The organism is Beduinella massiliensis (assembly GCF_900199405.1).
Lineage (GTDB): Bacteria > Bacillota > Clostridia > Christensenellales > Aristaeellaceae > Beduinella > Beduinella massiliensis.
This window is the reverse complement of sequence record NZ_LT963430.1, coordinates 3,707,565-3,822,907: the sequence shown is the minus strand read 5'-3', so window position 1 is coordinate 3,822,907 and position 115,343 is coordinate 3,707,565. Positions and strand designations below refer to the sequence as shown.

The window sequence follows — 115,343 nt, the reverse complement described above, 5'->3', positions numbered from 1 at the left end:
GCGTCGCCGCCCAGATACGGCACGGTGGAGTAGCCGTAGGGCATGATCGAGGAAGCGCCCGCCTCGATGGCCGCCTTGAACACGCTCAGGTGCATCTGGAAGGAATCGTCGTTATAGACGAGCGGCGTGCCGTCCACGCCCGACGTCTGAGGGCCGGAGCCCGGAAAGTGCTTGACGCAGGTCATGACGGAATCGGGCGTCAGTTCCTTGCCGCCCTGCAGGCCGTTGATCGCCGCCACGACCATTTGGGTGGCCGTCTCGACGTCCTCACCGAAGCATTCCTGCACGCGCCCCCAGCGCGGGTCGGTAGCGATGTCGGCTACGGGGGAGAGGCTCATGCGTACGCCGATGGCCTTCATCTCTTCACGCTGCATGTCGGCCAGCTTCCCGACCATCGCGGTGTCGCCGGAGGCCGCGAGCGTCAGCTGATCGGGCAGGATGGTCGCGCCGTCCACCCAACTCGCGCCGATGACGGAGTCCATGGAGAATATCACGGGGATGCCCAGGCGCGAGCTTTCCGCCAGCGCCTGCACCTCGTTGGTGCGCTCTGCGGCAGCCTTTGCGCCGTCCTGCAGGTAGTCGTAGGCCAGCGCGAAGCCGATGTCCAATTCGCTGAACCAGCTCTCCTTGAGCGTGACCAGCGTCACGTGGAGCATCTGCGCGGCCTTGTCCTCGGCGGTCATCTGGCTGAGCAGGTCCTGGGCCCGCTCCTTGGGGGATAGCCGCCAGTCCTCGTAGGCGTCCAGTGCGCCGTTTTTGTTCAGGTCCTTAAAGCGATAGCCGTCCTGCTCGAGGATCGCTACGGTGTCGGCGCCCAGCTCGGGCTGGGTATAGGCCGTATCCGCGGCGGTGGCGGACAGCGCGCCCAGCGTGAGCGCGAGGGCCGTCGCGGCTGAAAGCATGCGTCTGATAAACGTCTTTGTCATGATGGTTCCCCTTTCCTTAAGACGCGGTAACCGCGCCGGCCATGTAGCCGCGGATCAGATACTTGCCCATGAAGATGTACAGAATCAGCACCGGGAGAGCCAGAATCATCGACCCGGCCATCTGCACGTTGAACTCGGCGGCCATCGTGCCGGCCAGCTCGTTCAGCGCGATGGTTGCGGGCTTCGAGTCGTAGCCGCCGAGCACCAGCGCGAACAGCATCTCATTCCAGATGGAGGTGCACTGAAAGACGAACACCGTGATCGTGGCGATCTTCGTGTTGGGCACGACGATCTTCGCGTAGATCGACCAGGGGCCGTTCCCGTCGATCATCGCCTGACGGATCAGCGCGTCCGGTACGTCGGCGTAATAGCCGCGCATCATCACGGTGCACATCGGCATGCCGAAGACGGAGTGAACCAATATCAGGCCCAGCACGTTGTCATAGAGGTTCAGCGCGTTGATGGTCTGAAGCAGCGGAATCAGGATCGCCTGATACGGCAGGTAGGTCGCCGCCACCAGCAGAACGAAGAACAGGTTGCTGAACTTAAACTTCCACTTGCTCAGCGCGTAGGCGCAGACCGAGCCGAGAAAGAGCGAACCGAGCGCGCCGCCGACCGTGATGATGAGGCTGTTGATGAGCGGAATCTTCAGTTCCTCAAAGGCGCTGACGTAGCCTTCGGCCGTGAACTCCGTGGGCAGCGCGACGGGGCTTGAGGTCATCACCTCGTTGTTCGTCTTGAACGAGGTGGTCAGCGTGCCCCAGAACGGCAGCATGTAGAAGACCAGAAAGGCGATCATCACGAGGTAATAGACCGCGTGCAGCGCGTGCAGGTACCATTTGGGCTTGGGGCGATTGATCTGCATCCCCGATGCCGGATTGACCGAAACCATGCTTGCCATTTTATCACTTCCTCTTGTTGGTCCAATAGGTCAGGGGAAGAATCAGCACCAGCACCAGCGCCAGCAGGAAGCAGCTGATGGCGGCGGCCAGGGCGAAATTGTTCTTGCTGAAGGCTTCCTGGTACATCCATACGGGTAACGTCCACGCGGCGGACTTGGTGTAGCCCACCAGGGATACGATGAAGTCAAAGGAACGCAGCGCGTACATCGCCAGGATGGTGATGCAGGAGCCCATGGCGCCCTTGAGGCGCGGGATGATGAGCTTCCAATAGATGCGCAGGGAGTAGGCGCCGTCCAGCTTGGCCGCGTTGATGACGTTTTCGGGTACGGACTTGATGCCCGCGAGGAAGATGACGGCCACGTATCCGGAGAACTGCCAGACCAGCGCGATGATGATGGACAGCATCACCGTGTCGTTGCTCGAGGTCCACATGAGGTTCGCGGTATTGATGCCGATGATTTGCAGAAAGGAATTGAGCACGCCGTTCGTGGGCCGGTACATCCAGGCCCAGACCGTGCCGGTCACGACGAAGGACAGCGCGAACGGCAGGAGGATCAGGTTGCGAAAGAGCGTCGTGCCTCTGAGGCCCTGATCCATCAGCAGCGCGAGGCCGAGGCCCAGCAGCAGGCAGATCGGGATCAGGCAGAAGAGGAGCAGCGTGTTGATCAGCGAGGTGCCGAAGTATTCGCTGCTGAACATCTTGGCGTACTGGCCAAAGCCGCCCCAGCCGTAGCTGGCCGACAGCGAGCCGTTTTGCCAGTCCGAGACGGAAACCCATACGTTCCATCCCAGGGAGATATAGACGAAGTAGAGGAGCAGTACAGCCGGGATCAGAATTGGCAGCATGGGGTGCCGTGTAAAGAACTTGCGCATAGACAACCTCCTAACCTGATAAAAGAGCCTGCGCAGGGACGCGCACTTTCCTCCTGCGCAGGCGTTTGAGCTCCTTTATTCGCCGTAGCTCAGGCCGAAGCCGTATTCGTACAGCGGGTTTTCCAGGTCGAAGGAAATGTCGCTCTCCTGCGCCTCGACGGACGCCATGTCGCGCGGCATGGCGATGGGCAGCTTGCCGGTGGGGTTGTTCGCGCCGTAAAGCGTTTCCGCGATTGCGATGCCGCCCTGCTGCCCGGGATAGTAGGCCATCAGGATGGCGTCGGCGTTCTCATCGCACCAGGACAGGATGTACGGACGGCCGCCGATCACCACGGTGACGAGCGGGGTTCCGGTCGCCTTTACGGCTTCAAGGATGCTCTGCTGGGACTGGGTGATCTCCAGCGTGTCGTAGCCCCAGGTGGGATTGTGCTGGTAGGCGGCCTCGCCGATGGCTACGATGGCTACGTCGCATTCCTTCGCCAGCGAGGAGATCTTCTCGACGTCCTCCGCCTCGTAGATCACCTCGGCACCCTCCGACGCGAGCTGCGTCAGCGCCTCGGCCAGGGTGATTCCCTCCTGGCTGGAGGTCCAGCCGCCGCACAGACTGTCCATGTCCCCGGCGCGCATGCCGGCGACGAGAATCTTCTTGTTTGCGGAGTCGATCGGCAGGACGCCGTCGTTCTTGAGCAGCGTCATGGCCTTGCGCGCGGCTTCAAGGTTCACCGCCTGGTTTTCCTCACAGCCCACGTAGGACGCCGCGTAATCCACGTCTACATAGGGGTTTTCAAAGATACCGAGCTGGAACTTCTCGCGCAGGATGCGGGCGGCCGCTGCGTTGACGACCTCCTCGGTGATCTTGCCGTCGCCATAAAGCGCTTCCATCTGGTCGATCAGGCGAATGGATTCGCCGCCGATGCCGTCCACCTGGCCTTCCATGACGCCGATGAGGATGGCTTCTTCTTCGGAGCACTCCTCACCCCACATGGAGGTGGACTGCTGGATGCCCCAGATCATGCCCCAGTCGGTCTGGATGATGCCGTCAAAGCCCATTTCCTCGCGGAGCAGGGTCTGCAATGTCGCCTTGCTGCCCAGCGCGGCGGTGGTGTCCAGCACCAGCGGGATGCTGTAGTAGGGCATCACTGAGCCGACGTTCGCCTCGAGCGCCGCGTAGTAGGGCTTCAGGTGGATCTGGAGGGATTCCTCGGTGGAGACGATGGGCGCCTGATCCAGGCCGTCCATCTGCGGGCCCGCGCCGGGGAAGTGTTTGATGCACGCGATGATGCTGTTTTCGTTCAGGCCGTCCGCTCCGTCTTGATAGGCGACGATCTGCGCGCGTACCATCTGCGTCACCAGCTCGGGGTCCTCGCCGAACGTCTCCATCACCCGGCCCCAGCGGGGCTCGGAGGCGATGTCGGCCTCAGGGGAAAGCGTCATCCGGACGCCCATGGCCATCAGCTCATTGCGCTGAATCTGGGCGAGGCGAGTGACCAGATCCTCGTCGCGCGTCGCGGCCTGAGACAGGTTGTGGCCGGTGACCGTCGCGCCGTTGACGTACGAGGCGCCGTGCACCGAGTCCATGCTGACCACCACCGGCACGCCCAGGCGGGATTCCTCGCACCACTCCTGCACCTTGTTCATGGTGGTGGCGGCCGTCGCCGCGCTGTTTGCCACGTTGAACTCGCGCACCAGCACCATGCCGATGTTTTCGGTGCTCATCCACTTCTTCAGGTAGTTGGGGTAGGAGCCGTTGTCCTTGGGGGTAAAGGTCGGGTGCTGCATCTGCGAGATGCGCTCGCGGATGGTCATCTGGGCGAGCAGGTCGGCGGTGCGCGTGTCCGCGTCCTCACGCCAGTCCTCGTAGACGTCCAGCACGCCGTTGCCGTTCAGGTCCTTGAATTTCAGGCCGTCCACCTCGATGATCTGCTTGCTGGCGGCGACCAGCTCGCGCTGTGTGTCGCTCCCCTCTACGCGGACGTACTGTATTTCTTCCTCACCCTCTGCGAGCGCCGCAGGCATCATCGTCATGCTCAGCGCCAGCGCGGCTACGAGGGCTGCGCCGCGCCTGAAAAAGTTCTTCTTACTCAACAAGGTTCCAATCTCCTTCCAGGCCGGACTCCTGCAGAGCCACGACGATGTTATGCGCATAGCGGGCGGTATCGGGGTCGGAGGCGACGGCAAAGTCCTGAATGCGGGTCTGCAGATCCGTAGAGGCGGACCAGGGCAGCGCCGTGCCGTGCGTGAAGCTGGGATAAATCTTCGTGGTCTGCGCCGTCAGCTCTTCCTTAAACTTGAGCGTAAGCTCGCAGTAGGTGCTGTCGGGGGTATCCGCATAGGGCGAGATGGATTCCTTGAGCGAGGAAAACGCGGCCTGTACCTCGGGCGTGGTCACGTTGTACACCCAGCGAACGCCTGCCTCCACGTCGGAGGAGTCGTTGGAAACCACGAATCCGTCGATGCACATGCCAAACCATCCGTCGGTTCCGGGGAATGTGAACACGCCGTAGTCCTCGCCGTAGGTCTGGGCCATGCTGGTCATCAGCGGCTGCATCCAGGCGCCCATGATCTGCATGGCGTACTGGCCGCCCACCACCTGACCGGAGGTTTCGTACCAGTCGCGGGAGGAGTGGTCGGGGGCGACGTAGGTCAGCAGCCGCTTGTAGGTGTCGAGCACCCCCTGCACCTGCTCCTCGGTCGCCTTGCCGTTGATGAAGTCCTGGTACACCTTGGGGTCGGTGCCCATCATGATGTCCTCAAATACCTGACAGGCGGGCCAGCCCTTGCGGTCGCCGAGGTCGAGGGGATAGTACCCTTCGGGCATGGCTGCCTGCAGCTGATCGCAGATGCCGAAGAACTCATCCCAGGTGATGCTTTCGTGATCCGGAACGGCAACGCCGTACTGCTCAAAGACGTGCCGGTTGTAGAAGATCACGTTGGACTTATGGATGCCTACGGGCACGATGTGCTGCTTGCCGTCGGAGGCGGTGCAGAGGTCGGCAAGCCCGGGCAGTACGCGGTCGTAAAGGCCGGCGTAATCCCAGACCCGGCTCAGATCCAGCAGCATGTCCGAGGTCAGGTAGGGCTCGATTTCCTCACCGGGATGCGCCTGAAAGGTCTCCGGGGACTTGCCCGCCTGCTGAAGCACCTTCACCTTCATGACCATCGCGCCGCCCGCGCCGCCGGGAATGGCGTTGGACTTCGCGTTGATGCCGGTGTAGACGCCGGAGAAGCCGTTGATGATGGACTCGATCGCGTCCTTTTCGCCGCCGGCCGTCCACCAGTGGTAGATGTTGGCCGTCCCGGAGGCCGCGGTGTCCTCGATGATGGCCGGGATGTCCATTTCGTCCGCGTTGAGCTTGGCGTTCCTGGCGGCAAGCGCCGGGGAGACCGCGCTCAATGTCATGGCGCCGGTCAGCACAAGCGCCCCAACCTTTTTTAAATTCATAGCTCGTCTTCCTTCCTCATCACTTTTCAACGAAAGTCAGCGTTCCCCACAGCGAGGGATTCACGTCCACTTCCTCGCTGCCGGAGGCCTGCATGCGCACGGTCGCCACGCCGGGGCAGGGGAAGTCCAGGTCGAACATGCCGGCTTCAAAGCCGATGCTCATGCCGGCCGCAGGCACGAGCACGGGGAGGTTTTCGTTGGAGAAATTGCTCCAGGGAATCACGCACTCGAACGTGTAGCCGCCCTCGATCTCCTGCACCGCGCATTCAAAGCCTTCCAGCACCTGCTCGTCGCCGTCTTCACCCACGGTCTCAAAGCCTGCGTTGTCCGCGACCATGTCGCGGTCGATGCCGTTGCAGAAGTCGTAGTCGTCGATGATCTGTGTAAAGCGGAAGTCGTTTTTCACGTACTCGGTGCGCTCCGGGTCTGCGTCAGGATCGGTGGAGAAGAACACAACGAGCGAGTCCGCCATGTCCGGGGGGAAGCCTTCGCGGTACATGAAGGGCGTGTCGTCCAGAACCTTGGCCGCGAGATACAGGTTTTCTTCGCTCCACATGACGTACACCTCAAAGGAGCAGTCGCCAGCATCCGTCCACTGCCCGGGGTCGCGGACGACCTGCTCCATCGTGTTGGCTGTCATGGGGGAAGAGGTGTCCCACTCGCTCAGGTCGCCGTCGATCGCGACCTCGCCGGGCGCCTTCGCCGCCTCGATCTGCTGTCCTGAATAGGCAGAAGCGCTGGTGCAAAGGCCGAGCATCAGAACCAGAATCACCGCGAAAACCAGACCGCCGCGTACCATACCACGTTTCATAAAGTTTCCTCCTCAGTTCATGGATTGTTGGATTGTCACCGTCATGAGATGCTTACTCACTTTTAACGTCATTATACAAACTTGGTTTCCGCTCTGCGCCGGAAGATTCCAAACACACGGATGAAAAATCGTACCCTTCCGGGTATCTGTGGGAATATTCAGTACTGTTAATAGGAAAAAACGGCATTTTCTTTTGCTTTCGTCCGTCCTGTGTTACAATATCAGGTAAACTTCCGCCGTGCGTGAGAGGAAAGGCCGACGCCATGAAGATAAGCCATAAGATGATTCTGCTCTTTTCCGCGATGATTCTGCTCATCGTGCTGGTCAACACCGCGTATCTGGGGCGGACCAAGGTCGAAGGCTCCGACGCGCTGACCGCCGACCGCTACCAGAACATGGCCGTGAACATGATCCGCAACATGGAAGAATACGTGACCATGATGGACCTCGCCATCGAGGATCTGACCTCCGACACGGCGTTTATGGAGGCGTTTTATCAGGTCGCCCTGGGCGCGGACGAAGACCCCGCGGCGGTTCTTTCCAATCAGAACAAAATGTTTCAGGCGCTGTACCATTCGCCCATCGCAGACAACTTTTACCGTGTCAGCATCTTTTCCGAAAGCGGATTTTACCTCTCCAACCACATCGACCGCAACGATTCCATCGTCAGCATGTCCGACGAGTCGAAGGAAATGATCGCGGGCATTCCATACCTGCGGGCCGTCAGGAGCGCCCCCTACCGGCGGCACATCATCTCGTCCCACAGGGACCGCTTCAACCTCTCGCGGGACGTGGACGTGTTCAGCGCGATTCACAGCGTCACCTGGCATGGCGAGCACGTGGGCTACATCGAGGTCGCCGCCGACTGCGGCGAGCTTGACAACCTGCTGCTTACGGACAATCAGAACGCGATGATCCGCGCGGTGTTTAAGGATGGGAGCATCCTCTTTGCCTCGCCCGAGGACGAGGCCATCTACGACGACATCCCGCTGAACAAGTTCACCGCCTACGTCGATCCCTGCGGCCTGGAGCGCAATGTCTATCACATCGAAAGCCGCTGGCTCAACCTGGACATCTACCTCGCAGAGGACGCCTCGATCCGCTATACCGCCGTCGCGGCCATGATCTGGGAGTTTGCGCGCAACTCTCTGGTCATTTCCGCAGTCGCGCTGCTGCTGGTGGTCGTCATTTCCCTGAACCTTACCCATTCCACGCGCTGTCTCACCCGCAAGGTACGCAGCCTGCCCGCCGACCAGCTGCTGCTGAGCGTCGGCACGGAACAGCTGAGCACCTTCGTAACTTCTCCCAAGGACTTCGAGATTCACGAACTGGAGCGCAGCTTCAACGACATGCTGCTGCAGCTCCACGATTCCACCTGCAATGAGATCGCCATGCGCGAGAGCACCCTTCGCGCCCACTTCAAGGCCCTGCAGGCGCAGATCAACCCGCATTTCGTCTACAATACGCTGAACAGCATCTCTGCCAAAGGCATGGAGAGCGACAACGAGGACATCGTCAACATGTGCGACCAGTTCGCCCAGATGCTTCGCTATTCCACTGATACCCGCAGCGAGACGGCCACGCTCGGCGAGGACCTTGCGCACGTGCGCAATTACCTGATGCTGCTCAAGGCGCGCTATGAGGAGCGGCTGACCTATTCCATCCACGTGCCGGACGAGATGAACGCCCTCGTCATTCCCAAGCTGACGCTTCAGCCGCTGGTGGAAAACGCCATGACCCACGGTTTCGGCGGCAATGCCGGCGTTCGCCGCGTGGAGATCGTCGGGACGATTCAGGCGGGTCAGCTCTGTCTTGAAATCCGGGACAACGGCTGCGGCTTCTCCCCGGAGGTGCTTGAAAAGCTCCAGCGCGCGATTTCGCGCATCAATGCCAATTCGCCCGACGCGCCAGACAACGAAGGGCATATCGGCCTGCTGAACACGTGCCTGCGCCTTCACTATTACAGCAAGGGCGCTATGCGCATGCAGATCATGAACGATCACGGGGCCGTCGTCCGGGTGACCACCCCGCTGCAAAAGTAAGCGGAAAGCGGACAGGGCGCCGCTTCCCCAAAGGTAGGAGAGGCGGCGCCCTGTCCGGCTTTCCGCACGTGGCGCGCTGCTACGGATTTATCGTTCCGCCGGGGAATTCGGATCGCGCAGCGCGGCGCCCTTGGAAAGCTCGCACGCCCGGTCCAGGCGGTTTCCGGTGAACAGCGTGCCTGCCATCTCGCCGACGGCCTGCATGCTGCTCTTCCGGCTTTCCGCAATCGTGTTCCCGCTGATCCGGCTGTAGGCGATGTCCCGCAAATACAGCCCGCAGGAGCCGCTGTTTTTTACTTCGTTGTCCACGATCATAAACGGCACCTCGCCGTAGGCCATGATGCCGACCCAGTTGTCCTCCAGGGTGTTGCCGGAAAAGACCGTGGGGGAGCCGTCCAGCCTCGCCGCGCAGATGCTGTTTCCGCGAAGCGTGCAGCGGGTGATGAGCATGTCGTCTTCCTTCTGGATGTTGAGGCCGTTTTCGCAGTCGATCGCTGCGCAGCCGTCGATCTGGCTGTGGCTGCCTGCGGCGAAGAAATAGCCCTGACCCGTGGCGGTTACCGTGCAGTCCTTCACCAGGCCGCGCTCAACCTTTGAAAAGAAGATGCCCTGATCGCAGGCGTTTGCGCGGCATCCGATCACGTTGATTTCCTGTGAAGCACGGATATCGATGCCGTGGTTCGTCCCCTCGCAGGAGCTGTCGATCACGTCTCCGCCCTGATTTTTCGCGAGATAGATACCGAACACGCCGCAGTCGTCTGCCCTGCAGCGCGTCACCTGTACGTGCCCGCAGTAGGCGATTTCCATGCCCATGCTGGCGCAGGAGACGTCCGCTTCCTCGACGACGGCCTCCGCGCAGTTGGCGATGATGACCTGCCCCGCGTCCGGCGGCGCAAGGACGCGTTCCTCGTTTACCGCGTAAAAGAGCGGCTTGCCGTTAACCGTACAATCGCTGATCGTATGCGAGGTAAAGAAATCGACGTCTTCCCCCACCTCGAAGAGCCCCGTCAGCACGGGCACGAGGTGGCTCGTTTCCGAAAGCGGCGGTCCGGCTATGGCGATGCTGCACCCGGTGAAGGCGCAGCCGCGAACGGCCGCGCGATGAATGCCGCCCATCCAGATGCCGCAGGAGGACGTCCGCCACTCCGGGTCCGCAAGCGAGATGGCGCAGTCCTCGACGGTCATGTCGTCGCCCAGGGCATAGAAGCCCGTCCTGCGCATCCGCACATCGAGGCCGCGGAACGTCACGCCGTCCGCCTCCACGCGAAACGCCGCCAGGAACGCGGGCGCGTCGATGACAGGCCGGGCCTCCTGCGCGGCGCAGACGGTGACGGCGCGCTGCACCGTCAGGGGAAAGGCCTCTGCGGGCTGTGTGTACACGCCGTCCGCGAGCTCGATTCTGTCCCCGTCCTTCGCCAGCGCCAGCGCCTCCGTCAGGCTCATGCCGTCGGGCGATGCGCGCAATACCTCCGCCCCCGCAACCCCGGCCCACAGGAGGCAAAGGCCTGCGAAAAGCGCACAGAACATCTTTTTCATCGAAATTCACCCCAATAAAAAGGGGCAGGATCGGGAGATTCCGTCTGGAAGCGCCGATCCTGCCCTTTTTGCTTATTCAAGCGTCATGCTGCCCCACAGGCTTGGGTTGGTGCCGATTTCCTGCGTGCCGGTCCAGGCCATCTGCGGGATGTACTCGGTGCCGGGGCAGGGATAGCTGATGTCGGTGATCGCGAAGTTCACGGACAGCGTATCGCCGGAAGCGGGTGTGTAAACGGGGATGTTCTTGTTGGAGAAGGTCGCCCACGGAATTGCGCACTCAAAGATAAAGCCGGTCGTCGTGCGCTCCGAAGCACAGACAAAGTTCTCAATTACGCTTTCGCCGCCGTCCATGCCCGCGCTGACGAAGCGCTGGCGGGCGTCCTTTTCAACCATCGAGCGGTCGATGGCCGTGTCCCAATATCCCTCGTCCATGATCAAGTAGACCAGAAAGTCGTTGGTGCCGTAGGAAGTCCGCTCGGGGTCCGCCGTGGGATCGGTGGAGAGGTACAGCTTCAGGTTGTCTTCGCCGTCGATGGGCAGCATTTCGATCGCGCCGTACACCGTGTCCTCTGTGACGTCGAAGGCCAGGTAGAGGTTTTCCTCGTCATAGGCGGTGTAGACGGACATGCTGCAGTCGTTCTCGCCCTGCCAGAAGGTCAGATCGCGGATAACCTGCGAGGCGTCCTTCACGACCGCGGGGGAATCCAGATTCCAGTCGCTCAGGTCTCCGTCGATGGTGAGGGCCTCTGCCTTGTGGCAGATGATGTTGGGGCGTTCCTCCGCCAGCGCGAAGGCGCCGGTCATCAGCATCATAGATGCCATCGTGCCCGCCAGGAATTTCTTCATTTTGCTCATGGATAAGCCACCTTTCTTTCGATGTTGGAAGAGGGACGCGCAGGGGATGGGCATTCCCGCGCGAAGAGGGAACGAAGGTTGCGCACCGGCCGTCACGGCGAGCGCTTTTCCGGTTACGCTTGGCGTGCATTGGCCGGCGCCCTCGGCGGCCATCCCCATGAAGGGCGAGGACGAGCCGCTCTTCATGGGGATGTATTAGACGCAAGGAGGATATCTCCTTCCCTGATCTACAGGATATTCACCCCCTCCGCGCCGCTGAGCTTCGCGATCGTGCATACGGGGAACGACAACGACTCGCCGGAAACCAGGGGTCGGTTGACAGGGGAGACGGAGAAGGAACCGTTCGGCTTCGTGGCCGCGGTCGTGTTCATGTTGAACGCGTGCTTCCGGCAGGACCGGATCGCCCGCGGACTCAACCGCCGTCACGTTCGCGGCGCACGGCATTTCAGCGGCCGTCCCCCCGGCCCGGTGACGGGCATCAAGACAGTTTTTTCGTCAGGCCCTTCCTTTCTGTGCGGGATCGTTCCCCTGCGGCATTGCGGCACTCCATCCCTTATTCGCCCCCATTATACTTTTTTGAGGGGCTGTTTGCGCCGGAGGATTCAACACATATGGTCATAAAATTCGATCGAAGCTTCCGGGGTTTGGAAAATCGAGCACACAGCATAGGAGAATCCGGCACAGCGCTTTTTCTTTTTTGGGGCCCATGGTATAATAAATCGGTATCTGCCTTGCTATCGGTAGGAGGGAGGGGTCTTCGTGGCATATCAGGTCTTGCTGGTGGACGACGAACTGCCCGCTCTGCGCTTTATACAGAGCATCATCGAAAAATATGCGCCGGACTTTCAGGTGACCCATACCTGCCCCAGCGGTGAAAAAGCCTATGAATACCTGCAATCCCACGCGGTCGACGTGCTGATCACCGACATCGCGATGCAGAGAATGAACGGCATCGAGCTCGCCAAGCTGGCGCGCAGGCTTCAGCAGGACATTCACATCGTCGTCATCAGCGGCTACGCAGAATTTGAGTTTGCGCAGGGCGCTATTCAGGCCGCCGTGGACGACTACATCCTCAAGCCCGTGGGTATTTCTCAGATGAAGCAGGTGCTGTCCAAGCTGAAATCGGCGCTGGATGAGGAGCATTCCAGCCACGCGGCCGTGATTTTGCCGGCTATCGCCTGCGATCTGCCGTTTTCCAAGGAGGACATCGTCAGATATTATGCCCATCAGGACTACCGCTTTGTCCTCATCCGATGGGGCGGAGCGGACCCGCGCCAGCAGAACACCCTGCGGGCGACCTCGCTGATCTTTCCTGTAGACAAGCACTTTTTCGCGCTGCGCGGGCGAGACGACGAAGAACAGATCCTCGTCTTCCCCGAAAGCGAGTTGGAGCGCTTTTTGTCCGACATCAGCGTGTATATGGCGCAGCGATCGGGTTTGACCACGTGGACGGTGATCTATCAGCCCACGCCGCAGCCCGTCGCGATGCTGCACAACTTTTTAAAGCAGGCGTTCCCCGCGCTACAAAGGCAGTCCGTCATCGGGAAACATCAGATCCTGCCGCTCGTCCTGAGCCCCCATGTGTCCCGTGCGCCGCTCCTTACGCCTGCCGAAATAAACCAGCTGAACTTTTTTTGCACCGCGGGCAAGTACGGCAACATAAAGGAGTACTTTCTCAACCTTGCCGCAACGCTGGAAACAGAGGCCTATCCCCAGCAGCAGGTCTTTCATCTCGTGCAGCAGATCGTGCTGAACCTCGCGGGGATCGTTCCGGCGGTAAAGGCCAATTACGACCAGATGGAGAGCAGCATTGCCGACCTGTTCTTGTACGCCTCGTCTTACGGCGAGCTGCTGACCGGGGTTTACACGGTGCTGTTCGACGACGAGAGCAACGCCCGAGACCGGAAGCTTTCCGCCCGCGAGCTCTACGACTTTGCCATCCGCTACATCGAGGAAAACTACGCGAAACCGCTCAGCGTGCAGAGCGTCTGCGATGAGCTCGGCATTTCGCAGACCTACCTGAGCCGCCTGTTCCGCAAGTACAGCGACACGACCTTCAACACCTACCTGATGAAGCAGCGAATGGAGGCGTCCATCGCGCTGCTGCAGGAGCGGCCGGACATGCTCCTGCGCGACGTAGCCGCCTGTGTGGGCTATGAGGATTCCTCCTATTTCAGCAAGGTGTTTTACCAGTACACGGGCAAAAAGCCCTCTCAATACGCGAGCGGGCAGCGATGAGCCTGTAGAAATGCCGATAGGGAGACCGTCCCGCGCCTCCGCCGCAGGCGGAGGCGCGAATCAAGCAAATTGCAAAAGGATGCTCAGGACGCCGGCACGAAGCGGGCGTCCTTTTTGTAGACGGCCTGTCCGTCGATCAGCGTCATCTGAACGCAGGTTGCGATGCGCAGCGGGCTTCCGTCCAGAAGGACGATGTCTGCGTCCTTGCCCGCGCGCAGACTCCCCAGCCGCTTATCCACCCGACAGATTCGCGCCGAGTTGAGCGTGATCGCGCGCAGCGCTTCCTCCTCGCCGAGCCCCTCCTTAGCGGCCAGGGCGGCGCACAGCGGCAGATATTGAATGCGGGAGACGGGATGGTCCGTCGTGAGCGCCACCAATACGCCCGCTTTAGCCAGCACGCCCGCGGTCTTGAAGTCGGAGTTATTGACTTCGTTCTTGCTGCGCGAGGCGAGGGAAGGGCCGACGATCGCCGGGAAACCGCTTTCGGCGACCGCATCCGCGATCAGGTGCCCCTCCGTGCAGTGGTCGAGCGTCAGCCCGACGCCAAACTCCCTGGCGATGCGGATGGCGGTAAAGATGTCGTCCGTGCGGTGCACGTGGGCCTTGAGCGGAATTTTGCCCTCAAACAGCGGACGGTAACATTCCATGCCGAAGGTTTTCTGCACGCCGCCGTTTTTCTCCGCGTCGAAGTATTCCCGGGCGAGAAAGAGCTCCTCTCGGATGAGCGAGGCGATGCCCATGCGGGTAGAGGGCATATTGCCGTTGACGCCGTAGTTCGTCTTGGGGTTTTCGCCAAAGGCGACCTTGATCGCGGCGGGCGCGAGGACGATCATGTCGTCCACCCTGCGGCCGCTGGTTTTGATGAAGGCGAACTGGCCGCCGATCGCGTTGGCGCTGCCGGGGCCCACCATAGCGCCGGTGATGCCGGCGGCGAGCGCGTTATGAAAGGCGCTGTCCATGGGGTTGATGGCATCGATCGCGCGCAGGCAGGGCGTTAGCGGGTTAGTGCCCTCGTTGCAGTCGTCGCCCTCTTTTCCCGCCTTTTCCTCGGATATGCCGATATGGCTATGCGCGTCGATAAATCCCGGGAAGACGTGCAGGCCGCGGGCATCGACCTGCTCCGCCTGTTCAGGCGCTTCGATATGGGGCGCAATCTTAGCGATTTTGCCATCCCGTATGAGAAGATCGCCGGCAAACGTTCCGTCCTCCATGGTATGAAGCATCCCGTTTTTGATCAGAAGCAAGCGAGGAACCCTCCCTGTGTCGGCCTTGTATGAGGCGTTCTTACATGCGTATATTTTAGCCGCAACGTGAAAAACTATCCGTGAAATCCAAAGATCACGGGAGGGTATAACGATGAACTTCAACAACCAGAACAACCAGAACAATCAGAACCAGCAGAACAACCAGAACCAGTACAGCAACCAGAATCAGCAGAACAACCAGAACCAGTACAGCAACCAGAACCAGCAGAACAGCCAGAACAATCAGAATAACCAGAATCAGCAGAACAGCCAGAATCAGCAGAACAGCCAGAACCAGCGCAGCAACCAGAACCAGCAGAACAACCAGAACCAGCAGAACAGCCAGAACCAGTACAGCAACCAGAACCAGCAGAACAGCCAGAATCAGCGCAACAACCAGAACCAGCGCTAAAGGATCGGCCGGCGTTCAGGAGAACTGCAAAAGGAGCGTTTAAACGACGCTCCTTTATCTTTGGCGGAAACGGAATGCACGATCGCGCGGCACAAAAGAATGTCAATCGTCCAGGAAACATGGCCTGCTTCTAGGATTTCTCTTCTAGCACAGAAAACAGCATAAGAGAACAGCTGCGGAAAAAGAGGGTAGGGAAAGCCTGCGCGCTGTTATCCCGCCCGCCTTCTACCGTGTCAAGTCCGACAACTGACATATCAGGCTTCTCTTGAATGAATTTTTGAAAATCCTCGTAGGCTCGTCCGATACGGAATTCTCTTGCAGCCAGGCTGACCCTTGTACCAGTTTTTCTCGGCTTGCATTTATAACGTACCTTGCGACGCAGATCGATGTTCTCAGTGGTAAAAATCCGGTCTATCTAATTGTGGGGCGTCTTTCTGGAACAAGGAATCTCGTGTCCTGTCACGGATAACTGCATTTTAGAACTTGCAGCTTAACATCATAGCAGCTCTTACACATCTTCGCACAGCTTTTTTCCTCACAAAGGAAACGCAGGGTGCATTCGGAGAATCATGCCCTGAGAAGTGTAACAGGAAAATCGTCAATCACGAATTTAGCTGTCGAAACAAGAATTTCCAATACATTTCACGGGCCATCTGAGAAAAAACCCTTGACATGGAGTGAACTCCAGCCTGTATGATCGTTGACAGAGGGCAGCGCCTTTAAAAGAGTTGGGGAGGACGAAAATCATGCAGGCAGAAATTCAGGTTTATGAAAAATGCGAATGCCGCCGTCAGGAAAAGGAGGCGGAACGAAGGGAGAAGAAGGAGAGGCGGGGATGGCTCGCGGTTGTGTTGGCCGCGCTGATGCTGGCAGCTCTGCCGACGGCGTCCGCAGGGTTGGCGGCACTTTTTGCGGCGGGCGGCGTCCGCACGTATGCAGCAACCGTTCAGACGGGGGATGTTTCCTTCTCGGCGGACGCGCTTACGCTCGAAGGCACCACGTATCTTTGCAAGGATGCGCTGGTTGAGGGCCTGCCGCAGGAGCTGACGCGGCAGGTGCAGGCGATTCCGGGACGCTTTTATGGGGCGGAGGAGTTTATTCCCGCATCGACCCTGGAGACGGCGGGAATTACGCTGGCGGAATGACGCAGCAAAGCCCTTTAACCTTACGATTTCGCGCCTTTGCTACAATGGCGACACACGGCGTTCAATAGCTCCGATTATAATGATGCCATTGAGAAAGGGCGAACGAAAACAACGGCGAGGGTTACCCCTCGACCGATCCATATAAAGCGGGCCGCGTCTCCTTTACGGAAACGCGGCCCACCCTTTTATTTGAGAATTGCACCTTCGTTTGCGGAGGACACCAGCTTGGCGTAGCGGGCGAGGTAGCCCTTTGTGACGTTCGGCGGCGGGCAGACCCACTTGGCCCGGCGCGCTGCGATCGTCTTTTCGTCCACCAGCAGCTCTAGCTTTCCGGCAGGAATGTCGATGGAGAGGATGTCACCCTCCTCCACGAGCCCGATCAGGCCGCCGGAAGCGGCTTCCGGGCTCACATGGCCGATGGCCGCGCCGCGCGTCGCACCGGAGAAGCGCCCGTCGGTGATGAGCGCGACCTCCTTGTCCAAGCCCATGCCGCAGATGGCGGAGGTGGGCGAGAGCATCTCGCGCATGCCGGGGCCGCCCTTGGGTCCCTCGTATCGAATGACGACGACGTCGCCGGAGCGAACCGCGCCCGCGTAGATGGCCTCGATAGCCTCTTCCTCGCTGTTAAACACGCGCGCGGGCCCCTGATGGACGAGCATCTCGGGCGCTACGGCGCTGCGCTTGACGATGGAGCCGTCCGGCGCGAGGTTGCCGCGCAGCACCATCAGGCCGCCGGTCTTGGAGTAGGGATTTTCCACGGGCCGGATGACCTCCGGATTGTCGTTCTTCGCCCCATCGTAGCTTTGGAAGAGCGTCCTGCCGGTGCAGGTTACGGCGCCGCCTTCGAGGACGCCCAGCTTGCTGATTTCCTTCAGCACGGCCATGACGCCGCCCGCCTCCTGCAGGTCCTGCACGTGGTGCGCGCCCGCGGGAGCGAGGTGACAGAGGTTAGGCACCCTGGCCGAGACCTCGTTGATCATGTCCAGGTTGAACGGCACGCCCGCTTCGTGCGCGATGGCGGGCAGGTGCAGCGCGGAGTTGGTAGAGCAGCCCAGCGCCATGTCGAGCGCCAGCGCGTTTTTGAAGGCCGCGGAGGTCATGATCTTGTCCGGCGTGAGGCCCTCCTCGACCATCTTCACCACGCGCATGCCCGTCTGCTTGGCCAGCCGCAGCCGCGCGCCGGAGACGGCGAGCAGGGTGCCGTTGCCCGGCAGGCCCATGCCCAGCGCCTCGGTCAGGCAGTTCATGGAGTTGGCTGTAAACATGCCGGAGCACGAGCCGCAGCCCGGGCAGGCGGAGGACTCGACCTCGTCCAGTCCATCCTCATCCAGCGTGCCCGCCTTGTACGCGCCCACCGCCTCGAACACGCTGTTGAGATCCAGCGTCTTGCCACGCAGGCTGCCCGCCATCATCGGGCCGCCGGAGACGAAGATCGCGGGCAGGTTCAGCCGCGCCGCAGCCATCAGCATGCCGGGGACGATCTTGTCGCAGTTGGGGATGAAGACCATGCCGTCAAAGCCGTGAGCGATCGCCATGGATTCGCAGCTGTCCGCGATCAGTTCGCGCGAGGCGAGCGAATACTTCATGCCGATGTGGCCCATGGCGATCCCGTCGCACACGCCGATAGAGGGAAACTCCACCGGCACGCCGCCGGCCATGCGGATGCCGTCTTTGACGGCCTGCGCGATGTTTTTGAGGTGCATGTGGCCGGGCACGCACTCGCTCTGCGCCGAGACGACGCCGATCAGGGGGCGCGTGAGCTCCTCGTTGGTGAGGCCCAGCGCCTTCCAAAGGGAGCGGTGGGGGGCCTTTTCAGGCCCCGTCTTCACGTTATCGGAAACGCGCATGGCTTACAGCTCCTTTCCAGAGCCCGTCCAGCTCATCTTGGCGCGCAGGTCCTTGCCGACCTGTTCCAGCTGGCTCTGCGCCTCGATGCGGCGCTTGGCGAGGAAGTGCGTGCAGCCGGTCTGGTTTTCGAGGATCCAGTCGCGGGCGAATTCGCCCTCCTGAATCTCCTTGAGCACCTTCTTCATTTCCTTCTTGGTCTCTTCGGTGATGATGCGGTTTCCGATCTGGTAATCGCCGTATTCAGCGGTGTTCGAGATGGAGTAACGCATGCCTGCAAAGCCATGGGAGAAGATCAGGTCGACGATCAGCTTCATCTCGTGCACGCACTCGAAGTAGGCGTTCTCCGGCTGATAGCCCGCCTCGACCAGGGTGTCAAAGCCCGCCTTCATCAGCGCGCACACGCCGCCGCACAGCACGGCCTGCTCGCCGAAGAGGTCGGTCTCGGTCTCCTCGCGGAAGGTGGTCTTGAGGATGCCCGCACGCGCGCCGCCGATGCCCGCGGCATAGGCCAGGGCCGTATCCTGCGCGTGGCCGGAGGCGTCCTGATACACGGCGATGAGATCGGGCACGCCCTTGCCCTCCAGGTACTGGCTGCGCACGGTATGGCCCGGTCCTTTGGGGGCGATCATGATGACGTCCACGTCCGCCGGGGGCACGATCTGCCCGAAGTGGATCGCGAAGCCATGTGCGAAGCAGAGCGTCATGCCGGGGCGCAGGTAGGGCTTGATGTCGCTGTTGTACATCGCGGCCTGCTTTTCATCGTTGATGAGGATCATGATGATGTCGGCTTCCTTGGCCGCTTCGGCGGTGGTCTTTACCTTAAGCCCGGCGGCTTCGGCCTTCGCCCAGCTCTTGGAGCCTTCGTACAGGGCGACGGTGACGTCCATGCCGGAGTCGTGCAGGTTCAGCGCATGGGCATGGCCCTGGCTGCCGTAGCCGACGATCGCGATTTTCTTGCCCTTGAGCAGGTCGAGGTTGCAGTCCTGAGCGTAAAACATCTGTGCCATTTTCATTTTCCTCCTACCAAACTACAGATTTGAGTGACGGAAACGGGATAAAAAAGGGATATATGAACGGTCGTTGGGCCGTAGCATATTGGGGTTGCGAAGCGCTGCGCGGCGCCCGAACGGGCATTGAGCGGAATGCCCGATGCGCGCCATGGACGCTCAGCTCCAGATGCCCCCCGCGATGGTATCCTCGCCCCGCTGCAGCGCGACAGCGCCGGTGCGCACGATTTCGAGGATGTCGTAGTCGGCGAGCAGGCCGAGCATGGCCTGGATTTTGTCGTCCTCACCGGTGAGCTCGATGGTCAGCGTCGTGCGGGCGACGTCCACAATGCGGGCGCGGAAGATATCCACGATGCGCATGATGGCGTCTCGCTCCGCAGCGCCCGCCCGAACTTTGCACAGCACGAGCTGCCGCTCCACCGAATGACGCGGGTCGAGCACGATGACTTTCTGCACGACGATGAGCTTGTAGAGCTGCTGCACCAGCTGATCGACGCGCGCGGTGTCGCCCTGCAGGGTGATGGTGATTCGGCTCACGTCCTCGTCCTGCGTGGGACCGACGGCGAGGCTGTCGATGTTAAAGCCCCTGCGGCTGCAAAGACCGGAGACGCGGAAAAGGACGCCGGGCTCGTTTTGTACCAGGACGCTGACGGTGTAACGGGTGATGGGCGCCAGAGAGCCGGAGGAAATGGTGTTGCGCGTATGCGCGGCCTCGGGCTGCTTGGCGAAGGGATCAAACTGTTCCATGCGGTTTACCCTCCTCGATAAGGTTGAAAGGGCTTTGTCAGTTGAGGCAGAAGGAATCGATCGGCGCGCCGGGCGCGACCATGGGCGCGACCATCTCGTCGATGCCCAGCATGCATTCCACGATGCAGGGATGCCCCTCCTTGAGCGCCTCGCTGACCGCCTGCCGGAAGCCGGACAGGGAATCGACCCGCCAGCCCTTCAGACCGTAAGCGTCCGCGAGCTTGATGAAGTCCGGCCCGCGATCCAGCGTGGTCTGGGAATAGTTCTTGGAGAAGAACAGCGTCTGCCACTGGCGCACCATGCCCAGCGTGCCGTTGTTGAAGAGCAGAATGATGACGGGGATGTCGTAATGCTGCGCGGTGGAAAGCTCCGTCAGGTTCATGCGGAAAGAACCGTCGCCCGTGACCAGAACGACCGGCTTTTGGGTGGCGACGCTGGCGCCGATCGCCGCGCCAAAGCCGAAGCCCATCGTGCCCAGGCCGCCGCTGGTGATAAGCTGGCGCGGGCGTGAGAAGGAGAAGTGCTGCGCCGTCCACATCTGATGCTGCCCTACGTCCGTGGCGATCGTCATATCGCCCACCATATCGCGCAGGGCGTGCAGGATGTTTCGCGGTTCGAACAGGTCGTTCTTGAGGTATTCCTCGCGCATGGATACGGCCTGACGCACCCATTCCTCGTGGCGCTGCTGCGCCAATCGCTCGCGCAGCAGATCCAGCACCACGCGGGCGTGACCGGTGATGTGCAGCGTCGTGGAGACGTTCTTGTTGATCTCCGCGCGGTCCAGGTCGATGTGGATGACGCGCGCGCCCGGCGCGAACGCCTTTGCGTTTCCGAGCGCGCGGTCGGAGAAGCGCACGCCGACGGCGAGCAGCAGGTCGCAGCGCTGCATGGCGATGTTCGCCGCGTGCGTGCCGTGCATGCCCAGCATGCCGAGGCTCATGGGATTCTCGGGGTCGCTGCTGCCGAGGCCCATCAGGGTGTTTACCACCGGCGCGTCCATGCGCGCGGAGAGGGCCTTGAGCTCATCCGCCGCGTCGGTCACGCCGCCGCCCGCATAGATCAGCGGGCGCTGGGCGTCCTCGATCAGCTCGCACGCGCGTTCGAGATAGGGCGTTACCCTCCGCTTGTACTCTTCCAGCTGCGCGCCGTAGGGACGAAGCTGAAGGGCGGGATGATCCGGGGAGTAATTGGGGATGAGCCCCGCGCCGCTGGCGGGCTCGTATTCGCACTCCGCGATCTGCACGTCCTTGGGGATGTCGATGAGCACGGGCCCCGGCCGGCCGCTCTTGGCGATGAAGAAGGCTTCGCGCACCGTCTGCGCGAGCTTGGTGACGTCGGTCACCAGCCAGCTGTGCTTGGTGATGGACATCGTGATGCCCAGGATGTCAGCCTCCTGAAAGGAATCCGTGCCCATCAGCTGCTGGGGCACGTTGCCCGTCAGGAAGACCACGGGAGAGGAATCCATGTAGGCCGTGGCGATGGCGGTGACGAGGTTCGTCGCGCCGGGCCCGGAGGTGGCCAGGCACACGCCGGTTTTTCCGGTGGAGCGGGCATAGCCGTCGGCGGCGTGGCCCGCGTGCTGCTCGTGCGCGGTGAGGATGTGGGAAATGCGGTCCTCGCGCTTATACAGCTCGTCGTAGATGGGCAGCACCGCGCCGCCCGGAAAACCGAACAGGGTCTTGACGTCCTGTTCGATGAGGCATTCGATCAGAATAGCCGCGCCGCATAATTTCATAAGAAACTCCTTTCTGGATATAAAAAAGCAGCTTTCGTCCTTTCTTTAGGACGAAAGCTGCTTCGCGGTACCACCTAAATTCATGCCTTGGGCATGCGCTCACCGGATACGCGGCCTGCCGCCGGCAGAACCTTATACCCGTACCTCTTTTCTCGGCGAGGGCTCCGGCGGGCCTAATGACAGATGCGTTCAGCCCGCTGCTCAGAGGGGACGTTATACCGCGCCTTCCGCGGGAATTTGCACCACCATTCCCTCTCTGCAGCCCTCCGGCGCGGGCTTTTCCTCGTCATCGCAACGCAATATGGTGTTATTGGCTGTTATGATACCACCGGGGCGATGGCCTGTCAAGCAGAAAATTTTAGCGTGTTAAAGCGATCTGTAGGAGTACAATACATATTGGACAGTAGAAGGAAAAAAGGATGAAGGATATGGCCTCATCGGTTATAGTTGGAGTTGCGGACAACAACTATACGAGAGGGGCCACATCCTTCATGAGCAAGAGTATAACACAGGACATGGCATATCGGCAATCCCTGATGAAGTATGCGCAGAAATACGGCGTGAGCCGGGCCAGCCGGAAATACAACAAGAGCCGGTCGTATATCTACTTCTGGAAAGCTCGCTGGGATGGGAGCATGGCCTCCCTGGCCTGCCAGTCTCGGCGTCCCCACAGTCATCCCAACCAACATACCGAAGCGGAGCTGAAGCTGATCCGGGATATGCGCCGCAGAGATCCCAAACTAGGCATGGTGGAACTGTGGCACCGCTTACGTCGGCGGGGATATACCCGCCGCCCGGAGAGCCTCTTCCGCGTGATGCGGAGACTGGGGTTATTCCCACAAGCCGAGAAGAAGCCGGCTTATAGGCCCAAGCCTTATGAGCAGATGACCTATCCTGGACAGCGCGTTCAGGTGGATGTGAAGGTGGTGCCCCGCCGCTGTATCGCGGACCCGGAGCTGCGCCTGTTTCAGTACACTGCCATGGATGAGTTTACCCGACTGCGCTTCCTGGCCGCTTACCCTGAGCAGTCCACCTATTCTTCCGCTGACTTTCTCAAAAGGCTGTTCAAGTGGTATGCCCGCCGGGGTATCCGGGTAAAGTGTGTCCAGACCGACAACGGCTTTGAATTCACCAACCGCTTTTCCAACAGCAAACGCAATCAGGTAACTCTGTTTGAGAAAACGGCTGCTGATCTGGGAATTCGGCACAAGCTCATAAAACCATATACACCTCGCCACAACGGTAAGGTTGAACGCAGTCACAGAGAAGACCAAAAGCTATTCTACGATTCCCACTCTTTCTTCTCGCTCGATGACTTTGGTGGGCAGCTAGCTGCCCACCAAGCTCGCACCAACAACAGACCGATGCGCCCTCTCCTCTGGGTTTCGCCTAGAGAGTTCCTTCTTGCTTTCACTGTCCAAGATGTTTGACAAACCTACAAAAATTTTAGCGTGTTAAAGCGATCTGCGAAGCTGATACCATTCGTCATAGGAGACCACCGTGAGGCGCATATCCTCCGGAAGGCCGTAAAAGCGCAGGAAATCGAGCGTTTTATCCGCATCGTGTGGCGTGCCCAGAAAGGTATAGCCGTTGTACGGCAGCTGGGTGAGGTAGGCCTCCTGCTGGCCGGCTTCGGCGCAGGCGCGCAGGTAGGCGACGCGTTCGCGCTCGCACAGAAAGTTTCGGCCGTGGATGCTCACATAAAAGACGCATAGCAGCGCGGCGCACAGCGCGAGCGGCCGCGTAAGCTGAACGCCGTCTTCCAGCGCCTGGCCGAAGCACTCGACCGCAAACGCCGCCAGCAGTGCGAATGAGGGCATGTAGCAGCGCTCGCTGACCGGGGTGATGAGGAGCAGCGGCGCGGTCAGCAGCGCGGCGCACAGCCAATAACAGACAAGGCGCCGCCTGCGCGGGGCAGCATAGGGCCCGAAGCGCGCGATGAGGAGCAGCGCGGCGAGATAAAGGAGCGAGAGCGCGGCGTCCAGGTGCTGGGTGTAGGCGCCCAGGACAGCCCAGCTTACGTTGAGCCTTCGAAGCAGCGGGTAGAGCGGATAGCAGATCAGGAAAGCGCGCGCTGCACGGCCGACAGCGTGCGTAGGCCTTGCGAACAGGGCGCACAGCGCGAGCAGCAGAAGGAGCATGACGTTGCTGCCCACGAGCATGGAAGCGCCCAGGGACTGCCACGCGTTCCAGGCGGAGGCGGCCATGGCGGGAAGGCTGCGGCCCAGGGCAGTGGTGCGGTAAAAATCCCCGCCCGCGAGTGTCGCGCGATAGGCGGGATTTGAAAACATCCATGCGGCGCCCAGCAGGGCCCCTGCGAAAGCGAGAAGCATCGCCCGGCCGCGCACGCCGCGGGCGCGGCCGTAGACGTACAGCGCAAGCGGAAGCGCCGCGAGCACGACGGTGACGTTTTCCATGAGCAGCGCGCCGAGCAGCCCGTTTAGAAAGAGCAGCGGGCCCGCCCATCGTCCCGGCAGGGAGGGCGCATCCAGAAAGAGGCCGCGCGCGCCGTACAGGACGAGCAGAACGCATAGCGCGCCTGCGGCGTAGTTGATGAAGCCTGAGACCCAGCCGACGGTCTGACGGGCGATGGGCGGGGGCATGAGGAGCACGCAGGCGTAGCCGGCGAGCAGCAGACCGCAGGAGAGGGCCTTTGCTCTGCGCTGCATGAGACAGGGGACGAGCATGAGCCCCAACGTCACGACGGCCATGAACAGCGCCTTGAGCGTAGGCACGCGGCAGAGCAGGACGGCCAGCGCGTTGCCCAGATACCGCCCGTTGTAGCCGGAAAGACCGTGCAGCAGGCGTTCAAGGCCGCGCTGCGAGCCCCAATCCCAGTCGTCGTTGGCGTAGACCGTGAGGCGAAAGAGCAGCAGCAGCGAGAGCGCCATCGCCAGGACGCATAGCAGCGCCCTGCGGCGCGCGGCAGAACTTCGCATCGTCATCATAACCCCTTCTTGATCTGATACCAGTCCTCGTAGGAGACGTACGAGAGACGCATGTCCTCCGGCAGCGCGTAAAAGCTGAGGAATGTGCGCTGGCCTTCCTCGAGCGTCGGCGTGGCGATCCAGGTATAGCCCGGATAGGGAAGCTCCGGAAGGTACGCCTCCTGCGCCCCGGCTTGGGCCTGCGCGCGCAGGTAGGCGAGCCGTTCGGCCTGCGAAAGTGCGTTCTTGACGAAGATGCTCAGCCACAGGCTGCATAGTCCTGCGGCGGCGGCGAGGCAGAGCGACAGGAGCCGCCGCCGCATATCCTCCGAGAGAACGGCGCAGGCGAGCTGCGCCGTCAGCGCGCACAGCAGCACGTAGACGGGCAGGAAGCAGCGCCCGCCCAACGGCGAAACGGCGCACAGCGGCGCGGTCAACAGCGCCGCGGATAGATAGAGCGCGAGCGAGCGCCGCCGCGCCGTCCCGGCGGGCAGGCAGGTGAGCAGCACGCCGAGCAGGCACGCGAGATACAGCAGCGCCAGCGTTCCCTCCAGATAGGGCGTATAGCTGCCGAAGGGATACCACTTGGGATGCAGGCGGCGCATCAGCGGATAGAGCGGATAGAGTGCGACGCCTCCCGCGCATAGGCGCGCGATCGGACCTCTTTGCGCGCCGGAAAGCAGCAAAGCGAAGCAGAGCCCGGAAAGGACGAGCAGCAGGGCCAGCGCATCCATGAGCAGGGGGCTGGTCATCTCGCGGCTGAAGGTGTCGAAGCATGCGAAGAGCGTCCTAAGGGGGCTGGCGAAGAGCGTGACGGAACGGTAGCCGTCGCTCCCGGCCGCGATGGAGCGGTATACGGGGTTTGAAAACATCAGGGCCGCGCCGAGCAGCGCGCCCAGCGCGCAGAAGAGAAGCGGCGTCGAAGCCGCGCCGCGCCGTCTGCCGTAAAGGTAGAGGCCAAAGGGCATGAGCACAAAGAAGACCGTCACGTTCTCCATGAGCAGCGCACCGCAAAGCCCGAGCAGCAGCATGGGCAGCGCGAAGGCCCGGCGCTGAGGGACGGGCGAATCCTCGAAGAGACCGCGAGCGGCGTAAAGCAGCGCGGCCACGAGCGCGGCGGCCGTGCCGTAGTTGGCGAAGCCGGAAACCCAGCCCAGCGTCTGGCGGGCGATGGTCACCGGCAGCATGAGAAAGAGCGCCGTCATCAGGGGAAGCGACCGCGCGCTGCCGGCAAACAGGGCGGACAGCGTAACCGTGAGGAAGAGGCACGCAGCCATGAACGCGGTGCGGAGCAGCGGGCTTCGCGTCAGCGCCATGACGATGAGGTTGCCAAGGTAACGGCCGTTGTACCCCTGAAACCCGCTCGCGAGCCGGTCGAGGCCCGGCTGCGTTCCCCACTCAAGGTCATCGTGCGCGTAGAGCACGCAGGCGCAGAGCGCGAGCAGAAAGAGAAGGAGCGCAAGGGAAAAGAAAACCCGCCTGCGGGATGCGAATAAATCGCGCATGAGTCGTCTCCTTTGTATTTGGAAGATGTTCCTATTATAGCAGAGCGGAAGGGCAGGGACAAGCGGGCGCAGAAAAAGCCCCCGGAGAGCGCGGGGCGCTTCCAGGGGCACAGGAGGTTATGCGCCGAGCCGCTTTTCTTCAAACGCGGCGCGCCGCCTGACGTCCTGCATGACGGAGGCGAACGCGGGCATGTCGAGCGACTGCGCGCCGTCGCACAGGGCGCAGGCCGGGTTGTTGTGCACCTCGATCAGCAGGCCGTCCGCGCCCGCGGCGATGGCCGCACGGGCGAGCGGGGGCACCATGCGCGCCATGCCCGCCGCGTGGCTGGGGTCGACGATCACGGGCAGGTGCGACTTTTCTTTGATCAGCGGGATCGCAGAGATGTCCAGGTTATTTCGAATCATCTTTTCAAAGGTGCGGATGCCGCGCTCGCAGAGGATTACGTTCGGGTTACCGCCCGCGAGGATGTATTCCGCGCTCATGAGCAACTCCTCGATGGTGTTCGCGAGGCCGCGCTTGAGCAGAATTGGCTTTTTGCTGTGGCCCAGTTCCTTTAAAAGGCGGAAGTTCTGCATGTTGCGCGCGCCGACCTGTATGACGTCCACATCCGCGAAGTCGGAAAGCTGCGACTCGCCCATGATCTCCGTGACAATCGGAAGCCCCGTCGCGCGCCGCGCCTCGATCAGCAGCCGCAGGCCGTCCGTCTCTAACCCCTGAAACGAGTAGGGGGACGTGCGCGGCTTGAACGCGCCCCCTCGCAGGAACGTCGCGCCGCTCTCCTTCACGGACTTGGCGACGGTGAGCAGCTGCTCTTCGCTTTCCACCGAGCAAGGGCCTGCAATCACGTGGAAGAAGCCCTCGCCGATCGTCCGCCCGGCGACCGTGATGAGCGTATCGTCCGGGTGAAAGCGCCGGTTTGCCGCCTTGTAGGGCTCCGAAATACGCCTGACGTCCGCTACCACGTCGTTTGCGCGCAGGGTGTCGGGGTTCACGTGGGATACGTCGCCGACGAGGCCCAGAATAGTCGATTGCGTACCTGCACTGTAGTGCACATGCACGCCCATCTTCTCCACGTCGCGGATGAGTTCGTCGATTCTCTGCTGCGGGGTGCCGTTTTTCAGGATAATAATCATAAAGTGTGCCTTCCTTTCCGTGCTGCCATGCTACAAAAAAGGCAGTCCCTTTTCGGGACTGCCTGAATTGCGCCGATGGACCGTATCCTCTATGCGCAACGCAAACAGCCCGTATTATCGCAATAATACAGGATCTGATAGGCGTACGCGCGCACAGATGACGTCATGAAAATACCTCCCGGTCTTGTCGTGGCTTCAGTATACGCCCGGCAGCTTCCAGGTGTCAATCATTTTTTTGAATTTCCGGTTTTAGGGCTTGACATTTGAAAGAAAGGGTGTTATAGTTCATTACATCACTAATGAACCACTCAACGGAGCAACCAATAAACCGGAAAGGAGGATGCCGCATGCCCTTTCAAGAAGGCGTCAGCATATACATGCAGGTAGCCCAGATGATCGAGGACGACATCCTCGCCGGAAGGCTGGAGCCGGAGGACGCGGTGCCCTCGACCAACGCTGTTTCGCGGCACTTCAACATCAATCCGGCGACGGTCGCCAAGGGGTTTTCCCTGCTGGTGGACGAGGGGATCATCTACAAAAAACGGGGAATCGGCATGTTCGTATCCCCGGGGAGTCGGGAGCTCGTCGAGCAAAAGCGGCAGAAAGCGTTTTTTGAGGCGCGGCTGCCGTCGCTCATCGCGGAGGCGAAGGCGCTCGGCATCAGGAGCGATCAGATTCGCGCGGCGGTGGACGCGTACATGAACGAAGACGGAGGAGAATAAAGATGGCGGATATACCGGCGATCGAGGCGAAGGATTTGTCCATGCGCTTTGGCAAGACGCAGGCGCTCGATCATTTCAGCTGCAAGATGGAGAGCGGGCATATTTACGGTCTGCTGGGCCGAAACGGGGCGGGCAAATCGACGTTTCTGCGGCTGCTTACGGCGCAGGCGTTTACCCGCAGCGGTCAGGTGCTCATAAACGGCCGCACGCCCCAGAACAGCGCGGCGGCGCTGGGGAGCCTGTGCTTTATCAGCGACACCCCGGATTTTGGCGGGCTGACGCGGGTGAAGGACGTGCTGGACGTCGAGCGCAGGCTGCACCCGAACTGGAGCGACGCGGTCTGCACCAAGATGATCGACCAGTTCGAGCTGGACGTGCGACGCAAGACCAAGGGCCTGTCGCGCGGCATGCAGACCGCGGTCGGGCTCGTCTGCGGCCTTGCGTCGCAGGCGTCGATTACGATCTTCGACGAGCCGAGCCTGGGGCTCGACGCGGTCAGCCGCGAGCGCTTTTACGACGCGCTGATCGACTCTTACGCGGAGAACCCGCGCACCATCGTGCTCAGCACGCACCTCATCGACGAGGTGGCGCGCGTGCTGGAGGTCGCTGTCATGATCGACCACGGCAGGCTGATTTTGCAGCAGGACGTGGATACGCTGCGCGAGCTCAGCGTCGCGGTCAGCGGCACGCCGGAGGCGGTGGTCGCGGCCACGCAGGGGCTGCGGGTGCTGCGCGAGGAGGTCTTCGCGGGCGCGATGGCCCGCAGCGTGTTCCTGAGCGAGCCCCACGTGTTCCCGGACACGGTGAAGACGGAGCCCATCGGCCTGCAGCGTCTGTTCGTACTGCTCACGGAAGAGAAGAAGGGGGTTGAGGACGATGGAATCGGCGCTTAAGAGGTCGCGCTTCGAGGGCACGCTGCGATACCTGTGGAAGAAGGGCTGGCAGCTCATTCTGGTCACGGCGGGCGTGGTGCTGCTGATGGAAATCGCCGTATACGTGCTGGCGGTCTTTGTGGAAGGAAACGTCAATTTGACCAGCGTTTCGACGATGTTTTCCGCCACCGGCGTCATCATGTTCATCCTCATGCACCGCGCGGCGAACACGGACGCCCGCTTTCTGATTACGAGGGCGACGCCGCGGCTTTCCGTTTACGGCGGCGTCATCGCTGAAATTCTCGTCATCAGCGCCCTGGGCGTGATCGTGAGCGCGCTGTTGACGATGCTGGATGCCGCGGTGGTGACGCTCATGGCGCAGGGAAACCCTGCACGCTACGGCATCAGCATGTGGACCATGTACACGACCGCCCGCGCCACCACGCTTGGCTCGGTGACGCAGATGGTCTGGCAGAACGCATGGTACACCTACACGTCCATGATTCAGTGGTGCTGTTTCTATTATCTGTACTTTTGCCTGCTGCGCCGCTGGAAGGTGCAGACGATTGCTGTGACGATCGGCGTGCCGGTCGCCTGCTTCCTCCTGATGATCGTGCCTGCGGTCAACGGCTTTTTTGATCAGATTTCCAGGCTCGGTGAACAGGAAATGTGGGAACTCATGCCGCAATTCATGAGCATCGTGCGTTTTATGGAGGACGCGGCTACGTTCATCATGAAGCGCTGGCCGACGATCCGCGCGATCAGTGCGGTCTGCTGCCTCGCGCTCAGTTACCCGGTGATGGCGGGCACCCCGCAGCCCAAGTAAAACGCTCGACAAAAACCTATCAAACCCATAGAAAGGTGGAGAATTATGAAACAGGGATTCAAAAAGCAACTGTCGGCACTGCTCGCACTGCTTATGTGCCTGATGCCTGTCTTCTCTTTTGCTGAGGAGGCGGAACGGGAAATCGTGCCGGGCACGATGTACAACGTGCTGGCGAGCGAGGCGGTCGCGGCGGGCCGCGAGGTGTACGGCGACTTTGGCCTGCGCTTCGACATCCTGGACGACAAGAGCATGAACGACGAGGAACGGGAAGTATTCAAGGCGATCATGGACCTGTTCTCTGCGGGCTCCGTGACGTTCAGCCTTGCCGTTACGCCGGAGGGCGGCTTCGGCAAGCTGGGCATCGCCATGCAGGGACAAAGCGTAGCGGACGTGTCGCTGAACCTGCTGGAGGATCGGGCCCTCGTCGCCACCAGCCTTGCGCCCACGAAGGCGTTCGAGGTCAGGTACGACGACGTAGCGGAACTGCTGGGGCTGAAGAACATCGACTGGGAAAAGGTCGGTGAAATGCTGGAGGCGGAGATCGCCCGTTACGGCGCGGTTGTGATGAACTGGCTGGCCGGTGTGCCCGCGCCGGCCGAGGAAGGCGCGCAGCCTGCGACCGCGACGCGGGGCGCGGCGGCCGTGGCGAACACGATCACGATCACCGAGGAAAAGCTTTGCGAGCTGGTCGTTGCGGTGCTGGAAGAAGCGCGCGGCGACGCGATTCTCGAAAGCTTCGCGAAGCTGCCCGAGGACGAGACGTGGAGCGACGCGATCGACGAGATGATCGCGGAGGTGAAGGATGAGCTTGACGGCGACGGCGCGCTCAAGGTCGAAGTGATGCTGGGCGAAAAGGGAGAGCTCGTCGCGCTCTACATCTTCGACGGCGAGGATCAGGTGATTCTGGAAAGCAAGACCGACGCGGAGGTCGTGCAGGTGCGCTTCGCGCTGGTGGACGACGAGAAGAGCCTCTTGGACATGACGATGGCCGTGAGCGCGGAGCTGGGGGAGACCTACAAGGACGACGTCGCGCTCACCATGACCTCCAATGACGGCGGAGACAGCGTGGACATGAGCCTTAAGATGCAGTCCGAGGCGAAAATCGAGGGCGACGTGGAGACCGTGACCTACACGGGCAAGATCCTTGAAACCCTCACCTCGATCTACGAGCGCGAGGATGCGGAGCCGCGCGTTTCCAAGACGGAAACCACGGCGGACATCACGGGCAACCGCGTGACCGAGCGCAAGGGCGAGGACTTCACCTCTGCGGCGGAGATGAACATTACCATGGATCTCGTGTCGAATCACACGGGGATGTCGATGGGCTTTACGGAGTTCTTCAACGTCGCATCCCGCGCTTATGAGCCGCAGGATCTCTCCGGGCTTGAAATCGTGGACCTGCTTTCGCTCGACGAGGAGTCGGGTATGGCGGCGCTCGTGGAGGTGGAGTCCGGCCTGATGCTGGCGTTCGCCAAGGCGCTGAGCCTGCTGCCGCAGGACGCGCTGACCACGGTGATGCGCCTGACACAGGACATGTAAAGCAACAAATCCAATCAATCGGGGCGTCCCGGTCCATCGCGGCCGGGGCGCCCCTGCTGGTTTTGGCGGTTATGGCATGCGGCCTTTTGCGCGGTCACGGCATGGCGGCGCGCCCGTTCGCCCCGGTTTCCGCCGATGGATGGAGCGGCATGGCGGCCTTCAGGCAGGCCAGATTTCCGGCGAACACGTCGATCAGCTGCTCGGCCGTGTGGGACAGCACCTTGCCGTGAAGATAGGCGACCGCATAGGGGCGCGTGGCGTCGATGCCCGTCAGGCGGTATACGTTAGGGTGAATGCACAGCATCGGCGTTTCCAAAAGAATCTCGGGCAGAAAGCCCAGCCCCAGCCCGCAGCAGATCAGCGAGTGCACCGTATCCCAGTTGATGGTCTCGTATACGACGTTGGGCGAGAAGCCGACGTGATGAAAGATGCGGCTCAGCATTTTGGCGATCTTTTGTTCGGGCGGCTGCAAAATGAACGGCTCGTTTCGCAGGCAGGAAAGGTCGATGTTAGGCAGGCTGGAGGAGGGTACGGCATAGGCGTTGGCAGGGTGCCCGGCCGGGACGCCCAGCAGGACTTCCTCGATGCTCACCGTGCGGTAGGTCAACTCCGGCCGCGCGGGATAAGCGGGCACAAAGCAGAAGTCGAGCTCGCCGCGTACCACGTCCTCCTCCAGTTCCACGGAGATTTTTTCGATGATTTCCAGCTTGATGTCGGGCAGGTGGCGGGCGTAATAGGTGTAAACGCCCGGCAGGTAGTACTTGCTGTAAAACGGGGACACGCCGAAGCGGAGCACCTCCCGGTGCTTTTCCGACAGATGGGCAAGCCGGGCGAGCAAATACTCCCGCCCCTGCAGCAGCTTGCGCCCTTCCTGAACGACGACCTCGCCGGAGGAGGTGAGGGCGAGCGTGTTGCCCATCCGGGTGAACAGCTTGACCCCCAGCTCGTCTTCGGCTTTTTTGATGGACTGGCTGAGCGCGGGCTGGCTGATGAACAGGCTGCGCGCCGCCTGCGAAATGGTCTTTTCTTCGGCGACCGCGACGATGTAGCTGAGCAGCTTCAGATCCATGGCTTTCATCACCTTATAAGTAAAATCAATAGTTATATTATACTATTGTATTTGACATTGCACAATATCGAGTATAAGATAATGTTAAAAGAGCAAAAAGTGTTATTTGTAGATGTTATAGATTATTTCTCTGCACACTCTGTATGTTTGTTCGGCATGCCAAAAGGAGATGGAAGGATGAAGACAAAAGCGAAACGCGGGCTGATCCGAGAAGCGAAGGGCGTTGCTTACGTGCTGCCAGCGCTGATCTTCCTTTCGACGTTCACGCTCTACCCCATGATCGACGCGATGCGGACGAGCCTGTACAACTGGAACCTGACAGGGCGAAAGAAGTTTATCGGCCTTTACAACTATCAAAAGCTTTTTCACTCGCCGGACGTATGGCAGGTCATCGGAAATACGATGCAATACGTCGCGCTGGTGTTGCCCGCTACGCTGATCCTGGGCTTCGCCCTGGGCATGCTCCTTCGCAGGGAGACGAAGCACAACGTGGCGTTTCGCACGATGATCTTTACGCCCCGCGTCACCAGTCTGGTGAGCATGTCGGTGGTCTGGCTGTTCATCTACAATCCGCAGTACGGCATCTTCAACACCCTGCTTTCGGCCTGCGGGCTCAAGCCCCTGCGCTGGATCAACGACGCGTCCACCGCGCTCCCTTCGCTGGCGCTGATCACCGTATGGCGAATGCTGGGGTACTCGACGGTGGTCTACCTGGGGGGCATTCAGAACATCTCGTCCGAAATCCTGGAGGCCTCCCGCATCGATGGAGCCAACCGTGTGCAGACCACATGGCACATTGTCCTGCCGCTGGTCTCCCCCACGACGTTCATGCTGCTAATCCTGAACACTATCGAAATCATGAAGCTGTTCACCACGATTCAGACCATGACCGGCGGCGGTCCGGGGAACGCGACGGCCAATTTGGTGGTCATGCTCTACGAATACGCTTTCCGCCGCTATCAGGTGGGCTATGCTTCGGCGATCGCCATGGTGCTCTTCCTGCTGATCCTGTTCATCAACGTGATTCAGCTATCTCTGGAACGGTTTGTCCATTATGACGCCTGACGAAGAGGCGGCGAAAGGGGAAGGAACGATGGATGCTTGCAGAAAAAAGCGCTGCGCAGGGGCCGAAAACAGGCGCGTGAAGGTCGACGGATGGGATGTCGTGCGCATCGCGCTGCTTGCGGTCGTGTCGCTTTGCATGATCTTTCCGCTGGTTTGGATGCTGCTGTGTTCGCTCAAATCTCCCACCGAGGTCATGAGCAAGGACGTCTTTTTGCCGTCCAGGCTGTACTTTCAAAATTACGTTAACGCATTTCACGCGGCCCCGTTCGGCATTTATTTCAGGAACAGCCTCTTGATGGCGGCCGTCACGGTTCTCTCGCAAATTCTGACCGGATCGCTGGCTGCCTACAGCTTTGCCAAGATGGAGTACCGGCTCAATAAGCCGCTGTTTTTCCTCTTTCTATGCTGCATGATGATTCCGGTGGAGGCGACGATCGTCGGCAATTATCTGACGATTTCCCGCCTGGGGCTGATGGACACCTTTTTTTCGGTCATTTGCACCTCGATGGTCAGCATGTTTGGCGTCTTTCTCTTCCGGCAGTTTTACATGACCATCGACAACGCGCTGCTGGAAGCGGCGCGGATTGACGGGGCGGGCGACCTGCGCATCTGGCTGAGCATCATCCTTCCCCTCGGCAAGAGCGCCATGGCGACCGTGGCGATCATAGGCTTCATCGGCAGCTGGAACAGCTACCTCTGGCCGCTCATCATCACGAACTCGATGGAGCTGCGCACGGTGCAGACCGGCCTCCGCTCGATGATGGAGGGCGAAATCGGCGAGGATTGGGGCGCAATCATGGCGGCCGCGTCCATGATCAGCATCCCGATGGTTCTGCTCTTCGTCTGCCTGCAGAAGTACTTCGTGCAGGGCATCACCAAGGTGGGGCTGAAATGACGGAATTTGACGCGGAAGTGCGTCCGCGTTAAAAAATATAAGGGAGGCATTGTCTTATGAAAAAGTTCCTGGCTCTTGTTCTTGCCCTGACGGTAACCGCGGTCATGGCCTTGACGGGCGCTGCGCTGGCGGAGGACACGATCACCCTCGATTTCTGGGTGCGCCTGTCCGACGACTTTTCGGAGGAGATCGCGTCGTTCGAGGCGGCTCATCCCGGCGTCAAGATCAACCAGGTAAACGTGGGCAAGGATTACGACGATCTGGTCGCCAAGTACAACGCGGCGACGGTGGCGGGCAACATGCCGCAGGTCGGCATCGTGGGTCAGCGCCACGGCATTCCGCAGCTGTACGACGCGGGCTGGCTGATTCCGATCGAAAACTACATGACGGCGGAGGAGCAGGCGGACATCCTGGACAACTACTGGGTGCGCTACACCTATCAGGGCGTCCGCATGGCTGTCCCCTTTGGAACGTCCATGCCCATGGTACACGTCAACATGACGATGTTGAGGGAGCTGGGCTACGACGAGGTGCCCACGACGTGGGACGACATGGTCAAGGTCGCTTACGAGGCCGTAAAGGACACGAACGGCGACGGCCTGACGGACATTTACGGCATGAACTTCGCCGCCGACCTGCCCTGGTACATCCAGCCGCTTGTCTGGGGCGCCGGCGGGACCATCGAGGACGAAGCGGGCAACGTGACCGTGAACAGCCCCGAAATGAAGCTGGTGCTGGAGCGCATCGCGAAGCTGGTGAAGGACGGTGTGTTCCCGGCGAACCAGCATGCTTCCATTAAAAACGACTTCGTCAACGGCAACCTGCTGTTCTTCTTTACCTCCTGCGCGACCAAGGGCAGCTTGGAGACCGCGATCGGCGACGCGTTTGAGTACGGCATCAGCTACTTCCCTTCGGACAAGAAACTGGACGTCTGCATCGGCGGCAATGGACTTGCCATTTTCAAGTCGGACGATGCGCGCCAGCAGGCTGCGTATGCGTTCATCAAGCACCTGATCAGCCCGGAGTGCATCGTGGATACGACGCTCGCCGACGGATACGTGCCGTTCACCCACAGTCAGTTTGCCTCCGACCTGATTCAGGAGCGCCTGAAGGACCCGCTGTGGTCGCGCGTGCTCGACCAGGTGCAGTACATCCACGGCCAGGGCGTGCACCCTGCGGACTCCACCATCTGGAACACGATGAACAAACTCATTTCGGAAATCGAGGCCAACCCGGACATGGATATCGCCGCCGCGCTGGACGGCTTTCAGGCCGAGGTGGACGAGTTTATCATGATGTACTGACGCCCTGCATCCGGGGAAAGGGAAATCTCGCCTTCTTACGCGTTGGCAAGTAAAACAAGGAGATCGGAACGGCTATGGAATTTATCAACTATGCGCATCGTGGCGCCAGCCATTATGCACCGGAGAACACGTTTTCTTCCTTTTACCTGGGCTGGCAGATGAGGGCGAACGGAATCGAGACGGATGTTCAGCGCTCGAAAGACGGCGTGCTCGTGCTCTTCCACGACGACGACATGATGCGCATCGCGAACCGACCGCAGGCGATCCACGACTTTACCTACGAAGAGCTGCTGCAAATCGACATGGGCGAGCACATGGGCGAGCGGTTCAGGGGGGAAAAGATCCCGACGTTGGAGGAATTTCTGCGCCACTTCGGCGCAAAGCCGCTGCACTTTGCCATTGAAATCAAGGAATTGGGCGTCGAGGAAAAAACGCTGGCCCTCATCGGCCGCTATTGCCGCCGCGAGAACGTTGTGATTACCTCCGGCATCTGGCAGGCGCTGACGAATGTGAGAAGCCTTGATCCTGAAATTCGTTTGGGATACCTGGCGGGCGACCTGAACGACGAGCTCCTCGCCGCCGCCAAGCGCGATGGAATCGGGCAAATCTGTCCCCGGGCGAGCGCCCTGACCGAGGCGTGGAATGCGCGGCTGCGCGGCGAAGGCTTCTCCGTTCGTCCCTGGGGCATCGGAGACGAGCAGACGATGCAGCGCATGCTCGACATGCGGGTGGACGGCATGACGATCAACTTTCCGGACGTGCTGCAAAGAGCTCTCGAAAACAGAGCGTAAGACGGCGCTGGATAGGGAACGCAAAAAGGCTTTGCCGGCGGGCAGAGCCTTTTTGGGGTTGGAACGGAGAGAACGTCGCTTAAGCGGAGACCTCGCTTGCGCGGTCCGCCGCGCTCATGCGGCGGGCGGGCAGGTAAAAGACGGCGATCCCCGCCAGCAGCAGCAGACCGCAGACGCCGAAGACGCTGCCGACGCCGATCACGTCGCTGAGCGCGCCGCCCAGCAGGCTGCCGACGACGCGAGCGACGCCGAAGGCGACGAAGTTGAGCGTCGTCTGCGCGGTACTGAGTAGCTGCGGGGCCACGCGCTCGCTCAGGTAGAGTGCGGGGAAGAATTCAAAGCACATAAGCACCGTGACGCCCGGAAGCTGCAGGAGCAGCAGGGCCAGCACGTTTTTTGTGAGCGCGATGCCGATCCAGCGCACGGCGTTGACCGCCATGCCCAGCATCAGCCACTGCCAGACGGTCAGCTTTTTATAGAGCCTGCCGGAGAAAAAAAGGAAGGGCAGCTCCATGCCGACGGAGAGCACGTACATCACGCCGACCAGGGTGTTGGACGCGCCGCAGTTGGAGAAGTGTTTGGCGAAGAAGGACTGATAGAACATCGTGGTAATGGTGCCGGTGAAGACCATGAGCAGCAGGAGCACGACGCGCCGGTCGCGCAGCAGCGCCATCGGGGAAACGCGTTGCTGGCTCTTTTCGCTCTGGTGCCCGGCGATGGGCGGGAGCAGAAGCGATAGCGCCGCCGTGCAAAGCGTAATGACGCCGACCATGCGGTACAGGCCGCGCATGCTCGTGGCGAGCACCATGCCCGTCAGCAGCGCCGCGGCCTGATAGCCGATGCTGCCGAACATGCGGATGGGCCCGAACGAGCGGCCGACCTGCGCGGTGTACTCGAGGGATAGGCTGGTCGAAAGGGGGTTGATCGGCTGACTGAAGACGGCGGTGCCCGTCGCGATCAGCATGAGCAGGACGAAGCTGTCCGTCAGGTCGTACAGGAAGCAGAAAAGGGCGCTCCCCAGCAGCGTGAATGTGATGACGTGGCGGCGCTTTTTCGCGTGATCGCTCATGACGCCCCAAAGCGGGGTGGCGAACATGCCCACCAGCACGGGCAGGGACATGAGCATGCCGATCTGCGTGTTGTTCATGCCGATTTCCTCAAAGAAAATCGAGGTGAAACCGCCCGTAGACCCCATCGTCATAAAGTAGAGGGCGTAGAATGTGTACAGGATGAAAAGCTGCATGGCGCGCGCTCCTCTCGGATGGTTCTGACTGCTTCCAGTATACCACGGAAGCGCGCGGGAAGGTAGACCCATCTGCGGCCAAAGCGGCGGGATGCACAGGAATGACCCGCCTTTGCGGCGAATAGGAATGGCAGATCGCTAAAAAGGAGGAAGACGCGTGGAAAATCAGGGAGACGCTCAGCGGCGCCAGTACGCATGCCCCAAGTGCGGCTGTACGCGTTACGAGCACGACCAGTTTCAGGCGACAGGCGGGAACTTCGCGAAAATCTTCGACATTCAGAATAAGCGGTTCATCACCATCAGCTGCGCGCAGTGCGGATATACAGAGCTGTACAAGGCGCAGACGGACGAGGGATGGAACATTCTGGATTTTTTGATCGGCTCGTGAGGACGTAAAGAAGAGCCTGGACGCATCGGCACTCCGCCGGGCTTTAAAGCGGGGAGGGATGGGGCTTTGGACATTCGCTTTTCATTCAATGGCATTCATGTGGACATCGGTGTGGACGAGACGGGCAGGGTGGCGCTGTGGAACTGCTCCGCCGTGGAACGCCCACGCGAAGGGGAGGGCGGCGGATACCCATTGGTGGAGGTGCAGGGCGCGGGTTATAACCACAACAACCATCACGCGTTAAAGCACAGCCTGACTTCCCCGGCGAGCGAACTGCGCTATCAGAGTCACGCGTTCGGCAGAAACGAAAAAGGGGATACCTTTTTGCTCACCCAGTCGACGGAGGATGTGCGCGTGACGGTTTTCTGGCAGTTTTATGACGGCGTCTGTGCCCTGCGCGCGCAGACCGAGGTGGAGGCGGTGAACGGCGATTTCCCGCTCCAGTACGTCAGTTCCTTCGCGCTGACCGGACTGGGACATTGTAAAGATGCGCGGAGGGATTCCTCCTATCGCGTGATGCTGCCGCACAACACCTGGTACGGCGAATGCCAATGGAAGGAATACGAGCTGCAAACGCTCGGCTATGACGCAGTGAACGACTTCAGCGTGAAGCGCATTCAGCTTTCTAATACGGGCACGTGGGCCTGTGCCGAGCACCTTCCCATGGGCAGCTTCCTGCAAAAGGGGCATGCGATGACGTGGCAGATCGAAACCAGCGCGAGCTGGTGCTGGGAGATCAGCGATCTTGCGGACCGGCTCTACCTGCGACTCAGCGGCCCTGCCTGGCAGGAGCATCAGTTTTTAAAGTGGATTCGCGCGGGCGAGCGGTTTCTCTCCGTGCCGTGCGCCGTGGCGTTCTCGCCGGATGGGTTCGAGGGAACCATTCGTGAGCTCACCCAATACCGGCGGAGGATTCGGCGTGTCAATGCGGATAACGCCCATCCTTCCGTCGTCTTCAACGACTACATGAACTGCCTTTCCGGCGACCCGACCACCGAAAAGGAGCTGCCGCTGATCGAGGCGGCGGCGAAAGTGGGCTGCCGGTATTACTGCATCGACTGCGGTTGGTACGACGACGGCCCCTGGTGGGACGGCGTCGGGGAGTGGCTGCCGGCCCGGGGGCGTTTTCCGCGGGGCCTGCCGGCGCTGCTGGACGTCATTCGTGAAAAGGGCATGATTCCCGGCCTCTGGCTGGAGCTGGAGGTGATGGGGATTCACTGTCCGCTCGCGGACAAGCTGCCGGACGATTGGTTCTTCCAGATCGAAGGGCGGCGCGTGATCGACGAGAGCCGGTATCAACTGGACTTTCGCAATCCGCAGGTGCGGTGCCACGCGGATCGGGTCGTCGATCGGCTCGTAGCGGATTACCGCGTCGGGTACATCAAGATGGATTACAACATCAACGCGGGTGTCGGCACCCGCCGTGCTGCAGACAGCGCCGGGGAAGGGCTGCTCTCTCATACGCGCGCCTATCTGACCTGGCTAGACGGCGTCTTTGCGCGTTACCCGGACCTCGTGATCGAAAACTGCTCCAGCGGCGGCATGCGCATGGAGTATTCGCACCTGTCCCGAAGCAGCCTGCAGAGCGTGAGCGATCAGACGGATTACGTGAAGATGGCCTGCATCGCCTGCAACTGCATGACCGCCTGCACGCCGGAGCAGGCCGCCATCTGGAGTTATCCGTTGCGCGAGGGGGACGAGGAGGAGACGGCTTTCAACATGGTGAACGCCATGCTGCTGCGCATCCATCAGAGCGGGCATCTGGCTGAGCTGTCTCCCGCGCGGCTGTCGCTCGTGCACGAGGGGATTCGCTGCCACCTGGGCATCGTAGAAAGAACGAAGGACGGCCTTCCCTTCTGGCCGGTCGGGCTGGGAGCCTTTGGAGACGCGTTTCACTGTGTGGGCATCGACTGCGGTTGCGAGGCGTTCCTCGCGGTATGGCATACGCTGCCGGGCACGGCGACGCTGACGGTGCCGCTGCCGGGATGGACGGACGCTGCGTGCATCTATCCTGCCGGGCTAAAGACGGCGCTGGAGGCTGAGCCGGGGTTCGTGTCCCTTCGCATGGAAGGAGTCAGCGCGAGGCTGCTGCATTTGAAAAAGGCGGAGCTGCGATGAGCAGCTCCGCCTTTTTCAGGGTCAACGGTGCGCGATCCAGTAGTCGCGGACGTCCTCGATGTTTTCGTAGATGAAGTCAAAGTCGACAGGCCACAGCGGGATGTCTTCCAACGCGACGTTTTCCGGCGTCGTGGGGTTCTCGGGCCGCACGGACCAGGTGCCCAACGATACGAAAGGCGCGTAGCCTTCACCCTTGCCGTCCTCGCCGCCCATCCAGTACTTGATAAACAGCTTAGCCGCGTTGGGGTGCTCGCACTCGTTGGCGATGCCCAGGAAGTTGAGCGCGTAGATGCCGTTGGAGACGCTCATGTTCACGGGGTCGTAGTTGATCGCATAGCCGTCGGTCTGCTTGCGCAGCTTGACGGAGGAAGAATAGCCCACCGGCGGATTCTCCTGGCCGACGGCGCCCACCAGTTCGATGACCTCGTCCGAACCCTTGGCGATGACCGGCTCGTTTGCGAGGAAGCGCTTGATGAACGCGTGCGCGGCGGTCGGTTCGTCTTCGGCGAGCACGATCGGCTCCCCGAAGACGGCCTCATAGTCGGCGGCCATCTCGTCCGCGTGCTGCACCATGGCGGTCAGCGCCGCGCAGTAGGCGTCGTTGGAGGCGGCGTCCTGGAAGACGACGCGGCCCTTCCACTCTTCCTTGGTCAGGTCCCACCAGGAGGTGACGGGGCATTTGTCGTAGACCTCGGTGTTGTAGAACCACAGGTTGAGCTCCACCAGCAGCGGGGTCAGCGCCAGATATTTTTCGTCCGTCGTGCCGAAGATGGAGGCTGGCTGATAGTTGTGCAGCAGTCCGTCGCCGAATACCTCGAACGTGTACTCGCCCACCTGCTCCTTGGAGTGAACGATGTCCACCGTGCGCAGGCCGGATTCGTATTCGGTGAGGAATTTTTCCTTCAGCGTGCCGGAGGAGATGTCGTAAACCTCGACCTCGATGCCGGGGTAGGCGGCCATGAACTTTTCCGCCACGCCCTGCGTGCGGCTGGAGATCGTATAGACGACCAGTTTGCCCTCGGCCTTGGCCTTTTCGTACAGCTCATCCATGGCTTCGTCCAGGTTCAGGCCGTTCTCCTCGGCCCATTTGTCCTCCGCGTCGCCCGCCAGCGCGGGCATGGCGGCCGTCAGGCAGAGCAGCAGCGCGAGCGCGAGAGTAAGAATGCGGGATGCCTTCATTGGGATTCACTCCTTCATATTTTTACCGCGGTGCGCCCCGCGGCCGGATACGGTTTTACTGCGCGGCGGCCAGCTTGACCAGCGCGCCGGAGCGCCTGTCGAATACGTTGATCATGTCGGGATGGATGGACAGGTAGAGGCGTTCGTCCGCGTCGTAGGTTTTGAGGCCGAGCTGCTTGCAGAGCAGGCTTTCAGAGCCCACGCGCAGCTGTATGAGCGTCTCGGAGCCGGCAGGCATGCCGGAATAGACGTGCGCCTCCGCCGCGCCGTCCGACGGCGCGCGCGACAGCTCCAGCTGCTCAGGGCGCAGGCCTACCGCGCACTCAAACGAACCGCTTGCCGGCGTCGCCTCCGTAAAGGCGGCGCGGTCGAACGCGTAACGCCCGAGGGCGCACTCGACGTGCATCGTGCCTTCCTCCACGCGCGCGGTTCCGGGCAGCAGGTTGATGCGCGGATTTCCGATGAACTCGGCTACGCGCAGGGAAACCGGGTTCTGATAGACCATCATCGGTGCGTCGACCTGCTCGATCGCCCCGTCGAAGAAGACCGCGATGCGCGTGGACATGGTGAGCGCCTCCACCTGGTCGTGCGTGACGTAGATGACGGTCGTGCCCATGTCCTTGTGCAGACGCTTGATTTCCGAGCGCATGTCGATGCGAAGTTTCGCGTCCAGGTTGGAGAGCGGCTCGTCCAGCAGAAGCAGCTTGGGCGCGGAGGCGATGGCGCGCGCGATGGCGACGCGCTGCTGCTGGCCTCCCGAGAGCTCCGAGGGATAGCGGGCCGCGAACTGCTCGATCTGCATGCGGGAAAGGGCGTTTTCCACCATCCGCTTGATCTCGGACTTGGGGCGCTTTTCGACCTGCAGCCCGAAGGCTACGTTGTCGAAGACCGTCATGTGCGGCCACAGCGCGTAGGACTGGAACACCAGATTGAGCCCGCGGTTCTTGGGCGATTCAAAGAACTGTTCCCTGGCGTTGATGATGACGCGCCCGTCCAACGTCATGGTGCCGCCCTGCGGGCGCTCCAACCCCGCGACGACGCGCAGTGTGGTGGTCTTGCCGCAGCCGGAGGGTCCCAGCAGCGTCATGAATTCCCCATCCTCGATGGTGAGGTTCACGTCTTTTAATACGTGGTTGTCCCCGTAATACTTTTCGATTCCTGAAAGCACGATCCGGCTCATATTAACCTCCCAGCCCACTGGCGATGTCTGCGTTGAAGAAACGGTTGGCGACCCAGTAGAAGAAGAAGACCATGACGAACATGACGATCGCCACCGCGCTCGCGGGCTGCGAGAAGCCGCTCGTCGAGTAGGTGTAGGCCATGTAGGGCAGCGTCGCCTGCGTGGGTGTCATGAGGATGACGATCAGGTCCAGTTCCTTCATGATGCTGATGAGGATCAACATGAAACCGCTCATAAATCCGTTCTTGGATAACGGGAAGACGATGCGCGCGAAGCGCGTCAGGAAGTTCGCGCCCGCGATCTGTCCGGCCTCTTCCAGCTCGATGCCGATCTGCATCATGTTGGACGTGCCTGCGCGCGAGGCGAAGGGCAGGTGCTTGACGATGCTGACGAGCACCAGCAGCGTGAACGTGCCGTAAAGGGAGGGAATCAGCGTGATCTTGAGGCCGAAGAGGCTGATGCTCGTGCTGGTGGCAAACATCGAAAGGTACATCGCGCCAAAGGCGATGGAGGGAATCAGGTAGGGGATGAACACCAGCTGCTCCACCAGCTTGCCGGAGCGCAGGGAGCGTCCGCGGGAGTTGATGTAGCCGATGATCTGGCCGAAAGCTGTGGCGATCAGCGAGGTCGCGCCCACGAGCAGAAGCGTGTTCTTCACGAACATGAAGAACTGGCTCGATCTCAGCACGCCAGGCATGCCGTCGCAGATGGCGGGATCACTCTCGCCCAGCCAGTAGTGCAGCGTGAAGTTGGAAAGACCGAAGTCGCCCGCGCGCAGCATGAAGGTCTGGTAGAGCAGAATCACCAGCGGCAGCACGACCGCGACGGCGAGGAACGCGAAGAGCAGCGCGACGATGACGGGCTTTGCCCTGCCCAAACGCAGCAGCGTCGAGCGCCCGCCCTTGCCGCCGATGGTCGCGTAGGACTTGCGCGAGCCGATCAGCTTCTGATTGACGAAGATGTTGATGGAGGCAATGGCGATCAGCATCAGGCTGATGGCAAAGCCCGTGCCCTTCTGAGACTGGATGGTCGAGTAAAGCGAAGTGGAGATGGTGTAGTAGCCCACCTTGAGCCCCAGGAAGGAGGGCACGCCGAACGTGCCCATGGACTTGGAAAACGTAAGGATGACCGAGGAGAGGATCGCGGGAAGCACGAGCGGGAAGGTGATTTTGCGCAGAATCACCCCCTTGCCCGCGCCGACGATTTCGCCCATCTCCTCGAGCTCGGAGTTGACCGAGCGCAGTGCGGCCGAAACCAGCAGATAGGCGTAGGCGTAATAGTGAATGGAGAGAACGATGATGATCGCCACAGGGCCGTAGGCGAGCCAGTCCGGCGCGGTGATTCCGAGGTATCCCAGAAAGCCCTGTGCACCGCCGATGCGCGCGTTGCGGAACACCGACAGCCACGCCATGGACTTGCACCAGGAGGGCAGCATGTACGGGATGATGACCGCGAGCGAAAAAAAGCGCTTGAAGGGCAGGTCGGTACGCACCATCAGCCAGGCGATGAGCGAGCCCAGCAGGATGGAAAAGAACGACGTGCACGCCGCGATGACGAGCGAATTGAGCAGCGGCACGTAAAAGAGATTCTTCGATACGTCGCTGAAGAGCAGCCGCTTCCAGTAATACGTCGTAAAGTCGCCCGCGCTGGCCCCTTTTACGCGCCGCAGGTCCGACTTGGCGAGGGTAAAGGTGGTAACCACCATGTCAAAGAGAGGAACCAGAATCAGATAGGCGAGCAGGATCAGCGCGATGAGCACGATGACGTTGTACGGGTTGGTCAGCGCGTTGCGCAGCCGGTTTTTCAGCTTGCGCCGCGCGCTGTAGGGCATGGGCGCCCTATCGTTTACGGCGCGCGAGGGCTCTTGCATGGGCATACATCCTTTCGTGCGAAAGCGACAAGATCTTTTTACGTAATTTTTACATACATTATAAATCCATTTTACATAAAGCACAAGGACGAATATGCCGTTTTTGCGAAACGCCTGGGATTAAACGCGCGATGTGACAGGACGTTTGACAAAAAAAGACGCGCATGCTATAAGTAAAAAATGAGAAGAGCGACAGGAACGCGTCTGCCGGGCCGGCGGATCGTCTTATCTCATAAATTTTTGTCCGGCACGTTTGGCGGCGTCGATCTGAACTGACGCGCAAAACGCCGGGGGAGGGGAATGGCTTTGGAGCGGACGCCTGAGCGGGCTTACGCCATGGAGCGAAAGATTGCGGACGATTTAGGGCGCAGCTATGGCCTGTACCCGACCACCGTAGCGCCCGTTCAGGGCGGTTGGCTTAACAGGAAGTGGAAAATCGAATGCGAAGGCGGACAGATGTTCGTGAAGCAATACAGCTACGAACGCTTCAGCGCGGGAAAACTGGCGCTGATCGAGGAAGCGCTGGAGCGCCAGATGCGCCTGGAGGAAAGAGGCGTTCCTTGCCCGCACATCCTGCCGTATGAAGGGCGCGCCATTCGGTTTCTGGACGGCGGAACCGCCTATATGGTGATGCGCTATTGCCCCGGGAGAATCGTGAATTGTGATACGGTTACGGAGGCGCAGATGTGCAGTCTGGGAAGCGTCTGCGGCCAGATCCATCGGGAGTTTATGAGGCTGCCGCGCCGGGGCGTCAGGGGATATCCCCTGTATAGCGGGGGGCTCACCGCGTCCCTGAGGGAGCATCTGCGGACATGCGAAAAGACGCTTACGGCGGATGTGCCGCAAGCGTATCGGTCGGCAGTGCGGGGGCAGGAGGCGATTCTGCGGTCGCTGACGGACGGTTGCTTTGATGGTTGTCCCTTGGGGATCGCCCACGAGGACTTTACCCCGGACAACATGCTGTTCCTGGATGACGAGGTTTCCGCTGTTCTCGACTTTGACCGCAACCAATACAGCTTCCTCTGGCACGACGTCGCACGTGCGCTGCTCTCCCTCGCGCTGAAGGATGGCCGCATGGTGCGTGGGCGGGTCCGGGCGTTTGCGGACGGGTATGCTTCGTTTAGACCGCTTGAAACAGGGGATATCGCCCGCGCGCTTCGGATCGCCGGATGCATCGAATTTCCCTGGTGGATTCGGCGGGACGTTTTTGAAAGCGAAAGCCCGAAGCTTCAGCGCTTTTTGAAAGAAATGCGCTTTTTGACGGAGCATTGGTTTGAATTGGACGACCTGATCGGCTAAGGCCGGGCCGCCTGTGAAAAAGGCGGCCCGGCCTCAGATGCAATCGTACCGCCCGACCGCGCCTGCTGCGCCGCACGCGGGGTACGGCTTTGCGGGGGGGGAGCATTTCGCGCGCCGTTCGTGAAAAATAGGCTTTCGTTTTATGCGAGGCCATCGGCTTGTCGGTGGCCTTAGGTTTATGGGTTCGGGTTTGCGGGCGAGCGTTCCAGGGCCATCAGCGCCGCGCCGATGAGCGCCGCGTCGCTGCCGAGCACGGAAAGCTCGATGCGAGGCACCGGCTCGCCTCTGGACATCATGCCGGGCAACTGCATATGCCGCCGGACGGAGCCCAACAGGTACGGGCCCGCATGGCTGAGCGCGCCGCCGAGGACCGTCATTTGCGGATGAAAGAGCGCGATGAGGCTGGAAAGACCGACGCAGAGCTCGTCGAGATAGCGATGAAACGCGGCGGCCATCAGCGGCTCGCCTGCCTGCGCCCTGGCGATGACCTGCCCTGCTTCCAATCCCCCGGCCAACCGCTCCAGCGCCGTTTGGGAGGCGTAGCGCTCAAAGCATCCGTTTCGCCCGCAGGGGCAGGGCTCGCCGCCCGCATGCGTCGTCATGTGGCCGATCTCGAGCCCCATGTTGTCCGCGCCTCGATACGGCCTTCCGCGCACGAGAAGCGCGCTGCCGACGGAGCTTCCCACCGAAAGGTAGAGCACGTCGCGTATGGAGCGGCAGACGCCGAGACGCCATTCCGCGTGCAGCGCACACTCCGCGTCGTTGAAAAGCAACGGTGCGCGCCCAAAGCGCGCTTCGAGAAGCCGCCCTATCGGCGCGCGCGCCCAACCGAGGCTGGGTGCGCTGACCTCGCCCCGGCGGTCGTCGACGCGCCCGGTCATGGCAATGCCCACGCCCGCTGCCTCCGGACAGTGATCGCGCACCAGGCGCGCGCAAAGGCTTGCCGCCTCATCCGGGCTGCCCGGCGAGAAGGATACGGCGGCGCGGTTCATCAGTGCGCCGCCCGCGCTCACGATGCCCAGCTTCACGCAGGTTTCGCTTATCTGAAGGCCTGCATACAGGCTCATGATATCATCTCCCGTCGCAGAGGACGAAATGCCCATCGCGGGCGCGTCCGGGCGGGACGTCATGTCAAGCCCCGCGCGGTTTTGTCGTAGAGAGGTTCGACGCACCTCGCGGCGGCTCCTTCCGGCGCAGAGGCTGTTTTTGCGCCACGGTAGAACTTTGCGGCCGGATTCGCTATAATAAGGGCCATAAACCGACACAGGAGGATGGATCATGGGAGAGCTCTTGTCGCTTTTTCGTACTTTTTTCTCGATTGGTGCTCTGACGTTCGGCGGGGGCTATGCGATGCTGCCGATGCTTCAGCGCGAAGTTGTGGAGAAACACGGCTGGGCAACGGAAGAGGAATTGCTCAACTATTTTGCAATCGGTCAGTGTACGCCGGGCATCATCGCGGTTAACACCGCGACGTTCGTGGGGTACAGGCGCCGCGGCGTGCCGGGCGGCATCGCTGCGACGGCGGGCGTGGTCGCGCCCTCGCTCGTCATCATTACGCTGATCGCCCTGCTGCTTGAAAATTTCATGGACATCGCCTGGGTGCAGCATGCCTTTGCGGGCGTGCGCGTAGCCGTATCGGCGCTGATCGTGGCGAGCGTCGTCAAGATGGGCAAGAATAGCGTGCGCAATGCGCCGCAGGCCGCGCTCGCGCTCGCCGCGTTTGTGCTGGTAGCGGTGCTGGGCACGTCGCCGGTATGGGTTGTCCTCGGCTGTGTACTGCTGAGCCTGATTCTTGGACGGTCGGGGGTGAGCCTATGACGCTTTTAACGCTTTGCCTGGAGTTTTTCAAGACAGGCCTCTTCGCGGTAGGCGGAGGACTCGCGACGCTGCCCTTCCTGACGCAGATCCAGGCGCGATACCAGTGGTTTACCGAGGAAATGCTCGCGAATATGATCGCGATCTCCGAATCGACGCCCGGGCCGATCGGCGTCAACATGGCGACCTACGTGGGCGTCACCACCTGTGGCCTTCTGGGCGGCGTGCTGGCGACGGCCTTTTTGGTGCTGCCCTCTTTGGCGGTCATCATGATCATTTCGCGATTTTTGAAGGCGTATCAGGAAAACCGAATCGTTCAGAACGCCTTCGCCTGTATGCGCCCGGCGGTCACGGGCCTAATAGCGGCCGCGGGCTTTCTGGTGCTCAAAATCACCCTGCTGACGGGAGCGGCGCTTTCGGATGGACTGGTCGCCTGCCTGGACCTGCCCGCCATCGCACTTTTCGCGCTGCTGCTCTTGGGGATGAACGTTAAAAAGCTTAAAAGCCTGCATCCGATCGTGTACATCGCCGTGGGCGCGGCGGTGGGCATCGTCCTGAAAATGTAAGAAGGGGGAGGCTTGCTTCGACCGCCTGCGACATCTTTGGGGAGAAGGAAATCCCCGTGGCTTTGAGAAACCGGGGATACAGCGCCGTGTACGCGGCGACGGTGAAGTTTTCAAAGGAGCCGCGGGATTAAAGCGCGCAAGGCCTATGGAAGGTAAACCGATGGAAAAGGGGCCGTTGCACAAAAAGACCGTAACAAGAAAATGGACTGCATCCCGATAAACGGACAATGAAATAAGAGACCTCCTGTTGTAGAATGTAAGAAGCAAACTACGACAGGAGGTTTATTGTATGAGGCAAAAATACACGAAGGTACAAGGCCTTATTGAAACAATACGCGAGCGGAAAATCACGGGCGAAACGAATCGTGAAATCGGAGCCAGCCTTGGGCTAACGAAGAAACAGGTTGAGCAACTAGTCAATCGAGAAAACCGTAGAGAACGATTAATCGCAAAGGGCGATGTACCTCGCCCTAAAGGCCGTCCGCGTAAAATGCCGGAGAACGAGGAAATCCAGCAGAATAATGAATTGGTAAAACTGCGTATGCAGGTGGAACTGCTGCGAAATTTTCTGTTAGAAGTTGGAAGGAGGTGAAATTGAAATATCGAGTTATAGAACGTTTTCGCAACATTTATCCTATCGTCACAATGTGTGAAGTATTTGAAGTTTCCCGAAGTGGGTATTATGCTTGGCGTAAAAAGCAAGAAAAAACGCCGAAAGATCAGTGGTTGGTCGATCTGATTGTGGAATGTCAACAGCAGTGCAACCAGACCTACGGCATCCGCCGTGTTCGTCTCTGGATCCAGCGGAAGAAAAGAAAAAATGTAAATCTTAAAGCACTTCTGCGCGTCATGCGCAAGACCAATCTGCTTGCACAGATTCGGCGGCAAAGAAGATATACTCAACATCAGCAAAACGTGTACAAATACCCAAACCTATTGCAGCGTGCCTTTGAACAGCAACGGCCCAATCGTTTCTGGTCAACAGATATCACCTATATCCCCACACCACAGGGAATGCTGTATATGTGTGCGGTGATTGACCTTTGTGGTCGAATGGTGTTGGCCTATCGCATTGGTGGCGACATGGCCGCATCGCTGGTTACTCAGACGATCCGAGACGCTATGATAACAGAGAAGGTCACTGATGGACTCGCGCTCCACAGTGACCAAGGGTCTCAATACACCTCCGAAGCATACTTCGACCTAAGCAAAGAATATCACTTTCAACCCTCTATGTCCAGTCCCGGTTGTCCATACGACAATGCTGCTATGGAGAATTTCTTCGGAACGCTTAAATCGGAATGCCTTTATCGTGCCCATTATTCTACTCGCGCAGAGGTAGAGGAGTTGGTTGCACAATATGTCCACTTCTACAACTTCGAACGCATTAACCTGAAATACGGCCTTACTCCCTATGAAATCAGGTGCAACGCCGCGTAAGGTTGCGTAATTCTACAATATCCTTTTATTTTCCTGTCCGTTCAACTGGATACAGTCCAATCGAGAGCAAAGCGAATCGATATACGTTCGTGTGGCGAAAAAGAGTAGAACGGGAACTGAAGAAAATCAAAGAGAAGCTGAAAAAATACCGAACGGAAGAACATGGATACACGACGATGAAAAAGGCACAGGCATATTTGGATGAATTGAATCGGGAGATTGCCCAAGCGAATATCGAGGTGAAGAAAGGCCGCGGACATCATAAACCCACGATTGTACGTTTACGGGACGAGGTTCAAGAGCTTGTTCGGCGTTGGATGGATTATGAAGAAAAGCTCAAGACCTTGGGAGACGGGCGAAACAGCTTTTCAAAAACAGATCCGGATGCAACGTTCATGCACATGAAGGAAGATCATATGCGCAACGGGCAGTTGAAGCCGGGATACAACGTACAGTTTGCAGTCAACAGCGAATACATCACAGGAATCGGAGTTTTTTCGGCCAGAACGGATTATTCAACGCTTTCCATCCTGTTGAAAACCATGGAAGAATGGCAGAAGGATATCTACAAAAGAGTCTGTCTGGATTCGGGTTATGAAAGCTTGCTCAACTACCGGCATCTGGCAGGGAACAAGCAGCTGGCGTACATCAAGCCCAATAACTACGAAGCCATAAAAGAGAAAAAGTTCAAGGCGCAGATCGGACGCAGAGAGAACATGGCATATTACGAACCGGGGGACTATTTCCTGTGCAAAGCCGGAAGGATGCTGGTGCGGATTTCGACAACAACCGAAAAGGAAAAAGACGGTTCCCGGAAAGAATTGGCGCATTATCGCTGTGAGGATTGCTGTGCGTGTCCACATCGTGCGGCATGCTGTAAAGCCAAGGATCCCGAAAAGCAAAAAGAACTGGTTGTCTGCTGGGAAATGGAACATCTGCGCAAAGCTTCACTGGAACGAATCACATCTGAGGAAGGAAAACTGCTTCGAGTGAACCGCTCCATTCAGGCAGAAGGCAGCTTTGGTCAACTCAAGCATAACCGCAATTTCAAGCGCTTTTTGACCGGTGGTCATATCAAGGTGATGACGGAGTTATGCCTTCTTGCCCTCTCACAGAACATCCGTAAGCACATTTCCAAATGCAACGCCCAAAGGCAGAAAACGCATCTTCTGCGTCCCAAAGCGCTGCTGAAATTCTGATTTCCCAGAAAAACTGTTTTTACTCATAAAAAACAGACGCCCTAAAAACACGATTGTGTTGGACGTCTGTTTGCTGTTCGATTATTTGCTGAAATTGGCTGCGTTGTGGCCATAAAAGAGTACAACAAAGGCGGTGCTGCAGATTTTTTTAATCTGCAACACCGCCTTATTATACCGTCACGTCATTTTTTATTGCCAATCTGCCGCAGCAGCCCCTCGCAGCCCTCCGCAATGTCGCGGTAACAGGTTTCAAAGTCGTCCGTATACCAGGGATCGGCGACGTCGCCGGGGCGCGTCGTAAAGTCCATCAGACGATGGATTTTCCCGTCGCGATCGTCGCCGGTGATGCGAAGGAGGTTTCGCAGATTTTGCCCATCCATCACGATCAGCAGGTCATAAGCGCCGTAGTCGGCAGGACGAACCTGCACCGCGCGCTTGCCTGCGCAGGAAATGCCGTGGCGGGCGAGCTCTCGCCGCGCAGGCGGATAGACGGGATTTCCGATCTCCTCGCGGCTGGTTGCTGCGGAGGCGATGGTGAAACAATCCTCGAGACCGCACGCGGCGACCTTATCTTTCAGGATAAATTCCGCCATCGGCGAGCGGCAGATATTGCCGTGGCAGACGAACAGGATGCGGGTCATTCAAAACAGCCCTTTTCTTCCGGTGATTTTTTCGGGTGGATAGGCGTTCAGCGGATCAGCGCGATGGCCACGTCGTTCACGTTGGTGCCCGTAGGCCCCGTCACGAGCAGCGCGTCCGTCGCATCGAGCAGAGAGTAGGTATCGTTTTCGTCGAGATACGCCTCGATGGAAAGCCCCTTTTCCCGACAGCGCGCGGCCCAATCGCCCGTGACGATGCCGCCCGCGGCGTCCGTCGGTCCGTCGGTGCCGTCGGAGCCCAAGGAACCCACGCATACGCCCGAAAGCCCGTCGATGCAAAGGCCTGCGGCGGCCGCGAGCTCCTGATTGCGCCCGCCGAGGCCGTCGCCGCGCAGGTGCACGACGGTTTCGCCGCCTAATATCAGTGCGCAGGGGGGCTGAAAACAGGAATTCCCCTCGCGTATCTCGCGCGCCATAGAGGCGATCAGGCTGCCGGCTTCGCGCGCTTCGCAGGCCATGGTCGTGGTGAGCACGTGGGGAACATAGCCCAGACGGAGGCAGGATTCGGATGCCGCCTCGCAGAGCCTGCGCACGCTGCCGGTGATTACGCTGGTGACGTTGGCAAGCTGTTTGGGCGTTTCGCCCTCGAGCGCGCGCCGCATACCGTCGCTCAGCGGAATTTGATACCGATTTACGATCGCCATGGCTTCTTCACTGGTGGTGGTATCCGGGTAAGCGGGGCCGGAGGCGATGGCGCTCAGCGAATCGCCCAGCACGTCGCTGAGCACGATGCTCATCACGCGCGCAGGGGCGCACCGCTGCGCGAAGCGGCCGCCTTTTACGCCGGACAGATGCTTGCGCACGGTGTTGATCTGTCCGATATCCGCCCCGCAGGCGAGCAGCCTGCGCGTTATATCCGCGAGGTCGCCGAGGGTCACCCCCTCAAGCGGAGATTCAAAGAGCGCCGATCCGCCGCCCGAGACGAGCAGCAGCACGACGTCCTGCGTGCCCGCCGCGTCGGCGAGTTCGAGCGCGCGCTGCCCGCCGCGCACGCTGTTTTCGTCGGGAACCGGGTGACCGGCCTCGATGATTTCGAGCGGGCCGATAGGGCCCATGCTGTGGCCGTACTTCGTGACGACGAGGCCGCGCGCTACACGCTCGCCCAGCATTTCATAGGCGGCTGCGGCCATGCGCCACGCCGCCTTGCCGATGGCGACCAGCGTCACAGCACCGCTCACCGGATGCGCGCAAAGCGCATCGCGCACAGCCGCTTCGGGCAGCACGGCGTCGATGCTTTCCCGGAAGATTGTCCGCATTTCCCCTACCATTTGTGTGCACATGTGATCCCCTCATTTCAAGAAAATAAAGCTGCCCCCACTATACCGGTCACGGCGTGGGTTGTCAATCCCCAGCAAAGCGTGCACAGGGAAAAAAGCTTTCCTTGAGGGAACGCCATCCGTCAAGAGTTCCGCGCTACTTTCAGAAAATATTCAAATCTATGGCTCTTGAATCAGGATGTTGCTGAGATGAATCAAAAGGCCGCCGCACGTTTTTCGTGCGGCGGCCCAATGCGTCGTTTTTCTTACAGGTTTTCCACGGTGAGGTCGACGAAGCTTTCAAACGTCTGCCCGGCGGGCAGAATCAGGATGGAGGATTCGTCGATCAGGCCCTTGCCGTACAGATTGATGAAGTCCGTGGCGCAGGTCTGATGCTCCAGACAGAAGCCGGGCCGGTCGTGCGGGGTAAAGACGACGAGGTTGCGGAAGGCGTCCCCACCGCGAAGCGTGACGCGCTGCGGATGCACGCCCTCGTATACGACCTGCGCGCACAGGTCTTGCGTCATGCCCCGGAAGACGTTGTCCAGATAGAGGCTTTCGACGCTGTGCAGTCCGTCCGAAATGTCCTTGTCCGAACCGGACACGTCGGTGAGGACGCCGCTGGGCAGCAGGTTTTCGTCCGTCTCGTACACGCGGTGTACGGGCGCTGTGAGAAAGGCTTTGCGTGCGTCCCCGCGCTTGGAGAAGTAAGGATGGATGGCGAAACCAAAGGGCATCTCCTCGCCGCCCAGATTTTCTACCCGCACGGAAAGGTGCAGCCCGTCTGCCCGCAGCGTGTAGGTGACTGTCAGGCGGCAGGGGAAGGGGTAGCCCTCAAACAGCGGACTGCCCTCGTAGATGGAAATCGTTCCGACAGCCACTGCACAGTCTTCCCTCGCTTCGCAGCGCACGTCCCAGGGCTCTGTCATCACCAGGCCATGGCGCTGCACCTCCACGCCGCGCTTAACCTGATGGATTTCCCGATCCTTCCAGGTGTAGCGCGCGTCGCGGATGCGGTTGGGGGTCGGGAACAGCAGCGGGATGCCGTACTTGCTGCCGTATTCGCGGATGTCGGTGGGCTCCATGAGCATTTCGCCGCCGTCGTAAGTCCAGTAATAGAGGTTGAAGCCCGCCTCGGGCAGCAGCTTGACGACGTGCCCGGCGCCTTCGAGCGTCCAGATGGGCAGGTGGTGGGTGAGCTCGTGCCCCTGAGATACCGTAAACATGGCGATCACTCCTTTTTGTTGTCTTCCGTTTTGGGGGCGGCGTTCAGCAGCGCTTCCGCCTTTTGCAGCGCGCGCGGCACCATGGTATCCGCGAGATAGGATGCGAACAGGGCGAGGGCTTCCCCCCGCGCGTCAGGGAAATCGAAAAAGGCCTCGATGTACTCCGTCATATAAAAGAAATGCTGCGAACAGGCATAAAAAGCGTACCGTTCCGGGCGAAGCGTATAAGGAAAGCTGTTTTCCTCGAGCACGCGGTCGATCAGTTCGATCTGTTCATCCGACCACATGTAAAACCACAGGTCGCGCTCCGGCGGGGCGAGCATCAGGCTGTCCCAGTCGATGATCGTCATCTTTCCCTCGCGTACGATGACGTTGCCGCCCACGTCGCCGCTGGTGATGCAAAAGGCGTCCTTATTTCCCCGGCAGAGGGCGGCGGCGCGGCGAAGAAAGGCGGCGGTGTGCGCGAGATCGTCCCGACGGCGGATAAGCAGGTCCAGCATCTTCGCGGACTCGGGAATTTCGCTGTGGGCGAGCCGCTCGGCCTCGCGCCGGAAGTCGCGAAGCGTGCCGCAGGAAAAGCTTTCCGTGCGGATAGGCGAGAGCTCGCCTGCGTCCACTTGGTATTGCCTCGCGAGCAGGGCAAAGAGTGGCTCCAGCGGGTAGTCCTCGGTGTGCACGCCCTCGACAAACGCGAAGACCGCGAGCACGCCATCCTCAAAGAGGTTAAACGCGTGCCCCTGCGCGTCCCAAACGGGTTCGCTGATGTGCGTAATCCCCCGCGCACGCAGGTATTCGATCACGCGGAAGCTCTCCATGTAGTCGCTCATGTGCAGACGATAGCAGACGACCTTGACGAAATAAGACCGCCCCTGGCTTTCGGCGCGCCAGGTTTCGCCGTAGAAACCGCGGTCACAGGGCGTCACGCGGCAGGCGGGCAGCGCGTAACGCTCCGCGAGAAAGGCTTCAAGCCGGGAGACGTACGCGGGATCGCGCTTCTTTTTGCTGAACATGTGTCGTCCTTTCAGGTGTACGGATTCATACGCCCGTGCCGTCGAAGGCGGGGATGAACGCCCTGTCTGCGGCGGCGATTTCCTGAGCGTACCCTTCCGTAAGGCCGATGGCCCGCATGTGCGCCAGAACGCTGGCGTATTCGCGCTTCTTCAGCCTGCGGTTCATGCCGGGATACTTTTCCGCCTCGCCGCAGGGCGTGTACTGGCCCATCAGGCTGACCGGCGTACCCTTGGGCAGATTTTCCTCGATCCAGTTGAGCACGCGCATGGAGTGCCCGGCGAGCCCGGGCAGCACGAGATGGCGCACGAGCGTTCCGCGCGTCATCAGACCGGAATCGTCGTAAATGGGCAGGCCTGTCTGGCGGCACATCTCCACGAGGGCCGCCTGGCACACCGAGGGATAGTCCGCGGCGTCCGAATAGACGCGGGCGGCGTCCGCGTCGATGTACTTGAAGTCGGGCAGATAGACGTCTACGATCCCCTCGAGCGAGCGGAGGGTCTGGACGGACTCATACCCGCCGCAGTTGTACACGATGGGCAGATGCGGCCTGTAAAGGGAAAGGGCTTTTAAAATGGCGGGGACGAAGTGCGTCGGGTTGACGAGGTTGATGTTGTGCGCGCCCAGCGCCTCCAGTTCACGAAAGATGCCCGCCAGGCGCTCGGGTGAAACGTCAACCCCTTCGCCGCCGTGGCTGATGGAGAAGTTCTGGCAAAAGACGCAGCCGAGATTGCACCCGGAAAAGAAGACGGCGCCGCTGCCGCGCGTGCCGCTGATGCAGGGCTCCTCCCAGACGTGCAGCGCCGCGCGGGCGATGCGGGGGGTGAGCGCCATGCGGCAGCGGCCCGCGCCGGAAGTATCCGTGCGCTCCGCATGGCAGCGGCGTGGGCAGATGTCACAGATCATAGGTCGATGAACTCCTCAAAGCGGGGCAGGATGCCGATGCCGTCCGGGAAGTGCGCGGCAAACTGCGGAATGGCGTGGCTGGGGAAGGAATTGCCTTCGATGAACACGGGGCCTGTCGGGGTGATCGCTACGTCCCACGCGACGAAGCGCACCTGCGGCACGACGCGCGAGGCGTCCAGGCACATCTTGACCGCCTCCTTCCAATAAGGAATGGCGGTTCCCGGGATGCGCTTGCCGGTCATGGGGTGAAATTCGTAGGCTTCCCCCGACTTGTTTGCGCCCACGGCCCGGATGACGCCGGTGTTCAGGTCGATGGGAGCGGCCATGCCGCCGCAGTCGACGTTGTCCATGACCTTGCCGTTGCCGATGCGGATGTAGGCGTAGACGACGCCCTGTTTTTTATCGCCCAGGAGCGTCGCGATGCGCAGGGTGTTGACGGAGGTGGGGCACAGCGCGGCGAGGTCGGGATGCTGCACGACGCATTCCTCCACGATGCCGATGCCCGCGTCCTTGAGGCTTAGGTACAGCGCGTCGGGACGCTGCATCTGCTCGGGCGTGACCTTGAGGATGCCCTGACCGCTGGAACCGTCCAGCGGCTTGCAGATGAGCGGGCCCTTGCCCTTGACGAACTCTCGGAACTGTTCGGGCGTCGCATCCCGAAAATTGAGCCAGGCACGCTTCACCTGATCCGCGAAGAGCGTGTTGAACTCGTTCTTGTTGTCGAAGTAGTGCCAGAACTCCTTGTCGTTCATGCGCGCGACGATGCTGTTGGAGATGCCGCGCGTGATCTGCGTCCTGCGCTGTGCGGGCGTCAGACGGTACATTTCCGCGATTTTATAGTCGATGTAGCCCGCGTTGTAGCGGACGGCGCATTGCATCATGTCCGCGAGGAGCCACCAGGTCGGCTTGCCGGTCTTCTCGTGCAGCATCCGCGCGGTCTTCATCATTGCGCCGTAATCCATACGCGCCGCGCGCTTTACCATATAGCTGATTTTGCTCATGGCTTTCGCCCCTTCAATCCTTTTTCCGCATTTTCACCTTTATTGTATCCATTTGCAAAGAACCTGTCAAACAAAACGGCGATTGGAAGAAAAAAGAAGAAAGAGGCGGTGATCAGCAAAACGAAAAAACGGGGCCGCGGCTGCGGCCCCCAGACCCTCAACAAAGTATCGTCTTGTAAAAGGGGATGCATGAAGGGGGAAGCTTCCCCTTCATATGAAATCGTATCGACCGGCTTTGCCGGTCAGGACCTCTGAAATAGGACGATTGTCCGTCAAATCAGCCCTTTAAAACGCCCGCGCCGACGTATTTGCTGCTGCAATAGCCCCAGATGCCCTTATACTTTACGGGGAGCCAGTTGCTGCTGACCGGGATGTATTGCAGGCGGTCCAGATGCGGAATGGACGCCACCACGTCGTATTCAGTGCCCGGCCCCTCGCGCAGGTTGAGGTGTCCGCTTACCGTATTTGCATAGCCATCGACCAGCAGGCGATCGTCAAACGCGTCGGGCGACACCCTGCTGAGAAATTTTTTCATGATAAAGCCCGAGCATGGGGCGTGGATGCGGTCCCATTCCGGATTGAAGGGTTCGACGGATACGGGCGTTCCACGCTCTAAGCGATGCAGGATGACGGCATCTGTGTTCGGCTCTTTGCGGACGTTGACCGTTTGGTTGACGGGCGTGTTGACGTACTTGGTAATCATGCTTGTGTACCTTCTTTTCTTTGTCGTTTGTGCAAAAGGGACCGGAGTACGCAAGGCCCTCTGCGGCGACGCGATAGGCGGCACGGCGCGATGGTGCGTCTGACAGAAGCATATTTGCGGCTCTTGCGTCTCTTATGTTGTTGAGTATAAAGAAATTTTCAATATTTGTCAACGACTAAGTGCAAAATATATATAAAATGTTTAAAAACGCCATGCATACTGCCTGCTTTAACGCAGCAAAGGGGGGATGGCCTACGTATCCAGAACAAAAGATTTGGCGTCCGCGAAGGAAAGGTTCTTGCCTTTTCGCATTTATCCTTTTATAATAGGTAAGAATTGCGTCGTACGCAGGCGGGAAGGACATAATGAAGAATGTTTTCAGAGGATGTCGGCGGGCTGATTTGCCGTACCCTGAACCAGGTGGATCCGCGCCTGGTCGATCATGGGGAGCGGGTTGCGCGAACCGTTTCGCGAATGCTGACGGTGCAGGGACGATACGGTAAAAAAGAGCGGCAGGAAATCTGCCTTCTCGCACTGCTCCACGATATAGGGGCCTACAAGACAGAAGAAATCGATCAGATGGTTCGCTTTGAATCTCAGGATGTTTGGGAGCATTCGATTTACGGATGCCTCTTTTTAGAGCAGCTCTCTCCGCTGAAGCGATGGGCGAAGGCTGTGCTTTTTCATCACGCGAACGTGCGTCTTCTAGGCGGCCTGGAGCCGGAATGCCGTGAAATCGCCCAGATGCTGAACATCGCGGACCGGGCGGATATTTTCATGGTCGATGAGGGCGCCGGCCGGGCGTCGGTGCGTGCGCTGCTTGAGGGGCCATACGCCCAGCGCTTTGATCCGTCCGTCGTTTCGCTTTTCCTTCGCGCGCTGGAGGCGGAGGACCTGCCGGAAGAGACTGCATTTGCCCTCGATTTGAGCGATGCGCAGCGCGAGGCTTACCTCAGGATGATCATTTATGCCATCGATTTTCGCAGTCCGCATACGGTGACGCATACGATTACCACCACGCGGATCAGCGTGGAAATCGCCCGCTATTTGGGGTTGGCGGACGAATGGCTGCACCGCATCTGGTACGGCGCGCTGCTGCACGACCTGGGCAAGGTCGGCATTCCGGTGGAGATCCTCGAGTTTCCCGGAAAGCTCAGCGCGCAGGCGATGAGCATTATGCGTACCCATGTGGATATCACCGAGCAAATTCTCGGCGGTGTGCTCGACCCGGTGACGGCCAATATCGCGCTGCGCCATCACGAAAAGCTGGACGGAACCGGATATCCACGCGGACTGCGCGGCGATGCGCTCAATACGGCGGAGCGCATCGTGGCGGTAGCGGACATGGCCAGCGCGCTGCTGGGCACCCGAAGCTATAAGGAGGCTTTCTCAAGGGAGCGGACGCTGAGCATTCTGCGGGAAGAGGCGGAGGCAGGCAGGATCGACGCCCTGTGTGTGCGCGTCTTTACGGAGCATTTTGATCAGATTTATCAGGAGGTACAAGCCCACTGCAATCCCGTAATTGAAATTTACCACGGCATCCATCGTGAATACGACGTGCTGGTGGCGCGCAAAAACCAGTCCCTTCGGACGACCTGACCCGCCGTTCTGCGCTGTTATATCGTCGCCTCATGCGGACGCGTGGGATTTCCGAAGGATGCGGGGGACATGACCTCCCAAGGGTTAAACGCCGTTTGCGTTGCGGCCCGCGCCCCAGTCCGTTGTTTTTCAGGGGCATCGGCGACCGCCGAACCCACGGTGCGTAGGGGATTCATGGGAAAACGAGCCTGGCCCATGGCAAAGCTTGCATACGCGTATAAAAATGTGTATAATAAGATGCTAGGCTATCATTATTCTGCCGCATCTGCGGTTTTCATGGGAGAGACGGCATGTCCACGATGGAAAAAATGCTCATTACGGGCGGGCAGCGGCTGGAGGGCGTCGTCAGCGTCAGCGGCGGAAAGAACACCGCGGTGGCGATTATTCCCGCTGCGCTTTTGTCTGACGAGCCCTGCGTGATCGAGAATCTGCCGGACATCAACGACGTGCACGTGCTCATCCAGATGCTCACGGAGTTGGGCGCAACGGTCGAATTCGAGGACGGCGTCATGCGCGTGGATCCGCGCGGCGTAAGCTGCTGGCAGGTGCCGCAGCGCCTGTCGCACCGAATGCGCGCCTCTTCCTATCTGCTCGGCGCGCTGCTCGGGCGCTTCGGGCGGGCGGAGGTTCCCCTGCCCGGCGGGTGCGACATCGGCCCGCGGCCAGTGGATCAGCACATCAAGGCGATGCGCGCGTTGGGCGCGCAGGTGGAGGAGCGCTTCGGCGTCATTCACGCCAGAGCACCGGAGGGAATGGTCGGCGGCGACGTCTTTCTGGACATCGTCACCGTCGGCGGCACGATCAACGCCATGCTTGCTGCCTGCCGCGCGCGGGGCAACACGGTCATCTATAACGCGGCGAAGGAGCCGCACGTCGTGGACCTCGCCAACTTCCTCAACAGCATGGGCGCGCGCATCAAGGGCGCGGGCACTGACATCATCCGCGTGCGCGGGCAGGAACGGCTGCACGGCTCGACCTATGCGGTGATTCCCGACCAGATCGAGACGGGAACGCTCATGATCGCGGCGGCGGCCAGCCATGGGGATGTGACGATCACCGGGTGTATCCCGACCCACATGGAGGCGCTCTCCGCCAAGCTGCTGGAGATGGGCGCAAAGGTGGACGAGAAGGACGACGCGATCCGCGTTCGCTCCATCGGGGCGCATCGCGCGGTGAACATCAAGACGCAGGTATATCCGGGCTTCCCGACCGATTTGCAGCAGCCCATGACCGCGCTGCTGACCACCGCCAAGGGCACCAGCCTGGTGACGGAAAACATCTACGAGCAGCGCTATAAGCACCTGGCGGAGATGCAGCGTATGGGGTCGCACGTGCGCGTCATGGACCGTGTGGCGATCATCGAGGGCGTTCCGGGCCTGTCGGCGGCGCCGGTCTACGCCAGCGACCTTCGCGCGGGCGCGGCGCTCGTCATCGCCGGGCTCATGGCCGAGGGCGTGACCGAGATCGGAAATACCCACTTTATCGACCGTGGCTACGAGCACCTGGAGACAAAGCTCTCCTTCCTCGGCGCGAAAATTACCCGCGCGCAGATGGAGATTTAAAGAACATACCGCCGCGTGGCGCACGGCCTACTGCCGGCTCCATGCGGCTTTTGATGATGACGGGGCGGACGCCTGACGGCAGATGAGAAACAGATGAGAATTGCATGAGGATTTGCAAGGCGCGCAGGAACGCGGGTTTCAGACGGTGAATACTGGGCGTCAAGACCGTCAAAATGATTGATAAGGGGGATTCGGCCATGATACGACCGATCATCTATACCCTCGTAGGGATTCCGCTGCTCGTTTACGCCTGCTACTTTGTAGCGCTGGGCATGTTCTCCTTCAAGAAGAAGGGGCGCATCCCCTATGCGCCCGCGCAAAAGCGCCTGGCTGTGGTGCTGCCCGCGCGCAACGAGGAAGCGGTCATCGGCCAGCTCGTGGAGACGCTGCGCGCGCAGAACTACCCGAGCGAGTTGTTCGATGTGTTTGTCGCGCCGAACCACTGCACCGACCGTACGGCCGAGATCGCGGCGTCGCGCGGCGCGAAGGTGCTTTCGATCAGCGACGCGGTGAAGAACAAGGGAGACGTGCTGCGCGAGGTCTTCTCGCAGCTGACGCAGGACGATTCTTACGACGCGTTCGTCGTGTTCGATTCGGACAACCTCGCGTGCCCTGATTTTCTGCAGCGCATGAACGACGCGATGTGCGCGGGATACGAGGTCGTGCAGGGCAACCGGGACAGCAAGAACCCGGGCGACACCTGGATCAGCGGCGACACTTCCATCTATTACTGGCTGCTCAATACGTTCGTGCACAAGGCGCGCATGAACATCGACTCCTCCGCAGTGCTCAACGGCACGGGTCTGCTCATCAGCCGCAGGGCGCTTCAAATCGTCGGTTATGACGTGAAGTCGCTGACGGAGGACATCGAGTTCTCCACGATGTGCGCGATCAAGGGCGTTCGCATCGCCTACGCGGAGGAAGCTGTCTTTTACGACGAGCAGCCTCTGGGGCTGTGGGATTCGCTCAAGCAGCGCAAAAGATGGTCCGTGGGCTGCTACGAATGCCTTCGATTTTATTGGAAAGGCCTCGTCTCCGGCATCGTGAGACGCCGAAGCCTCGCCTGCTCCGACATGCTGATGATGATCAGCGCTCCCTTTATGCAGGTGCTGCTCATGGTGGTTTCCGTTCTCATGGGCATCGACATCGCGGTGGGTCTGTACCCGGGCGTGGTTTCCGGCGTGTTCCTGGTCGCCTTCAGCCTCATTTCCGGGCTGCTGTCTTATCTCTTGCAGGTGTGCATGGCAATCTGGGGGATTGCGCTCAGCAAGAAGAACGTGCGCATGTACCTGCTCGCGGCGGTCACGTTTCCGATCTTCATCATGACCTGGATTCCCGTCAATCTCGTTACGCTGCTGCATCCGAAGGCTAAGTGGGATCCGATCAAGCACAGCCGCGTGGTCAACGTGCAGAGCGTTGTGGGAGGCGCGAAGGATGAACTCTAAGCTTATTCGCCGCATTCTGATCTGGTGCATCGTCGCCGTACTCGTCCTGGCCGCCGGAGTAGCCATTTACCGCTCCGGCGTCTGGGAGCGCTTTGGCTCCGTAGAAGAGCTGCGCGAGTGGATCGCGGGCTTTGGCGCAGCGGCGGGCGTGGTATACTTCGTCCTGCAGCTGATGACGGTCATCATCGCGCCGATTCCGAGCAACGTGTCCACCGCCGCGGGGGCGCTGGCCCTGGGCTTCTGGCCCGGTTTCCTGCTGGGGGCTTCCGCGGTCGTCGTGGGCTCGCTGATCGTCTTCACCCTGGCCAAGCGCCTGGGCGAACCGTTCGTGCGAAGGTTTGTCAATCAGAAGACGCTTCAAAAGTACATGCCCGTCATTGAAAAGAAGCGCGACGCGTTCATGTTCCTGGCCCTGCTGCTGCCTTTCTTTCCGGACGACCTGCTGTGCATTCTGGCGGGCCTTTCCGGCATGGGCACGATGCGATTTTTCGTCATCGCGCTCGTCACGCGGCCCTGGGGCCTGGTGGTGGCGTCCGCCGTGGGCAGCGGGGCGATCTCCATGCCTCTGTGGGGTTGGGCGCTGATCGTGCTGGGCGCGGTCGCGCTGATGATCTTCGGTTTGAAATACGGGGACGTATTAGAAGAGCGGCTCATGCATAAACTGATGAGGGAGAAAAAGTAAATTGCTCCAAGCGGCTGGGGGCGCAGGCTTGCATGAAAAGGGGATTCATGGTATAATCGTAAAACACCCATTTCATGATGACTGCCGCAGCCGCTTTCCCGCTCCGCGGGAAGGCTCAATGTAGGAGGCAATATGCAAAACCCCTTTATCACGCTGGGCGTGCCGGAAACGGCGACCGAGCAGCAGGTACACCTCGCGTACCGCCGCCTGGTCAAGGAATGCCATCCCGACATTCAGCCCGGTGAGGCCGAGAAGGAGAGCGCGCAGGCGCGTCTGATCGCTCTGAATCTCGCCTATGAAGAGGCGCTTCGCCGCACGAGCGTGAAGGCGAGCGCCGCGCATGCGCCGTCCCCGCGGATTTATTCGCTCGTCGATACGAACCGGCTGGCCGCGCGCCTGCTGAGGCAGAAGATGTTCGATTCCGCGCTTCGCGTGCTCGAACGCTGCGGCGAAGCGGACGAGACGTGGCATTTTCTGCGTGGCCAGGCGTTGGTCGGGCTTGGCAGGCCGCAGGAGGCACATGATTCCTTCCGTCGGGCGGTTCGCCTGTGCCCGGACAACAACGAATACCGCCGCGCCGCGCTTTCCGCGTTTACGGCGGCCAAAAAGCAGCAGCGCCCTTTGGGGCGCGTCGGCGCATGGGCCAAGAACGTGCTGCACAAATAAGAGGCTGAGGGCCTCTTTTTTTATGCTTCGGCTGCACGGGGTGCCCCGCCGTTTGTCCGGGGAAAAACTTCGGTGGGTTGCGAAGAAAATCGCATCGCAAAAGAGGGTATAAGCCTTTCAATTTCCGCGAAGAAGTACGGAATAACAATAAATACGCCTTTTTTTGCGGTGGAATGCAGGAAAGAGCTCGCCTTCTGCGTCTAAATGGCGAGGGGGAATGGGAAATGCACCCAAAAGAGGAAAAAGACGCCTTCTTAGAGGCGCTGTATACCCGCTTTTACGGTACGCTGCGCTGTCTGTGCATGCGCTACGTCGGATACGATCCCCGCTATCTGGATGCCGTGGAGGACTGTGTGCAGGAAGCCTTTCTGACGGCCTATCAGCATTATGAGGAACTGACTCAACATCCAAACGTGGGCGGATGGCTGACGCGCACCTGTATGTTTCGCATGGGGACGATCATCCGGGGTAGGAAGCGCGACGCGCTGCGCACGCGGAATCTGGACGAACTCACGTGCGCGGACCCGCGGGACGGCGTGGCCGAGTGGGTGGATCAGGCAGGCGCGGCGGTCGAAGCCGAGTCGCTGCTTGCCGCGCTTTCAGAGGCGGATCGCCGACTGGCGCAAGAGAGATACGTACAGGGACGTTCCATGGCGGAAATCGCCCGCTCGCGCGGAATCAGCGAATCCGGCGTGAAGGTTGCCCTTTTTCGTGTGCGCCGCCGTGCGCGGTTGTTTGCAAAAAAGCATCCGGAAATCTTTACGATGAGTGTAACCTTTTTAGCGCTTTTACTCTTATAAAATAGATGGCCCCCGGCGGCCTGCCGGGGGACTGGGCGAAAGGAGGTGAGTCCCGTGCAGGAAGATTCCAAGGACGTGGAGGAAAAGCTGCTGCGTGCGCTGCTGCTGCCAGCTGACCCGTCGGAGATCCCGACAGAGGCGGAATTGGAAGAAGCGCTCGATTTTGAACTGCAAAAGGGCGAGAAGGAAATGGACGTGGCGCTCATCGACTTTTGCGCGCGGCGGCTTTGCGAGATGCATGGCCTGAAGACGACGGACGAGCCCCCGCCGCGCAGGCGGTTGAATCGGAAGGAGCCCGCCGCCAAACGGCGGGGGACGGTGCTCCGCTGGGGGCGGCGCCTGGCGCTGGTCGCTGCGGTAATGGCCGTGCTGGTGGTGGCAGCGGAACAGATCGCCCGCAAGAGCGCGCTGAAAAGCTACAGCTCTGAGGATGGGGAGCAGCATATCGTAAACTATTACGGCCATACCCAGGGCCTTGTAAGCGGGGCCGACGCGGAACCGGCTATCCGGGAAGAGGGCGGCGAGCGTCAGAAACTGGACGTGCAAAGCATTGAGGAAGCGGAGGCATTTCTCGGCTATCCGATTCCATGGCCCAGATACCTGCCGGACGGTCTCACGGACGCCCTGTTCAGGGTCTATGCCTATTGGATTCTGGATGATGTGTCGGCGATCTATACGGACGGCGGCGACCGGCAAATCAACATCAGCATGGAGCGAAGGTATGCAGAGGGCATCTCTAGCACAGCCTATGAAGAAAACGGACCCGGACGCACGGTCAGGCTCAGGAGCGGCGCAGAGGCCTACCTCTCCATGAATGTCGACCGGTATTGGGGGCTCATCACGGACGGCAAGACGAGCTATTATGTCGCCGTGAAGGGGTATGACGAGGAAACGCTCATTCAAATCCTCAATTCGATCGAGTAGCCCCGCCGGCGAGGGAACACCGACAGGCATATAATCCCTTTGTTAAACCAAAAAGCAGAATGCAAAAACCGAACGGTTTTTGCATTCTGCTTTTTGTGAAAGGGGGCTGCGCAGGCGCAGGGCCGCTCACACATTGAAGCGGAACAGCGTGATGTCGCCATCCTGCATGACGTAATCCTTGCCCTCGGAGCGCACAAGGCCTTTTTCCTTACAGGCGTTCATGCTGCCCAGCTCCATCAGCGTGTCGTAGGGCACGATCTCCGCTCGGATGAAGCCGCGCTCGAAGTCGGTGTGAATCTTGCCCGCGGCCTGGGGCGCCTTGGTGCCGCGCCGGATCGTCCACGCGCGGCATTCGTCCGCGCCCGCGGTGAGGAAGGAAATGAGCCCCAGCAGGTCGTAGCACTCCGCGACGAGGCGATCCAAACCCGACTTGCCGATGCCCAGCTCTTCTAAAAAGGCCTGTTTTTCCTCCTCGTCCATCTGCGCGATCTCTTCCTCGATCTGCGCCGAGATGACGAGCACCTTTGCGCCCTCTTCCTTTGCGATGCGCTTCACCTCCGGGATGCCGGGCAGGCTGTCCTCGTCCTGACCGAGCTCGCCCTCCGCGATGTTGGCCGCGTAGATGACGGGTTTGGTGGTGAGCAGGAACCAGTCGCGCGCGATCTCCCGCTGCGCCTCGGTCATTTCGCAGGTGCGCGCGGGCTTCAAGTCGTCCAGATGGCTCAGCAGCTTTTGCCCCAGCTCCGCCTCCTCGGCGTAGCGCTTTTCGCCGGACTTGACCATCTTCTGCGCGCGCTCGAAGCGCTTCTGCACCGTCTCGCGGTCGGCGGCGATCAGCTCCAGGTTGATCGTCTCGATGTCGCGGGCGGGGTTTACGCTGCCGTCGACGTGGATGATGTTCTCGTCCTCGAAGCAGCGCACCACGTGCACGATGGCGTCGCACTCACGGATGTGCGAAAGAAATTTATTGCCCAAGCCTTCGCCGCGGCTCGCACCCTTGACAAGCCCTGCGATGTCCACGAATTCGATGACGGCCGGCGTCACCTTTTTGGGGCTGTACAGGGCGGCCAGGTGGCTCAGCCGGTCGTCCGGCACAGCGACGATGCCCGTGTTCGGCTCGATCGTGCAGAAGGGGTAGTTGGCGGCCTCTGCGCCCGCCTTGGTGATCGCATTGAAAAGCGTGCTCTTGCCCACGTTGGGCAGACCCACGACGCCGAGTTTCATGTTCCATTCCTCCAAACGTTATCGCGGCGCAGCGCGCGCCGCCTCAGGCCATCGGCAACGTCGATGGCCTCGTGCAAAATGAAGGCCCATTTTGCGCGAAGGTTACGGGAGATGTTTTCTTCCGAAAAATCCTGCGGATTTTCCCACAGAAAACGTCCCGCCCGGCCGGCGAAGCCGGTCGATACGATTGCAGATGAAGGGGAAGCCTCCCCCTCAGGCATACTCTCTTGCGGGACGATACTATCTGACCGCCTGAACCTCATCCATTATAAAGGTTCAGGCGGTGATTTGCAAGAAGGAACGAAGCGCTCGATCCCGCAGCTTTTGAAGCCTACCGTACGCGCGCAGCCTGGTTACCGGCTCTGCCGCAGGCGCGCGAAGAGCGCGGGCAGCTTTGCGCGCGAAAAACGGATGGCGCGGGCGGCAAAGAGGCAAAGCGGGGCGCATCCCGTTTGAAGCAGGGCGCACAGCAGCCGGGCGGTTCGCCCCGCCGGCGCGGCATGCGAAAGCACGCGCCCGCACAGCGGACTGGCGAACGTCTCCCGATAAAACGCCCTTCTCGCCGCGGCGTTCATCCCTGCGCGCGGATCGTAGGAGCGTTCCAGCGCGGAGAAGAAGTAACGGCTGTAGACGCCGCCCAGCACGCCCAACACGCGCGCGTCCGTCATGCCCCAGCCGTCGTACAGGGCCAGTATCCGGGCTACGCGCTCGCTGTTTTGCAGGAAAAAGTCGGGCACAAACCGGCTGGTGATGCTTCCGCCCGTCTGACGGTGGCAGTAGTGCAGCGCGGGATAGGCGAGGGTGTTCATCGTCTCCCAGGATGCGCACTGGTCGAGGTTGAAGAAGATGTCCTCCGTCACCAGGCGGGGTTCAAAGTGCGCGCCGCTTTCCCTCACCGTGCGCAGGCGGTAGAGCTTGTTGGGCGTGTAGCCCAGCAGCGTGATCGCTTCCAGCTCGATGAGCTGGCGGCGGACGGCTTCCCTGTCTTCATAACGGCCGTCCCCGGGGCAGTAAGGCGTCTGCTGATAGAGGCGTCCGGCCGCGTCGTAGTAGTCGTCCGACACGCCCCAGACGGTGACGTCCGCCTCCGGCAGGGCGCATACGCGGTCGAGCAGGTCGCGTTCCATGTCGTCGTCCGCGTCCATGAACATCAGGTATTCGCCGCGTGCCCGCGCCATCCCCGCGTTGCGCGCGGCGGATGCGCCGCCGTTTTTTGCGAGGTGCAGCGCGCGCACGCGACCGTCGCTTGCCGCGAGCGCGTCGATCAGGGCGGCGCTGCCGTCGGTGCAGCCGTCGTCGACGAGCAGGAGCTCCAGATCGCGGAACGTCTGGCCCAGCACGCTGTCCGCCGCGGCGCGTAGCGTCTTTTCCGCGTTGTAGACCGGCATGACGACGCTGATCTTTGGCGTCTTTTCCATGGTGTCACCTGCCTGCCTTGAGCTTGGCGAACGTCTTGACGCTGCGCCGCTTGACGAAGCCGATAAAGCGCCCTTCCAGCAGGCAAAGCCCGGCGAGGCGGGTCCGAACGGGCAGCAGCATCAGCTTCATGTAAAAACTGCGAGGCCGGGCGACGGATAGCGCGGCCCCAACGCGCGGATTGGCGAGGATACGCGCGATCTCTTCGCGCCGCCCACGGCCTGAGAGCGTGCAGGCAGGCGAGGCGACGTTTTCAATGCAGCCGACGACGCGCTCGATGTAGCGGCGCTGAACCATTTCCTGGCTGCCGGGGTCGTGTACGTCCCAGTGATCGTACAATTCCAGCATCCAGCCGTGCTCCTCCTCGCGTTTTTCGTACATGTCGGCGCGGTAGCGCGCCGTCTCGCTTTCCTGACGGGCGCGCAGGAAGTGGTAATAGGCCGTGTCCAGCACGCCGACGCGCTCCACATCGCGGACGACGGCGAGCACGAAGGGAAAGTCGTCCCAGAATGTCTCGGGGAACAGGATGCCATTTTTGCGCAGATAGTCCGCACGGAACAGCTTATTCCACGGCGGATAGAGCAGGTTCGCGTCAAACAGGCGAAAGGCGTTTTCGCGGAACGCCCGCTGGCTTTTAAATACCTCGCCGGGCTGGCGGTGAACCTCGCGTACAAAGCGATCCTCGTCGTAGTACGTATCGATGAAGAAGGCCGCGACGGCGAGCTGCAGGTCGTGCTGCTCCGCGAATTCGACCATGTCCGCGAGCATCGTAGGCTCCGCCCAGTCGTCCGCGTCCATAAAGTAGAGATATTTGCCCGCAGCCCTTGCGATGGCGCGGTTCCGGGCCGCGGGCGCGCCGGCGTTTGGCTGATGGAAGACCGTAACGCGCGCGTCCTCCTGCGCAAGCCGGTCGAGGATCGCCCCGCTCTGATCGGGCGAACCGTCGTCCACTGCGAGCAGCTCGAAGTCCGTTAAGGTCTGGGAGAGCATGCTCCGCACCGCGCGCTCGACGAACCGCTCCACCTTGTACACCGGCATGATGACACTGACGGTCGGCATCTGTTTATCCCCTTTCGGGTTTCATGATACGTCTATTATACAGGGCGCGCGCGCGGGCGTCAAACGCAGGCGGGCGAAGGCCGCTACCGCTTCTTGCGGCCCTGTGGTATAATGCGAAATGAAAAAATGGGCGGCGGCAGGCGAAAGCGCCCACGTCCCCCTCATCCCAACGCGAAAGGACGCATGTTATGGACATCAACGCCATGCTCGTAAAGGAATTTTCCCTGCGCAGGGAGCAGGTCGAAAACACGATACGCCTGATAGACGAGGGCAACACGATCCCCTTTATCGCCCGCTACCGCAAGGAGGCGACGGGCTCCCTGGACGATCAGGTGCTGCGCGAACTGTCGGAGCGGCTCGAATACCTGCGCGGGCTGCAAAAGAAGCGCGAGGACATCGAAAAGACGTTGACCGAGCTGGGCGTGCTGACCGCGGAATTATCCGGCAAGCTCTCGGCCGCTCAGACGCTCGCGGAGCTGGAGGATCTCTACCGCCCCTATCGCCCCAAGCGCCGCACGCGCGCGACCGTCGCCCGCGAGCGCGGGCTGGAGCCGCTGGCCAATGCGCTGCTTTTGCAGGCAAGCAGGTCCGCGGCGCCTGAGGAGCTGGCCGCGCCCTACGCGGATCCGAACGGCGAGGTGCCGGACGCTGAAGCCGCCCTCGCCGGCGCGCGGGACATCCTCGCAGAGCGCATGGCCGACGATGCGGACGCACGCGGTCAGCTTCGCAGCCTGGCGTTTCGCGGCGGCATCGTGAAGACCAAGAACGCGAAGGACGAGGACAGCGTGTACGCCATGTACTACGACTTCAGCGAGCCCGTCGCCCGCATTCCGGGACACCGCATTTTAGCGATCAACCGGGGGGAGCGGGAGGAATACCTGCGCGTATCCGTGCTCGTGGACGATCGGGCGGCGAACGCGGTCCTGGAGCGCGCGTTCGTTCGCCCCGGCAGCGCGACGACGGAGCAGGTGCGCATGGCCTGCCAAGACGCGTGGGAACGGCTTATCCAGCCTTCGCTGGAGCGGGAGGTGCGCGCCGAGCTCACCGAGCGCGCCAGCACGGACGCGGTGCGCGTGTTCGCCAAGAACCTTCATCAGCTGCTCATGCAGCCGCCCGTCAAGGGTCGGGTGACGCTGGGCGTGGACCCGGGCTTTCGCACGGGCTGTAAGCTGGCGGTGGTGGACGAGACGGGCAAGGTGCTCGAGACGGGCGTGGGCTACTTCACGATCCCGGGGCAGACGGAGCGCCGCGAGCAGGCGAAGAAGCTCGTGAAGGCGATGATCGCGCGCCACGGTGTCACCGCGGTCGCCATCGGCAACGGCACGGCCTCGCGCGAGTCGGAACAGTTCATCGCCGAGGTGCTAAAGGAGATCGGGGGAGGTATCTCCTACATGATCGTGAGCGAGGCGGGGGCGTCCGTCTACTCGGCCTCCAAGCTGGCGGCGGAGGAATTCCCGCAGTACGACGTCTCGCTCAGGAGCGCCGTCTCCATCGCCCGGCGCATGCAGGATCCGCTGGCGGAGCTGGTCAAGATCGACCCGAAGGCCATCGGCGTGGGACAGTATCAGCACGACCTCAAGGAAGCGCAGCTCAACGAGGCGCTTGCGGGCGTGGTCGAGAGCTGCGTCAACGCGGTCGGCGTGGAGGTTTCCACCGCCTCCGCGCAGCTTCTCTCGCACGTCGCGGGCATCGGCCCGGCGCTGGCGAAGAACATCGTCGCCTATCGGGAGGAAAACGGCATCGCTTCGCGCGCACAGCTCAAAAAGGTGCCGAAGCTGGGGCCGCGCGCGTTTGAACAGTGCGCGGGCTTCCTGCGCGTCGCGGGCAGCCGCAACGTGCTGGACGAGACGGCGGTACACCCGGAGTCCTATGACGCGGCCAAGGCGCTTCTTTCTCATCTGGGCTTTGAGCTCAGCGACGTGCGCGGCGGAAAGCTCGGCGAGCTGCCAGGGCGCGTGCAGGAGGCGGGGCTTGAAAACCTGTCCAGGGAGCTTGCGATCGGCGTGCCCACGCTTTCGGACATCGTAAAGGAACTTCAAAAGCCCGGGCGCGACCCGCGCGACGAGCTGCCGCCGCCGCTGCTGCGCACGGACGTGCTGGAGATCAAGGATCTCACCCCCGGCATGGAGCTGATGGGCACGGTGCGCAACGTGATCGACTTCGGAGCGTTCGTGGACATCGGCGTACATCAGGACGGGCTGGTGCACGTCTCCCAGCTCACCAACCGGTTTGTAAAGCACCCCTCCGAGGTGGTCAAGGTAGGGGACGTGGTGAAGGTCTGGGTCACCTCTGTGGACGAAAAAAAGAAGCGCATTGGGCTTACGATGGTGCCGCCCAGATCACCTGCGTCAAAGCCGGAAGCGAGTTCACAATTTGGACACAACAATTGAAAAATTTGTTCAAAACCCCATCATGATTTTGCCCAAAACCTCCGATATACTAAGCACGTAATCAAGAGGGGCCCGCAAAGAGGAAGGACTCGGAGGGTTACGGGAAAAAATAAGGATGAAAGGAAGTTATTACGTATGAAAAACACGCATAAGTCTGTGATGATCATAGCGGTCATGACCGCACTGCTGCTGGCGCTGGTGACGGCGTTCGGCGCGATGGCCGAGGAGGCGCAAAACATCGATGCGGCCAAGCACTTCAGCCTGGAGGACGCCACGGCGGAGCAGGATTCCCTGTCGGTGAAGGAAATCGTCAAGAAGTGCCAGAGCTCCATCGTAGCGATCACGACGGAGACCACGCAGACCGTAAACAACGGTTACAGCTACGGCTATAACCCCTTCAGCTACGGCTACAGCCCCTTTGGCTACGGCTATAACACGCCCCGCCAGCAGGAGTACAAGGTGACGGGCGCAGCCTCCGGCATCATCATCAGTGAGGACGGCTACATCGTGACCAATGCGCACGTCGTGGAGGGCGCGGACGCCGTGAAGGTGGCGCTCAACGACGGCACCGAATACGAGGCCAAGGTGCTTGGATACGCCAAGGACAACGATATCGCGGTCTGCAAGATCGACGCGACCGGCCTCAACGCGGCGACGTTCGGCGACTCGGATACCGTCGAGGTCGGCGAGCTGGCGGTCGTCATCGGCAATCCGCTGGGTCAGGTCAACGGCGCGGTGACCGCGGGCATCATCTCCGCCCTGAACTATCCGTATAAGGACGACGAGCATTCGATCAACGCCATGCAGACGGACGCCGCGATCAATCAGGGCAACTCCGGCGGCGCGCTGTTCAACTCCTACGGCGAGGTCATCGGCGTGGTGTTCGCCAAGACCGGCGGTTCGCTGGTGGACGGCATCGGCTACGCGATCCCCGTCAACGACGTGAAGACCATCATCGAAGAGATCGTGAAGGACCCGGACGCCACGAGCGTCAAGACCGGCAAGAGCAATGTGATGCTGGGCGTAACGCTCAGCGACATTACCGAAAAGATTTCTGAGCAGTACGATATCCCGGTGGGCGCCTACGTCGAGAGCGTCGAAAAGTACAGCGCCGCCGAGCGCGCCGGACTGGAGCGCGGCGACGTGATCCTCGAGTTCGCGGGCCAGACGGTCAGCAAAAAGGAAGACGTGACGACCATCAAAAATGAACAGACCCCGGGCGACGACGTCGAGATGAAGATCTGGCGCAACGGCAACGAAAAGACGCTGAACGTGCGCATCCCGAAGGCAAACGACGTCACCACCGAGATCTCCAAGAACTAAGACAGACAGCGAACCTTCAACAGTGTTCTTCTCCTTCAATCGAAAGGGGCCTCCCGGCGGGAGGCCCCTTTCGATTGAAGGCTTATCAGTTGATGAAGAGGAAGGAGCGCTTGGTAAAATACACGTAGTTTATCAGCAAGGCGCTGAGCGGAATAACGACGTTGGTCCATTCAAAGGGAATCTGCATCCCCGTGATGCTGGATAGGCTGACCCAGAGGATAAAGTCCAACCCAAGCTGCAACAGGCCGTATAGATAATAGAGCGTCGGCCCGTTGGCGCGAAAGTGGGCGAGTCGAAAGCGCGTATAGACGGCAAAAACCGCGAGCGCCAGGCTCAGCAGGCCGGCAACGCTGCTGAAAGCTTTCAGGCCGGGGTAATACGCAAATAGATACGATGCGTCCTCGACGCCATAATAGGCGCCTGTCATCAGGTTAAGCCCATCTATTAAAAATGAAAGGGCGCTTAAGATCAGCTGGAAATTGATGATGAATTTGAACCACTTCATGGGAACGTCCGCAGGGGTAACGGTTTGGCGGGGCGTGATGGGGGCGTCCTGATCGTTTAAAGGAGCGTCTTCCGTTTGGTCTCCCTCCTGGCCTTCCGCGTGGGGCCGCAGGTCGAGGCCTGCCGACGTTTCGGAATCGATGGAGTTGAGGGGCACGCCGCATGCGCTGCAAAACCTGGAGTTTTCCTGAAGACTCGCGCCGCATTTAGGACAGAGCATCATGCATCCTCCTTCGTACAAACCGGAAACCGGCTTAAATAAATGTAGTCTATCATGTGGTTAAAAAAATGTCAAATTGAGCCGCGAACGGTCGTTCATGAGCCGACACGGCCCTCCGAATACGGTTGACAAGGGAACAAAATTGCAATAATATAAAGATGGGAAGGTTTGCTTTCCGGACATAAATGGATTTTTGCGAAATGAAAGAGAGGGATTTGCATGAAGTATAACATCATCACCGTCGGCCGCGAGCATGGCTCCGGCGGAAGAATTATCGCGAAGAAGCTTTCCGAGCGGCTCGACATTCCCTTCTATGACAAGGAACTCATCGCGCTGGCCGCGGAGGAAAGCGGCCTTTCGGAGCAGTGCGTGGAGGAGGCTGAGCAGAAGCATACCTCCGGGCTGCTCTACAGCTTCTACTACGACAGCCGCAACCTGCCCATCGGCGACCGGGTGTTCCTGGCGCAGGCGGAAATCATACGCCGCGTCGCGAAGGAAGGCCCCTGTGTCATCGTCGGCCGCTGCGCGGACTACGTGCTGCAAAGCCGCGAAGACTGCCTCAACACCTTCGTGTACGCGCCGATGGAAGAGCGCATGCGCCGCCTGACGGAGGACTACAAGTCCGAGCATAAGGACCCGCGCGCCTACCTTACGCGCTACGACAAGCGCCGCGCGGCGTACTATGAGTTCTTCACGGGGAACACCTGGGGCGATTACCGGAATTATCACCTGATGGTGAACAGCACCATCGGTCTCGACGAGGCCGCGGATGTGATCGCACGCATGGCGCAGGGAGGAACCGCGGCCAGATGAATTCAAGCGAAAACAAGATGGGCGTGATGCCGGTCAACCGGCTGCTCATTTCCATGTCCATCCCGATGATGATCTCCATGCTGGTGCAGGCGCTTTACAACGTGGTGGACAGCATGTTCGTATCGCGCATCAGCGAAAGCGCGCTGACCGCGGTGTCCCTGGCTTTCCCCGCGCAGAACCTCATGATCGCCGTCGGCATCGGCACGGGTGTCGGCGTGAACGCGCTGCTCTCCAAGAGCCTGGGTGAGCGAAACCTGGAGCGGGCGAGCGGCGCGGCACGCAACGCGGTCTTCCTGGCCGCATGCAGCTATCTGGCCTTCGCACTGCTGGGCATCTGCTTTACGCGCACGTTTTTCCTCATGCAGACGGATATTCAGGAAATCGTCGATTACGGCACGCAGTATCTGACCGTCTGCCTCGTCTGCTCGTTCGGTTTTTTCACGCAGGTGATGTATGAAAAGCTGCTGCAGTCCACGGGCCGTACGTTTTACAGCATGATTACGCAGGCGACCGGCGCTGTGATCAACATCGTGCTCGACCCGATCATGATCTTCGGCCTTTTCGGATTTCCACGGCTGGGCGTCACCGGCGCTGCCGTAGCCACCGTCTCCGGCCAGATCGTGGGCGCGCTGCTCGCCATTTACTTCAACAGCCGCAAGAATCCGGAGCTTTCCATGTCCTTTAAGGGCTTTCGTCCCAGCGCGCACATCATCCGCCGCATTTATTCCGTGGGCGTGCCCTCGATCATCATGGCCTCCATCGGCTCTGTGATGACGTTCGGCATGAACAAGATTCTGATCGCATTTTCGGCGACCGCGACGGCGGTCTTTGGCGTGTACTTCAAGCTGCAAAGCTTCGTATTTATGCCGGTGTTCGGCCTGAACAACGGCATGGTGCCGATCGTGGCGTACAACTACGGCGCGAAGAGACCCGACCGCATCACGAAGACGCTGAGACTCAGCATCTGTTACGCGGTAGGCATCATGTTCGTGGGCTTTCTCATCTTTCAGATTTTCCCGGACAGGCTGCTCATGATTTTTAACGCCTCGGAGCACATGATGGCCATCGGAGAGCCCGCGCTTCGCATCATCAGCCTGCACTTTTTGATCGCCGGCGTTTCGGTCGTGTGTTCGTCCCTATTTCAGGCCCTCTCGCACGGCGTGCTCAGCCTGATCGTTTCGGTCGCGCGCCAGCTCGTCGTGCTGCTGCCTGCTGCGTTCCTGCTCTCGCGCACGGGTTCGCTGGACGCGGTTTGGTGGGCGTTCCCCATCGCCGAGGTCGCGTCCCTTCTCCTGTGCGTCGTCTTCCTGCGCAGGGTGTACAGGAGCCAGATCAGGCCGCTGGGCGAACCGTAAAAGATACCCCCGTTTTAACGTGCAAAGGGCGCCGACGGCCGCAAAGTCTGTCCGGCGCCTTTTGTTGTTGACGCTTCGATGCCCGCATGATACCTTATAGGTAAAAGACGCCGCGGAGGCCGTCCGCTTCGACGAACGAGCGGGCGCGGCATCCTGCCCGGCGAAATCGAGGAGGAATGCGCATGAAGCCTTTTCCGCGCACGCAGGTTGAAAATCTTTCGCTTCCGCGCCTGCTGATCGGCACCAACTGGGTACTCGGCTACAGCCACACAAGCCCCTCCGCGGACGAGATGATCCGCCGCCGGTATCATGACGCGGAGCAGGTTTCGCGGCTGCTGGAGGCGTACTTGAAGTACGACATCGACGCGGTCATGGCACCCTTTGAGCCGGACGGCGCGCTGCTCGCGGGCGTTCGGCTGGCGGAAGCGCGCACGGGCAAGCGTCTGACGCTGATCGATACGCCGATCGTGGACGTTTCGGACGGCGTGCAGGGCCGCGCGGCAGCGCGGGCGCGCATTCATCGCTCCGCAGAAATGGGCTGCTCGCTTTGCCTGCTGCACCATTCCTGCGCGGAGCAGCTCGTAAACAAGCACAAGGGCACGATCGAGCGCCTGCCGGACTACCTGGACATGATCCGGCAGGAAGGGCTGGTGCCGGGTCTTTCGGCGCATATGCCGGAGCTGGTGCTCTATTCAGATCAGAACGGCTACGACGTGCAGACCTACATTCAGATCTACAACTGCGCGGGCTTTTTAATGCAGGTGGAGGTCGAGTACATCAGCAAGGTGATCCATGAGGCGAAGAAGCCGGTGATGACGATTAAGTCCATGGCGGCGGGGCGCGTGTCGCCCTACGTGGGGCTGACGTTTTCGTTCGCGACCCTTCGCCCCTGCGATATGGTGACGCTGGGCGCCTTTACCCCGGAAGAGGTAGACGAGGACGTGGAGATCGCCATGGCCGCGATCGAGCGCCGTCATCCCGATCTCGAAGGGCGCGCGAGCCCCAACAGGACGGCCGCGCTGGGCGGCTGATAGGCGCTCTCTTTATCGGGCAGAGAAAGAGAGGACAGGCGAACCATCCCCGGGTATACTGTGAACAAGGAGCTGATAGCGTGGAATGGATCGACAGATGGAATCAGGCGATCGGGTATATCGAGGCGCATCTTACGCAGGAGGTGGACTACGAGGCGGCGGCGCGCATCGCCTGCTGCTCGCAGTATCACTTCCAACGAATGTTCGGTTATATGGCGGGCCTGCCGCTTTCCGAGTACGTCCGCAGGCGGCGGATGTCCCGCGCGGCGGCGGATCTGCAAAGCGGCGAAAAGATACTGGATGTGGCGCTGAAATACGGCTACGCCTCGCCGACCGCTTTCAACCGCGCGTTCCAAAGCGTACATGGCATCGCGCCCTCCCGGGCGCGCGAACCGGGTGCGCTGATGAAGTCCTACCCGCCGATCAGCTTCCGCATCACGATCAAGGGAGTGGAAGAAATGGATTACAGGATTGAGAAGAAGGATGCCTTTCGCATCGTCGGCGTCTCGCAGCCGCTCAGCACGCAGATCGAGGAAAACTTCAAGACCGTGCCCGCCATGTGGCAGCGCGCGTCAGAGGACGGCACGCTGCAAAAGCTCCTGGGCATGATGGATACCCAGCCCATGGGCGTGCTGGGCGTAAGCGCCTGCACCCATCAGGAGGCGTGGCGCTACTACATCGCGGTCGCCAGCACGAAACCGCTGGAGGTGGGGCTCGAGGAGATCACCGTCCCGGCGCAGACCTGGGCCGTGTTTCCCGGGGAGGGCGTCGGCTCGTCCATTCAAACGCTGGAGCAGCGCATCGTGACCGAATGGCTGCCGACCTCCGGCTACGAATACGCGGATGGACCGGACATCGAGGTCTACCTGAACGCGGACCCGCAGCACGCGAGGTACGAGGTTTGGATCCCCGTGCGCAGCGCGAAGTAAAGAAGCATGAGAAACGCCCCGGCCAAGCGCAGCGCGCTTTGGGCCGGGGCGTTTGGGGTCTGTTTAAAGGCCGGCGAGCCTTTAAATCGGGTACATTTTTTCAGGCGTAGATGTCGCCGTCCAGGGCGCTTCGGGCGGCCAGAATGTACTTGGCGGTGTCCAGTGGGTGCACACCACGGCGGGGGCAGGCGGCGCCAAGCGCAAGGTCGCATTCGCGGTAGCCGCAAAGGCGGCTGCTCATCGCCCCGCGCCCGCTTGTCAGGGCGGAAAGCCGCGTGCTGAAATGCACGCATTCCTTCAGCGGCACCCGGGCTGAAAGCACCGCGCGCCCGTCCTCGGCGTGCGAATCCAGCGTCTCGCCGCGCATGAGCGAGATCTCGCTGAGCAGCTTCCCGGCAAACTCCTCCGGCACGGTGAGGAGGAGCTCCAGGATGGGCTCCAGAAGCACTGATCCGCCCCGGCGTAGGCCGTCCAGAAAGGCGACGGGCGTGGCGACGATGAAGTCCAGGGGGTGCGTATGGATGAGGTGATGGCTGCCGCCGACGAGGGTGATCTTCACGTCGTCCACCTGCCAGCCGAGTATCCCCTGGCGCGTGGCCGAGGGAATCGCCTGGCGCACCTGATTTTGATAGCGCGGCAGGATGTCGCGCGCGGGCACGGCGGACTCAAACAGGACACCGCTGCCGCGCGGGAGCGGCTCGATGAAAAATTCGATCACCGCCCAGCAGGGCTTGGGCATCGTGTAAGCGAAGAAGCCCGTGGCGGATTCGGCGATCGTCTCGCGGTAGATGACGTTCGGTTCCCCGAACAGCACGTCGAGCCCAAATTCCTCCTTTAATTGCTCGCCCAGCACCTCTAGCTGCACGGCGCCCATCACACGCACGTGCATTTCTCCCGCGAGCTCTTCGGCGGTGAGGAGCACGTCGCGCGCGCCCAGCAGGCGCAGCGCCTGCTGCAGCGCGGTTTTTTGTGCGGGATCGCGAGGCGTCACCTTGGTGAGCAGAAGCGGTTCGCACAGCTCGCCCGGACGCAGGCTGCGCGGCAGCAGCGCCGGGTCGCCCAGCACCTGCCCGACGCGCACGCCGCCCAGGCCTAGCACGCTTCCTATTTCTCCGGCGTGAAGTTCCCCGATGTCGCGTCCGCGTCCCTCCGCCGAAAGCGCTCGAATTTGCGCTACCTTGTGCGCCTGCATGCGGCCGGAGGCATCCGGCAGCTGAACGGTATCGCGATTTTTCAGCGTACCGGAGAACAGGCGGACCGTCGCCGCACGGCCCATGGCGTCCTCGTCCGAAATGGCGAAGACGACGCCCGAAAGCGGAGCCTGCGCGTCGCCGGGAGGCGGAGGCAGCAGATCCACCACCGCGTCCAGCAGCTCGCGTACGCCCGTTCCGCGAAGCGCGCTGCCCGCAAGCGCGGGGTAGGCTTCACCCCGCTGCACGCGGAGACGCAGCAAAGGGAGCAACCGGCTTGCGGGATAGAGATTTCCCTCCAGGTAGTCCGCGAGCGCCGCGTCGTCCGTCTCCGCCACCAGCGCGTGCGCCGCCTCCGCGTCCGAGAGCGGGAATACGGCGGGCGAGAGCGCTTTGCGTGCGGAGGCGAGGGCCGCCTCCGCGTCCGCGCCCGGGCGGTCGGTCTTGTTGAGGAAGATGAGCGTGGGGATGCCCCGGGCTTTCAGGGCGCGGAAGAGCACCTCGCTCTGGGGCTGCACGCCCTCGGCCGCGCTGAGCACGAGCACCGCCCCGTCGAGCGACCACATGGAGCGCTCCACCTCGGCCATGAAGTCCGCATGGCCCGGCGTGTCGATCAGCTGAATCGTGCAGTCGCGCCACTGCATGGGCGCGCAGGTTGCCTGTATGGAGATGCCGCGCCTGCGTTCGATCGCCATGCGGTCGGTGTGCGCCGTTCCCTGATCGACCGACCCGGGCGTGCGGATGGCTCCGCTGATCTTAAGCAGCTGTTCGGTGAGCGTCGTCTTTCCGGCGTCCACGTGGGCATAGATGCCGATGTTGCGTATCTGCATGCGTTTCCTCCATCAGCGAAACAGCAGCGGCAGAAAGTCCGCCGCGCATGCGCGCCATACGTTCCAATCGTGGCCGCCGGGATATACGCGCCGGTCGCAGGAAACGCCGTGCGCCTCGCACAGCGCGTCGTCTTCGAGGAAGCGCGGGAAGAACGCGTCGTCTGTCCCCATGCAGCGGAAGAGCAGCCTGTTTTGGCGCGAGAATCCAGCCACGTCGCGCAGCAGCGCCTTCAGGTGCGCGTTTTCCGACGGCTGCATGATGTTTTGCATGAAGCCGCTGAAAAGACCCAGATAGCAAAAGACCTCCGGATGGGTGAAGCCCAGCATACCCGCCTGTATAGAGCCCATCGAAAGCCCTGCCAGCGCGCGGTTTTCGCCTCCAGGGAGCGTCCGGAAGCGGCTTTCGACGAAGGGCATCGCGTCGCACAGCAGCTTTTGGGCGAACAGGTCGAAGCGCACGGGCTCGTCGTTCTGCGCGGCCCCGGGACGCACCATGCCGTCGTTCATGACGACGATCATCGCCCGCGCTTTTTCCTCGGCGATGAGGTTGTCCAGCAGGAAGTTCACCTTGCCCTGATGCACCCAACAGGTCTCGTTTTCGCCGTGACCGTGCTGCAGGTAGAGCACGGGATAGCGCTCCGCGCTCTGCTCATACCCCGGCGGCGTGTACACGAGGCAGCTTTCCGGCCCGCCCGTCGCGCTGCTTTGAAAGTAGAGGCGGCTTACCGCGCCGTGCGGCACCTCGCGAAGGCGGCAAAGCGGCGGCAGCGGGCCGACGTCAATGAAGTTGCAGGGCCTGCCGTAGCCGAATCCGATGGGCAGGAGTGGGCTCAGGATGGGCAGGCCGTCGGCCCAGAGCTGCACGTAGTAAAAGCCGGGCGTTAAAGGCAGGCGGACGCTGAAAAGCCCGTCTCCCTGCGCCTGCAGGGGAAGCGCGCGCTCGCCGGTATAAGCGCCCAGCTCTGCGCGGACGCGCTCGCAGCCGGGAGCGGAAAGGGTGAGAAGGACGCCGCCGTCCGCGAGCGTTTGCAGCGGCTGCGGGGCGGCGTAGCCTCCCGACGTATAGGGCAGCACGGGGCCAAAGGCCACGGCCTGCGTGGTGTTTTCAATCATGCCTGCATTCCCCTCCGATTCAGATCGTTGGGTTCAGCATACGACACAAACGTCCGCTTGGCAAGCGGAATTTGACCGGTTATTTCAGCGCCCGATAGGTGCGGACGATCAGGACGGCGGAGAGAATGGCGGTCAGCACATCGGAGACGGGCATGGAGTAGAGCACTCCGTCAAGCCCGAAGAAGAGCGGCAGCAGCAGCGCGAAGCCAACGCCGAAGACGACCTCGCGCACCATCGAGAGCAGCGCAGAGGCGAGCGCCATGCCCAGCGATTGCAGGTAGATGAATGTACCTTTGTTGACACAGGCGAGCACCATGCCGCACAGGTAGATGCGGAAGGCACGGACGGCGAACTCCGTATAATAGGCGCTTTCGCCCGCTGCGCCGAACAGGGTGATGAGCTGGCGGGGAAAGATTTCGACGATGAGCAGCGCGGCAAGGCCCAGGAGCGCCTCGGCGCTCAGCAGCAGCGTAAATAGGCGGCGCGCGCGATCCTTGCAGCCCGCGCCGACGTTATACCCCACGATGGGGATGCAGCCCGCGGCCATGCCCACCGCGACCGAGATCACGATTTGAAAAAATTTCATGACGATGCCGACGACGGCCATGGGAATCTGCGCGTACTGAGCCTGCGAAAAGACTTCGTCCATCGCACCGTACTTTTGAATCATGTTGTTGATCGCCATCATCGCGGCGACCAGTGATATCTGGGAAAGAAAGCTGCAGATGCCCAGCGGAAGAAAACGCCGCAGCAGGCGCCCGCTGGGCAGGAAACTGCCTTTTTCGAGCTTGACCGATTGCATGCGACGCAGGTAATAGACGGAGAGCGCAGCCGTCAGCGCCTGTCCGGCGACCGTCGCGGCCGCTGCACCCGTCATGCCCCACCTGAAGACGAAGATGAAGAGCGGATCGAGCACGACGTTGACCGCCGCCCCGCTGAGCGTCGCGAGCATCGCGAACTTGGGGCTCCCGTCCGCGCGGATGATCGGATTCATGGCCTGACCGAACATGTACAGCGGGATGCCCAGGGAAATATAGAGGAAATACTCTTTGGAAAGGCGGAATGTCTCTTCGTTGACCCGGCCGCCGAAAAGCGTCAGGAGCGGCCCGGGGCAGGCGAGATAAAGGACGGTCAGAAGGATGCCCGAAAGCACGGACAGCGTGACTGCGTTGCCGATGCTGCGATGCGCGTTTTCCTGCTCGCCTGCGCCCAGGCTGATGCTGACGAAGGCACAAGAGCCGTCGCCGATCATCACGGCGACGGCGAGGGCGACCACGGTCAGCGGAAAGACGACCGTGTTGGCGGCGTTTCCATAGGAGCCCAGATAGGAAGCATTGGCGATGAAAATCTGATCGACGATGTTGTAGAGCGCCGCGACGAGCAGGGAGATGACGCAGGGCACCGCGTAACGGCGCATGAGGACGGAGAGCTTTTCTGTCTTCAGGCTGATGTTTTGATCCACGGAACGGAACCTCCTCGTTTTGCGCAAAAAAGCGCGCGGATAGGAAAGCTGGATTTACGCCAACGGCTACACGCTTCAAAAGAAAAACAGCGGGCGGCTTTAGCTGGATTTACGCAAAAGCCACTCGCTGTTAACTAAATTATAGCAGGCATTTGAAGATTTGGCAAAGCGTTTTTTCTTTATTCACTGCCAATTCGGCGGGCTCGCTTTACGTATCGCCTCCTGATCGTGTATAATAATTCTGATTATGTCCGCATGCAAAAGGAGAGTTTGAACGATGCTTTTTAACTCCTATATTTTCATCCTGGCCTTTTTGCCCGCAACGCTCCTGGGGTACTTTGGCCTTGGGCGCCTCTTTAAAAGGCTGCCGCTGGGGAAGGTCTGGCTGGTCGGGTGCTCGCTCGTCTTCTACGCGTATTTTAATGTGAAATACCTGCCCATCATCGTGCTGAGCATTCTGGGGAACTACGCGCTCAGCCAGGGCATGCTCACCGCGCAAAAACGCGGGCTTCGCCGCGTGCTGCTCGCCGTGGGTCTTGCCGGCAACCTCGGCGTGCTGGGGTATTACAAGTACTACGACTTCTTCGTGCAGAATCTGAACGCCCTCGCGGGCACTTCGTTCGTGCTTCATCGGATCATGCTGCCGCTGGGCATCAGCTTCTTCACCTTCCAACAGCTCTCTTACGTCATCGACAGCTACAGGCGGACCGTGCCGCGTTATGGGCTGCTGGATTACGCGCTCTTCGTCACCTTCTTTCCGCAGCTCATCGCGGGCCCGATCGTGCTGCACAGCGAGATCGTCCCCCAGTTTGAGGATCCGGGCAACCGCAGCTTCCGCTTTGAAAACTTCGCGCCGGGGCTGTACGCGTTTGCGCTGGGCCTGTTCAAGAAGGTCATCGTGGCCGACACGTTTGCCAAGGTTGCGGAGTGGGGCTTTGGCGCGGGGCAGGCGCTCAACACGCCGGAGGCCTGGTTCGTTGCGCTGGCGTTCGCGTTTCAGCTCTACTTCGACTTTTCTGGCTACTGCGACATGGCGATGGGCCTGGGGCGCATGTTCAACATCCGAATCCCGCAGAACTTCAACTCGCCCTACAAGGCGCAGAACATCAAGGAGTTCTGGCAGCGCTGGCATATCACCCTCAACCGTTTCTTTACCAACTACATCTATTTCCCGCTGGGCGGCAGCCGTAAGGGTCTGCCCCGCACCTGCCTTAACCTGATGGTGGTCTTCCTCGTGAGCGGCCTTTGGCACGGCGCGGGCTGGCTGTTCATCCTCTGGGGCGCGCTGCACGGCCTGATGAGCGTATTGTACCGCGTCTTTCGCAAGCAGTTTGACGGGCTGCACCCGGCGCTGTCCTGGCTCATCACATTCCTCTTTGTGGTCGTTGCCTGGGTATTCTTCCGCGCGGAGACCATGGAAAGTGCCCTTACGGTGCTGCGTGGGATGTTTACCATGAACTTCGGCGCGCTCAGTTCGAGCATCACGAACGTGTTTACCCTGCCGATGGGCCTGCACCCCGGCTACAACGCGATCGTGACGGAGGTCTGGTATGCGCTCGCCCTTTTCGCGGTGCTGGGGCTGCCCAACACCTTTGAACTCACCGACCGGTTCCAGCCGACGTTCGGCCGCGCCGTCCTCACTGTCGCGCTGCTGGTCGTCTCCATTCTTTCGCTTTCGGGCGTGAGCGTGTTTCTGTATTATAACTTTTAAGCGGGAGGAATCGCTGTGAATAAAAAAATGAAGCGCTTTGCCGTCGGTGTGCTCGCTTCGCTCCTGCTGGCGCTGGCGCTTTGTGCGGGCACCGTCTTCATCGTCGATCCGTTCCAGATTTATCGCAAGGCGTCGTTTTACACGCCGCTGATCGAGTACACGACGCAGGTGTACACCAACGCGGGCATCGCCAAGAACTATTCCTACGACAGCGCGGTCGTGGGCACGTCGATGACGGAAAACGCGCTGCCCTCGCAGTACCAGGAGCTCTTCGGCGGGGAATGGATCAAGCTGGTGACCAGCGGCGGAACCGCCCGTAACCATGCGATCCTGCTGGACACGGCCTTCCGCACGCACGAGATGAAGCGCGTCGTCTACGATCTGGACGTCTATTCCTTCATGGCGGAGAAGGATTCGACCGCGCAGTACGTACCGATGTACCTGTACGACGGCAACCCCTTCAACGACGTCCATTACCTGCTGAACAAGGACGTGCTGCTCACGCGTCTGCACGACCTGTACGAGTACAACGCGAGCGGCCTGACGGACGACGACCGCGACACGATGTACAGCTGGGGCGGCAACTACGTATACAGCGAAGAGACGGTCATGACGGGCGTAAACCTCAAGGGGCCGGTCGCGGAGATGTGGGATGCGAACATCTTCGAGAAGGAGATGAACGACAACCTTCAGCAAAACCTGCTCCCTTTTATCGAGCAGCACCCGGAGACGGAGTTCCTCATTTACTATCCGCCCTACAGCGTGATGGAATGGTTCACGATGTATCAAAAGGGCCATCTGGACTTCGTGCTGAACATGAAGGAGCTCATTACCGAGCGCCTGCTCTCTTACGACAACGTCAAAATCTTCGACTTCCAGGCGCGCGAGGAATGGGTGCGCGACCTGAACAACTATAAGGATACGTCCCATCATACGCCGGAAATCAACATGGCGATCGCGGAGTGCATCGCCGCGGGCGACGGTCTGGTGACGGATCTCTACGACGTGTACGAGCACGACGAAACGATCTACAGCTGGGTGGATGACATCGTCTATGAAAACGAGGAATAACAGGCGGTGGGCCGTGGGCGTGCTCGGGGCGTCGATACTGCTCCTTTCCGCCGTCGCGGGCCTCGTCGCCTGGGTAGACCCCTTTATCTGCTATCATGCGCCCCGCTTCGCCTTTGAGGCGCGCAGCGGCATGCAGGCATATTATAACGTCGGTATTGCACGCAACGTGCCTTACGATGCCGTGTACCTGGGTTCCTCCATGACGGAAAATACGCGGGCGTCGCAGGTGAACGAGCTGTTCGACGTGACCTGCGCGAAGCTGTCCTTCGAGGGCGGCACGATGGAGAATTACCGCACGATGCTGGAAGCCGCGTTTGAAACGCACGACGTTGCCTGCGTATTTCTTTCGTTGGATGAGTTCGCGCTTTCCGCAAATCCGGACGAAGTGCCTCTGGAGCTGCCGCGCTACCTGTATACCCCATCGATTCTGGACGACGTGCAGTATTGGTTTAATCAATCCGTTCTCTTTTCACATGTCCCGGAGGCGCTGTCCGCCATGTTCGCGGGGGCGGAGCCGGGGATCGACTTTGACACGCTGTACTATTGGGGAGACCGGATGACGTACGGCCGCGAAAAGACGCTGCTTTCCATGAGCTATAGCCCTTATGGGGAGCAGCTCCCCCCGGACGGGGACGCGGATGCGGTACGCTACCACCTGGAGCATTGCCTGATTCCCTACGTACAGGCGCACCCTGAAACGACGTTCTTCCTGTACTTTCCGCCCTACAGCATCCTGGAGTGGGTGAGATACGCGCAGTCGGGCACGCTGGAGCAGGCGCTCTATCACCGGCTGCTCGTGGCGGAAGCGCTGGACGGCTTCGAGAATGTACAGCTCTACGATTTTCAGGCATGGATCGACGTCGTCACGGACCTCGACCAGTACAAGGACAGCATGCATCACCGGCCGGAGGTCAATGACATAGTCGTGGAAAAGATCGCGTCCGGGGAAATGCGCACGGACTCGTCGAAACTACGCGCCGCAAACGATGTCATTCGCGAAATGGTGGATGCGTTTGAAGCGCCGGGCGAGGAAGCGCTTTCGCAGATGCGTGCCCAAATGAACGAATAAAAGGGGGAAAAGCATGAACCGTAAGAATCGCCGCAGGCGTCCGCCGAACCCCTTCAAGAAGCTGCTGATCGCGATCTTTGTGTTGCTCGCGGTCGTCGCGGCGGACCTGCTGCTCGTGTACGGCGTGCGGCCGTTTAAGGACGCGGCCGTGTCTGTCGTCGCGCCGCTTCTCGGCTATACGCCTACGCCCGCGCCGACCGCGATTCCGACGGCGACGCCGAGCCCCTCGCCTACGCCAAGTCCGACGCCTACGCCCACGCCTACCCCGACGGCGACGCCGAGCCCGACGCCTGCGCCGACCCTGGCCCCGACGCCCGCCCCCACGCCGCGGCCGCAAAAGACGATTCTGCTCGTCAACCGCGACAACCGGCTGGAGAAGTCGTTCGTGCCGGGAAATCTCGTGAAGCTGACGGAGGTGGTGCCGGACGGCCTCATCAAGATCAAGGGAAAGGACATTCAGGGCGATCGGGAGGCTGTCGATGCGCTCATCGCCATGATTCAGGACGCGGTGGACGAGGGGATAGGAAACTGGCAGGTGAGCGCCGGGTACCGCACCTACGACTACCAGCAGTCCCTGGTGGACGATCAGGTGTACATTTACAGGACGAAAAACGGCTTGTCCAAGGAGAAAGCGCTTCAGGCGACCTATCAGACCGTCGCGCCCGCAGGCGCGAGCGAGCACCAGACGGGCCTCGCGTTCGACATCACGGTGCCGGGCGTCTCCTTCAAGGGGACGAAGCAGCAGAAATGGCTGCATGAGAACTGCTACGCGTACGGATTTGTCGTCCGGTACAAGGAAGAAAAGGAAAAGATCACGGGCTATCTGGCCGAGGCCTGGCACGTTCGCTATGTGGGCGTGGAAGCTGCGACGATCATGGAATACAATGACTGGTGCCTGGAAGAATACATAGAGCATGTGGGCAACGTGCTCTAGACGAAGGCGCAGGATAAAATGCTTGACTTTTTGCAGGCGCGGCGTTAACCTATACAGGGCTTTTTATCCCTTTATTTATTGTGAGGTGAGAAACGTGGACGATCATGGTCATGATGCGGGCGTTCCCCGAAGTATCGGGGTGCCGCCGATGACGGGGAAAGTGCGCGCTTCTCGCCCTTTTGCGCGCTGATCCCGCGACCCCGGCAGCCCGTCCGGAGATGCCTCGCGTCCTGTCCTCATGTCCGAATGCCCTTCGGCCCATGAATCAGAACGAGAGGAGCTATCTATATGGAAGAAAAGGAAATCCTGCTGGAATTGATGCAGCTCGTGCAGGCGGGCAAGATGCAGGCGTTTAAGGCGCGCGTAGTAGAAATTCCCCCGGTCGACATCGCGGAAGCGATGGAGGAACAGGAGGGGGATCTCGTCGTTCGCCTGTTCCGGCTGCTGCCCAAGGATATTTCGTCGGACGTGTTCTCTTACATGTCCGCGGAGCAGCAGCAGGTCATCGTGGAGTCCATGTCGGGGTTGGAAGTTCGCCATCTGATGGACGAGATGTTCATGGACGACACGGTGGACTTCCTGGAGGAAATGCCCGCCGGCGTCGTCAAAAAGGTGCTGCAAAACGCGGACGAACAGACGCGCAGTCTTATTAACCAGCTGCTGCGCTACCCGGAAAACAGCGCCGGCAGCCTGATGACGACGGAATACGTCGATCTGCACGACTACTTTACCGTGCGCAAGGCGATGGATCACATCCGCCGCACGGGCGTCGACAAGGAAACCGTGTATACCTGCTATGTCATCGACCAGCAGCGCAAGCTGATGGGAACGGTGTCGCTGCGCAAGCTGATCGTGGCGCCGGAAACGCAGACGATCCGCGAGATCATGGAGCAAAACCCGGTCTTCGCGCACACCACCGACGATCAGGAGGCGGTGGCGGAGGACTTCCGCCGTTACGACCTGATGTCCATCCCCGTCTGCGATACCGAGGAACGGCTCGTCGGCATCATCACGGTCGACGACATCGTGGACGTCATCCAGGAAGAGAACACCGAGGACTTTGAGAAGATGGCCGCCATGACGCCGTCCGATCAGGAGTACCTCAAGTCCAGCGTGTGGACGCTGGCGAAGAATCGCGTGCCGTGGCTGCTGCTGCTCATGATCTCCGCGACGTTCACGGGGTCCATCATCTCGCACTTCGAGAGCGTGCTCGCGGGCATGGTGATTTTGACCTCCTTCATTCCCATGCTGATGGATACGGGCGGAAACTCCGGTTCGCAGACCTCGGTCATGGTCATCCGCAACATGGCGCTGGGCGAGGTGGAGACGAGCGATGTGTGGCGCGTGCTGTGGAAGGAGCTGCGCGTGGCGCTCATCTGCGGCGTCATTCTTTCCGCCGTGAACTTTGTTCGCATGCTGATCTTCGTGCGCGCGGGCGTAATGGTGGCGGTGACGGTGAGCCTTTCGATGTTCTGCACGGTCGTCATCGCAAAGGCCGTGGGATGCCTGCTCCCCATGGGGGCGAAAAAGCTGGGACTTGACCCGGCGATCATGGCTTCGCCGATGATCACCACCATCGTGGATGCCTGTTCGCTGGCGATCTACTTCACCATGGCGACGGTGCTGCTGGGCGTATGACGAGGCTTCTGCTTCTTGCGCGCATCGGGGGTTCGCATCTGTTTCGTGTGTTTTCATAAGATACGTTGGGCGCGCGCGGCTCGCACCGCGCACGCGAGGAGATAACCGCATGTTTAAATCGAGAGACACGTTCCTGCCCTTCTGCATTCCGGACGTATCCGAAGCGGAGGTGGAAAGCGCAGCCGCAACCATTCGTTCGGGCTGGTGGGCAAAGGGACCGCAGACGATCGAATTCGAGAAGCGTTTTGCGCAATACGTCGGCGCAAAGCACGCCATCGCCGTAAATTCCTGCACGGCTGCACTGCATCTGGCGCTTCTCGCAAACGACATTGGGCCGGGCGACGAGGTCATCACCACGCCCATGACGTTCGCGTCGACAGCGAGCACCATCGTGCATACGGGCGCGACGCCGGTGTTTGCGGACATCGACGAGGAAACGGGCTGCATTGATCCCGACGAGATCGAAAAAAAGGTTACGAAGCGCACCAGGGCGCTCGTTCCGGTGCACTATTCGGGCGTCGCCTGCGACCTTGACGCTATCCGCGCCATCGCGAAGGCGCACGGGCTGTTTCTGAGCGAGGATGCCGCGCACGCGGTGGAGACGAGATATCACGGCGAACCGATCGGCCGCCATCCGATGGGTGCGGCGTCGTTCAGCTTCTACGCGACGAAGAACCTCGCGACCGGGGAGGGCGGCATGCTGGTGACGGACGACGACGCCATCGCCGAGCGCGCGGGCGTGTTTTCCTGCCACGGCATGAGCCGCAACGCGTGGAATCGTTACGGAAAAGGCGGTTCCTACCGTTACGACATCGCGGAGTTCGGCTTTAAGTACAACATGTTTGACATCCAGGCGGCGCTGGGGCTCATACAGCTTCAACGTATGCCGCAGATGCAGCGCGAGCGGATGAAGGCGGTCGCCGTCTACGAGCAGGCCTTCTCCGGGCGCGAGGAGCTGCTGCTGCAAAGGACGCCGGAGCAGACGGAGCACAGCCGCCATCTGTACGTGCTGCGCATCCGTCCCGAGACGCTGACCATCGACCGCGACCGCTTTATCGAGGAGCTGGCGGAGCGCAACGTAGGCACGAGCGTGCACTTCATCCCCGTGCACCTGATGAGCGCGTACAGAAGGCGCTTTGGCTTCAGCGAAGGCGACTTCCCCAAGGCGGAGCGTTTCTTTGAGACGGAAATCTCCCTGCCGATGTATTCGCGCCTCACGGAACAGGACGCCGCGTACGTCGCGGACGCGGTGCTGGACATTGTAAAAAGGTACAAGCGCTGACGGGAAGGTACATCGGGGGTAGGCCTGTTCTTTGACGCGGGAGGGAATGCTGTGAAGATCCTCATCATTCGCCATGCGGAGCCCGACTATGCGCGCGACAGCCTTACCGAAAAGGGATTCCGCGAGGCGGAGCTCCTGAGCGCGCGTCTTTGCCGCATGAGCATTCGGGATTTTTTTGTTTCACCTCTGGGCCGGGCGCAGGCTACGGCTGCCCCCACGCTTGCGCGGCTCGGGCGGGAGGCGGAGGTGCTTCCTTGGCTTCGGGAATTTCACGGTCGGGTCGTGAACCCCAAGACGGGGGAACCGAACATCCCCTGGAATCTGATGCCCCAGTACTGGACGAAACAGCCCGAGCTCTTCAGCCTGGATACCTGGGCCGATGAGGGACTGATGCGCACCGGCGACGCGGGCGAGGTATACGCACAGGCGGCTTGCGGACTGGACGAACTGCTCGCGCGCTATGGATTTAAGCGACAGGGCTTGATTTATGCCTGCGGCCAGAATACTGCGGACACCATTGCGCTCTTCTGTCACTTTGCGCTGGGCATGGCGCTCGTATCGCACCTGACGGGGATTTCGCCCGTTCTCCTGTGGCAGGGCATGTTCCTGCCTGCGAGCTCCGTGACGACGTTCGTCAGCGAAGAGCGCAAAAAGGGAGAGGTTGTCTTCCGATGCATGCAGCTGGGCGATACGTCGCATCTGTACGCAGGCGGCGAGGACGTCTCACGCGCCGGGCTTTACGACGAGGTGCACGAGGCGCTCCCAAGCGAGATTTTGCAGAGCACGGGAAGATAAAAAGAGAACCCCAAAAACAACGCCGCGGCCTCCAAGTGAGGGCCGCGGCATTCGTGCGTCAGGGGTGTGCCAGCGCTTCCCCGTAGGCACGAAGATCTGGTTTCCCGTGCAGGGCGACGTAATCCGCGCCCAAGTAACAGGCAAACGAGGTGATCGACTGAAAACCGAGCGAGCGATAATAGGCGACGTCCGAACGAAGCACGTCGCTTTGAAGCTTGAAGGGCTTGGGTGGAACCTTCCAGCCCGAGAGCAGGGAATTGTCCAGCCAATACTCGAGAACCTGCGCGCCCTGCTGGCCGAAGCATTGCAGCAGCGCGGGCAGCGGCGCGCATTCGAGACGGTTTTCCTCGCACCGTGGATCGTTCAGTGCTACGTCAGGCCGTCGCTTGATCGGAGCGTATTCCAGAAATACGCCTGGCTCGGGCTGGATGTGCTCTGGGACGCGGAGCGTATCCAGATAGGCGATATAGGCGATGCTCGCGTTAGGATCGACGCTGCGAACGCCGCGCAGCATGGCGTGGACGCATAGTAGCTGCTGATCGGATGGCGATAAATCGCGGCATCGCGGGCAATGGCAGCTGGACTGGGTCACGTCGTCGAGCCAGAAGTAATACCGGTGCGATGCGGTGGGAAGCAACGCGGCGAGGCGGGCGGCGCTTTCCGACAGCATCTCGAGAGCTTGCTGTGAGGACGCGCAAAGGTTGAAGTCCGGCGTGCGCACCCCCTTATCGTCCATCCGAAAAAAATCGGGATGCGACGCAAAGAGAGAGCGAGGGAGCAGATAGGACACCGCGTGCATCTCGTATTCGAGGATGAGACCCATGGACTGCGCCTGGTCGAGCAGGCGGCGTATCTGCGGATCGCGCAGGTCTTCCAGCATCTTTTGAAGATTGCGCGCCGCGTCGCGTCCCCCTGGGGGATGCAGTCCCAGCACGTTGAGCTGAAGGCTTTGGGCATCCTTCAGCCAGGTTTCTGACAATTCATTTGGATGAATTACGATGCCTCTTCTCTCCGTCATGCGTACATCTCCTGCTTTTTGTTGTTTGCATTATATCAACTATTTCTATACAAATCAATATATTTTAGGATGATAAGTCATAAAACAAACAGAATAAATAGAATAGAACGGATGGACATAAGACGGTTTTGTGCCCGAACTAGAGCAGCTATGCTGTTTGATTTGGAAAAAGAGGTATGCTATACTCAAAATTGCCAGAATAGGCAGGGAGGATTCAATATGGACAGACAAGAGACGGGTTATTTAAGTAAGGTCATGGAGCTCGACCTTTCAGACATACCGAAGGCCGCGAAGATACACAAGGCGCTGGCCTCTGAATTGCGGCTCCAGATACTGCGGGTCGGCTTGAGCGGCGGGTATTGCGTAGGTGAAATCGCGGAGATGCTGCATATCCCGGCCTCGACGGCGGCGCTGAACGTGCGGGTATTGGAGGAGGCGGGGCTGATCATCACGGAGCAGCGGCCCGGCACGCGCGGCATGGCAAAGGTATGCAACAAGCTGATCGACAGTGTGAACACAGAGCTCGTGGACCCGCTGAGCGTGGAACAGGTACAGGACCAATACGCCTCCTATTCTCTGCCGATCGGCAGCTACTGCGATTGCAGGCCTTACGAATACTGCGGCATGCTGAGTGAGACGGGAACAATTGGAAAGATCAACCACGCGCAGAGCTTTTTTGAACCCGAGCGGCTGAAAGCACAGCTCATCTGGTTTCGATATGGGTATCTTGAATACCGCATTTCTACGCTGGAGCTCATGGGGATGGACCCTACGTCGCTGCGCATCAGCTTTGAGGCTTGCTCTGAGGTCGCAAATTACAATATGGATTGGCCCAGCGACATTTACGTCAGCGTCAACGGCTGCGAGCTGGGCGTGTGGACGTCCCCGGGGGATTTGGGTGACCGCCGCGGCCTGATCACGCCGAAGTGGTGGAATCTCGGGGCTACGCAATACGGGCTGCTGAAAACGTGGCTGGTAGACGAAGACGGCACGACGCTCGACGGCGTGCCGGTCGGGCACCATAGGATCGACGAGTTGCACCTGGCGGACAGGGATTACTTTACCGTCCGCATCGGCATCCATAAATCAGCGCAAAATGTCGGTGGAATGAATTTATTTGGACGGGCGTTCGGCGATCACCCGCAGGACATAGGCGTACAGATCGGGTATCGCCTGCACGGCACGCGCCATGCAAAGTAAAACAGCGTTACTGTTTCGTGCAAAGACGCGCCACTAAAAACAAACATTATTAATGTTTTTAATTGACCGACAGGCAAGGAAATTGACGAGAAAATACGAAAAACAAACAAATAACCTATTTAATTCGTTGACACCTTGGGCGGCTGATGCTATAATGGTCTCAATAAAGAACAGCGTTTATGTTCTTTTTGCAAAACCAAGACCGCATATCTGCGCGCAGCTCCATGAGGAGGCAGGCCGCTGAGCGCCGGGTGAAGGAAGACGCTTTGCAAAAAGGGAGAACGCCGATCATTTTGCAAGGAGGTCCATATGCTCAAGAAGATGTTTGCCGCGCTGCTCGCACTTTCTCTGCTGATGACGTCCGTCACGGGCATCACAGAGACGACCGGGGATGTCATCGAGGACTTTGGCGGGATTACCCTGACGGTCTGGAAGCCTCTGTGGTGGACGAGCGTCGTTACCTCAGACTACGAAAACGAATGCTGGAAGGAAGTCGAAAAGAAGTTCAACGTCAAGTTCGAGTTCATCCAGCCCTCCGTCGGCTCGGAGCAGGAGCAGTTCAACCTGCTGATGGCCGGCGGCGACCTGCCGGATATTATCTTTACCGACTGGTCGGGCACGGATCTGTACACCGGCGGCTTGGATAAGTACATCGAGGAGGGCGTTCTCGTCGATCTGAAGGCGCATTCAGAGTGGATACCCAACTACCTGCACTGCATTGAAACGTACGTGACGCCGGAGGAACAAAAGGAGTTTTATACGGATTCCGGCTACATGACGCAGTTCTACGCGATCTCCCCCTACGAGGAGTACTCCTGCAACGGCCTGCTGCTGCGCCAGGACTGGCTTGACGAATTGGGCCTTGCGCAGCCGACGACGCTGGACGAGCTGGAAGTCATTCTGACGCAGTTCAAGGAGGTCAAGGACGCGGACTATCCGATGATGTTCCCCAGCGACGGCATCGACGACGAGTCCGGCTACTTCCTGTCGGCCTACGGGATAGGGCCTGGCTTTTATCAGGATAACGGCGTCGTCAAGTATGGCCCCTCGGAACCGGCCTTTAAGGAGTACCTGCTCAAGATGGCCGACTGGTACCAAAAGGGCCTGATCGACGTGGACTTTGTCTCCCGCGATCAGGAAACCTACCGCCGGATTCTGACCACCAGCGAGACCGGCGCCGTCATCGACAGCCCGGACAACGTGTATACCTACATGAAGGACGTCGGCATGATGACCGGCGGCACGTATCCGATGCAAAAAGAAGGCGAGACCGCGCATTATCGCTACAAGATGTACCAGTGCCGTCCCCCTTACTGCGCGGCGGTCACTACGGAATGCAAGAATCTTGAAGCGGCCATGACCATTCTGGATTATGGTTACTGTGAACCGGGCTGGATGATGTACAACTACGGTATCGAGGGCCTGACCTACAACATGGTGGACGGCGTCGCCGTCTATACGGACGTCATTCTCAACAATCCGGACTATCCGTCGCTGCTGGACAGCTTTGCCCGCTATAAGTGGCATATTGGTCCGTTCCTGCGCTTTGAACATGAAGCCGACGCGGCGATCACCCAGGAGAACATGGGCACGCGCAAAGCCTGGACGGAAAACGCGCAGTCCGATCAGGTGATGCCGCTCATCACCCTGACGTCGAGCGAGGGATCCGAATACGCCTCGATCATGACGCAGGTGAAGACCTATCAGGACGCGGCGGTAGTCAACTTTATCATGGGCAACAAGAGCATTGAAGACGAGTTTGACGCGTACATCGGGGACCTGAAAAAGCTGAACATCGATCGTGCGATCGAGATCAAGCAGGCCGCCCTGGACCGTTACAACGCACGCTGAGTTTTCTTTCGCGGCGGCTGCGGGCTCGATCCCGCGGCCGCCGCTTTCCTATCGTTATCCCGTGATAAGAGGTGGGTCATATGGTTCAAGTCGGAAATGCCAAGTCTTCTTTTCTGAAAAGGCTTGGCCGGAACATTCAAAAGCATCCGCAGATTTATCTGATGCTGCTGCCCGTCGTCATCGCGTTTATCGTCTTTGCCTACATGCCGATGGGCGGGCTCGTCATCGCCTTTCAAAACTATTCTCCCCGTATGGGGATTCTGGGCAGCAAATGGGTCGGCTTCAAATGGTTTGAGGATTTCTTTCACGACATGTTTTTCTTTCGTCTGCTGCGCAATACGTTCACCATCAACCTGTTGGATATCCTGATCGGCTTTCCGGCACCGATTCTGCTGGCGCTGATGCTGAACTCCCTGCGTTCGCGCGCGGCCAAGGCTACGCTGCAGACGATGATGTACCTGCCCTACTTTATCTCCATGATGGTGATTTGCGGCATCATTACCGAGTTCGTCAGCAGGGACGGCATCGTCAACGACCTGATTGAGCTGATGGGCGGGAAGCGAAGCGGACTGCTCAACAACCCGGCTGCTTTTCAACCGATATACGTGCTGAGCAACCTATGGCAGCTTGCGGGTTGGAACAGCATCATCTACATGGCGGCGATGAGCGCGATCGACGCGTCGCTGTATGACGCGGCCTATGTGGATGGCTGCGGACGGCTGCGCCAGGTGTGGCATGTGACGTTGCCGGGGATCCTGCCGACGATCGTCATCATGCTGATCCTGCGCATCGGCAACATCCTGACCGTGGGGTATGAAAAAATCATCCTTCTTTACAACCCCATGACCTATGAGACGGCCGACGTCATCTCGTCCTACGTCTACCGGCGCGGCATCGAGGAGGCCAACTACAGCTATGCCACGGCTGTCGGTTTGTTCAACTCGGTGTTGAACTGCCTGTTCCTGTTCGCGGCGAATACGTTCAGCCGCAAGGCGACGGAACAGAGCCTTTGGTGAGGAGGGAAAGAAAGTGGATGGTGTAAAGCTACGGCGTATCGACAAGCTATGGAAAGGCGTCGTGTTCCTGTTGCTGCTGGTCTTCTCCCTCTTTTGCCTGTATCCCGTCCTGTACGTCCTGTTCGCATCCTTCAGCGACCCGAATCTGCTGACGGCGCATTCCGGTTTGCTGCTGCGGCCGGTTGGCTTTTCTCTGAAGGGGTACGAGGTCGCGCTCAGCTACAGAAATATCGGTACCGGCTACATGAATACGCTGTTCGTCGTCGCTGTGGGCACGGCGGTCAACATGTTCCTGACGACGATTGGCGCCTACGCCCTCTCCCGAAAGGACATCATGGTGAACAAATTCGTCATGCTGATGGTTACGTTTTGTATGTTTTTTTCCGGAGGTATGATTCCCACGTTTTTGAACGTCAAGAATCTTGGGCTGCTCGACAGCCTGTGGGCGCTGATTCTGCCCTCCTGCATCAGCGTATGGAATCTCATCATCCTTCGTACAGGCTTCCTGGGCGTGCCGGACAGTCTGGAGGAATCCGCCAAGCTGGATGGGGCAAGCGACGTGACGATCCTCTTGCGCATCGAGATTCCGCTGGTAAAGGCGAGCATGGCCGTCGTTACGCTGTATTATCTGGTTGGCCACTGGAACGCCTGGTTTGACGCGATGCTGTACATGCGCACCCGCGACAAATACCCGCTGCAGCTGATCCTGCGCGAGATCCTCGTGTCCAACACGTCCAGCTCGGTCAGCGCGCAGGGGTTTAACCCGAGCGAAGCGGACCTCTACAAGCGGCTGGTCAAGTACACCACGACCGTCATCGCCACGGTGCCGATCCTCTTCATCTATCCGTTCCTGCAAAAGTACTTCGTGAATGGCGTGATGGTCGGTTCCGTCAAGGGATAATAGCGGCATAGAAAGGAATTGTGAAGATCGTGAGGCTTCTGAGGGTACAGCTTCCGGGCAGACGCGGAGCATGGATGGACGCTTACCTGCAGGATAACTGCACGGAACTAGAGATGACCCGATGGACGAAGCGTCCGGCGATGCTGGTGGTTCCGGGCGGTGCGTACCAATTCATTTCCGAGCGCGAGGGAGAACCTGTCGCGCTGCGATACGCTGCGGCGGGTTTCCAGACATTTGTACTGCACTACAGCGTGAATGCCCGCTTTGAAGAGACCCTTCTGGACATCGCGGAGGCCATGCGGCAGCTGCGCACGTCGGCAGCTGCGTGGAGAATCCATCCGCGGCAGATTGCCGTCTTGGGCAGCAGCGCGGGAGGGAACCTCGCCCTGTGGCTGGCGGCTGGGACGCGGCGGGGCGGAATGGGCATAGCGGGTATGAGCGGGGATCCGGCGCAGCTTCGGCCCAACGCGCTGGTGCTGTGCTATCCGGCCGTAACGGGGGCGGGGTGCGCGCCCGCCTTCGTGCAGACGATGCCCAAACAGCCGGTTTTGGCACAGGCGGAAGGGATGCCGCCCGCCTTTCTATGGGCGACGCAGGAAGATAAGACCGTGCCTGTGGACGGGCTGCTGCAGCTCGCGGCGCGGATGAACCAGGCCAGGGTACCCGTCGAGCTGCACGTCTATCAGCGCGGGGATCATGGCCTTGCGACGGCGGACCGCGCGACAGGGAGAGAAAGCGCACATGTGGCGGGCTGGGTGCAGCTGAGCATCGACTGGCTCTTTGAACAATTTGGCCTCTAACATACAAAAAGACGCCCCTTTCACAGCGGCCGGTTTGCCGTTCGCTGAAAGGGGCGCCTTTTTATCTCATTTGGGAATCACGGGCTCAAATGCGCGGGACGAAAGCGGATCAATAAAGAAGGCGAACGTTTCTCGGTTTTATGCGGTCAATTCAACCCTTCGATGGCTTTGAGAATCCGCGCGTGATCGTCCTGAACCGCACTGTACAGGGAAGCAACCTCCTGCTCGGTGGCGCCGTCCTGCAGCGCCCGCGTAAGCGCGCCGCTGGAACGCTCCAGAGGCAGCAGGCTCAGGTTTCGGCACAGTCCCATCAGCGCATGCGCCGCGTGAAAGGCCGCGTCCCGATCCCGCAGGCAAAGGGCGCGGGACAGGTGCGCAAAGCTTTGATCCTCTCGAAGCTGAAAAAGAAACCGCCGGATTTGCTGTTCACTTTGAAAACGGCAAAGCACCTGCCGCCAATCCGCGCCCATCTCCGTGTAGAATTCGTTCAAGCTCATCGCGCTCCGTGGCCTCCCAGCGGTTTAAATTCCCATAGAACTATGCCTTAAAGATCAAAATGTATTTTCAAGTCATTATAACACAACAAATCTGTTCATACAATACAAGTAACTGGAATTTGAGCTCCGAGGACGCAGCTTCATAGCGGCGTCTTTCGTTTGAAGTGGGCGAAAGAGGATGGTTACTGAAATGGTGGATTACAGGGAGATCGGATCGCGCATCCGAATGGCTCGATTGCGCAAGGGGATGACGCAGGAGCGGTTGGCGGAGCTGAGCGGCGTGGGTACGCCGCACATCAGCCACATCGAGACGGGCAACACGATTCCGAGCCTGAAGATCTTTGTAGCGATCATAAACGCTCTGGAATGTTCCGCGGACGAGCTGCTCTGCCTGGAACTGAAGGATGCCCGTCCCGTATTGTCGGAGCGCATCGCCAAGACGCTGGAGGACTGCTCGCAGGAGGAAATGCGGGTCATCGCAGACGTCGTGGCCGCCCTCAAGGACAGCCTGCGCAGGCGGGACAAGGAGCGTTAAGACTGGAAGATACGAAGGGGCAGAGGACAATAAAGCCCACCCGGACCGGCGATCTTCGCTGGGCAGCGGGTGGGCTTGTTTTACTTCCTGTAGGCACGAAGGATCAGCCGTTCAGCGCACGGCGCAGCAGCTCCGCAACTCTCTTCGGGTCAGCCCTTCCCCCAAACGCCTTCATGGCCTGACCGACAAGGAAACCGAAGAGCTTCTCCTCGCCTGCACGATAGCGCCTGACCTCCGCATCGCAGGAGGCAAGCACGTTTGAAAGGACGGTTTCGTACGCGCCATCGTCCTTTGCGACCTCAAGGCCGTGCTCCTTCACGTAGGTGGCGACGTCGATGTCTGCATCCAGGGCGGCGGCAAAGACCTCGCGCGCGCTTTGCCGCGTGATGCGGCCCTCCGCAACGAGGTTTACGAGTGCGGCGAGCGCCGTGGGCTGCAGATGAATCTCCTCCGGGAGCAGGCAGCGTTCCTTCATGGCAGCCATCAGCTCGCCCATGATCCAGTTGGAGACGTCCTTGGGCCGCCCGCCCGCTTCGACCGCGCGCTCGAACAGGTCGCACAGGGGTTTTTCGGCGGTGATAATGTGCGCATCGTAGGCGGGGAGGCCCAGCTCGCGCTGGTAGCGCGCGATCTTTTCGTCCATCAGCTCCGGCTGGGCCCTGCGGATGCGTTCGATCCATTCGTCCGACAGGACGATGGGCACGAGGTCCGGCTCCGGAAAGTATCGGTAATCCTGCGCGTCTTCCTTGGAACGCATGGCGAAGGAGGCGTCCTTGTTGTCGTCCCAGCGGCGCGTCTCCTGCCGGACGGCCTTCCCCCCTTCCAGCAGCTCTACCTGCCGCCGGTACTCGCCCGCAATGGCGCGCGCGATCGCCTTGAAGCTGTTCAGGTTTTTCATCTCGGTGCGAGTGCCCAGCTCCTCTTGGCCTACGGGGCGCACGGACAGGTTGATGTCCGCGCGCAGCGAACCCTCCTGCATTTTGCAGTCGGATACGCCCAGGTATTGCAGCGTGGCGCGCAGCTTTTCCAGATAGGCGACGGCTTCCTCCGGGGAGCGCATGTCGGGATCGGAGACGATCTCCAGCAGCGGCACGCCGCAGCGGTTGTAATCCACCAGCGTCTGGTCGGAGAAGGGGTCGTGCGTGAGCTTGCCCGCATCTTCCTCCATGTGGATTTCGTGAATGCCGATGGACTTTTTGACGCCGTGTGTGTCGATCTCCACGCGCCCGTTTCGGCAGATGGGCAGGTAAAGCTGCGATACCTGATACGCCTTGGGCAGGTCGGGATAGAAGTAGTTCTTGCGGTCAAACTTCGTTTGGCGGGTGATTGCACAGCCCAGCGCGAGCCCGGCGGAGATGGCGAACTCCACCACCTTTCGGTTGAGTACGGGCAGCGTGCCGGGCATGCCGGTGCACACGGGACAGCAATGCGTATTGGGCGCGCTGCCGAAGGCGGACGAGCAGGAGCAGAAGATCTTCGTCCGCGTCGCGAGCTCCACATGGACCTCCAGGCCGATCACCATTTCGTAAGCCGCCATATCAGCGCGCCTCCTTCGGGCTCTTTTTGTGATGCTCCGTGACCGCCTGATACGCCTGCGCGATGGCGAGCAGCGTCTTTTCCCCAAAGGGACGGCCGATAAGCTGCACGCCCACGGGCAGGCCGCGGCCGTCCAATCCGCAGGGAATGGAAAGCCCGGGCAGGCCCACCAGGTTGACGGAGACGGTGTAGATGTCGCCCAGGTACATGGATAACGGGTCGTCCGCATGCTCGCCGAGCTGAAAGGCGGTGGTGGGGGCGGTGGGGCCTAACACCGCGTCAAACCGGGTGAGCGCATCGTCGAACGCCTGTTTCATGAGCGCCTTGACCTTGAGCGCCTTGTTGTAGTAAGCGTCGTAGTAGCCGCTGGAGAGCGCAAACGCGCCCAGCAGGATGCGCCGTTTGACCTCCCGGCCGAAGCCTTCGCTGCGGGTCTTGAGGTACAGATCCGTCAGCCCCTCGTAATCCCCGGCGCGAAAGCCGTACTTCACGCCGTCGTAGCGCGAGAGGTTGGAGCTCGCCTCGGCAGAGGCGAGCACGTAATACGCGGGAATCGCGTACCGCAGGATCGGGAGCGGGAACGTCTCGACCGTCGCGCCCAGCGCGCGCAGCGCCGCCACGCAATCCAGCACGCGCGAGCGCACCTGCGCGTCCAGCCCATCGCCTATGTATTCCTCCGGGATGCCGATACGCACGTCCTTCATGTCCGGGGCGGGGCAGGAAACGGGGAGATCGACGCTGGTGCTGTCGCGCGCGTCGCGCCCTGCGATTGCGTGAAGCACCGCGTCCGCGTCGCATGCGTCGCGGCAGAGCGGGCCGATCTGGTCGAGAGAGGAGGCGTAGGCGAGCAGCCCGTAGCGCGAAACCGCGCCGTAGGTGGGCTTGAGCCCCGTCACCCCGCAAAAGGAGGCGGGCTGGCGGATGGAGCCGCCGGTATCGGAGCCTAGCGCATAGGGAACCATGCGGGCGGCGACCGCCGCGGCGCTGCCGCCCGAGGAACCGCCGGGCACGCGGCTCAGATCCCAGGGATTGCGCGTCCATCCAAAGAAGGAGGTCTCCGTGGACGAGCCCATGGCGAATTCGTCCAGGTTGGTCTTGCCTACGCACACCGCGCCGATCGCGCGGAGGCGCTCCCAGGCGCCGGCGTCGTATACGGGTACGTAGTTTTCTAGCATGCGCGAGGCGCAGGTGGTACGCACGCCCCGGGTGGAGAGGTTGTCCTTGAGCGCCATGGGCACGCCCGCGAGCGGATGGGTAAGTGTACCGTCGTCGATACCCTTCTGAACGAGGCGCGCATCCCTGAGCGCCTCGTCCTCCGTGACGGTGATGAACGCGCCGATTTTTCCGTCGCGCGCGCGGATGGCGTCAAGGGAGGCGCGGACGGCGTCCTCCACGCTGCATTCGCGGCGGCGAATCCTTTCGCCGAGCTCCAGCGCGGTTAAATCCATGAGCTGCATATGTGACATCCTCCTTTCTCACTCGAACGTCTGTGGCGCAAGGAAGCAGCCGTCCTTTGTTTCGGGCGCGTTTTTCAGCACATCCTCCCTGGAAAGGGAAGGGGCGGGGATGTCCTCGCGAAAGACATTTTGAAGCGGCTGGGCGTGGCTCAGGGGCTCGACGCCGCCGGTGTCCAGTTCCCCCAGCGTGTCTACGTAATCGAGAATGCGGGCGAGGTCGCGCTGCGCTTCCGCGCGCGCCTCACCATCCAGGCGAAGGCGCGCGAGCGCGGCGACGTAATCGACGAGCTCCGGGGTGATCTTCATGTGGAAAGCCTCCTTTTGCAGTCCGGCCTTTACGGCTCCAGGCGCAGCGTATCCCGGGGGAACAGGCAGGTCTCGCGCACGTTGCAGGCGCCGGCGAGCTTCATCGTCAGGCGTTCCAGCCCCAGCCCGAGGCCGCCGTGCGGCGGCATGCCGTACTTGTGAATGCTGAGGTAAGCGGCGAATTTTGCGGGGTCGAGCCCCTTCTTTTGCATCTTCGCCACCTGGTCGCGGTAGTCGTGGATGCGCGCGCCGCCTGTCGTCACCTCCATGCCGCGAAAGAGCAGGTCGAAGGAGAGCGTGTAGCGCGGGTCCGCCGGGTCGTCCATGGCGTAGAAGGGCCGCTTCTTCGACGGGTAATGCGTCACGAAGACGAATTCCGAGCCGTACTCCTCCTGAAAGAGGCGAGAGATGAGCTGCTCCTCCTCCGGCTCCAGGTCGTAGGGGTCGCGGATCGGGCGGCCATAGCGCTCGCTGATCCGCCGCTTCGCCTCGTCAAAGCGGATGGCCGGGATGGCGTCGCACGCCGGCAGCTTTACGCCCAGCACCCGCACCTGGGGCGCATAATCGCGCGCGAGCACCCGCATGATGTTTGAAAGCACCTTGACCTCCATGCGCATGACGTCTTCAAAGGAGTCGATGAAGCCCATCTCCAGGTCGAGCGAGGTGTACTCGCTCAGGTGACGCGAGGTGTTGTGCTTCTCCGCGCGGAAGACCGGGCCGACTTCGAACACGCGCTCGTAAACGCCCACCATGGCCTGTTTGTAAAACTGAGGGCTCTGCGCGAGGTACGCCTTGCGGCCGAAGTATTCGAGCCGGAAGATGTTGGCGCCGCCCTCCGCGCCGCTGCGGTTGATCTTGGGCGTGTGGATTTCCGTAAAGCCCTCGGTCTGCAGGCATTCGCGAAAGCCGCGCACGATGCCCTCCTGCAGCTTGAAGACGGCGCGTTTTTGAAGGTTTCGCAGCGTCACCGGCCGAAGCGCCAGGTCTGTGTCCATCGAGAGGTTCAGCTTGAACTTGTCGATGGGGACCGGCAGGGGTTCTGCCGGGGTGGACAGGACGGTGAGCTCCTGAAGACGCAGTTCCAGCCCGCCGGGCGCGCGGCTGTCGTGCGCGCAGATACCGCAAACGCGCACCGCATCGCCCACACGGGGAATCACGACGCCTTCGCCCGCGACGCATTGCAGCACGCCCTCCGCCATGCGCAGCAGCACGAAGCGCACGTCGCCCAGGTCGCGCACCGCATGCACCATGCCGTGCGCCTCCTGGCGCGCACCGTCCGGATTTTGCAGGATGTCGGAAAGCCGAACGCCTTCCGGGGAAGCGGTCATCGTAAGCATGGGGAAGACCTCCTTTTTTTCTCTGCGGGAATAAAAAAATCCCGAATCGAATGTTTCGATTCGGGACGGGAACGGCAAAATACAGCACCCCCGCGGTACCACCCAAATTGACGAGAGAGGCACCATCATGCGTCATCGCCCACTTAAAAGCCTTGCGGCCTTGTGAACCCTTAACGCGGGAAACGGGCATGCCTATGCGACAGCGGTCGGCAGGCCGGCTCAGGAGCGTTCTTTCCCAGGCGGGGATTTCGGCGTGGCTCTCAGTCTATGGCCAGGCCTCCCTGATGAAATACGCGAGGTACTCGTCTCCGTCAACGCCGCTCTATGAGATTGGGGGCATTATAGCGCCAGCTTTTCCAGATGTCAAGCTTTTTATGTGCGGCCGCGCAGAAAAAACTGTGCCGCCCGGGGCTGCATAAATAAAACCGAGGGTGCAAGAAAACACGGAAAAGTGGATGTGTCGGGCAAGTTTTGCTTGCCATCGGCGCGGCGGGGTGCTATACTAAACGCAAACCTTGCGGGAGGGTACGTATGCATCGCGAAATAAACCACAACTTTGTGCGATTTAATGGCTTTAGCTTTTATTTTAGCTACGGCTTTTTGAGCGTACAAAAATGTGGTCGCTGCGCGTAAAGCGGTAAATCCCGGAGGAACGAAGGAAAAACGGGATGTAGGGGCTTTCGCCGTATTGCGGCGGAGGCCCCTTTTTTCGTAGGCATTGGGCACGAGAGGAAAGAAGGAACGATTATGATCATCATCATGAAACCGAAGACCGCGGAGGAAAGCATCGATTCGCTCGTGGACGAGCTGGAAGGACGCGGCATGCAGGTGCAGCGAAACAGCGGCGTGGACTGCACGGTGCTGGGCGTCATCGGCGACGTGGCCAGCCTGGACCCGAACGATTTTCTGATGCGCGACGGCGTGGAGCGCGTCATGTCCGTATCTGAGCCCTTCAAAAAGGCGAACCGCAAGTTCCATCCGGAGGACAGCGTCATCGACTGCGGGGGCGTCAAGATAGGCGGCAGGAAGCTCGCGCTGGTTGCGGGGCCCTGCTCGGTGGAATCGATCGATCAGGTGACCGGCATCGCGCTCGCGGTGCGCGCGAGCGGCGCGTCGATGCTGCGCGGCGGCGCGTTCAAGCCGCGCACCTCGCCCTACGCGTTCCAGGGACTCAAGCTGGAGGGACTTTCCATGCTGGAGGAGGCGAGTCGGGAGAGCGGCCTGCCGATCGTGACCGAGATCATGAGCCCGGCGCTGGTGGAGGAGTTCGACCGGCGGGTAGACGTCATTCAGGTGGGCGCGCGCAACATGCAGAACTTCGACCTCCTGCGCGAGCTGGGCAAGACCCGCAAGCCCATCCTGCTCAAGCGTGGCCTTTCCGCGACCATCGAAGAATGGCTGATGAGCGCGGAGTACATCATGGCTGCGGGCAACCCCAACGTCATCCTCTGCGAGCGGGGCATCCGCACGTTTGAAACCTACACCCGCAACACCCTGGACCTTTCGGCGGTGCTGGCGGTCAAACAGCTCTCGCACCTGCCCGTGCTCGTGGACCCCAGCCACGCGACGGGCAAAGCCTGGATGGTGGAGCGCTTGTCGCTGGCGGCCGTCGCCGCGGGGGCGGACGGCCTCATCATCGAGGTGCACAACGACCCGGCGCGCGCGCTGTGCGACGGCGCGCAGTCGCTGACGCCGCCCCAGTTCGCGCAGCTCGTGGCAAAAATCCACGCGATGGCGCCGATCGTGGAGCGTACGCTGTGATCGCCTTTATCGGGCTGGGGCTCATCGGGGGCAGCATGGCCAAGGCGCTGCGCGGATTTGACGGGCTTCATACCGTGTGTGTGGATCGGGACGAGAAAACCCGCGAGGCGCTGCTGTCGGAGGGCGTCGCGTCCGCCGTGTATGCGGACGCGAAGGACGCGCCCATCGAGCGGGCGAGCCTGATCGTCCTGTGCCTGCACCCGGAGGGCTGCGTGCAGTTCCTGAAGGAGCACGGCGCGCGCGTGCGCCCCGGCGCGGTGGTGACGGACGTGTGCGGCGTGAAGCGGCCTGTCTTCGCGGCGGCGAAGGAGGGCCTTTCACCGGGCGCGCACTTCGTGGGCGGGCACCCGATGGCGGGCAAGGAGTGCGGCGGCTATGAAAACGCCTCGGCCTCGCTGTTTTGCGGGGCGCATTACATCGTGGTGACCGAGGGAAACGAGGATCCGCGGGCGGTCGCGCTCGTCGAGCGCATGGCGCTTTCGATGGGCTGCGCGGACATCATCCGCACCGATCCCCTGACGCACGACCGGCGCATCGCTTACACGAGCCAGATGATGCACGTGCTGGCGGTGGCGATCTGCGAGCAGGAGGCGCTTCTTTCGAGCTACGGCTTCGAGGGCGGCTCCTTTCGGGGAACGACGCGCGTGGCCGCGCTGGACGCGGCGCTGTGGACGGATCTCTTCTGGCGAAACCGGGACGTGCTGGCGGACGAGACGCAGGAGCTGATCGAAAAGCTATCGGACTACGTGGCGCTTCTGCGGGGTGATTCAAGGGAAGCGCTGCGCGCGCGGCTTTCGGCGGCATCAGAGCGCAAGGAGGAATACAACCATGCAAACCGTACGCGTTGAGGCGGAAAACGGCAGCTACGACATCCTGATCGGCCGCGGGCTTTTGCGGCGCGCGGCGGAGCACCTATCGCTCTGCGCCGGGCGGCGCGCGGTGGTGGTGGCGGACGCGAACACCGCGCCGCTTTACGGCGAGGCCGTGCTTTCGGGCTTGCGGCAGGCGGGCGCGGAAGCGACGCTCCTCACCGTGCCCGCGGGGGAGGAAAGCAAGAGCATCGCGCAGCTCACCGCGCTGTACGACGCCTTTTTGGATGCGGGGCTCTCCCGCAAGGACTTCGTGGTCGCCCTCGGCGGCGGCGTGGTGGGCGACCTCGCCGGGTATGCGGCGGCTTCGTACTTGCGCGGCGCGCGGCTGATTCAGGTGCCCACGACGCTACTGTCGCAGGTGGATTCCTCCGTGGGCGGCAAGACGGCGGTCAATCTTCCGCGCGGCAAGAATCTGGTGGGCGCGTTTTACCAGCCGGAGCGGGTGCTGATCGACGTGGATACGCTCTCTACGCTCGACGAGCGACAGGTCGGCGCGGGGCTGGGGGAGGTCATCAAGTACGGCTGCATCGCGGACGAGGCGCTCTTTGCCCAGATCGAGCGGGCGGGAAGCCGCGCGGCGCTCTTTACGCAGCTGGACGAGGTGATCGCCCGCTGCTGCGCGCTCAAGGCGGCCTACGTAAAGCAGGATCCGCTGGACAAGGGGGTGCGCATGCAGCTCAACTTCGGGCATACGCTGGGCCACGCGGTGGAAAACGCGGCAGGCTACGGCGTGGTGCTCCATGGCGAAGGGGTATGCATGGGCATGGTGGCGGCGGCGCGCTGGGGCGAAGCCTGGGGCGTGACGGAGGCGGGCACGGCGGAGCGCATCGCGCGCGTGCTCGCGGCGTACGGCCTGCCGGTGACGCCGCCCGACCTGCCAAAGGAGGCGCTCGCAAAGGCTATGCGGCTGGATAAGAAGGCATCCGGCGGGCGGGTAGAGGTCGTCGCGCTTCGGAAGATCGGCCAGGCGTTCGGCTATAGCGTGGATGCGGACGCGCTGGCGAAGCGGCTGTAAGGAACTGCGCGGAACGGATCGCTGAAGCGGTGAACCGTAAACAGGGCTTGGGGGAGGGCAACCCCTAAAAAGGAGGAAGACATGAGACGAACCGTGACCCCGGCTCCGCTGCAGGGCACGCTGCGCGTGCTGCCCAGCAAGTCCGCTTCGCACCGCGCGGTGCTCGCGGCGTCGCTCGCGCAGGGGGCATGTGATGTGGCCCCCCTGCAGCTTTCGGAGGACATCCGAGCGACGATTCGCTGCGCGCAGGCGCTCGGCTTGCTGGAAAAATCGGAGATTACGCCCCTTGGCGGCGCGCAGGAGGGATTTGTCAGCGCGCGCTTTGCCGGCGGCGGAGCGCGCAGGGCGGCTGGGGACGTGCGCGAGGCGGACTGCGGCGAGTCAGGATCGACCCTGCGCTTCTTCATGCCGCTCGCGCTCGACGGGCGGGGAGCCGTGCGCTTCACCGGCCAGGGACGGCTCATGGAGCGCCCGCAGGAAGTATATCGGGAGCTCTTCGCGCAGATGGGCGCCGTATGGCAGGATGCGCCCGGCCAGATAGTCCTGCGGGGGAGGCTGCGGGGAGGGGACTGGCCGCTGCGCGGCGACGTGTCCAGCCAATTCATTACGGGGCTTCTTTACGCTCTGCCGCTGTGCGAGGAGGATTCGACCCTGACGCTCTTGACAGCGCTTGAATCCAGCGCCTACGTGACGCTGACGCGGCGCATGCTCGCGCGCTTTGGCGTCGCCTCCGAATGGCGGGACGAGCGCACGCTCTTCATCCCCGGCGGCCAGCACTATGAATCCCCGGGCAGCGTGTCCGTCGAGGGCGACTGGTCTCACGCCGCGTTCTATCTGGTCGCGGGCGCGATCGCCCCGGACGGCGAGGGCGTGCGGCTGACGGGGCTTTCGCCCGACTCCGTACAGGGAGACAGGGCCGTGGTGGACGTGCTGAAAAGCATGGGCGCGAAGGCGTACTGGGCGGGGGACGCGCTGTGCGTTTGCCCCTCGGCGCTGCACGGCGTCACCATCGACGCCGCGCAAATTCCCGACCTCGTGCCCGCGCTGTGCGTGGCTGCCTGCGCCGCGCAGGGCGAAACGCGCATCGTAAACGCGGGGCGGCTGCGCATCAAGGAATGCGACCGGCTGGCCGCGATGCGAAGCGAGCTTTCAAAGCTCGGCGCGGACGTGGTGGAGCTGCCGGACGGCCTCGTCGTCCGCGGCGGAAGGCGCCTTCATGGCGCGGCGGTGGACGCTTGGAACGATCATCGCATCGCCATGGCGCTGTGCGTCGCCTCGGCGCTCTGCAAAGGGGAGATGATGCTGTCGGGCGCGGAGTCGGTGAAAAAGAGCGCGCCCGCGTTCTATCGGGAATTTGAATCGCTGGGAGGAATGACGCATGCGCTCGACCTGGGGAAATAACCTGCAGCTGACGATCTTCGGCGAGTCGCACGGCGCGGCCATCGGCATGGTCGTGGACGGCCTGCCCATCGGCCTCGCGGTCGACGAGGCGGCAGTGGCTCGCGACATGACGCGCCGCGCGCCGGGCAACGACCCCACCGCCACCGCCCGCAGGGAGGCGGACCGGGTGCGGATTGTCTCCGGGATTTTTAGAGGACACACGACCGGCGCGCCCGTGTGCGGCATCATCGAAAATACCAATACGCGCTCCGGCGATTACGAGCAGATGCAGCGCCTGATGCGGCCCGGTCACGCGGATTTTGCCGGTCACGTCAAGTACAAGGGTCAAAATGACCCGCGCGGGGGCGGTCACTTCTCCGGGCGGCTGACCGCGCCGCTCGTGTTCGCAGGCGCGCTGTGCCGCCAGGCGCTCCTGCCCAGGGGCGTGGAGGTGGCAGCGCACATCGCCGCCATCGGCGGGGTGGAGGACGAGCGCATGAGCCCGGCGGACGTGTCCGCGGCGCAGCTTCGGGCGCTGCGGGAAATGCGCTTTCCGCTGCTTGCCCCCGGGCGCGAGGAGGAGATGCGCGCGCGGGTAGAGGAAGCGCGCCTTGCGCAGGACAGCGCCGGCGGCGTCGTCGAGTGCGCGGCCGTAGGCGTCCCGGCGGGGCTGGGCGCGCCGTTCTTCGACTCGTTGGAGTCCACGCTCGCGCATCTGCTGTTTTCCGTTCCAGCGGTCAAGGGCGTGGAGTTCGGGGACGGATTTTCGCTCGCCCTGTCGCGCGGCAGCGTTGCAAACGACGCGATGCGCGTGCGCGATGGGCGCGTCGTTTGCGAGACGAACCACAACGGCGGCGTGACGGGCGGCATTACCAACGGCATGCCGGTGATTTGCCGCGCGGCTGTCAAGCCGACGCCCTCGATCGGACAGCCGCAGCGGACGATAGATGTGGAAGGACTTGCGGACGCGCAAATCGAGGTGCGCGGACGGCACGACCCGTGCATCGTGCCGCGCGCGGTGCCGGTGGTGGAAAGCGCGATGCTGATCGCGCTGATGGATTTGATGCTGGAGGAGGAGACGCGCAGATGAGCGAGGATTTAGGGACGCTGCGAAGCCGCATTGACGAGATTGACCGGCAGATGGTGCGTTTGTTTGAGGCGCGCATGGAGGCGGCGAAGGGCGTCGCGGACTACAAGATCGACCACAGCATGCCCGTGCTGGACGCCTCGCGCGAGGAGGCCGTGCTCGCCTCGCGCGCGGAAATGCTGGCGAACCCGGCGCTATCCGGGGAGCTTGCGTCGCTCTACCGCCACATCATGGCGCTCAGCCGGGCGGAGCAGCAGGAGATTCTGCTCTCGCGCGGCGCCCAGGCGGCGGCCTATTCCGGCGTGCCCGGCGCATACGCGGAGGAGGCGCTGATCGATTACTTTGGGGAGGCAAAGGAGCGCCTGCAGTGCCGCGGCTTCGCGGAGGTGTTCGAGGCGGTGGCTGCGGGCCGGGCGCGCTATGGCGTGGTGCCGCTGGAAAATTCCTCTGCGGGTTCGGTGTTCGACGTGTACGACCTGCTGGGCCGCTGCAACCTGCGCATCGTAGGCGAGCAGATGGTGCACGTGCGCCACTGCCTGCTCGGTCTGCCGGGCGCGAAGCTGGAGGAGATCACACGCGTCTATTCGCACGCGCAGGGCCTGATGCAGTGCGCGGAATTTCTGGACGCACACCCGAATTGGGAGCGCGCGGCGCAGTACAACACCGCGGGCAGCGCCCGGCGCGTGCAGGAGGAGGGGGATGCGCGCCACGCGGCCATCGCCAGCCGCCTGGCCGCCGAATGCTATGGCCTCGAGGTACTCAAAGAGGACATTCAGACGTTCGATCAGAACTATACGCGCTTCGTGATCGTCGCGGGCGAGCACGAACCGTTCCATTCCGAGGCGGACAAGGCGACGCTGACCTTCACGCTCCGTCACGAGCGGGGAACGCTCCACCGTGCGCTGGCCTGCTTTGTGGCGCTGGGCATGAACCTGACGCGCATCGAATCGCGCCCCATCCCGGGCATGAACTGGGAGTACCGGTTCTACGTCGACGTGGAGGGCAAGGTCTCGGAGCGGTACATGGACGTGCTGAAGGAATCGCTGCTGGAGGACTGCGTGGAGTGCAGGCTGCTCGGCGTCTTCCGCGCTGCGCGGGGGAGGCAGCATGCGTAAGCACGTTTACCTCACGGGCATGATGGGCTCGGGCAAGACGACCATCGGCAGGATGCTGGCGCAGCGGCTCGGCTGCCCCTTCGTGGATGCGGACGAGCGCATCGAGCAGGCGGCGGGCGTGAAGATCGCGAAGATTTTTGAGCTGGAGGGCGAAGCGGGTTTTCGCGAGCGGGAGACGAGGGCGCTGCGTGAAATCGCGGCGGGCAAGCCGTGCGTGGTGGCGACGGGCGGCGGTGCGGTGCTGCGCGACGAGAACGTCGCCCTGATGCGCCGAACGGGCGTCGTGGTGCTGCTGGACAGGAGCCTTTCGGACATGGTGCGCGACGTGAGTCAGGCAGAGCGCCCAAACCTCGCGGGCGACAAGGCGGAACGCATGCAGGCGCTGTATGAAGCGCGGAAGGACCGCTATCGCGAGACGTGCGACATCGCCTTCGACAACGGGGGCAGCCCGCTTGGCGCGGCGCGCCGGCTGGCCGAGTTGCTGCGCGTGCAGGACATGAAAAGACGGGGAGGAAACCGCATGCTGAAGGATCTTGTCATCAAAAACCGTAGCTATCGCCGGTTCGATGAATCGGTCCGCGTGACGGAGGAGACGCTGCGCGGCCTCGTGGAGCTTGCGCGGCTGACGGCTTCGGGCGCGAACGCGCAGGCGCTGAGGTACCGGCTCGTCACATCTCCGGAGGACTGCGCGCGGGTATTTGCAACGCTGGGCTGGGCGGCGGCGCTGCCGGATTGGCCGGGGCCGAAAGCGGGCGAGCGGCCCGCCTGCTACATCGTTGTGCTGAGCGACCTGAGCGTCGGAAAGAACAGGCAGACGGACGTGGGCATCGCCGCGCAGACGATGCTCCTGGGCGCGACGGAGAAGGGGCTTGGCGGGTGCATGCTCGCAAACGTCCGACGGACGGAGCTGCTGCGCGCGCTGAATTTGAGCGCGGAACGGTTCTTCGTCGAGCTGGTCATCGCGTTGGGCAGGCCTGTGGAGGATGTGCGCCTGGTCGACTTGCCCGAAAGCGGCGATACGCGTTACTGGCGCGATGCGGACGGCGTGCATTACGTACCCAAGCGAAGGCTCGAGGATTTGATCGTATAAAAGGTCTTTTTTCACACATAAACTGGGGCCGCAGGATGTCCTGCGGCCCCAGAGCATTAACAAAGTAACGGAGTGTCAGAGAGGATGCATGAAGGGGGCTTCCCCTTCATGTGGAATCGTATCGACCGGCTTTGCCGGTCGGGCGGGGCGTTTTCCATAGTCAAATGCGCAGCATTTGCGGAGGAAAACATCACCCGTGATATTCGTGCAAAATGTTTATTCATTTTGCACGAGGCCATCGACAAAGTCGATGGCCAGGGGCCGCAGGATATCCTGCGGCCCTGGATTATTTGTCCGGGTTTTGAAGCCTTTCCACCTCTTCACGAAGGCGGTACTTGGCAAGGAAAACGCCGAGTATGTGCGAGCAGCGCATGAGGCCGTCCACGGCCTGTTTATCCCAGTAGCGCGTTTCTTGACAGGCGTCGAAGCCGACAAAGCCGGTATGCCTGCTGCCGTCGGACAGGATGCATTGCAGCACGGACTGCACGCCCTGCGGCGCAAGCACTGCCTGCTGTGAGGCGGGGAGCCGCGAGATGTCATGGCAGTAAAAGACGCCTCGCTCGTCGAAATTTGAAAAGTATTCGTCGTAACGATCGACCAAAAGCCCCTGTAAACCGTCCTTCTCCGCTGCGATGCCCGCCGCGCACCATTCAAATGTATTGCTGAACGTGCGTCTGTCCGCGCTGATTTCAAAGATATAGGTGCGGCTTACGCCATAACGGCGGCCCAGCATTTCCAACACGAGCGGAATCGCCGTTGCCGGGTCGGGCGCTGTGTACAGCAGGCTGAAGATGCTTTGCGTAAGCTCGGAATGTCCGCAGGGCTCGTCTTGCGGGCATTCCTCGTTTTCCCCGTCGGATGAAGAGGAAGGCGCGCACATGGCGCAGTCCGACTGACTGTACAGCACAGCATTGTTTTTGCCCTTCTCTTTGGCTCTGTACAGGGCAGCGTCCGCGGCCTGAAAGAGCTGCTCGAACCCTGCGGCATCGTGTGGATAGAGGGCAAGGCCGATGCTGCATGTAAATACGCCATCCTTGAGCTCGTCCGCTACGCCCCGTGCCGCCAGCAGCACCGTCTGCGCACAGGTCAAAGCCTGCGTGGCGTCGTTTACGCTCGAAAGGAAGACGATGAATTCGTCCCCGCCGTAGCGGCAGACGATGTCCGTCGAGCGAAAGAGGCGGCTGAGACGATCAGAAAACGCCGTCAGCACCGCATCACCATACAGATGCCCGCGCGTATCGTTGAAGGACTTGAAGTTGTCCAGATCCAGAATCATCAGCAAGTGCACCCCGGAAGGGGATTGCCGCAGGCGCTCTTCGATCATCTCCCGCGCGGTTCGCCGGTTGTACAGCCCGGTCAGCTCGTCGCGTTCCGCCTTGATAGCCAGTCGGACGGCGCGGCTCTTTTCCGCGTCGATATCGCGCAGCAGCCCGATGTAGCGCAGAATCCGTCCCTCTTCGTCGCGCTGCAGGCTGACGCGCAGCTGAAACCAGCTATAGGCGCCGCCGCGCGTGCGAATACGAATGTCCAGATCCGGCAGGCGCATGGCGCCGCCGTCCGGCGGTTGAATGGCATCCAGAAAACGCTGGGCGTCCATCGGGTGGATGTGAAGCGCGTCGGTGATGAAGCCGAGGTCGTATCGGATCGGAAGTGATGAGTTCGGCAGGTTCTCAAACACGTTCGACCAGTTGGAGGAGAGCACCAGCTCGCGCGTATCGGCCCGCCACTCGAAGATGATGTCGTTCGTCTGCTCCATGAGGATCCGATGGCGCTCCAGGCTCAGGCGCAGCTCCCGCTCAGCCACCACCTGCTCCGTGACGTCGATGATGATACAGCAGAAGATATCGGGCCCAACGCTTGTATGGAGCAGGCATCCTTTGTCGAGGACCCAGATGACGCGGCCGTCCGCGCAGCGTAGCCGGTATTCGACCAGCTTGACGTCGCCTTCGGCCATCTGCGACTGAACCGAACGCAGCGTGGGAGGAAGATCCTCCGGCCAGATCAACGCCCGCAAACTGTCGCCGTACTGGGTACGAAGTTGATCGCGCGTGTAGCCGGTCATGGAAAGAAACCCCTCGCTCATGAAGGTGAGCGTGAGGGGTTCATCGTATAGGCAACAAAAAACGCCTCCGGGAATCGTTCCCAGGATGAGCCGGAGATCGGCGGCGTTGTCGGTGTTTTGAAAGGGATGCCGGTTCCCGTATTCCATATGCAATACGCCTCACTTTTGCGGTGATTCAGCCGAAACCGGGAATACTGGCTTCCAGTATAGACCATTTTGCGGTTTTTAGCAAGGTGCCGATAGGCATTCAGCGCACATCCGTGGGCGGAAGCGGCAGGCCGTAGCGGCCGTGCGGCAGGCCGGTCAGGTCGCTGTCCGCCGATAGGCTGCGCAGTTCGTAGCCCAAATCCCGGAAGTGCTCGATGATCCTGGGGAGGATATGCCGCGTGCGCATCGAGCCTTCGTGCATGAGCAGCACCAGCGTGTCGTTTTTTCCGCAGGTCTTGAGGGTGTAGCGGTATAACGCTTCCTCGGTGGCGTCCATGTCGACCGCGTCGCCCGTCAGGCAGTTCCAATCCACCCAAAGGTAACCGCACCGCTGGGCGTAGGTGCGCACGCGCGGCTTCGCGCTGCCGCTGCCATAGGGAAATCGCAGCAAAGACGTGTGGAACGGCTCGCCGATAGCGGCGCTCATCACCTCGTCGAAGTGCTCCATATCCCGGTCAAATGCGGCTTCGCTTTTTGAAATCTGTTTTGTGGAGTGATAAAACGTATGCGTCCCGATGGCGTGCCCAGCCTCGTAGATCGCGCGCGCCGCCTCGGGGTTGTTTTGAATGCCCTGCCCTACGAGGAAGAATGTGGCGGGCGCATCGTATGTCTTTAGAATGTCGAGCAGTTCGGGGGTGGAGGCCTTGGGGCCGTCGTCGAAGGTGAGGTAGAGCACCTTTTGCGCCTCGCCGGGCGTTGCGTCAGCGGCGTCGCCGAGCGCGGGCGATATGAGGAGGAACGAGAAGATCAAAATGAAGAGAAGCGTCGTGTGTTTCATGCGGCCTGCCTTTGTCGTTCATGACTCAGCCGAAAGCGCTGCCGGTCTTTAGCGGCAGCATCGTAGGCTGTGCCGTTTCTGAGGGAAGGAATGGCGTTGATGTGGGGAATGGGAGCGAAAGGCTATCAGAAGATGGGGTTGGAGTGGAGAGAATAATCGCAAATTCGGGCGTTTTATCCGCGGGATGTGGAGAGAGCGATGGAATGTCCGGCTGCGTCGGCGGAGGCGTGGGCGTCGCGGTGGGAATCGACGTAGGCTGTACGGAAAGCGCAGAAATGCCGGGCCAGACGGGCGCGCTTTCGTACAGATAGGGCATCGCTACCAGGAGCGCGGCGACGGCCACGATCAGCAGCAGGACGAGCGCGAGCACGAGGCGGCGGCGTTTTTGGCGCTTCAATTCCCGCGTTATGCGCTCCGACCGCGCCCTCGACTCCGCCGCTTCGATGGAGGAACGGCGCGCAGCGCGATGCGCCCGTTCGGACGCAAGCTCCTGCTCCAGCTTTTTTTCATAGGCTTCGTGCGTGCGCTCGGGCGTGTAGCGGGCGAGGGTGTCGTCGCGCCCGCGCTGGCAGCGGCGGCAGGCGGTCCACTCCAGCCTGTTGAAGCGGCCGCACACGCAGACCCAGACGTTCCCGCGCAGCTGGGGGAAGCAGACGGCGTCCGGCCCGGCGACGGCGACAAGCGCGACGCGGTCGGGCCCGGGCGCAACCGCGGGCGGCGTACAGTCGAGCACCGCGCCCTCGTCGATGCGCCAGCAGGAACCGTCTGCAAAGACCGCCTCGCGCACGAGAGCCCGCGCGCCGGAGAAGGCGGGCGCGTCGTCCACCGCGCGGCAGACGGTGAAGCGGCTGTGGCCAGCGGCATCGAGGCCTTCGCAGCGCAGCGGAAAAGCGCCAATGCTTTTTCCGCCGTCGTCCAGCAGCGTTAAGGTCGCGTAGAGCGTGCGCAGCGGTTCAGCGGCGCAGTTCATAAAGGTGAAGTAAGCCTGCGCGCGGCCGGTCGAGTCTCGCAGCACCT

The 115,343-nt window shown here is 61.0% G+C and carries 101 protein-coding genes (2 of these 101 cut by a window edge); 54 read left to right on the top strand and 47 right to left on the bottom strand.

From position 1 onward, the window contains the following. The 6 genes from C1725_RS18200 to C1725_RS18175 form a co-directional block, all read right to left on the bottom strand. Positions 1-926, bottom strand: the 5' end (the start) of a protein-coding gene (locus C1725_RS18200) for a glycoside hydrolase family 3 N-terminal domain-containing protein (RefSeq protein WP_102413099.1). 964 nt of this gene lie to the left of the window's left edge; the window shows 926 of its 1,890 coding nt (coding positions 1-926); the start codon lies at positions 924-926; its stop codon lies off the left edge, out of view. Positions 927-942: 16 nt separating this feature from the next. Beyond that, the gene (locus C1725_RS18195) at positions 943-1,827 is read right to left on the bottom strand and encodes an ABC transporter permease subunit (protein ID WP_102413098.1); all 885 of its coding nucleotides are present in this window, start codon (positions 1,825-1,827) and stop codon (positions 943-945) included. A gap of 4 nt (positions 1,828-1,831) precedes the next feature. Next, on the bottom strand, positions 1,832-2,701 hold the full coding sequence (locus C1725_RS18190; protein ID WP_102413097.1) for an ABC transporter permease subunit: 870 nt from the start codon (positions 2,699-2,701) through the stop codon (positions 1,832-1,834). 75 nt (positions 2,702-2,776) lie between these two features. Beyond that, entirely contained in the window at positions 2,777-4,789 is a 2,013-nt protein-coding gene (locus C1725_RS18185) for a glycoside hydrolase family 3 protein (RefSeq protein ID WP_346026831.1), read from the bottom strand. Further along, on the bottom strand, positions 4,779-6,143 hold the full coding sequence (locus C1725_RS18180) for an extracellular solute-binding protein (RefSeq protein ID WP_102413095.1): 1,365 nt from the start codon (positions 6,141-6,143) through the stop codon (positions 4,779-4,781). Before C1725_RS18180 ends, C1725_RS18185 begins: the two co-directional genes overlap by 11 nt. A 19-nt stretch (positions 6,144-6,162) precedes the next feature. Beyond that, positions 6,163-6,954 (bottom strand): sugar-binding protein, encoded by a 792-nt coding sequence (locus tag C1725_RS18175; RefSeq protein ID WP_102413094.1) that lies wholly within the window; start codon positions 6,952-6,954, stop codon positions 6,163-6,165. A gap of 263 nt (positions 6,955-7,217) precedes the next feature. Here C1725_RS18175 and C1725_RS18170 point away from each other — a divergent pair, with 263 nt between their 5' ends. Then, the gene (locus tag C1725_RS18170; RefSeq protein WP_102413093.1) at positions 7,218-8,996 is read left to right on the top strand and encodes a histidine kinase; all 1,779 of its coding nucleotides are present in this window, start codon (positions 7,218-7,220) and stop codon (positions 8,994-8,996) included. Between the two features lie 87 nt (positions 8,997-9,083). Here the strand turns inward: C1725_RS18170 and C1725_RS18165 are convergent, their stop codons facing one another. The 3 genes from C1725_RS18165 to C1725_RS19550 form a co-directional block, all read right to left on the bottom strand. After that, entirely contained in the window at positions 9,084-10,532 is a 1,449-nt protein-coding gene (locus tag C1725_RS18165; protein ID WP_102413092.1) for a right-handed parallel beta-helix repeat-containing protein, read from the bottom strand. 72 nt (positions 10,533-10,604) lie between these two features. Continuing rightward, positions 10,605-11,387, bottom strand: a complete 783-nt coding sequence (locus tag C1725_RS18160) for a sugar-binding protein (RefSeq protein WP_346026830.1) — start codon at positions 11,385-11,387, stop codon at positions 10,605-10,607. A 227-nt stretch (positions 11,388-11,614) separates the two neighbouring features. Continuing rightward, positions 11,615-11,758, bottom strand: coding sequence for a hypothetical protein (locus C1725_RS19550; RefSeq protein WP_346026829.1), 144 nt, complete (start codon positions 11,756-11,758; stop codon positions 11,615-11,617). 388 nt (positions 11,759-12,146) lie between these two features. On the opposite strand from C1725_RS19550, the gene C1725_RS18155 reads away from it, so the two are divergent. Continuing rightward, positions 12,147-13,625, top strand: a complete 1,479-nt coding sequence (locus C1725_RS18155) for a response regulator (RefSeq protein ID WP_102413090.1) — start codon at positions 12,147-12,149, stop codon at positions 13,623-13,625. A gap of 83 nt (positions 13,626-13,708) precedes the next feature. Here the strand turns inward: C1725_RS18155 and C1725_RS18150 are convergent, their stop codons facing one another. Next, positions 13,709-14,869, bottom strand: coding sequence for an amidohydrolase (locus C1725_RS18150; RefSeq protein WP_346026828.1), 1,161 nt, complete (start codon positions 14,867-14,869; stop codon positions 13,709-13,711). Between the two features lie 112 nt (positions 14,870-14,981). Between C1725_RS18150 and C1725_RS18145 the strand changes: the two genes are divergently transcribed. Continuing rightward, positions 14,982-15,281: a hypothetical protein gene (locus tag C1725_RS18145; RefSeq protein ID WP_346026827.1), complete on the top strand. Its 300-nt coding sequence runs from the start codon at positions 14,982-14,984 to the stop codon at positions 15,279-15,281. Positions 15,282-16,027: 746 nt separating this feature from the next. Beyond that, on the top strand, positions 16,028-16,426 hold the full coding sequence (locus tag C1725_RS18135) for a hypothetical protein (protein WP_102413089.1): 399 nt from the start codon (positions 16,028-16,030) through the stop codon (positions 16,424-16,426). A 185-nt stretch (positions 16,427-16,611) separates the two neighbouring features. Here C1725_RS18135 and ilvD read toward each other — a convergent pair whose 3' ends face one another. From ilvD to ilvB, 4 genes are all read right to left on the bottom strand, one after another. Beyond that, positions 16,612-18,273, bottom strand: coding sequence for a dihydroxy-acid dehydratase (gene ilvD / locus C1725_RS18130; protein ID WP_102413088.1), 1,662 nt, complete (start codon positions 18,271-18,273; stop codon positions 16,612-16,614). 3 nt (positions 18,274-18,276) lie between these two features. Beyond that, complete coding sequence (gene ilvC, locus C1725_RS18125; RefSeq protein WP_102413087.1) at positions 18,277-19,281, bottom strand: ketol-acid reductoisomerase; 1,005 nt, start codon at positions 19,279-19,281, stop codon at positions 18,277-18,279. A 159-nt stretch (positions 19,282-19,440) separates the two neighbouring features. Further along, positions 19,441-19,947, bottom strand: a complete 507-nt coding sequence (gene ilvN, locus C1725_RS18120) for an acetolactate synthase small subunit (protein ID WP_102413391.1) — start codon at positions 19,945-19,947, stop codon at positions 19,441-19,443. Positions 19,948-20,065: 118 nt separating this feature from the next. After that, on the bottom strand, positions 20,066-21,763 hold the full coding sequence (ilvB, locus tag C1725_RS18115) for a biosynthetic-type acetolactate synthase large subunit (protein ID WP_102413086.1): 1,698 nt from the start codon (positions 21,761-21,763) through the stop codon (positions 20,066-20,068). A 491-nt stretch (positions 21,764-22,254) separates the two neighbouring features. On the opposite strand from ilvB, the gene C1725_RS18110 reads away from it, so the two are divergent. Continuing rightward, positions 22,255-23,193 (top strand): DDE-type integrase/transposase/recombinase, encoded by a 939-nt coding sequence (locus C1725_RS18110; RefSeq protein ID WP_102413390.1) that lies wholly within the window; start codon positions 22,255-22,257, stop codon positions 23,191-23,193. Positions 23,194-23,217: 24 nt separating this feature from the next. On the opposite strand, the gene C1725_RS18105 is transcribed toward C1725_RS18110, so the two are convergent. The 3 genes from C1725_RS18105 to aroF (C1725_RS18095) all read right to left on the bottom strand — a co-directional run bounded on the left by C1725_RS18105 (position 23,218) and on the right by aroF (C1725_RS18095) (position 27,329). Next, positions 23,218-24,711, bottom strand: coding sequence for a DUF6056 family protein (locus C1725_RS18105; protein WP_346026826.1), 1,494 nt, complete (start codon positions 24,709-24,711; stop codon positions 23,218-23,220). Continuing rightward, positions 24,708-26,195: a DUF6056 family protein gene (locus C1725_RS18100; RefSeq protein ID WP_102413084.1), complete on the bottom strand. Its 1,488-nt coding sequence runs from the start codon at positions 26,193-26,195 to the stop codon at positions 24,708-24,710. Before C1725_RS18100 ends, C1725_RS18105 begins: the two co-directional genes overlap by 4 nt. 117 nt (positions 26,196-26,312) lie before the next feature. Further along, positions 26,313-27,329 (bottom strand): 3-deoxy-7-phosphoheptulonate synthase, encoded by a 1,017-nt coding sequence (aroF, locus tag C1725_RS18095; protein ID WP_102413083.1) that lies wholly within the window; start codon positions 27,327-27,329, stop codon positions 26,313-26,315. A 347-nt stretch (positions 27,330-27,676) separates the two neighbouring features. On the opposite strand from aroF (C1725_RS18095), the gene C1725_RS18090 reads away from it, so the two are divergent. From C1725_RS18090 to C1725_RS18075, 4 genes are read left to right on the top strand one after another with little or no spacing between them, the layout of a single operon-like run. Further along, complete coding sequence (locus C1725_RS18090) at positions 27,677-28,051, top strand: GntR family transcriptional regulator (protein WP_102413082.1); 375 nt, start codon at positions 27,677-27,679, stop codon at positions 28,049-28,051. A gap of 2 nt (positions 28,052-28,053) precedes the next feature. Continuing rightward, positions 28,054-28,944 (top strand): ATP-binding cassette domain-containing protein, encoded by an 891-nt coding sequence (locus C1725_RS18085; protein ID WP_102413081.1) that lies wholly within the window; start codon positions 28,054-28,056, stop codon positions 28,942-28,944. Continuing rightward, positions 28,928-29,749 carry a hypothetical protein gene (locus tag C1725_RS18080; protein ID WP_102413080.1) on the top strand — a complete coding sequence of 274 codons (822 nt, stop codon included), beginning with the start codon at positions 28,928-28,930 and terminating at the stop codon, positions 29,747-29,749. The genes C1725_RS18085 and C1725_RS18080 overlap by 17 nt, the downstream gene beginning before the upstream one ends. A 45-nt stretch (positions 29,750-29,794) precedes the next feature. After that, positions 29,795-31,288: a hypothetical protein gene (locus tag C1725_RS18075; RefSeq protein WP_102413079.1), complete on the top strand. Its 1,494-nt coding sequence runs from the start codon at positions 29,795-29,797 to the stop codon at positions 31,286-31,288. A 94-nt stretch (positions 31,289-31,382) separates the two neighbouring features. Here the strand turns inward: C1725_RS18075 and C1725_RS18070 are convergent, their stop codons facing one another. Continuing rightward, positions 31,383-32,357 carry a LysR family transcriptional regulator gene (locus tag C1725_RS18070; RefSeq protein WP_346026825.1) on the bottom strand — a complete coding sequence of 325 codons (975 nt, stop codon included), beginning with the start codon at positions 32,355-32,357 and terminating at the stop codon, positions 31,383-31,385. 177 nt (positions 32,358-32,534) lie between these two features. On the opposite strand from C1725_RS18070, the gene C1725_RS18065 reads away from it, so the two are divergent. The 4 genes from C1725_RS18065 to C1725_RS18050 all read left to right on the top strand — a co-directional run bounded on the left by C1725_RS18065 (position 32,535) and on the right by C1725_RS18050 (position 36,412). Next, positions 32,535-33,422 carry a carbohydrate ABC transporter permease gene (locus C1725_RS18065; protein WP_346026824.1) on the top strand — a complete coding sequence of 296 codons (888 nt, stop codon included), beginning with the start codon at positions 32,535-32,537 and terminating at the stop codon, positions 33,420-33,422. A gap of 28 nt (positions 33,423-33,450) precedes the next feature. Continuing rightward, a complete protein-coding gene (locus C1725_RS18060; RefSeq protein ID WP_346026823.1) occupies positions 33,451-34,317 on the top strand; it encodes a carbohydrate ABC transporter permease in 867 nt (288 codons plus the stop codon). A 56-nt stretch (positions 34,318-34,373) separates the two neighbouring features. After that, positions 34,374-35,621: an extracellular solute-binding protein gene (locus tag C1725_RS18055; RefSeq protein ID WP_102413075.1), complete on the top strand. Its 1,248-nt coding sequence runs from the start codon at positions 34,374-34,376 to the stop codon at positions 35,619-35,621. A 74-nt stretch (positions 35,622-35,695) separates the two neighbouring features. Continuing rightward, positions 35,696-36,412 (top strand): glycerophosphodiester phosphodiesterase family protein, encoded by a 717-nt coding sequence (locus C1725_RS18050; protein ID WP_102413074.1) that lies wholly within the window; start codon positions 35,696-35,698, stop codon positions 36,410-36,412. A 79-nt stretch (positions 36,413-36,491) separates the two neighbouring features. Here C1725_RS18050 and C1725_RS18045 read toward each other — a convergent pair whose 3' ends face one another. Continuing rightward, a complete protein-coding gene (locus tag C1725_RS18045; protein WP_346026822.1) occupies positions 36,492-37,655 on the bottom strand; it encodes an MFS transporter in 1,164 nt (387 codons plus the stop codon). Between the two features lie 157 nt (positions 37,656-37,812). Between C1725_RS18045 and C1725_RS18040 the strand changes: the two genes are divergently transcribed. Together C1725_RS18040 and C1725_RS18035 are read left to right on the top strand one after the other, a co-directional pair. Next, a complete protein-coding gene (locus C1725_RS18040) occupies positions 37,813-38,043 on the top strand; it encodes a zinc ribbon domain-containing protein (RefSeq protein ID WP_102413072.1) in 231 nt (76 codons plus the stop codon). Between the two features lie 66 nt (positions 38,044-38,109). Next, positions 38,110-40,161 (top strand): glycoside hydrolase family 36 protein, encoded by a 2,052-nt coding sequence (locus C1725_RS18035; protein ID WP_346026821.1) that lies wholly within the window; start codon positions 38,110-38,112, stop codon positions 40,159-40,161. 21 nt (positions 40,162-40,182) lie between these two features. Here the strand turns inward: C1725_RS18035 and C1725_RS18030 are convergent, their stop codons facing one another. Genes C1725_RS18030 through C1725_RS18020 form a run of 3 tightly spaced genes read right to left on the bottom strand, consistent with a single transcriptional unit; the run spans position 40,183 to position 44,390 of the window. Beyond that, positions 40,183-41,340 (bottom strand): extracellular solute-binding protein, encoded by a 1,158-nt coding sequence (locus C1725_RS18030; RefSeq protein ID WP_102413071.1) that lies wholly within the window; start codon positions 41,338-41,340, stop codon positions 40,183-40,185. A gap of 55 nt (positions 41,341-41,395) precedes the next feature. Then, complete coding sequence (locus C1725_RS18025; protein ID WP_102413070.1) at positions 41,396-42,520, bottom strand: ATP-binding cassette domain-containing protein; 1,125 nt, start codon at positions 42,518-42,520, stop codon at positions 41,396-41,398. A 1-nt stretch (position 42,521) separates the two neighbouring features. Next, positions 42,522-44,390, bottom strand: a complete 1,869-nt coding sequence (locus tag C1725_RS18020; protein WP_102413069.1) for an ABC transporter permease subunit — start codon at positions 44,388-44,390, stop codon at positions 42,522-42,524. 306 nt (positions 44,391-44,696) lie between these two features. Here C1725_RS18020 and C1725_RS18015 point away from each other — a divergent pair, with 306 nt between their 5' ends. Then, positions 44,697-45,689 carry a phosphotransferase enzyme family protein gene (locus C1725_RS18015; protein ID WP_346026820.1) on the top strand — a complete coding sequence of 331 codons (993 nt, stop codon included), beginning with the start codon at positions 44,697-44,699 and terminating at the stop codon, positions 45,687-45,689. 176 nt (positions 45,690-45,865) lie between these two features. Here the strand turns inward: C1725_RS18015 and C1725_RS18010 are convergent, their stop codons facing one another. Further along, positions 45,866-46,756 (bottom strand): ROK family protein, encoded by an 891-nt coding sequence (locus C1725_RS18010; protein ID WP_346026819.1) that lies wholly within the window; start codon positions 46,754-46,756, stop codon positions 45,866-45,868. Positions 46,757-46,967: 211 nt separating this feature from the next. Between C1725_RS18010 and C1725_RS18005 the strand changes: the two genes are divergently transcribed. From C1725_RS18005 to C1725_RS17985, 5 genes are all read left to right on the top strand, one after another. Continuing rightward, entirely contained in the window at positions 46,968-47,507 is a 540-nt protein-coding gene (locus C1725_RS18005; RefSeq protein ID WP_102413066.1) for a chromate transporter, read from the top strand. Next, the gene (locus C1725_RS18000; RefSeq protein WP_102413065.1) at positions 47,504-48,070 is read left to right on the top strand and encodes a chromate transporter; all 567 of its coding nucleotides are present in this window, start codon (positions 47,504-47,506) and stop codon (positions 48,068-48,070) included. Before C1725_RS18005 ends, C1725_RS18000 begins: the two co-directional genes overlap by 4 nt. Before the next feature lie 289 nt (positions 48,071-48,359). Continuing rightward, positions 48,360-48,662, top strand: a complete 303-nt coding sequence (locus C1725_RS17995) for a hypothetical protein (protein WP_102410455.1) — start codon at positions 48,360-48,362, stop codon at positions 48,660-48,662. Between the two features lie 2 nt (positions 48,663-48,664). Beyond that, positions 48,665-49,510 carry an IS3 family transposase gene (locus C1725_RS17990; RefSeq protein WP_102411414.1) on the top strand — a complete coding sequence of 282 codons (846 nt, stop codon included), beginning with the start codon at positions 48,665-48,667 and terminating at the stop codon, positions 49,508-49,510. A 176-nt stretch (positions 49,511-49,686) separates the two neighbouring features. Further along, positions 49,687-50,709, top strand: a complete 1,023-nt coding sequence (locus C1725_RS17985; protein WP_102413064.1) for a transposase — start codon at positions 49,687-49,689, stop codon at positions 50,707-50,709. A gap of 182 nt (positions 50,710-50,891) precedes the next feature. Here C1725_RS17985 and C1725_RS17980 read toward each other — a convergent pair whose 3' ends face one another. From C1725_RS17980 to C1725_RS17945, 7 genes are all read right to left on the bottom strand, one after another. Further along, positions 50,892-51,350, bottom strand: a complete 459-nt coding sequence (locus C1725_RS17980; RefSeq protein ID WP_102413063.1) for an arsenate reductase/protein-tyrosine-phosphatase family protein — start codon at positions 51,348-51,350, stop codon at positions 50,892-50,894. 47 nt (positions 51,351-51,397) lie between these two features. Continuing rightward, positions 51,398-52,648 carry a DUF4147 domain-containing protein gene (locus C1725_RS17975; RefSeq protein WP_102413062.1) on the bottom strand — a complete coding sequence of 417 codons (1,251 nt, stop codon included), beginning with the start codon at positions 52,646-52,648 and terminating at the stop codon, positions 51,398-51,400. 242 nt (positions 52,649-52,890) lie between these two features. Continuing rightward, complete coding sequence (locus tag C1725_RS17970; protein WP_102413061.1) at positions 52,891-53,850, bottom strand: aldose epimerase family protein; 960 nt, start codon at positions 53,848-53,850, stop codon at positions 52,891-52,893. 5 nt (positions 53,851-53,855) lie between these two features. Then, positions 53,856-54,860, bottom strand: a complete 1,005-nt coding sequence (locus C1725_RS17965) for a phosphotransferase (RefSeq protein ID WP_102413060.1) — start codon at positions 54,858-54,860, stop codon at positions 53,856-53,858. Between the two features lie 25 nt (positions 54,861-54,885). Beyond that, the gene (locus tag C1725_RS17960) at positions 54,886-55,764 is read right to left on the bottom strand and encodes a radical SAM protein (protein WP_102413059.1); all 879 of its coding nucleotides are present in this window, start codon (positions 55,762-55,764) and stop codon (positions 54,886-54,888) included. Next, positions 55,761-56,765: a sugar-transfer associated ATP-grasp domain-containing protein gene (locus tag C1725_RS17955; protein WP_102413058.1), complete on the bottom strand. Its 1,005-nt coding sequence runs from the start codon at positions 56,763-56,765 to the stop codon at positions 55,761-55,763. The genes C1725_RS17960 and C1725_RS17955 overlap by 4 nt, the downstream gene beginning before the upstream one ends. Positions 56,766-57,042: 277 nt before the next feature. After that, on the bottom strand, positions 57,043-57,468 hold the full coding sequence (locus tag C1725_RS17945; protein ID WP_102413056.1) for an SH3 domain-containing protein: 426 nt from the start codon (positions 57,466-57,468) through the stop codon (positions 57,043-57,045). Positions 57,469-57,840: 372 nt separating this feature from the next. Here C1725_RS17945 and C1725_RS17940 point away from each other — a divergent pair, with 372 nt between their 5' ends. Both C1725_RS17940 and murA read left to right on the top strand, forming a co-directional pair. Beyond that, positions 57,841-59,067 carry an HD domain-containing phosphohydrolase gene (locus C1725_RS17940; RefSeq protein WP_102413055.1) on the top strand — a complete coding sequence of 409 codons (1,227 nt, stop codon included), beginning with the start codon at positions 57,841-57,843 and terminating at the stop codon, positions 59,065-59,067. A gap of 299 nt (positions 59,068-59,366) precedes the next feature. Further along, entirely contained in the window at positions 59,367-60,629 is a 1,263-nt protein-coding gene (gene murA, locus C1725_RS17935; RefSeq protein WP_102413388.1) for a UDP-N-acetylglucosamine 1-carboxyvinyltransferase, read from the top strand. Here murA and C1725_RS19545 read toward each other — a convergent pair. Then, a complete protein-coding gene (locus C1725_RS19545; RefSeq protein WP_346026818.1) occupies positions 60,604-60,843 on the bottom strand; it encodes a hypothetical protein in 240 nt (79 codons plus the stop codon). The two genes, murA and C1725_RS19545, sit on opposite strands and share 26 nt — an antisense overlap. Here C1725_RS19545 and C1725_RS17930 point away from each other — a divergent pair. The 5 genes from C1725_RS17930 to C1725_RS17910 all read left to right on the top strand — a co-directional run bounded on the left by C1725_RS17930 (position 60,827) and on the right by C1725_RS17910 (position 65,146). Next, on the top strand, positions 60,827-62,074 hold the full coding sequence (locus tag C1725_RS17930) for a glycosyltransferase family 2 protein (protein WP_346026817.1): 1,248 nt from the start codon (positions 60,827-60,829) through the stop codon (positions 62,072-62,074). The two genes, C1725_RS19545 and C1725_RS17930, sit on opposite strands and share 17 nt — an antisense overlap. After that, positions 62,064-62,756 carry a VTT domain-containing protein gene (locus tag C1725_RS17925; RefSeq protein WP_102413053.1) on the top strand — a complete coding sequence of 231 codons (693 nt, stop codon included), beginning with the start codon at positions 62,064-62,066 and terminating at the stop codon, positions 62,754-62,756. Before C1725_RS17930 ends, C1725_RS17925 begins: the two co-directional genes overlap by 11 nt. 132 nt (positions 62,757-62,888) lie before the next feature. Beyond that, positions 62,889-63,422, top strand: coding sequence for a DnaJ domain-containing protein (locus C1725_RS17920; protein ID WP_102413052.1), 534 nt, complete (start codon positions 62,889-62,891; stop codon positions 63,420-63,422). A 224-nt stretch (positions 63,423-63,646) separates the two neighbouring features. Then, positions 63,647-64,222, top strand: coding sequence for an RNA polymerase sigma factor (locus C1725_RS17915; RefSeq protein WP_346026816.1), 576 nt, complete (start codon positions 63,647-63,649; stop codon positions 64,220-64,222). Positions 64,223-64,276: 54 nt separating this feature from the next. Then, a complete protein-coding gene (locus tag C1725_RS17910; RefSeq protein WP_102413050.1) occupies positions 64,277-65,146 on the top strand; it encodes a hypothetical protein in 870 nt (289 codons plus the stop codon). Between the two features lie 126 nt (positions 65,147-65,272). Here C1725_RS17910 and ychF read toward each other — a convergent pair whose 3' ends face one another. The 3 genes from ychF to C1725_RS17890 all read right to left on the bottom strand — a co-directional run bounded on the left by ychF (position 65,273) and on the right by C1725_RS17890 (position 68,845). After that, positions 65,273-66,370, bottom strand: a complete 1,098-nt coding sequence (gene ychF / locus C1725_RS17905) for a redox-regulated ATPase YchF (protein ID WP_102413049.1) — start codon at positions 66,368-66,370, stop codon at positions 65,273-65,275. Positions 66,371-66,723: 353 nt separating this feature from the next. Next, a complete protein-coding gene (locus tag C1725_RS17895; RefSeq protein WP_102413047.1) occupies positions 66,724-67,788 on the bottom strand; it encodes a glycosyltransferase in 1,065 nt (354 codons plus the stop codon). Positions 67,789-67,792: 4 nt separating this feature from the next. Beyond that, the gene (locus tag C1725_RS17890; protein WP_102413046.1) at positions 67,793-68,845 is read right to left on the bottom strand and encodes a glycosyltransferase; all 1,053 of its coding nucleotides are present in this window, start codon (positions 68,843-68,845) and stop codon (positions 67,793-67,795) included. A 188-nt stretch (positions 68,846-69,033) separates the two neighbouring features. Between C1725_RS17890 and C1725_RS17885 the strand changes: the two genes are divergently transcribed. After that, the gene (locus C1725_RS17885; protein ID WP_102413045.1) at positions 69,034-71,235 is read left to right on the top strand and encodes a Tex-like N-terminal domain-containing protein; all 2,202 of its coding nucleotides are present in this window, start codon (positions 69,034-69,036) and stop codon (positions 71,233-71,235) included. Between the two features lie 135 nt (positions 71,236-71,370). Next, positions 71,371-72,558: a trypsin-like peptidase domain-containing protein gene (locus C1725_RS17880; RefSeq protein ID WP_102413044.1), complete on the top strand. Its 1,188-nt coding sequence runs from the start codon at positions 71,371-71,373 to the stop codon at positions 72,556-72,558. An 85-nt stretch (positions 72,559-72,643) separates the two neighbouring features. Here the strand turns inward: C1725_RS17880 and C1725_RS17875 are convergent, their stop codons facing one another. Next, positions 72,644-73,282, bottom strand: coding sequence for a zinc ribbon domain-containing protein (locus C1725_RS17875; protein WP_346026815.1), 639 nt, complete (start codon positions 73,280-73,282; stop codon positions 72,644-72,646). Between the two features lie 219 nt (positions 73,283-73,501). On the opposite strand from C1725_RS17875, the gene C1725_RS17870 reads away from it, so the two are divergent. From C1725_RS17870 to C1725_RS17855, 4 genes are all read left to right on the top strand, one after another. Beyond that, complete coding sequence (locus tag C1725_RS17870; RefSeq protein WP_102413042.1) at positions 73,502-74,095, top strand: cytidylate kinase family protein; 594 nt, start codon at positions 73,502-73,504, stop codon at positions 74,093-74,095. Then, a complete protein-coding gene (locus C1725_RS17865) occupies positions 74,092-75,450 on the top strand; it encodes an MATE family efflux transporter (RefSeq protein WP_102413041.1) in 1,359 nt (452 codons plus the stop codon). Before C1725_RS17870 ends, C1725_RS17865 begins: the two co-directional genes overlap by 4 nt. A gap of 182 nt (positions 75,451-75,632) precedes the next feature. Next, positions 75,633-76,481: a hypothetical protein gene (locus tag C1725_RS17860; protein ID WP_102413040.1), complete on the top strand. Its 849-nt coding sequence runs from the start codon at positions 75,633-75,635 to the stop codon at positions 76,479-76,481. An 80-nt stretch (positions 76,482-76,561) separates the two neighbouring features. After that, entirely contained in the window at positions 76,562-77,410 is an 849-nt protein-coding gene (locus C1725_RS17855; protein WP_102413039.1) for a GyrI-like domain-containing protein, read from the top strand. 100 nt (positions 77,411-77,510) lie between these two features. Here the strand turns inward: C1725_RS17855 and C1725_RS17850 are convergent, their stop codons facing one another. The 3 genes from C1725_RS17850 to C1725_RS17840 all read right to left on the bottom strand — a co-directional run bounded on the left by C1725_RS17850 (position 77,511) and on the right by C1725_RS17840 (position 81,960). After that, the gene (locus tag C1725_RS17850; RefSeq protein WP_102413038.1) at positions 77,511-79,430 is read right to left on the bottom strand and encodes a GTP-binding protein; all 1,920 of its coding nucleotides are present in this window, start codon (positions 79,428-79,430) and stop codon (positions 77,511-77,513) included. Positions 79,431-79,442: 12 nt separating this feature from the next. Continuing rightward, positions 79,443-80,543, bottom strand: coding sequence for an alpha/beta hydrolase-fold protein (locus C1725_RS17845; RefSeq protein WP_102413037.1), 1,101 nt, complete (start codon positions 80,541-80,543; stop codon positions 79,443-79,445). Between the two features lie 79 nt (positions 80,544-80,622). Further along, a complete protein-coding gene (locus C1725_RS17840; protein ID WP_102413387.1) occupies positions 80,623-81,960 on the bottom strand; it encodes an MATE family efflux transporter in 1,338 nt (445 codons plus the stop codon). 322 nt (positions 81,961-82,282) lie between these two features. Here C1725_RS17840 and C1725_RS17835 point away from each other — a divergent pair, with 322 nt between their 5' ends. From C1725_RS17835 to C1725_RS17800, 7 genes are all read left to right on the top strand, one after another. Further along, positions 82,283-83,716 carry an MBOAT family O-acyltransferase gene (locus C1725_RS17835; RefSeq protein WP_102413036.1) on the top strand — a complete coding sequence of 478 codons (1,434 nt, stop codon included), beginning with the start codon at positions 82,283-82,285 and terminating at the stop codon, positions 83,714-83,716. Between the two features lie 15 nt (positions 83,717-83,731). After that, entirely contained in the window at positions 83,732-84,787 is a 1,056-nt protein-coding gene (locus C1725_RS17830) for a hypothetical protein (protein ID WP_102413035.1), read from the top strand. Continuing rightward, on the top strand, positions 84,771-85,856 hold the full coding sequence (locus C1725_RS17825) for a hypothetical protein (protein WP_146009292.1): 1,086 nt from the start codon (positions 84,771-84,773) through the stop codon (positions 85,854-85,856). Before C1725_RS17830 ends, C1725_RS17825 begins: the two co-directional genes overlap by 17 nt. Positions 85,857-85,869: 13 nt before the next feature. Next, positions 85,870-86,790: a M15 family metallopeptidase gene (locus C1725_RS19540; RefSeq protein WP_346026814.1), complete on the top strand. Its 921-nt coding sequence runs from the start codon at positions 85,870-85,872 to the stop codon at positions 86,788-86,790. 288 nt (positions 86,791-87,078) lie between these two features. Further along, entirely contained in the window at positions 87,079-88,428 is a 1,350-nt protein-coding gene (gene mgtE, locus C1725_RS17810; RefSeq protein WP_102413031.1) for a magnesium transporter, read from the top strand. 109 nt (positions 88,429-88,537) lie between these two features. After that, positions 88,538-89,710 (top strand): aminotransferase class I/II-fold pyridoxal phosphate-dependent enzyme, encoded by a 1,173-nt coding sequence (locus C1725_RS17805; protein WP_102413030.1) that lies wholly within the window; start codon positions 88,538-88,540, stop codon positions 89,708-89,710. A gap of 51 nt (positions 89,711-89,761) precedes the next feature. Next, the gene (locus C1725_RS17800; RefSeq protein ID WP_346026813.1) at positions 89,762-90,505 is read left to right on the top strand and encodes a histidine phosphatase family protein; all 744 of its coding nucleotides are present in this window, start codon (positions 89,762-89,764) and stop codon (positions 90,503-90,505) included. A gap of 58 nt (positions 90,506-90,563) precedes the next feature. On the opposite strand, the gene C1725_RS17795 is transcribed toward C1725_RS17800, so the two are convergent. After that, positions 90,564-91,523, bottom strand: a complete 960-nt coding sequence (locus tag C1725_RS17795) for a DUF4838 domain-containing protein (RefSeq protein ID WP_102413386.1) — start codon at positions 91,521-91,523, stop codon at positions 90,564-90,566. Positions 91,524-91,742: 219 nt separating this feature from the next. On the opposite strand from C1725_RS17795, the gene C1725_RS17790 reads away from it, so the two are divergent. From C1725_RS17790 to C1725_RS17770, 5 genes are all read left to right on the top strand, one after another. Then, the gene (locus C1725_RS17790) at positions 91,743-92,723 is read left to right on the top strand and encodes an ArsR/SmtB family transcription factor (RefSeq protein WP_346026812.1); all 981 of its coding nucleotides are present in this window, start codon (positions 91,743-91,745) and stop codon (positions 92,721-92,723) included. Positions 92,724-93,032: 309 nt separating this feature from the next. Beyond that, on the top strand, positions 93,033-94,574 hold the full coding sequence (locus tag C1725_RS17785) for an extracellular solute-binding protein (RefSeq protein ID WP_102413027.1): 1,542 nt from the start codon (positions 93,033-93,035) through the stop codon (positions 94,572-94,574). Positions 94,575-94,654: 80 nt separating this feature from the next. Continuing rightward, positions 94,655-95,590, top strand: coding sequence for an ABC transporter permease subunit (locus C1725_RS17780; protein WP_102413026.1), 936 nt, complete (start codon positions 94,655-94,657; stop codon positions 95,588-95,590). Between the two features lie 13 nt (positions 95,591-95,603). Then, a complete protein-coding gene (locus tag C1725_RS17775; protein WP_102413025.1) occupies positions 95,604-96,491 on the top strand; it encodes an ABC transporter permease family protein in 888 nt (295 codons plus the stop codon). 74 nt (positions 96,492-96,565) lie between these two features. Further along, on the top strand, positions 96,566-97,291 hold the full coding sequence (locus C1725_RS17770) for an alpha/beta hydrolase fold domain-containing protein (RefSeq protein ID WP_146009291.1): 726 nt from the start codon (positions 96,566-96,568) through the stop codon (positions 97,289-97,291). 146 nt (positions 97,292-97,437) lie between these two features. On the opposite strand, the gene C1725_RS17765 is transcribed toward C1725_RS17770, so the two are convergent. Further along, positions 97,438-97,788 (bottom strand): phosphorelay protein, encoded by a 351-nt coding sequence (locus C1725_RS17765; protein WP_102413023.1) that lies wholly within the window; start codon positions 97,786-97,788, stop codon positions 97,438-97,440. A gap of 190 nt (positions 97,789-97,978) precedes the next feature. Here C1725_RS17765 and C1725_RS17760 point away from each other — a divergent pair, with 190 nt between their 5' ends. Next, entirely contained in the window at positions 97,979-98,323 is a 345-nt protein-coding gene (locus tag C1725_RS17760; RefSeq protein ID WP_102413022.1) for a helix-turn-helix domain-containing protein, read from the top strand. Between the two features lie 103 nt (positions 98,324-98,426). Here C1725_RS17760 and gatB read toward each other — a convergent pair whose 3' ends face one another. The 4 genes from gatB to aspS are packed head-to-tail and all read right to left on the bottom strand — an operon-like array spanning position 98,427 to position 102,959. Next, positions 98,427-99,860 carry an Asp-tRNA(Asn)/Glu-tRNA(Gln) amidotransferase subunit GatB gene (gene gatB / locus C1725_RS17755; protein ID WP_102413021.1) on the bottom strand — a complete coding sequence of 478 codons (1,434 nt, stop codon included), beginning with the start codon at positions 99,858-99,860 and terminating at the stop codon, positions 98,427-98,429. A 1-nt stretch (position 99,861) separates the two neighbouring features. Further along, positions 99,862-101,316, bottom strand: a complete 1,455-nt coding sequence (gene gatA / locus C1725_RS17750; protein ID WP_102413020.1) for an Asp-tRNA(Asn)/Glu-tRNA(Gln) amidotransferase subunit GatA — start codon at positions 101,314-101,316, stop codon at positions 99,862-99,864. A gap of 18 nt (positions 101,317-101,334) precedes the next feature. Next, positions 101,335-101,622 carry an Asp-tRNA(Asn)/Glu-tRNA(Gln) amidotransferase subunit GatC gene (gene gatC, locus C1725_RS17745; RefSeq protein ID WP_102413019.1) on the bottom strand — a complete coding sequence of 96 codons (288 nt, stop codon included), beginning with the start codon at positions 101,620-101,622 and terminating at the stop codon, positions 101,335-101,337. Between the two features lie 29 nt (positions 101,623-101,651). Beyond that, a complete protein-coding gene (aspS, locus tag C1725_RS17740; protein ID WP_102413018.1) occupies positions 101,652-102,959 on the bottom strand; it encodes an aspartate--tRNA(Asn) ligase in 1,308 nt (435 codons plus the stop codon). Positions 102,960-103,706: 747 nt separating this feature from the next. On the opposite strand from aspS, the gene aroF (C1725_RS17735) reads away from it, so the two are divergent. From aroF (C1725_RS17735) to C1725_RS17705, 7 genes are all read left to right on the top strand, one after another. Continuing rightward, the gene (gene aroF / locus C1725_RS17735) at positions 103,707-104,720 is read left to right on the top strand and encodes a 3-deoxy-7-phosphoheptulonate synthase (RefSeq protein ID WP_102413017.1); all 1,014 of its coding nucleotides are present in this window, start codon (positions 103,707-103,709) and stop codon (positions 104,718-104,720) included. Further along, positions 104,717-105,568, top strand: a complete 852-nt coding sequence (locus tag C1725_RS17730) for a prephenate dehydrogenase/arogenate dehydrogenase family protein (RefSeq protein WP_102413016.1) — start codon at positions 104,717-104,719, stop codon at positions 105,566-105,568. The genes aroF (C1725_RS17735) and C1725_RS17730 overlap by 4 nt, the downstream gene beginning before the upstream one ends. Next, positions 105,549-106,607 carry a 3-dehydroquinate synthase gene (aroB, locus tag C1725_RS17725; RefSeq protein WP_102413015.1) on the top strand — a complete coding sequence of 353 codons (1,059 nt, stop codon included), beginning with the start codon at positions 105,549-105,551 and terminating at the stop codon, positions 106,605-106,607. Before C1725_RS17730 ends, aroB begins: the two co-directional genes overlap by 20 nt. Before the next feature lie 81 nt (positions 106,608-106,688). Beyond that, positions 106,689-108,008, top strand: a complete 1,320-nt coding sequence (aroA, locus tag C1725_RS17720) for a 3-phosphoshikimate 1-carboxyvinyltransferase (protein WP_102413014.1) — start codon at positions 106,689-106,691, stop codon at positions 108,006-108,008. Next, positions 107,986-109,077, top strand: a complete 1,092-nt coding sequence (gene aroC / locus C1725_RS17715) for a chorismate synthase (RefSeq protein ID WP_102413013.1) — start codon at positions 107,986-107,988, stop codon at positions 109,075-109,077. The genes aroA and aroC overlap by 23 nt, the downstream gene beginning before the upstream one ends. Continuing rightward, positions 109,074-110,189: a prephenate dehydratase domain-containing protein gene (locus C1725_RS17710; RefSeq protein ID WP_102413012.1), complete on the top strand. Its 1,116-nt coding sequence runs from the start codon at positions 109,074-109,076 to the stop codon at positions 110,187-110,189. Before aroC ends, C1725_RS17710 begins: the two co-directional genes overlap by 4 nt. Then, positions 110,182-111,279, top strand: a complete 1,098-nt coding sequence (locus C1725_RS17705) for a shikimate kinase (protein ID WP_102413011.1) — start codon at positions 110,182-110,184, stop codon at positions 111,277-111,279. The genes C1725_RS17710 and C1725_RS17705 overlap by 8 nt, the downstream gene beginning before the upstream one ends. Before the next feature lie 286 nt (positions 111,280-111,565). Here C1725_RS17705 and C1725_RS17700 read toward each other — a convergent pair whose 3' ends face one another. From C1725_RS17700 to C1725_RS17690, 3 genes are all read right to left on the bottom strand, one after another. Continuing rightward, complete coding sequence (locus C1725_RS17700; protein ID WP_102413010.1) at positions 111,566-113,488, bottom strand: diguanylate cyclase domain-containing protein; 1,923 nt, start codon at positions 113,486-113,488, stop codon at positions 111,566-111,568. Between the two features lie 100 nt (positions 113,489-113,588). Then, positions 113,589-114,326 carry a polysaccharide deacetylase family protein gene (locus tag C1725_RS17695; RefSeq protein ID WP_102413009.1) on the bottom strand — a complete coding sequence of 246 codons (738 nt, stop codon included), beginning with the start codon at positions 114,324-114,326 and terminating at the stop codon, positions 113,589-113,591. A 25-nt stretch (positions 114,327-114,351) separates the two neighbouring features. Beyond that, positions 114,352-115,343, bottom strand: partial view of a hypothetical protein gene (locus tag C1725_RS17690; RefSeq protein ID WP_102413008.1) — the 3' portion only. It continues 46 nt past the right edge of the window; the window shows 992 of its 1,038 coding nt (coding positions 47-1,038); the start codon falls outside the window, past its right edge — the gene reads right to left on this strand; the stop codon is at positions 114,352-114,354.

Bases quoted from the DNA above. Each gene is read 5' to 3' on its own strand.
- C1725_RS18030 (WP_102413071.1), bottom strand. From the start codon at position 41,340: ATGAAGGCATCCCGCATTCTTACTCTCGCGCTCGCGCTGCTGCTCTGC.
- C1725_RS19540 (WP_346026814.1), top strand. From the start codon at position 85,870: ATGAACCGTAAGAATCGCCGCAGGCGTCCGCCGAACCCCTTCAAGAAG.
- C1725_RS18100 (WP_102413084.1), bottom strand. From the start codon at position 26,195: ATGCGCGATTTATTCGCATCCCGCAGGCGGGTTTTCTTTTCCCTTGCG.
- ychF (WP_102413049.1), bottom strand. From the start codon at position 66,370: ATGAAACTCGGCGTCGTGGGTCTGCCCAACGTGGGCAAGAGCACGCTT.
- C1725_RS18020 (WP_102413069.1), bottom strand. From the start codon at position 44,390: ATGCAAGAGCCCTCGCGCGCCGTAAACGATAGGGCGCCCATGCCCTAC.
- aroF (WP_102413083.1), bottom strand. From the start codon at position 27,329: ATGATTATTATCCTGAAAAACGGCACCCCGCAGCAGAGAATCGACGAA.
- C1725_RS17955 (WP_102413058.1), bottom strand. From the start codon at position 56,765: ATGAGCAAAATCAGCTATATGGTAAAGCGCGCGGCGCGTATGGATTAC.
- C1725_RS18045 (WP_346026822.1), bottom strand. From the start codon at position 37,655: ATGCAGCTTTTCATCCTGTACACATTCTACGCCCTCTACTTTATGACG.
- C1725_RS17875 (WP_346026815.1), bottom strand. From the start codon at position 73,282: ATGCTCTGTCCTAAATGCGGCGCGAGTCTTCAGGAAAACTCCAGGTTT.
- C1725_RS17870 (WP_102413042.1), top strand. From the start codon at position 73,502: ATGAAGTATAACATCATCACCGTCGGCCGCGAGCATGGCTCCGGCGGA.
- C1725_RS17835 (WP_102413036.1), top strand. From the start codon at position 82,283: ATGCTTTTTAACTCCTATATTTTCATCCTGGCCTTTTTGCCCGCAACG.
- aroC (WP_102413013.1), top strand. From the start codon at position 107,986: ATGCGCTCGACCTGGGGAAATAACCTGCAGCTGACGATCTTCGGCGAG.
- C1725_RS18195 (WP_102413098.1), bottom strand. From the start codon at position 1,827: ATGGCAAGCATGGTTTCGGTCAATCCGGCATCGGGGATGCAGATCAAT.
- C1725_RS18000 (WP_102413065.1), top strand. From the start codon at position 47,504: ATGACGCTTTTAACGCTTTGCCTGGAGTTTTTCAAGACAGGCCTCTTC.
- C1725_RS17985 (WP_102413064.1), top strand. From the start codon at position 49,687: ATGAAAAAGGCACAGGCATATTTGGATGAATTGAATCGGGAGATTGCC.
- C1725_RS18060 (WP_346026823.1), top strand. From the start codon at position 33,451: ATGGATGCTTGCAGAAAAAAGCGCTGCGCAGGGGCCGAAAACAGGCGC.
- C1725_RS17895 (WP_102413047.1), bottom strand. From the start codon at position 67,788: ATGGAAAAGACGCCAAAGATCAGCGTCGTCATGCCGGTCTACAACGCG.
- C1725_RS17885 (WP_102413045.1), top strand. From the start codon at position 69,034: ATGGACATCAACGCCATGCTCGTAAAGGAATTTTCCCTGCGCAGGGAG.
- C1725_RS18190 (WP_102413097.1), bottom strand. From the start codon at position 2,701: ATGCGCAAGTTCTTTACACGGCACCCCATGCTGCCAATTCTGATCCCG.
- C1725_RS17940 (WP_102413055.1), top strand. From the start codon at position 57,841: ATGTTTTCAGAGGATGTCGGCGGGCTGATTTGCCGTACCCTGAACCAG.
- C1725_RS17805 (WP_102413030.1), top strand. From the start codon at position 88,538: ATGTTTAAATCGAGAGACACGTTCCTGCCCTTCTGCATTCCGGACGTA.
- C1725_RS18085 (WP_102413081.1), top strand. From the start codon at position 28,054: ATGGCGGATATACCGGCGATCGAGGCGAAGGATTTGTCCATGCGCTTT.
- aspS (WP_102413018.1), bottom strand. From the start codon at position 102,959: ATGCTTACGATGACCGCTTCCCCGGAAGGCGTTCGGCTTTCCGACATC.
- C1725_RS17760 (WP_102413022.1), top strand. From the start codon at position 97,979: ATGGTGGATTACAGGGAGATCGGATCGCGCATCCGAATGGCTCGATTG.
- aroB (WP_102413015.1), top strand. From the start codon at position 105,549: ATGCAAACCGTACGCGTTGAGGCGGAAAACGGCAGCTACGACATCCTG.
- C1725_RS17770 (WP_146009291.1), top strand. From the start codon at position 96,566: ATGGACGCTTACCTGCAGGATAACTGCACGGAACTAGAGATGACCCGA.
- C1725_RS17890 (WP_102413046.1), bottom strand. From the start codon at position 68,845: ATGCCGACCGTCAGTGTCATCATGCCGGTGTACAAGGTGGAGCGGTTC.
- ilvC (WP_102413087.1), bottom strand. From the start codon at position 19,281: ATGGCACAGATGTTTTACGCTCAGGACTGCAACCTCGACCTGCTCAAG.
- murA (WP_102413388.1), top strand. From the start codon at position 59,367: ATGGAAAAAATGCTCATTACGGGCGGGCAGCGGCTGGAGGGCGTCGTC.
- C1725_RS18055 (WP_102413075.1), top strand. From the start codon at position 34,374: ATGAAAAAGTTCCTGGCTCTTGTTCTTGCCCTGACGGTAACCGCGGTC.
- C1725_RS17965 (WP_102413060.1), bottom strand. From the start codon at position 54,860: ATGTTCAGCAAAAAGAAGCGCGATCCCGCGTACGTCTCCCGGCTTGAA.
- C1725_RS17960 (WP_102413059.1), bottom strand. From the start codon at position 55,764: ATGATCTGTGACATCTGCCCACGCCGCTGCCATGCGGAGCGCACGGAT.
- C1725_RS19550 (WP_346026829.1), bottom strand. From the start codon at position 11,758: ATGAACACGACCGCGGCCACGAAGCCGAACGGTTCCTTCTCCGTCTCC.
- C1725_RS18145 (WP_346026827.1), top strand. From the start codon at position 14,982: ATGAACTTCAACAACCAGAACAACCAGAACAATCAGAACCAGCAGAAC.
- C1725_RS17840 (WP_102413387.1), bottom strand. From the start codon at position 81,960: ATGCGCCGTTACGCGGTGCCCTGCGTCATCTCCCTGCTCGTCGCGGCG.
- C1725_RS18025 (WP_102413070.1), bottom strand. From the start codon at position 42,520: ATGAGCCGGATCGTGCTTTCAGGAATCGAAAAGTATTACGGGGACAAC.
- C1725_RS17845 (WP_102413037.1), bottom strand. From the start codon at position 80,543: ATGATTGAAAACACCACGCAGGCCGTGGCCTTTGGCCCCGTGCTGCCC.
- C1725_RS17795 (WP_102413386.1), bottom strand. From the start codon at position 91,523: ATGACGGAGAGAAGAGGCATCGTAATTCATCCAAATGAATTGTCAGAA.
- C1725_RS17860 (WP_102413040.1), top strand. From the start codon at position 75,633: ATGAAGCCTTTTCCGCGCACGCAGGTTGAAAATCTTTCGCTTCCGCGC.
- gatB (WP_102413021.1), bottom strand. From the start codon at position 99,860: ATGGCGGCTTACGAAATGGTGATCGGCCTGGAGGTCCATGTGGAGCTC.
- C1725_RS18180 (WP_102413095.1), bottom strand. From the start codon at position 6,143: ATGAATTTAAAAAAGGTTGGGGCGCTTGTGCTGACCGGCGCCATGACA.
- C1725_RS17980 (WP_102413063.1), bottom strand. From the start codon at position 51,350: ATGACCCGCATCCTGTTCGTCTGCCACGGCAATATCTGCCGCTCGCCG.
- C1725_RS18170 (WP_102413093.1), top strand. From the start codon at position 7,218: ATGAAGATAAGCCATAAGATGATTCTGCTCTTTTCCGCGATGATTCTG.
- C1725_RS17700 (WP_102413010.1), bottom strand. From the start codon at position 113,488: ATGGAATACGGGAACCGGCATCCCTTTCAAAACACCGACAACGCCGCC.
- C1725_RS18050 (WP_102413074.1), top strand. From the start codon at position 35,696: ATGGAATTTATCAACTATGCGCATCGTGGCGCCAGCCATTATGCACCG.
- gatC (WP_102413019.1), bottom strand. From the start codon at position 101,622: ATGAAGATCACCCCGGAGCTCGTCGATTACGTCGCCGCGCTCGCGCGC.
- C1725_RS18070 (WP_346026825.1), bottom strand. From the start codon at position 32,357: ATGGATCTGAAGCTGCTCAGCTACATCGTCGCGGTCGCCGAAGAAAAG.
- ilvB (WP_102413086.1), bottom strand. From the start codon at position 21,763: ATGAAATTATGCGGCGCGGCTATTCTGATCGAATGCCTCATCGAACAG.
- C1725_RS17915 (WP_346026816.1), top strand. From the start codon at position 63,647: ATGCACCCAAAAGAGGAAAAAGACGCCTTCTTAGAGGCGCTGTATACC.
- C1725_RS17695 (WP_102413009.1), bottom strand. From the start codon at position 114,326: ATGAAACACACGACGCTTCTCTTCATTTTGATCTTCTCGTTCCTCCTC.
- ilvD (WP_102413088.1), bottom strand. From the start codon at position 18,273: ATGCGCGTTTCCGATAACGTGAAGACGGGGCCTGAAAAGGCCCCCCAC.
- C1725_RS17975 (WP_102413062.1), bottom strand. From the start codon at position 52,648: ATGTGCACACAAATGGTAGGGGAAATGCGGACAATCTTCCGGGAAAGC.
- C1725_RS18165 (WP_102413092.1), bottom strand. From the start codon at position 10,532: ATGAAAAAGATGTTCTGTGCGCTTTTCGCAGGCCTTTGCCTCCTGTGG.
- C1725_RS18010 (WP_346026819.1), bottom strand. From the start codon at position 46,756: ATGAGCCTGTATGCAGGCCTTCAGATAAGCGAAACCTGCGTGAAGCTG.
- C1725_RS19545 (WP_346026818.1), bottom strand. From the start codon at position 60,843: ATGATCGGTCGTATCATGGCCGAATCCCCCTTATCAATCATTTTGACG.
- C1725_RS18175 (WP_102413094.1), bottom strand. From the start codon at position 6,954: ATGAAACGTGGTATGGTACGCGGCGGTCTGGTTTTCGCGGTGATTCTG.
- C1725_RS17705 (WP_102413011.1), top strand. From the start codon at position 110,182: ATGCGTAAGCACGTTTACCTCACGGGCATGATGGGCTCGGGCAAGACG.
- C1725_RS17880 (WP_102413044.1), top strand. From the start codon at position 71,371: ATGAAAAACACGCATAAGTCTGTGATGATCATAGCGGTCATGACCGCA.
- C1725_RS17785 (WP_102413027.1), top strand. From the start codon at position 93,033: ATGCTCAAGAAGATGTTTGCCGCGCTGCTCGCACTTTCTCTGCTGATG.
- C1725_RS17925 (WP_102413053.1), top strand. From the start codon at position 62,064: ATGAACTCTAAGCTTATTCGCCGCATTCTGATCTGGTGCATCGTCGCC.
- C1725_RS18080 (WP_102413080.1), top strand. From the start codon at position 28,928: ATGGAATCGGCGCTTAAGAGGTCGCGCTTCGAGGGCACGCTGCGATAC.
- mgtE (WP_102413031.1), top strand. From the start codon at position 87,079: ATGGAAGAAAAGGAAATCCTGCTGGAATTGATGCAGCTCGTGCAGGCG.
- C1725_RS18075 (WP_102413079.1), top strand. From the start codon at position 29,795: ATGAAACAGGGATTCAAAAAGCAACTGTCGGCACTGCTCGCACTGCTT.
- gatA (WP_102413020.1), bottom strand. From the start codon at position 101,316: ATGCAGCTCATGGATTTAACCGCGCTGGAGCTCGGCGAAAGGATTCGC.
- C1725_RS18090 (WP_102413082.1), top strand. From the start codon at position 27,677: ATGCCCTTTCAAGAAGGCGTCAGCATATACATGCAGGTAGCCCAGATG.
- C1725_RS17765 (WP_102413023.1), bottom strand. From the start codon at position 97,788: ATGAGCTTGAACGAATTCTACACGGAGATGGGCGCGGATTGGCGGCAG.
- C1725_RS17920 (WP_102413052.1), top strand. From the start codon at position 62,889: ATGCAAAACCCCTTTATCACGCTGGGCGTGCCGGAAACGGCGACCGAG.
- C1725_RS17825 (WP_146009292.1), top strand. From the start codon at position 84,771: ATGAAAACGAGGAATAACAGGCGGTGGGCCGTGGGCGTGCTCGGGGCG.
- C1725_RS17710 (WP_102413012.1), top strand. From the start codon at position 109,074: ATGAGCGAGGATTTAGGGACGCTGCGAAGCCGCATTGACGAGATTGAC.
- C1725_RS17970 (WP_102413061.1), bottom strand. From the start codon at position 53,850: ATGTTTACGGTATCTCAGGGGCACGAGCTCACCCACCACCTGCCCATC.
- C1725_RS18105 (WP_346026826.1), bottom strand. From the start codon at position 24,711: ATGATGACGATGCGAAGTTCTGCCGCGCGCCGCAGGGCGCTGCTATGC.
- C1725_RS17790 (WP_346026812.1), top strand. From the start codon at position 91,743: ATGGACAGACAAGAGACGGGTTATTTAAGTAAGGTCATGGAGCTCGAC.
- C1725_RS17850 (WP_102413038.1), bottom strand. From the start codon at position 79,430: ATGCAGATACGCAACATCGGCATCTATGCCCACGTGGACGCCGGAAAG.
- C1725_RS17865 (WP_102413041.1), top strand. From the start codon at position 74,092: ATGAATTCAAGCGAAAACAAGATGGGCGTGATGCCGGTCAACCGGCTG.
- aroF (WP_102413017.1), top strand. From the start codon at position 103,707: ATGATCATCATCATGAAACCGAAGACCGCGGAGGAAAGCATCGATTCG.
- C1725_RS17930 (WP_346026817.1), top strand. From the start codon at position 60,827: ATGATACGACCGATCATCTATACCCTCGTAGGGATTCCGCTGCTCGTT.
- C1725_RS18160 (WP_346026830.1), bottom strand. From the start codon at position 11,387: ATGAGCAAAATGAAGAAATTCCTGGCGGGCACGATGGCATCTATGATG.
- C1725_RS18005 (WP_102413066.1), top strand. From the start codon at position 46,968: ATGGGAGAGCTCTTGTCGCTTTTTCGTACTTTTTTCTCGATTGGTGCT.
- C1725_RS17780 (WP_102413026.1), top strand. From the start codon at position 94,655: ATGGTTCAAGTCGGAAATGCCAAGTCTTCTTTTCTGAAAAGGCTTGGC.
- C1725_RS18110 (WP_102413390.1), top strand. From the start codon at position 22,255: ATGAGCAAGAGTATAACACAGGACATGGCATATCGGCAATCCCTGATG.
- C1725_RS17995 (WP_102410455.1), top strand. From the start codon at position 48,360: ATGAGGCAAAAATACACGAAGGTACAAGGCCTTATTGAAACAATACGC.
- aroA (WP_102413014.1), top strand. From the start codon at position 106,689: ATGAGACGAACCGTGACCCCGGCTCCGCTGCAGGGCACGCTGCGCGTG.
- C1725_RS18135 (WP_102413089.1), top strand. From the start codon at position 16,028: ATGCAGGCAGAAATTCAGGTTTATGAAAAATGCGAATGCCGCCGTCAG.
- C1725_RS18065 (WP_346026824.1), top strand. From the start codon at position 32,535: ATGAAGACAAAAGCGAAACGCGGGCTGATCCGAGAAGCGAAGGGCGTT.
- C1725_RS17945 (WP_102413056.1), bottom strand. From the start codon at position 57,468: ATGATTACCAAGTACGTCAACACGCCCGTCAACCAAACGGTCAACGTC.